This is a genomic window from Dyella lutea (assembly GCF_024158035.1).
GTDB lineage: Bacteria > Pseudomonadota > Gammaproteobacteria > Xanthomonadales > Rhodanobacteraceae > Dyella_A > Dyella_A lutea.
Map to the genome: position 1 here is coordinate 1,081,346 of NZ_JAMZEK010000001.1, position 115,343 is coordinate 1,196,688.

The 115,343-nt window shown below is 66.0% G+C and carries 96 protein-coding genes (2 of these 96 running past the window's edge); 55 read left to right on the forward strand and 41 right to left on the reverse strand.

Annotation, left to right across the window (positions count from 1 at the left end):
• From NC595_RS04795 to NC595_RS04825, 7 genes are all read left to right on the forward strand, one after another.
• On the forward strand, positions 1-176 hold the 3' portion of the coding sequence (locus tag NC595_RS04795) for a M48 metallopeptidase family protein (RefSeq protein ID WP_253565135.1). The gene continues 358 nt to the left of window position 1, outside the view; 176 of the gene's 534 nt are visible here — the last part of the coding sequence; the start codon falls outside the window, past its left edge; the stop codon is at positions 174-176.
• A gap of 2 nt (positions 177-178) precedes the next feature.
• On the forward strand, positions 179-817 hold the full coding sequence (locus NC595_RS04800) for a DUF6348 family protein (protein ID WP_253565137.1): 639 nt from the start codon (positions 179-181) through the stop codon (positions 815-817).
• A 125-nt stretch (positions 818-942) separates the two neighbouring features.
• Complete coding sequence (locus tag NC595_RS04805; RefSeq protein WP_253565138.1) at positions 943-1,944, forward strand: glycosyltransferase; 1,002 nt, start codon at positions 943-945, stop codon at positions 1,942-1,944.
• Between the two features lies 1 nt (position 1,945).
• Entirely contained in the window at positions 1,946-2,686 is a 741-nt protein-coding gene (locus NC595_RS04810) for a class I SAM-dependent methyltransferase (RefSeq protein ID WP_253565139.1), read from the forward strand.
• Positions 2,677-4,329 (forward strand): HAD-IA family hydrolase, encoded by a 1,653-nt coding sequence (locus NC595_RS04815; RefSeq protein ID WP_253565141.1) that lies wholly within the window; start codon positions 2,677-2,679, stop codon positions 4,327-4,329. The genes NC595_RS04810 and NC595_RS04815 overlap by 10 nt, the downstream gene beginning before the upstream one ends.
• Before the next feature lie 2 nt (positions 4,330-4,331).
• Entirely contained in the window at positions 4,332-5,033 is a 702-nt protein-coding gene (locus NC595_RS04820) for a WbqC family protein (RefSeq protein WP_253565143.1), read from the forward strand.
• Positions 5,030-5,392 (forward strand): DMT family transporter, encoded by a 363-nt coding sequence (locus tag NC595_RS04825; protein ID WP_253565144.1) that lies wholly within the window; start codon positions 5,030-5,032, stop codon positions 5,390-5,392. Before NC595_RS04820 ends, NC595_RS04825 begins: the two co-directional genes overlap by 4 nt.
• 52 nt (positions 5,393-5,444) lie before the next feature.
• Here the strand turns inward: NC595_RS04825 and NC595_RS04830 are convergent, their stop codons facing one another.
• The gene (locus tag NC595_RS04830; RefSeq protein WP_253565145.1) at positions 5,445-7,286 is read right to left on the reverse strand and encodes a hypothetical protein; all 1,842 of its coding nucleotides are present in this window, start codon (positions 7,284-7,286) and stop codon (positions 5,445-5,447) included.
• A gap of 539 nt (positions 7,287-7,825) precedes the next feature.
• On the opposite strand from NC595_RS04830, the gene NC595_RS04835 reads away from it, so the two are divergent.
• Both NC595_RS04835 and NC595_RS04840 read left to right on the forward strand, forming a co-directional pair.
• Positions 7,826-8,938, forward strand: a complete 1,113-nt coding sequence (locus NC595_RS04835; protein ID WP_256488977.1) for an FG-GAP repeat domain-containing protein — start codon at positions 7,826-7,828, stop codon at positions 8,936-8,938.
• Entirely contained in the window at positions 8,935-10,059 is a 1,125-nt protein-coding gene (locus NC595_RS04840) for an FG-GAP repeat domain-containing protein (RefSeq protein WP_253565148.1), read from the forward strand. The genes NC595_RS04835 and NC595_RS04840 overlap by 4 nt, the downstream gene beginning before the upstream one ends.
• Positions 10,060-10,140: 81 nt before the next feature.
• Here the strand turns inward: NC595_RS04840 and NC595_RS04845 are convergent, their stop codons facing one another.
• From NC595_RS04845 to pdhA, 3 genes are read right to left on the reverse strand one after another with little or no spacing between them, the layout of a single operon-like run.
• Entirely contained in the window at positions 10,141-11,493 is a 1,353-nt protein-coding gene (locus NC595_RS04845; protein ID WP_253565149.1) for a dihydrolipoamide acetyltransferase family protein, read from the reverse strand.
• Positions 11,494-11,514: 21 nt separating this feature from the next.
• Entirely contained in the window at positions 11,515-12,495 is a 981-nt protein-coding gene (locus NC595_RS04850; protein WP_063673985.1) for an alpha-ketoacid dehydrogenase subunit beta, read from the reverse strand.
• Between the two features lie 3 nt (positions 12,496-12,498).
• A complete protein-coding gene (gene pdhA, locus NC595_RS04855; RefSeq protein ID WP_253565151.1) occupies positions 12,499-13,584 on the reverse strand; it encodes a pyruvate dehydrogenase (acetyl-transferring) E1 component subunit alpha in 1,086 nt (361 codons plus the stop codon).
• A gap of 211 nt (positions 13,585-13,795) precedes the next feature.
• Between pdhA and NC595_RS04860 the strand changes: the two genes are divergently transcribed.
• From NC595_RS04860 to NC595_RS04870, 3 genes are all read left to right on the forward strand, one after another.
• Positions 13,796-14,653: a tryptophan 2,3-dioxygenase gene (locus NC595_RS04860; RefSeq protein WP_253565153.1), complete on the forward strand. Its 858-nt coding sequence runs from the start codon at positions 13,796-13,798 to the stop codon at positions 14,651-14,653.
• A 52-nt stretch (positions 14,654-14,705) separates the two neighbouring features.
• Complete coding sequence (locus NC595_RS04865) at positions 14,706-16,214, forward strand: peptide MFS transporter (protein WP_253565155.1); 1,509 nt, start codon at positions 14,706-14,708, stop codon at positions 16,212-16,214.
• Positions 16,215-16,492: 278 nt separating this feature from the next.
• Positions 16,493-17,998: a peptide MFS transporter gene (locus tag NC595_RS04870; RefSeq protein WP_253565157.1), complete on the forward strand. Its 1,506-nt coding sequence runs from the start codon at positions 16,493-16,495 to the stop codon at positions 17,996-17,998.
• Positions 17,999-18,193: 195 nt separating this feature from the next.
• Here the strand turns inward: NC595_RS04870 and NC595_RS04875 are convergent, their stop codons facing one another.
• Entirely contained in the window at positions 18,194-18,658 is a 465-nt protein-coding gene (locus NC595_RS04875) for a MarR family winged helix-turn-helix transcriptional regulator (protein ID WP_253565161.1), read from the reverse strand.
• A 130-nt stretch (positions 18,659-18,788) separates the two neighbouring features.
• Here NC595_RS04875 and hppD point away from each other — a divergent pair, with 130 nt between their 5' ends.
• The 7 genes from hppD (at position 18,789) to tpx (ending at position 26,178) form a co-directional block, all read left to right on the forward strand.
• Positions 18,789-19,901 (forward strand): 4-hydroxyphenylpyruvate dioxygenase, encoded by a 1,113-nt coding sequence (hppD, locus tag NC595_RS04880; protein WP_253565162.1) that lies wholly within the window; start codon positions 18,789-18,791, stop codon positions 19,899-19,901.
• A gap of 59 nt (positions 19,902-19,960) precedes the next feature.
• A complete protein-coding gene (locus NC595_RS04885; protein WP_253565163.1) occupies positions 19,961-20,374 on the forward strand; it encodes an endonuclease domain-containing protein in 414 nt (137 codons plus the stop codon).
• Entirely contained in the window at positions 20,371-21,678 is a 1,308-nt protein-coding gene (gene hmgA, locus NC595_RS04890) for a homogentisate 1,2-dioxygenase (protein ID WP_253565164.1), read from the forward strand. Before NC595_RS04885 ends, hmgA begins: the two co-directional genes overlap by 4 nt.
• A gap of 28 nt (positions 21,679-21,706) precedes the next feature.
• On the forward strand, positions 21,707-22,693 hold the full coding sequence (locus tag NC595_RS04895; RefSeq protein WP_253565165.1) for a fumarylacetoacetate hydrolase family protein: 987 nt from the start codon (positions 21,707-21,709) through the stop codon (positions 22,691-22,693).
• A gap of 94 nt (positions 22,694-22,787) precedes the next feature.
• On the forward strand, positions 22,788-23,726 hold the full coding sequence (cysD, locus tag NC595_RS04900) for a sulfate adenylyltransferase subunit CysD (protein WP_253565701.1): 939 nt from the start codon (positions 22,788-22,790) through the stop codon (positions 23,724-23,726).
• Entirely contained in the window at positions 23,726-25,609 is a 1,884-nt protein-coding gene (gene cysN, locus NC595_RS04905) for a sulfate adenylyltransferase subunit CysN (RefSeq protein ID WP_253565166.1), read from the forward strand. Before cysD ends, cysN begins: the two co-directional genes overlap by 1 nt.
• 65 nt (positions 25,610-25,674) lie before the next feature.
• Positions 25,675-26,178 carry a thiol peroxidase gene (tpx, locus tag NC595_RS04910; protein ID WP_253565167.1) on the forward strand — a complete coding sequence of 168 codons (504 nt, stop codon included), beginning with the start codon at positions 25,675-25,677 and terminating at the stop codon, positions 26,176-26,178.
• 244 nt (positions 26,179-26,422) lie between these two features.
• Here tpx and gap read toward each other — a convergent pair whose 3' ends face one another.
• Entirely contained in the window at positions 26,423-27,421 is a 999-nt protein-coding gene (gene gap / locus NC595_RS04915; RefSeq protein ID WP_253565168.1) for a type I glyceraldehyde-3-phosphate dehydrogenase, read from the reverse strand.
• A gap of 175 nt (positions 27,422-27,596) precedes the next feature.
• Here gap and NC595_RS04920 point away from each other — a divergent pair, with 175 nt between their 5' ends.
• The 5 genes from NC595_RS04920 to NC595_RS04940 all read left to right on the forward strand — a co-directional run bounded on the left by NC595_RS04920 (position 27,597) and on the right by NC595_RS04940 (position 32,512).
• Positions 27,597-28,472: a S1/P1 nuclease gene (locus tag NC595_RS04920; protein WP_253565169.1), complete on the forward strand. Its 876-nt coding sequence runs from the start codon at positions 27,597-27,599 to the stop codon at positions 28,470-28,472.
• 338 nt (positions 28,473-28,810) lie between these two features.
• Positions 28,811-30,292, forward strand: a complete 1,482-nt coding sequence (gene pyk / locus NC595_RS04925; RefSeq protein ID WP_253565170.1) for a pyruvate kinase — start codon at positions 28,811-28,813, stop codon at positions 30,290-30,292.
• Positions 30,293-30,329: 37 nt separating this feature from the next.
• Positions 30,330-30,884 (forward strand): hypothetical protein, encoded by a 555-nt coding sequence (locus tag NC595_RS04930; protein WP_253565171.1) that lies wholly within the window; start codon positions 30,330-30,332, stop codon positions 30,882-30,884.
• A 51-nt stretch (positions 30,885-30,935) separates the two neighbouring features.
• Positions 30,936-31,364 (forward strand): energy transducer TonB, encoded by a 429-nt coding sequence (locus NC595_RS04935; RefSeq protein ID WP_253565172.1) that lies wholly within the window; start codon positions 30,936-30,938, stop codon positions 31,362-31,364.
• A gap of 137 nt (positions 31,365-31,501) precedes the next feature.
• Positions 31,502-32,512 (forward strand): class I fructose-bisphosphate aldolase, encoded by a 1,011-nt coding sequence (locus tag NC595_RS04940; protein ID WP_063674002.1) that lies wholly within the window; start codon positions 31,502-31,504, stop codon positions 32,510-32,512.
• A 67-nt stretch (positions 32,513-32,579) separates the two neighbouring features.
• Here NC595_RS04940 and NC595_RS04945 read toward each other — a convergent pair whose 3' ends face one another.
• Both NC595_RS04945 and NC595_RS04950 read right to left on the reverse strand, forming a co-directional pair.
• Positions 32,580-33,173 carry an outer membrane protein gene (locus tag NC595_RS04945; RefSeq protein WP_253565173.1) on the reverse strand — a complete coding sequence of 198 codons (594 nt, stop codon included), beginning with the start codon at positions 33,171-33,173 and terminating at the stop codon, positions 32,580-32,582.
• A gap of 191 nt (positions 33,174-33,364) precedes the next feature.
• Complete coding sequence (locus tag NC595_RS04950) at positions 33,365-34,003, reverse strand: porin family protein (RefSeq protein WP_253565174.1); 639 nt, start codon at positions 34,001-34,003, stop codon at positions 33,365-33,367.
• A gap of 278 nt (positions 34,004-34,281) precedes the next feature.
• On the opposite strand from NC595_RS04950, the gene tkt reads away from it, so the two are divergent.
• On the forward strand, positions 34,282-36,291 hold the full coding sequence (gene tkt / locus NC595_RS04955; protein ID WP_253565175.1) for a transketolase: 2,010 nt from the start codon (positions 34,282-34,284) through the stop codon (positions 36,289-36,291).
• 68 nt (positions 36,292-36,359) lie between these two features.
• On the forward strand, positions 36,360-37,529 hold the full coding sequence (locus tag NC595_RS04960) for a DegT/DnrJ/EryC1/StrS family aminotransferase (protein ID WP_253565176.1): 1,170 nt from the start codon (positions 36,360-36,362) through the stop codon (positions 37,527-37,529).
• A 97-nt stretch (positions 37,530-37,626) separates the two neighbouring features.
• Here the strand turns inward: NC595_RS04960 and NC595_RS04965 are convergent, their stop codons facing one another.
• The gene (locus tag NC595_RS04965; RefSeq protein ID WP_253565177.1) at positions 37,627-38,805 is read right to left on the reverse strand and encodes a phosphoglycerate kinase; all 1,179 of its coding nucleotides are present in this window, start codon (positions 38,803-38,805) and stop codon (positions 37,627-37,629) included.
• 157 nt (positions 38,806-38,962) lie between these two features.
• Here NC595_RS04965 and maiA point away from each other — a divergent pair, with 157 nt between their 5' ends.
• A complete protein-coding gene (gene maiA / locus NC595_RS04970; RefSeq protein ID WP_253565178.1) occupies positions 38,963-39,631 on the forward strand; it encodes a maleylacetoacetate isomerase in 669 nt (222 codons plus the stop codon).
• 23 nt (positions 39,632-39,654) lie between these two features.
• Here the strand turns inward: maiA and NC595_RS04975 are convergent, their stop codons facing one another.
• On the reverse strand, positions 39,655-40,773 hold the full coding sequence (locus NC595_RS04975; protein WP_017463508.1) for a PilT/PilU family type 4a pilus ATPase: 1,119 nt from the start codon (positions 40,771-40,773) through the stop codon (positions 39,655-39,657).
• Positions 40,774-40,981: 208 nt separating this feature from the next.
• Here NC595_RS04975 and NC595_RS04980 point away from each other — a divergent pair, with 208 nt between their 5' ends.
• From NC595_RS04980 to NC595_RS05010, 7 genes are all read left to right on the forward strand, one after another.
• The gene (locus tag NC595_RS04980) at positions 40,982-41,440 is read left to right on the forward strand and encodes a DUF4398 domain-containing protein (protein ID WP_253565179.1); all 459 of its coding nucleotides are present in this window, start codon (positions 40,982-40,984) and stop codon (positions 41,438-41,440) included.
• Positions 41,437-42,075 carry a hypothetical protein gene (locus tag NC595_RS04985; RefSeq protein ID WP_253565180.1) on the forward strand — a complete coding sequence of 213 codons (639 nt, stop codon included), beginning with the start codon at positions 41,437-41,439 and terminating at the stop codon, positions 42,073-42,075. The genes NC595_RS04980 and NC595_RS04985 overlap by 4 nt, the downstream gene beginning before the upstream one ends.
• 312 nt (positions 42,076-42,387) lie before the next feature.
• Entirely contained in the window at positions 42,388-42,615 is a 228-nt protein-coding gene (locus NC595_RS04990) for an HP1242/YdcH family protein (protein WP_017463511.1), read from the forward strand.
• 147 nt (positions 42,616-42,762) lie between these two features.
• On the forward strand, positions 42,763-44,133 hold the full coding sequence (locus NC595_RS04995) for a pyridoxal-phosphate dependent enzyme (protein WP_253565181.1): 1,371 nt from the start codon (positions 42,763-42,765) through the stop codon (positions 44,131-44,133).
• 96 nt (positions 44,134-44,229) lie between these two features.
• A complete protein-coding gene (gene glmS, locus NC595_RS05000) occupies positions 44,230-46,059 on the forward strand; it encodes a glutamine--fructose-6-phosphate transaminase (isomerizing) (protein ID WP_253565182.1) in 1,830 nt (609 codons plus the stop codon).
• 6 nt (positions 46,060-46,065) lie between these two features.
• Positions 46,066-46,686, forward strand: coding sequence for a DedA family protein (locus tag NC595_RS05005; RefSeq protein WP_253565183.1), 621 nt, complete (start codon positions 46,066-46,068; stop codon positions 46,684-46,686).
• A gap of 27 nt (positions 46,687-46,713) precedes the next feature.
• Positions 46,714-48,072: a phosphohexomutase domain-containing protein gene (locus NC595_RS05010; protein ID WP_289623580.1), complete on the forward strand. Its 1,359-nt coding sequence runs from the start codon at positions 46,714-46,716 to the stop codon at positions 48,070-48,072.
• A gap of 593 nt (positions 48,073-48,665) precedes the next feature.
• Here NC595_RS05010 and NC595_RS05015 read toward each other — a convergent pair.
• From NC595_RS05015 to rfbB, 5 genes are all read right to left on the reverse strand, one after another.
• Positions 48,666-50,078, reverse strand: a complete 1,413-nt coding sequence (locus tag NC595_RS05015) for a mannose-1-phosphate guanylyltransferase/mannose-6-phosphate isomerase (RefSeq protein WP_253565185.1) — start codon at positions 50,076-50,078, stop codon at positions 48,666-48,668.
• A gap of 120 nt (positions 50,079-50,198) precedes the next feature.
• Positions 50,199-51,128 carry a dTDP-4-dehydrorhamnose reductase gene (rfbD, locus tag NC595_RS05020; protein ID WP_253565186.1) on the reverse strand — a complete coding sequence of 310 codons (930 nt, stop codon included), beginning with the start codon at positions 51,126-51,128 and terminating at the stop codon, positions 50,199-50,201.
• Positions 51,125-51,682 (reverse strand): dTDP-4-dehydrorhamnose 3,5-epimerase, encoded by a 558-nt coding sequence (rfbC, locus tag NC595_RS05025; protein WP_253565187.1) that lies wholly within the window; start codon positions 51,680-51,682, stop codon positions 51,125-51,127. Before rfbC ends, rfbD begins: the two co-directional genes overlap by 4 nt.
• Entirely contained in the window at positions 51,679-52,569 is an 891-nt protein-coding gene (gene rfbA, locus NC595_RS05030) for a glucose-1-phosphate thymidylyltransferase RfbA (protein ID WP_253565188.1), read from the reverse strand. Before rfbA ends, rfbC begins: the two co-directional genes overlap by 4 nt.
• Entirely contained in the window at positions 52,566-53,615 is a 1,050-nt protein-coding gene (rfbB, locus tag NC595_RS05035; protein ID WP_253565189.1) for a dTDP-glucose 4,6-dehydratase, read from the reverse strand. The genes rfbA and rfbB overlap by 4 nt, the downstream gene beginning before the upstream one ends.
• Positions 53,616-53,779: 164 nt before the next feature.
• On the opposite strand from rfbB, the gene NC595_RS05040 reads away from it, so the two are divergent.
• The 6 genes from NC595_RS05040 to NC595_RS05065 all read left to right on the forward strand — a co-directional run bounded on the left by NC595_RS05040 (position 53,780) and on the right by NC595_RS05065 (position 61,037).
• Positions 53,780-54,946 (forward strand): trans-sulfuration enzyme family protein, encoded by a 1,167-nt coding sequence (locus NC595_RS05040; RefSeq protein ID WP_253565190.1) that lies wholly within the window; start codon positions 53,780-53,782, stop codon positions 54,944-54,946.
• Positions 54,947-54,975: 29 nt separating this feature from the next.
• Entirely contained in the window at positions 54,976-55,806 is an 831-nt protein-coding gene (locus tag NC595_RS05045; protein ID WP_253565191.1) for an ABC transporter permease, read from the forward strand.
• Positions 55,796-57,178 (forward strand): ABC transporter ATP-binding protein, encoded by a 1,383-nt coding sequence (locus NC595_RS05050; protein ID WP_253565192.1) that lies wholly within the window; start codon positions 55,796-55,798, stop codon positions 57,176-57,178. Before NC595_RS05045 ends, NC595_RS05050 begins: the two co-directional genes overlap by 11 nt.
• Entirely contained in the window at positions 57,175-58,467 is a 1,293-nt protein-coding gene (locus NC595_RS05055) for a sulfotransferase family protein (RefSeq protein WP_253565193.1), read from the forward strand. The genes NC595_RS05050 and NC595_RS05055 overlap by 4 nt, the downstream gene beginning before the upstream one ends.
• A gap of 71 nt (positions 58,468-58,538) precedes the next feature.
• Complete coding sequence (locus tag NC595_RS05060) at positions 58,539-59,852, forward strand: rhamnosyltransferase WsaF family glycosyltransferase (RefSeq protein ID WP_253565194.1); 1,314 nt, start codon at positions 58,539-58,541, stop codon at positions 59,850-59,852.
• Between the two features lie 6 nt (positions 59,853-59,858).
• The gene (locus NC595_RS05065) at positions 59,859-61,037 is read left to right on the forward strand and encodes a glycosyltransferase (protein ID WP_253565195.1); all 1,179 of its coding nucleotides are present in this window, start codon (positions 59,859-59,861) and stop codon (positions 61,035-61,037) included.
• Positions 61,038-61,237: 200 nt separating this feature from the next.
• Here NC595_RS05065 and NC595_RS05070 read toward each other — a convergent pair whose 3' ends face one another.
• The 12 genes from NC595_RS05070 to NC595_RS05125 all read right to left on the reverse strand — a co-directional run bounded on the left by NC595_RS05070 (position 61,238) and on the right by NC595_RS05125 (position 76,395).
• Complete coding sequence (locus NC595_RS05070; protein WP_253565196.1) at positions 61,238-61,867, reverse strand: hypothetical protein; 630 nt, start codon at positions 61,865-61,867, stop codon at positions 61,238-61,240.
• A gap of 8 nt (positions 61,868-61,875) precedes the next feature.
• Complete coding sequence (locus NC595_RS05075) at positions 61,876-63,369, reverse strand: ArnT family glycosyltransferase (RefSeq protein ID WP_253565197.1); 1,494 nt, start codon at positions 63,367-63,369, stop codon at positions 61,876-61,878.
• Positions 63,370-63,417: 48 nt separating this feature from the next.
• Positions 63,418-64,377, reverse strand: coding sequence for a glycosyltransferase family 2 protein (locus tag NC595_RS05080; protein WP_253565198.1), 960 nt, complete (start codon positions 64,375-64,377; stop codon positions 63,418-63,420).
• Between the two features lie 162 nt (positions 64,378-64,539).
• Positions 64,540-65,535, reverse strand: coding sequence for a lysylphosphatidylglycerol synthase domain-containing protein (locus tag NC595_RS05085; RefSeq protein ID WP_253565199.1), 996 nt, complete (start codon positions 65,533-65,535; stop codon positions 64,540-64,542).
• A gap of 42 nt (positions 65,536-65,577) precedes the next feature.
• Positions 65,578-66,504, reverse strand: coding sequence for an NAD-dependent epimerase/dehydratase family protein (locus NC595_RS05090; RefSeq protein ID WP_253565200.1), 927 nt, complete (start codon positions 66,502-66,504; stop codon positions 65,578-65,580).
• On the reverse strand, positions 66,497-67,618 hold the full coding sequence (locus NC595_RS05095) for a glycosyltransferase (protein ID WP_253565201.1): 1,122 nt from the start codon (positions 67,616-67,618) through the stop codon (positions 66,497-66,499). Before NC595_RS05095 ends, NC595_RS05090 begins: the two co-directional genes overlap by 8 nt.
• Positions 67,615-68,352, reverse strand: coding sequence for a class I SAM-dependent methyltransferase (locus NC595_RS05100; RefSeq protein ID WP_253565202.1), 738 nt, complete (start codon positions 68,350-68,352; stop codon positions 67,615-67,617). Before NC595_RS05100 ends, NC595_RS05095 begins: the two co-directional genes overlap by 4 nt.
• A 252-nt stretch (positions 68,353-68,604) precedes the next feature.
• A complete protein-coding gene (locus NC595_RS05105) occupies positions 68,605-69,549 on the reverse strand; it encodes an electron transfer flavoprotein subunit alpha/FixB family protein (RefSeq protein ID WP_253565203.1) in 945 nt (314 codons plus the stop codon).
• A gap of 113 nt (positions 69,550-69,662) precedes the next feature.
• A complete protein-coding gene (locus NC595_RS05110) occupies positions 69,663-70,409 on the reverse strand; it encodes an electron transfer flavoprotein subunit beta/FixA family protein (RefSeq protein WP_253565204.1) in 747 nt (248 codons plus the stop codon).
• 178 nt (positions 70,410-70,587) lie between these two features.
• Positions 70,588-72,645 carry a glycoside hydrolase family 99-like domain-containing protein gene (locus NC595_RS05115; RefSeq protein ID WP_253565205.1) on the reverse strand — a complete coding sequence of 686 codons (2,058 nt, stop codon included), beginning with the start codon at positions 72,643-72,645 and terminating at the stop codon, positions 70,588-70,590.
• A gap of 48 nt (positions 72,646-72,693) precedes the next feature.
• Positions 72,694-74,775 (reverse strand): glycosyltransferase, encoded by a 2,082-nt coding sequence (locus tag NC595_RS05120; protein WP_253565206.1) that lies wholly within the window; start codon positions 74,773-74,775, stop codon positions 72,694-72,696.
• Between the two features lie 18 nt (positions 74,776-74,793).
• Positions 74,794-76,395, reverse strand: coding sequence for an electron transfer flavoprotein-ubiquinone oxidoreductase (locus NC595_RS05125; protein ID WP_253565207.1), 1,602 nt, complete (start codon positions 76,393-76,395; stop codon positions 74,794-74,796).
• Positions 76,396-76,568: 173 nt separating this feature from the next.
• Between NC595_RS05125 and NC595_RS05130 the strand changes: the two genes are divergently transcribed.
• From NC595_RS05130 to NC595_RS05155, 6 genes are all read left to right on the forward strand, one after another.
• On the forward strand, positions 76,569-77,966 hold the full coding sequence (locus tag NC595_RS05130) for an amidase (protein ID WP_253565208.1): 1,398 nt from the start codon (positions 76,569-76,571) through the stop codon (positions 77,964-77,966).
• 10 nt (positions 77,967-77,976) lie between these two features.
• Positions 77,977-78,579 carry an alpha-ketoglutarate-dependent dioxygenase AlkB family protein gene (locus NC595_RS05135; RefSeq protein WP_253565209.1) on the forward strand — a complete coding sequence of 201 codons (603 nt, stop codon included), beginning with the start codon at positions 77,977-77,979 and terminating at the stop codon, positions 78,577-78,579.
• A 214-nt stretch (positions 78,580-78,793) separates the two neighbouring features.
• Complete coding sequence (gene gcvT / locus NC595_RS05140; RefSeq protein ID WP_253565210.1) at positions 78,794-79,894, forward strand: glycine cleavage system aminomethyltransferase GcvT; 1,101 nt, start codon at positions 78,794-78,796, stop codon at positions 79,892-79,894.
• Positions 79,895-79,986: 92 nt separating this feature from the next.
• Entirely contained in the window at positions 79,987-80,382 is a 396-nt protein-coding gene (gene gcvH, locus NC595_RS05145; RefSeq protein WP_253565211.1) for a glycine cleavage system protein GcvH, read from the forward strand.
• Between the two features lie 454 nt (positions 80,383-80,836).
• The gene (gene metJ / locus NC595_RS20340) at positions 80,837-81,382 is read left to right on the forward strand and encodes a met regulon transcriptional regulator MetJ (protein WP_256488888.1); all 546 of its coding nucleotides are present in this window, start codon (positions 80,837-80,839) and stop codon (positions 81,380-81,382) included.
• A 290-nt stretch (positions 81,383-81,672) separates the two neighbouring features.
• Entirely contained in the window at positions 81,673-82,680 is a 1,008-nt protein-coding gene (locus tag NC595_RS05155) for an energy transducer TonB (protein WP_253565212.1), read from the forward strand.
• Positions 82,681-82,783: 103 nt separating this feature from the next.
• Here the strand turns inward: NC595_RS05155 and NC595_RS05160 are convergent, their stop codons facing one another.
• Together NC595_RS05160 and NC595_RS05165 are read right to left on the reverse strand one after the other, a co-directional pair.
• Entirely contained in the window at positions 82,784-84,073 is a 1,290-nt protein-coding gene (locus NC595_RS05160; RefSeq protein ID WP_253565213.1) for a serine hydrolase domain-containing protein, read from the reverse strand.
• Positions 84,074-84,253: 180 nt separating this feature from the next.
• Positions 84,254-85,840, reverse strand: coding sequence for a GMC family oxidoreductase (locus NC595_RS05165; RefSeq protein WP_253565214.1), 1,587 nt, complete (start codon positions 85,838-85,840; stop codon positions 84,254-84,256).
• A 76-nt stretch (positions 85,841-85,916) separates the two neighbouring features.
• On the opposite strand from NC595_RS05165, the gene NC595_RS05170 reads away from it, so the two are divergent.
• A complete protein-coding gene (locus tag NC595_RS05170; protein ID WP_253565215.1) occupies positions 85,917-87,227 on the forward strand; it encodes an NTP/NDP exchange transporter in 1,311 nt (436 codons plus the stop codon).
• Between the two features lie 22 nt (positions 87,228-87,249).
• Here the strand turns inward: NC595_RS05170 and NC595_RS05175 are convergent, their stop codons facing one another.
• The 3 genes from NC595_RS05175 to mtgA form a co-directional block, all read right to left on the reverse strand.
• Positions 87,250-87,678: a CBS domain-containing protein gene (locus tag NC595_RS05175; protein ID WP_253565216.1), complete on the reverse strand. Its 429-nt coding sequence runs from the start codon at positions 87,676-87,678 to the stop codon at positions 87,250-87,252.
• 77 nt (positions 87,679-87,755) lie between these two features.
• Complete coding sequence (locus NC595_RS05180) at positions 87,756-88,685, reverse strand: glycosyltransferase family 2 protein (RefSeq protein WP_253565217.1); 930 nt, start codon at positions 88,683-88,685, stop codon at positions 87,756-87,758.
• A 65-nt stretch (positions 88,686-88,750) separates the two neighbouring features.
• A complete protein-coding gene (gene mtgA, locus NC595_RS05185) occupies positions 88,751-89,488 on the reverse strand; it encodes a monofunctional biosynthetic peptidoglycan transglycosylase (RefSeq protein WP_253565218.1) in 738 nt (245 codons plus the stop codon).
• A gap of 97 nt (positions 89,489-89,585) precedes the next feature.
• On the opposite strand from mtgA, the gene hslO reads away from it, so the two are divergent.
• The gene (gene hslO / locus NC595_RS05190) at positions 89,586-90,500 is read left to right on the forward strand and encodes an Hsp33 family molecular chaperone HslO (protein WP_256488889.1); all 915 of its coding nucleotides are present in this window, start codon (positions 89,586-89,588) and stop codon (positions 90,498-90,500) included.
• 18 nt (positions 90,501-90,518) lie between these two features.
• Here the strand turns inward: hslO and NC595_RS05195 are convergent, their stop codons facing one another.
• Complete coding sequence (locus NC595_RS05195; protein WP_253565220.1) at positions 90,519-93,446, reverse strand: bifunctional diguanylate cyclase/phosphodiesterase; 2,928 nt, start codon at positions 93,444-93,446, stop codon at positions 90,519-90,521.
• Between the two features lie 234 nt (positions 93,447-93,680).
• Here NC595_RS05195 and NC595_RS05200 point away from each other — a divergent pair, with 234 nt between their 5' ends.
• Positions 93,681-94,586, forward strand: a complete 906-nt coding sequence (locus tag NC595_RS05200) for a hypothetical protein (protein ID WP_253565702.1) — start codon at positions 93,681-93,683, stop codon at positions 94,584-94,586.
• 82 nt (positions 94,587-94,668) lie between these two features.
• Here the strand turns inward: NC595_RS05200 and NC595_RS05205 are convergent, their stop codons facing one another.
• From NC595_RS05205 to NC595_RS05225, 5 genes are all read right to left on the reverse strand, one after another.
• Positions 94,669-95,574, reverse strand: coding sequence for a DUF4097 family beta strand repeat-containing protein (locus NC595_RS05205; protein WP_253565221.1), 906 nt, complete (start codon positions 95,572-95,574; stop codon positions 94,669-94,671).
• A 17-nt stretch (positions 95,575-95,591) separates the two neighbouring features.
• Positions 95,592-96,017, reverse strand: coding sequence for a Niemann-Pick C type protein family (locus NC595_RS05210; protein WP_253565222.1), 426 nt, complete (start codon positions 96,015-96,017; stop codon positions 95,592-95,594).
• Positions 96,014-96,562 (reverse strand): RNA polymerase sigma factor, encoded by a 549-nt coding sequence (locus tag NC595_RS05215; RefSeq protein WP_253565703.1) that lies wholly within the window; start codon positions 96,560-96,562, stop codon positions 96,014-96,016. The genes NC595_RS05210 and NC595_RS05215 overlap by 4 nt, the downstream gene beginning before the upstream one ends.
• A 115-nt stretch (positions 96,563-96,677) precedes the next feature.
• Positions 96,678-98,462 carry a phosphoenolpyruvate carboxykinase (GTP) gene (locus NC595_RS05220; protein ID WP_253565223.1) on the reverse strand — a complete coding sequence of 595 codons (1,785 nt, stop codon included), beginning with the start codon at positions 98,460-98,462 and terminating at the stop codon, positions 96,678-96,680.
• A gap of 126 nt (positions 98,463-98,588) precedes the next feature.
• On the reverse strand, positions 98,589-99,167 hold the full coding sequence (locus tag NC595_RS05225) for a TetR/AcrR family transcriptional regulator (protein WP_063674064.1): 579 nt from the start codon (positions 99,165-99,167) through the stop codon (positions 98,589-98,591).
• Positions 99,168-99,294: 127 nt separating this feature from the next.
• Here NC595_RS05225 and NC595_RS05230 point away from each other — a divergent pair, with 127 nt between their 5' ends.
• The 5 genes from NC595_RS05230 (at position 99,295) to NC595_RS05250 (ending at position 108,903) form a co-directional block, all read left to right on the forward strand.
• Positions 99,295-100,185: an alpha/beta fold hydrolase gene (locus NC595_RS05230; protein WP_253565224.1), complete on the forward strand. Its 891-nt coding sequence runs from the start codon at positions 99,295-99,297 to the stop codon at positions 100,183-100,185.
• Between the two features lie 33 nt (positions 100,186-100,218).
• On the forward strand, positions 100,219-102,693 hold the full coding sequence (locus tag NC595_RS05235; protein WP_253565225.1) for an acyl-CoA dehydrogenase: 2,475 nt from the start codon (positions 100,219-100,221) through the stop codon (positions 102,691-102,693).
• A gap of 64 nt (positions 102,694-102,757) precedes the next feature.
• Positions 102,758-103,231, forward strand: coding sequence for a hotdog fold domain-containing protein (locus NC595_RS05240; RefSeq protein WP_253565226.1), 474 nt, complete (start codon positions 102,758-102,760; stop codon positions 103,229-103,231).
• A gap of 886 nt (positions 103,232-104,117) precedes the next feature.
• Positions 104,118-107,297: a TonB-dependent receptor gene (locus NC595_RS05245; protein ID WP_253565227.1), complete on the forward strand. Its 3,180-nt coding sequence runs from the start codon at positions 104,118-104,120 to the stop codon at positions 107,295-107,297.
• Between the two features lie 88 nt (positions 107,298-107,385).
• Positions 107,386-108,903, forward strand: a complete 1,518-nt coding sequence (locus NC595_RS05250) for a tryptophan halogenase family protein (RefSeq protein ID WP_253565228.1) — start codon at positions 107,386-107,388, stop codon at positions 108,901-108,903.
• A 25-nt stretch (positions 108,904-108,928) separates the two neighbouring features.
• Here NC595_RS05250 and NC595_RS05255 read toward each other — a convergent pair whose 3' ends face one another.
• Positions 108,929-110,530, reverse strand: a complete 1,602-nt coding sequence (locus tag NC595_RS05255) for a peptide chain release factor 3 (RefSeq protein WP_253565229.1) — start codon at positions 110,528-110,530, stop codon at positions 108,929-108,931.
• Between the two features lie 178 nt (positions 110,531-110,708).
• Between NC595_RS05255 and NC595_RS05260 the strand changes: the two genes are divergently transcribed.
• Complete coding sequence (locus tag NC595_RS05260; RefSeq protein WP_253565230.1) at positions 110,709-111,050, forward strand: hypothetical protein; 342 nt, start codon at positions 110,709-110,711, stop codon at positions 111,048-111,050.
• Positions 111,051-111,143: 93 nt separating this feature from the next.
• Here the strand turns inward: NC595_RS05260 and NC595_RS05265 are convergent, their stop codons facing one another.
• Both NC595_RS05265 and NC595_RS05270 read right to left on the reverse strand, forming a co-directional pair.
• Complete coding sequence (locus NC595_RS05265) at positions 111,144-112,553, reverse strand: M20/M25/M40 family metallo-hydrolase (RefSeq protein ID WP_253565231.1); 1,410 nt, start codon at positions 112,551-112,553, stop codon at positions 111,144-111,146.
• A gap of 114 nt (positions 112,554-112,667) precedes the next feature.
• Positions 112,668-115,343 carry the 3' portion of a TonB-dependent receptor gene (locus NC595_RS05270; protein WP_253565232.1) on the reverse strand. 216 nt of this gene lie beyond the right edge of the window, so the window shows 2,676 of its 2,892 coding nt (coding positions 217-2,892); the start codon falls outside the window, past its right edge; its stop codon occupies positions 112,668-112,670.

The window sequence follows — 115,343 nt, forward strand, 5'->3', positions numbered from 1 at the left end:
TGCACGAGCTGGCGCACTTGAAGGAAATCGAGCACAACAAGGCCTTCTACCAGCTGTGCGAGCACATGCAGCCGGACTACCACCAGCGCGAGTTCGACCTGCGCGTGTATCTGACCTGGCGCCAGCTGGCGCCCGACGCCGCCGTCACGGCGCGCACCGATTCCAACAAGGCATGACGATGGAAGACGCTGCACTGCAATCCGCCCTGCGGCGGCTGTTCGCACGACATGAGGTGGAGCTAGAGCCGGACGAGGACGGCTGGCTGCTCACCGACGGCGATTTTCCCGCGATCCGTGCCCACTGGCGTCCCGGCACGGGTGGTGAACCCGGACGGCTCGACGTCGACGTGGTGGTGGCGGAGGACCGCTGCCTCGAGGACAGCTTCGCCGGCGCCGATGCCCGCGAAGCGCTGGACGGCTTCGAGCAGTCGAGCTTCCACCTGCTGCTGGCCGCCTGCTGGTACGTCACCGACGACCGCCGCATGCGCATCGCCTCGTGGGACATCGGCCTGCGCACGTGGGACGTCTTCGTCGGCCCGCTGGTGCAGCGTCCGCGCGACGGGGAAGGGCAGCCGATGCCGGTCGAGGCCGCACTCGCCCTGCAGCAGGCGGTGGCGCAGCTGTCGCTGGCTCCGCAGCTGCACTGGATCCATCTGCTGCATCGCCGGGATGCCGAGCGCGAAGCCACCCACGAAGCCCTGCTCGACGGCGAACCCTGGGCCGCCGGCACCGCAATGCTTGCGGCCGGCACGTGGCCCGGGCTGTCGGCCGGCAGTTCGGCACGGCAGCTGGTGCTGCTGGACGTGCGCGATTACTGAGCACGCCGGCATCGCCCGATATCGCACGATAAGATGGGCCTGATCCCCGGACGGGGACGGAATCCTTCCATGCACCCGCTGCTTTCCGGAGCGGCGGGTGCATGCCACCGGCGGCGGACCCCATCGTGTCTCCAAGCAATTTGCAGGAACCCACGGCGACGGATGGTCGCACCCGGCCACCCCAGGTGCCGCTGAGCATCGTCACCTGCCTGTACCGCTCGCGGCCGTACCTGGACGAGTTCCTGCGCCAGTGCGACGAGGCGGCGGGCGCGCTGGGCATCACCGCAGTCGAATACGTCTTCGTCGACGACGGCTCGCCGGACGATTCGGCCGGCTGGGTACGGCAGAAGCGCCGCGAGCGCGCGGACATCCGGCTGGTCGAGCTCTCCCGCAACTTCGGCCACCACCAGGCAGCCGTGGCCGCGCTGGCCCATGCGCGAGGCGAGCGCGTCTTCCTGATCGACTGTGACCTGGAGGTCTCCCCGGGATTCCTCGTCGAGCTCTGGCGCAGGATGGGCGAGACGCAGGCGGATGTCGTCTACGGCTACCAGGAAGAGCGCAAGGGTGGTGTGCTGGAGCGCTGGGGCGGCCGGGTGTTCTGGTCCGCCTTCAATCGCCTGAGCGATACCGCGGTGCCCCCCAGCGTGGTTACCGAACGCTTGATGACCCGTCGCTACGTGCAGGCGCTGCTGAGCCTCGGCGACCGCAACATCTTCCTGGCCGGCATGATGTACTGGGCGGGTTTCAAGCAGCTGGGCGTGCCGGTGCGCAAGCTGCGTCGCTCGGGCGCATCGACCTATAATCTGGCGCGCCGGCTGGCGCTGCTGGGGCAGGCGGTCACCTCGTTCTCCGCCAAGCCGCTGTATGCCAGCTTGTGGGTTGGCGGCGTCGCACTGGTCTTCGCGATGGCCAATGCCGCCTACGTAGTGGTGCGCAAGCTGCTCCACCCGGAAGCCACGCTGCTGGGCTTTCCCACCATCGTGGCGCTGCTGACCGCCTTCTTCGGGGTGCTCATGATCGGGCTGGGCGTGATCGGCATCTATGTGGCGAGAATCTTCGTGCAGACCCAGCAGCGTCCTCTCTACATCGTCAAACACATCGAGCCATCCGACGTTGAACCCGAATGACATGCTGATCGAGCAGGACAGCGCCGCCTACGCACCCGCCTTCAGTTTCTACGACGACAACGTGCGACTGCTGCAGGCCGGACTGGAGCAGGTGCTGCGGCGCACCCGTCATCTGGAGCGGCTCTCCCTGCTGAGCCTCGGAGTGGGCCACCGGATCACCATACGGGGGCTTCTCGACGGGCTTGGCGACCGCCTTTCCGAGTACCTGATCGTGGAAGGCTCCGCCGACATCATCGAGATGTTCAATCGCGAGGTCGAGCCGCCGCCACACGTGCATGTCGAGCAGGCGTATTTCGAGGACTTCGACACCGATCGGCGCTTCGACGTCATCGAAATGGGCTTCGTGCTGGAGCATGTGCTGGACCCTGCCCTCGTGCTGCGGCGGTTCGCCGGATTCCTTGCACCCGAGGGGCGACTGATGGTCGCCGTGCCCAATGCCCACTCCCTGCATCGACTGATCGGGCACGAGGCAGGCCTGCTCGAGGATGTGCACAACCTCAGCGAGGCCGATCTCGCGCTGGGTCACCGGCGCTACTTCGACCCGCAGTCGCTCGAGGCACTTATGTCCGAGTGCGGGCTGGAAGTGGTCGGACGTGCGGGCCTCATGCTCAAGCCGTTCGCCACGGCCCAGCTCGCCACTCTGGGGCTCACGCCGGAGGTCGTCCGCGCGATGGACGAGGTCGGGTTCGGTCTTCCGGACGTCTGCAATGCGGTCTTCCTGGAGGCGCGGGCGTGCCTCTGACCGTTGCCGTCATAGCGGGGGGCGGCTTCCAGGGTCAGGGCATCATCGAGGCAATCCATGCACTGCCCGACGGGCGCGCGCTGGTGGTGGACAGTACGGCCGACGCCCCCGGCGAGCTGCTGGCAGACCGTTACGTGGTGGCGCCCCTGCTGGATGCGCCGGAGTTCCAGGACTTCCTGCTGGACCTGGTGCGGACCGAGCGCGTCTCGTTGATCCTGCCGGCGACGCAGCGCGAGCTCCGGTGCCTGGCGGACATGACCGCGCGATTGTCGGAGGCTGGAGCGCGCGTCGCTGCATGCCCGGGCGAACTGCTCGACATCCTGCTGGACAAGCAGGCGCTGTATCGGTCCCTGGACGCTGCGGGGCTGCCGGTGCAGGCCCTGGTCGAGCTGACTGCGTCGGCGGCGTTCCCCCTGTTCGGGCGGCCGCGCTCCGGTTGGGGTGGTCGGGACGTGCAGGTATTGCACTCACTTTCCGGGCTCCGCGCCGTCGATGTCGAGGCACTGGCCCGCTCGTATGCGTGGGTATCCTGGCTGCCGGCCTTCGAGGAGGTGTCGGCGGACTTCGCGATCGACTTCGAACGGCACGTATCGCCGTTGACCTTGCGCCGCCGGGTGCGCACCTCCGGCGGCTTCGCCGTCATCAGCGAGAGCGAGCAAGCGCCGCAGGTTGCCGTGCTCGTCGGGCGTCTCGCGGCATGGCTGGCGTCGCGCGGAGCCTGCGGGCTGTTCAACGTGCAGTTGCTCAGGACGTCAGACGGCGCGCTGCTTGTCTCGGATGTCAATCCGCGGCACGGCACATCCAGCGGCCATGCGCTCGGCGAGGGCAACAACCTTGTGGCCTTCCTGCTCGGGCGCGACGGCGGAGCTTCACGGCGACCGGTCCGGACGATCCGCACGCTGGAGCAGCACGCCTTGCCTCGGTTCGCCCCAGACGCCATCAAGGGCGTGGTCTTCGACCTGGACGACACCCTGCTCGACCACAAGCAATGGATCGTCGATCGCATGCGGCTGGCGGCAAGCCGATTGGGTGCCGGGGTCGACGCGCCTGGCCTGCTGGAGCAGACCTACCTCGCGCTGGAGGAGGGCGAGCACGCGCGGCTGATCGACGTCGTGACCACGCGGCTGGGCGTTCCGGCGCTCCGCGACGCGCTTCTTCAGGCGTACCGGGCGGCGGTGCCGCAGGCGGCGAGGATCTTTCCCGAGGTCGCGGACGTGCTGGCGGTCCTGCGGGCGCGCGGCCTGAAGCTGGCGATCCTGACCGACAATCCGCCGGCCTCGCAGCAGGCGAAGCTGGATGCGAGCGAAGGATTGGCACAGGCCTTCGATGCGGTTGTCTTCAGCCGGGAGCACGGCGCGGAGAAGCCGGCGATCGAACCGTTCCGCGCCGTTGCCGAGCGCCTGGAGCTGCCGCCGGAATCCCTGCTGATGGTTGGCGACAGCGTCGCACGCGATGCCTTCGGCGCAATCCGCGCGGGTTGGCTGGCCTGCGTGCTGGTGGACCGACCGGGCGGGCGTTACCGCGCCCATGCCGGGCTCATGGCCTCGCTGGCAGCAGACGTTGCAGCGCGGACCAGTATCCACCCTGATCTCCGCGTGCTCCCGCCGATGCTGCGCCCGGCCGAACAGAAGGGCCTGAGTTGACCATGCGTGTTGCCGTTATCCAGTCCAACTACATTCCGTGGAAGGGCTATTTCGACATCATCCACGATGTCGACACCTTCATCTTTCTGGATGATGTCCAGTTCACCGCGCAGGACTGGCGTTCACGGAATCGCATCAAGACCAAGGACGGGCTCAAGTGGCTCAGCGTGCCGGTCGGCACCGACAAGGTCAGGTTGATCCATGAAGTGCGCCTCGCCAGCTCGCTCTGGCAGACCAAGCACTGGCGGAGCATCTCCCAGAGTTATTCGCGCGCGCCGCATTTTCTGCGCTATCGGGAGATGCTGGAGGATTTCTATCTCGGGCGGTCCTGGGAAAGCCTGTCGGAAATGAACCAGCACCTGATCCAGCTCATTGCCAGGGAATGCCTGGGTATCACCACCCGCTTCCGCGACTCGAGGGAATTCGAGTTGCGCGGACGGAAGCTCGACCGGCTGCTGGACCTGATCGGTCAGAGCGGTGCCAGCCACTACCTGTCCGGTCCCACGGCCCGGGATTACATCGACGACCGTTGCTTCCAGCAGGCAGGCATCGAGCTGGAGTACAAGGACTATTCCGGTTACCCCGTCTACGATCAGCTCCATCCGCCGTTCGAGCATGCCGTCACCATCCTGGATCTGCTCTTCCATACGGGACCGGATGCACCTTACTACCTGTGGGGCTGGCGGAAGGAGGCAAATCGATGAGCTATCTGTTCGTGGCACTGACCATCGTCTTGACGGTATACGGCCAGTTGGTGCTCAAGTGGCAGGCCGGCCTCATCCCCCCCTCGCCGCAAGTGGGGCACGGCCTTCTGCTGTACGTCGTGCGGATGCTGCTCCGTCCTTGGGTTCTGAGCGGGCTGGCGGCGGCGTTCCTGGCTTCCGCGTGCTGGATCGCAGCGGTTTCTCGGTTTCCGCTCAGCAAGATCTACCCGTTCATGGCGCTCAACTTCGTCCTCGTCGGCCTGCTCGCGGTGCCGCTCTTCGGCGAGTCGTTGTCCCAGTCCAAGATTGTCGGGTTGCTGCTGGTGATCGCGGGTCTGATCGTGACCAGTCGCGCCTGACAATCCAAGGACCTGATTGTGCGGACGGTCCGGCAGCTAGGGCACAGAACGCTCACGGCTGCTGGCTCTGCGTCGGTACAGATCGAGAGCGTGCATAGACTATCCAGTGATCGACCGCGCCGTCAGGATGCAGATCCTGTTCCGTCAGCGCCGCTGTCATGGCCGTCGACAACGCCTGTCGCGCAACAATGACGGTCGATGGTCTCAATCGCTGCATGACATCAACCAAATCCTCCAAGCGCCCGCCAGTTCCCGCGATGAAGGCCGCGGCACTCATGCGTTGTGCGAAATCCCCTGGCTCAGCGAACAGCGCGTTTCTCAGAAAGTCCCCCCGGGTGACCACCTGGGGGTGCTCTGCGGACAGCACTACCATGTCCTGTGCCAGCGGCACCGGGGCCAGCATCACACCGGGGTTGGCGAGCCGCAGGCAGTTGCGCGCTTCATCTGCATAGGTGTCCAGCGGGTAGCCGGTGAGCGACACGGTGACGTGGTTGCCCGGGTGCATGACGGACCAGGGGGAGACCACGACCGCTGCGGCAAGGGCAGCGAACAGGACGAACGGTGCGAGGTGCCGGGAGGGCGCGTCCTTATCGGGCCGGTCGAACAGGGCGCCTGCCGCGGCTCCGACAAGCAGGGGGAGCGGGATCAGGAAAACCAGCCGCCAGTAGATATTTTCCGTGGTCAGGTAGCGCATGATCGCCGGCGCCACCCACGGGTTGAGATAGCACGCGACGGTCAGCACGGACCAGGCCAACAGGAACCGGTGGCGGGCTTCGCGCCAACGCCAGCCAAGGAAAAGGAGCGCCGCCAGTAGCATTACGATGCTCGCCGACAACGCCGTCCCGCCGGTAACGAGGTGGAACTGGCCACTGAAGGTGCGGGGGAACCCGGCGTTGATCTGCGAGCCGTAGGCAACTCGAGCGATCGCGTAGTGGCGGTAGTCCAGCGCGAAGGCGAGAGCAGGAGACAGTGTTGCGGCATAGGCTGCCCCGCGCGCTATTCCCTCGGCGAGGGGCCATTCCCGGCCAAATGCGAACCACCAGGCCAGGAACAAAGGCAGCGACAGCAGCGGCAGCATGACCAGGGCAGACGTCGTCATGCTGGACACCGCCACCACACCGGCCAGCAGAAGCAGCCATCGGCCGATGCCCGGCTTGCGCAGGAACAGCATCGACTGGGCGATGTACATGGGCAGGCCGAGGAAGATGAAGGCGCACTTCGACTGGAACAGCCGCAGCAGCGTGAAGTTCCCGAAGCTACGGTGGCTCTCGCCCAGCAGCAGGATCAGCGGGACCAGGATCAGTGCGGCGCATGCCGCCGCCCGCCGCGATAGCCCCAGGAGTCGAAGGTTCGCCGCCAGCAGCAGGATGCCGAATATCGCGGCCAGCGAGGGCGCCAGGCGGTAGTAGACCCACAACAGGTCCACTCCTGTCAGATGTGCGAATGCGGCCTGACAGAATTCGTAGGCGGTGGGGTAGTAGGCCGCCGCCGACTGCGGCAGGGCCAGCGCAGGGGTGTGCGCGATTTCGTGGATGACGCCATTCATCCGAACCTCCGGATGCGCCACCGCATAGACGATCTTCGGCAGGTAGATGACGTCGTCGGCGTCGGGGCGGTGCAGGAGTGCGACGACCAGCGCCGCCGACACGCAGGCGATCACCAGCGCGAGCACGACGTCCAGGTTCCAGTGGACAGGGCGGAAATCCGGTCCGCGGCGTGCGACCAGGAGCCCGGTCACGGAAAGCACCAGCGCTGCGATGACGGTAGCGGCCAGGGCCCAGGATGCGACGTGGAAGGAAAGCCCCAGCCGGAGCGCCATCCGCTGCACCAGTGCGCTCGACGCGAGCGGCAGCGAGAGGGCTGCCAGCATCACTATTAGGGGGAAGTCGTCCACCTGATCATGCCGGGAAGCACCGGCCGATGTGGCATTCCCTGTGGTTGGTCGAATACTCAATGCGCCGGCAACGGTGTTGAAGGACGGCCGATAATACAGCGGCGCGCGGCCATCCTTGAGGTGTCATGCCGCTTGGACGGACCGACGATCAGAAAGCCTCGCGCGCTCGCTACGTCACCGATGACGGGCTGCAGGGGCCTCGATCAACCGGACAAAACTCTCTGTGATCAGCTCGTTCCGGTCCAGCCCGATACCCTGCGGGACCGGAAGCCACGTCAGTCGGTGAGATGCTGCCAGGTGACCTGGCCGGGCCAAAGTGCGGGTACGCACAATCATATGGCGATCCATGCATCTGGGCCGGCGAGAGTTTTCGACTGCAGGCGTGGTTTGTCCATCTTCCATGGGAGCTTGTGTCAAGCTAACAAGGCGGGAGGGGGGGGGCAGTTATTGCCGGTCATGCGGAGTCGCAGTGCGGCTGCTCCGCGCCATGAGGACAGACAATGGGGCGACGACTTTGGTCTATGGCCATATTGGCCACAATGCTGGCGTTGAGCCAGGCGCCGGTCCGGGCACAGGACGTGGGGGTTGATACTCTCCAGGTACTGCAATCCACTACACCGATACCCGGTAGACAGGGCACTCCAGGGGATTTCAATGGGGACGGCGTTTCAGACCTGCTGTGGTACAACCCACTGACAAGCCAGATGGCTTATTGGCTGCTAGGCAATGGGGCGAATGGCGCCATAGTGCGTAGTGGGGCGCGGACCTTCAGCATAACGAAGGGCTACTACGTCGGTGCAGTTGGTGATTTCGACGGCAGCGGGTTGGCCGATGTCGTATTCACAAGTGCCAAGCGTGACCTCTACCTGTGGACGAACGACGGGCACGGAGGGTTCCGGTCGAGCTTCATCGGCACTTATCCAGATGGTTGGCAGCTGACTGGCGCCGGTGATGTCGATGGCGATGGCCATGACGATCTGCTCTGGTTCAACGCAGCTTCCTGTCAATTCGGCTACTGGCTGATGAGCGGTGGTGCACGTATTGGATCGAAGACTGCTTCTGCGCCATGTGGCTATTATCCGATTTCGATTGGCTACTACACCCCGGCCAATCGCATCTCGATCATTTGGACGAGTGCACATAACGACCTGACCGTCTGGGACAGTCTGCCGACCGGATTCGTCCCGTACACATTGGGAAGCTTTGCGAGCAGCTACCATGCTATCGCCATAGGTGGCGGTTTCGCCGGGCAGATGCTGACCGTGATCGCCGGTGCAGAAGATTCGCCAACTGCTGGAAATGGGACTGGTGGGGCACGACAACAGATGCTCAGTCGCACGTTTGACGCCAGTGGCATGCAGACTGGAATAGTCAATTCGGGTGGGTTCCTGGGAGGGTTCAATTTTCCATGGAGATCGGCAGGCTTCTTTATGGCGGCGCACGGAGCTACCCAAACTGGCGCGATCTACCAGTTTGGCAACGGGGCGCTGGATGCCTGCTCTGCTGAAGGGATGGCGGGTGTGAACTACGCGCCGGCGGACGATTCCCATGCTCTCGTTCAGCCTGACAATTGCACCCGGATCAGCTTCCCGCGGGGATGGTTCGTGGTTGGTGCTTTGGCCAATGGCGTCATTCCGAAGGTGGCGCCATGAGTCGCCCGGCAGGCTTTTTTGTCGCCAGCACCTTCGTTGTGTTCGGTTTACTGCTCCCGGGCAGTAATGCAAAGGCGCAGCAGGTCGTTGGGTTGAATACGCTTCAGGCATTGACGGTAACCACGCCGAAGCCTGGCAGCGATGCCGTGCCAGGCGATTTCAATGGTGATGGTCTGTCTGATCTGCTCTGGTTCAACGCAGATACCAGCCAGCTGGCGTACTGGATCATGGCGACTGATGCCAATGGCGAAGTGACACGCACGTCGTCGCGGACGATAGCGGTAACACCCGGCTACTTCATTGGTGCGACCGGTGATCTCAACGGGGATGGCCTGGCAGATATCGTGTTCACTGGCGCCAATCACGATCTTTACCTGTGGACCAATAGTGGCAAGGGCAGTTTCCATTCGACGTCGCTCGGTACCTATCCGGCGGGATGGCAACTGTTCGGTGCAGGTGATATCGATGGGGATGGACAGGACGACCTGCTCTGGTTGAATAGTGGAACTTGTCAGTTTGCCTACTGGCTGATGAAGAGCGGGAAGCGTGTTGGTTCCAGGACACTGCCTGTGACGTGTGGTTCCTATCCGCTGTCGATCGGCTATTACTCGCTTAGCAATCGATTGTCGATTGTCTGGACCAATGCGGCGCACGATCTTTTCGTCTGGGACGCAACGGCCGACGGTTTCAACAGCTATTCCTTCGACAACTACACGAACGGTGGAACCGATCCAACATTCCTGGCTTTCGGCGGCGGCTATGCCGGTGGCGACATGAGCTATGTCTTGAGTCCAAGTCCTGGCAGCGCATTTGGTCAGTCGTTGGAGCGGGCTTTCTTTATCGGCGGGGAGCAAGATACTTACGCGCGCACGACAGTTTGGACCGGGGGGGTGAATCCTGTTTCAGCGGGCGGCTTTCTCATTGAGGGGCGGCAGGTAAACAAGACCGGCAATATTTATCGGCTTGATGCCACCCATATCGGAGTTTGTCCGCCCGTTAGCCCGCGCTTCGGCTCCTACGAGAGTGGTCCAACTGCAGCTCCGGCGGATTGTGTGCCTTTTAGCTTTCCGTCAGGTTGGATTTTAATCGGCGCGGACAATGGTGTTGTGCCAACAACTTAGTGACGGTGGCGCGGCTCATGATCCAGAGATGAAAATAGGGTGCCCGTCCGGGCACCCTATTTTTCTTTCTCGTAATGGTGACTAGTTCGGCAGCGCCATGTCGTCCAGCAGCGCCTTGAGGAAGCGTGCCGCTTCGCCACCGGTGGCGGCGCGGTGGTCGAAGGTGAGGCTGATCGGCATGCGCTTGTGCACTTCGATGCCGCCGATCACCGCCACCACGTCGTGGCTGAGCTTGCCCGCGCCGATGATCGCCACGGTCGGCGGCACCACCACCGGGGTGGCGTAGCGGCCGGCGAACATGCCGAAGTTCGACAGGCTGATGGTGTAGCCGGACAGCTCGGTCGACGGGATCGAGCGGTCCTCTACCTGGGTGCGCAGGCGCTTGATCGCCGCGCGCACACCGTGGCCGTCGAGCATGTCGGCGTTGCGCAGGGCCGGCACGAACAGTCCGTCGTCGGTGTCCACGGCGATACCGATGTCCACGTGCGGGTGCAGGGTGCGGGTCAGGTTCTTGCCGTCGAACCAGGCGTTCAGCGCCGGCACCGCCTTGCAGGCGGCGACGATCGCGCGCACCAGGCGGGCGGTGATGTCCTGCTTTCCGATCCAGGCGTGCAGGTCGGCGTCGTCGACCAGGGTGGTCGGCACCACGTTGGCGTGGGCTTCGGCCATCACGCGCGCCATGTTCCGGCGTACGCCCTTGAGCTGCTCCGGCTGGCCGCTGGCGGTCTGCGAGGGCGGGGCGGTACGCACCGGCTTGCCGGCCAGCGAGACCGCGGTGCGCGAGGGTGCCGGGCCCGGCTCGGGCAGTTGCGGCGCCAGGTGGCGACCGGCCGACTCCGGTACGGCGCGCGCCGGGGCGGCACCGAGCGCGGCGCTGCCGTTGGCGGCGGCCTGCTTCACATCCTGCAGGGTGACCACGCCGCCGGCACCGCTGGGGCGCACGCGGGTCAGGTCGACCTTGAGCTTCTTCGCCAGCGCACGCACCGCGGGCACGGCCTTCACGCCGCCGACGTCGGCGGCCTGTTCCACATGCACGGTGTTGCCGCTGACCATGGCGCCGACCACGGTGCCTTCGTCCTCGCGGTCCGCACTGGCGGCGGCCGGGGCGGGCGCCAGCGCGGGAGCGGCCTTCTTCGGCGGTGCATGGTGGTGCCCGGTCGGCTCGGCCTCGGCGCGCTGCTTGGCGTTCGGGTCGGGCTCGAAGTCGGCCAGCGCGGCGCCGGTCTCGATGATGTCGCCGGCGGCGCCGTGCAGTTTGGTTACCTTGCCGGTGTACGGCGAGGGCACGTCGACCACCGCCTTGGCGGTCTCCATCGACACCAGCGGGGCGTCGAGCTTGACGGTGTCGCCTTCCTTCACGTGCCACTCGACGATGGTGGCGTCGGGCAGGCCTTCGCCGAGGTCGGGCAGGTGGAATGTCTTGATGTCAGCCATGGGGATTCGATCCGTTGAGGGTTAGCTGGCAGCCAGCGTGCGCAGGGCGGCGTCGACGATGCGCGCGGTGCTCGGCATCTGCTTCATTTCGAGGCGATAGAGCGGCGTGTGGATGTCGTAGCCGGTGACGCGCTCGACCGGGGCGAGCAGCTCGTACAGGCACTCCTCGGCCACGCGTGCGGCGATCTCGGCGCCGAAGCCGGCGGTCTTCGGGGCTTCGTGCACGATCACGCAGCGGCCGGTCTTGCTGACCGACTCGGCGATGGTGTCGAAGTCCAGCGGGGTCAGCGTGGCGACGTCGATCACCTCGGCGCTGATGCCCTGCTCGGCCAGCGCGTCGGCGGCTTCCAGGCACTCCTTAACCGGCGCGCCCCAGGTCACCAGGGTCACGTCGGTGCCGTCGCGCAGCACGAAGCACACGTCCAGCGGCAGCGCCTCGCCGTCGTCCGGCACCTCTTCCTTGTACTGGCGATAGATGCGCTTGGGCTCGAAGAACATCACCGGATCCGGATCGCGGATCGCCGCCAGCAGCAGGCCGTAGGCGCGCGCCGGCGAAGAGGGCATCACCACGCGCAGGCCGGGGATGTTGGTGAACAGGTGCTCGTTCGCTTCCGAGTGATGCTCGGGGGCATGGATGCCGCCGCCCCACGGGGCGCGGAACACGGCCGGCACGGTCAGGCGGCCGCGGGTGCGGTTGCGCATGCGTGCGGCGTGGCAGGCGATCTGCTCCATCATCGGGTAGATGAAGCCTTCGAACTGCGCCTCGGCGACCGGCTTCATGCCCTGCACGGCCATGCCGACGGTGACGCCGGCGATGGTGGTTTCGTCCAGTGGCGTGTCGAGCACGCGCAGTTCGCCGAACTTCTGCTGCAGGCCCTGGGTGGCGCGGAACACGCCGCCGTTGACGCCGACGTCCTCGCCCAGCACCACGACCGAGTCGTCGTGGGCCATCTCGTAGGCGAGCGCCTGCGTGACTGCTTCGATAAGGGTGATCTGTGCCATGACTTAGTGCGCCTTGTTTTCGAGCGAGAGCGCGAAGTCGCGCTGCTTTTCCAGGTCAGCCGGGATCTCGGCGTAGGTGTAGTCGAACATCGCCGTGATCGGCTGGGTCTTGGTCTCGAGATAGGCGTTGACCTCGTTGTCCATCCAGTCGTCGCACTCGGCCTTCCAGGCTTCTTCCTTGGCGTCGTCCCACACGCCCTTGGCCACCAGCCAGTTGCGCAAGCGCTTCATCGGCTCCTTCGCCCAGCCTTCCTTCACTTCTTCCTCGCCGCGGTAGCGACGGGCGTCGTCGGCGGTGGTGTGGTCGCCGAGGCGGTAGGTGACCGCTTCGATCACGCTGCCGCCCTGGCCGCTGCGGGCGCGCTCGAGCGCGTCTTCCATCGCCTTGCGCACCGCGATGATGTCGTTGCCGTCGACCTGGATGCAGTAAAGGCCGGCCGCGATGCCCTTCTGCGCCAGCGTGGGTGCGCCGGACTGGATCTTGCGCGGCACCGAGATCGCCCACTGGTTGTTGACGATCACCGCGACCATCGGCAGGTTCTGCGCGCCGGCGATGTTGATCGCGCCGTAGAAGTCGCCCTTGGACGAACCGCCGTCACCGATGGTGCACACCGCCACGCGCTTCTCGCCGCGGATCTTGAACGCCAGCGCGGAACCGGCCGCGTGCAGGCACTGCGTGGCGATCGGCACCGACCAGGCGAAGTCGTGGCGGGCCGGCTCGTTCTGGTAGTCGTTGCCGCGCTCGTCGCCGCCCCAGTACATGTAGACCTCGCGCGGCTGCACGCCGCGGTACAGCTGCGCGCCGTACTCGCGGTAGCTCGGTGCGTAGACGTCTTCCGGCTTCATCGCCGAACCGATGCCGACGTGGGCGGCCTCGTGGCCCAGGCAGCTGGCGTAGGTGCCGAGCTTGCCGGTGCGTTGCAGCGCGATCGACTTGGCATCGAACACGCGGGTGGACATCATCAGCTTGTACAGCTTGACCATGTACTCGAGGTCCTGCGTGAATGCAGGGAGGTCGTCACGCACCTGCTTGCCCTCGGCATCGAGGTACTGCAGGTATTCGATCTCAAACTTGGCGGCAATCGACACGAGTCGCTCCGAAGGTGGGAAAAGGGGAGGCGCACAGGCCGCTGGGGGTGCGCCGGGAGAGCTCCCGCTGGCGCACAAAACTCCCAGAAAATCCTGCAATTGATAGCAGGCCGGGCGGTTTTGCCGCAAGGCACAGCGCAGCATGCGGGGTAGTACGGGACGGTTGCCGGATGGCGCTACCATGCGGGTTTTGACGGGGAATGACGCCGACATGACGGACAACCGCCGCGACCTCGAAACAGGCATCGAAACCGACCTGGAAGGGAGGCTCACCTACGGCGGCTACCTGCGTCTGGACGTGCTTCTCTCGGCCCAGCAGCCGCGCAGCGAGCCGCCGCATCACGACGAAATGCTGTTCATCGTGCAGCATCAGGTCAGCGAGTTGTGGATGAAGCTGGTGATCCACGAGATGGCCGCGGCGATGGATTTCCTGCGCCGCGACCAGGTCTGGCAGGTGCGCAAGGTGCTGGCGCGCTGCAAGTCGGTGCTGCGCCAGCTGATCGAGCAGTGGGCAGTGCTGGAGACCATGACTCCGTCGGAATACCTGGAGTTCCGCGAGACGCTCGGGCCGTCGTCGGGCTTCCAGTCGCTGCAGTACCGCATCATGGAATTCCTGCTCGGCAACAAGAACGCCGACATGCTCAAGGTGTTCGACCACGACCCGGCCGGCCAGGCGCGGCTGCGCGCCGTGCTGGAGACGCCGAGCCTGTACGACGAGTTCCTGCGCTATCTGGCGCGCTTCGGCCACGCGGTGCCGGCGCGGCATCTCGACCGCGACTGGCGCGAGCCGCACGTGACGGATGCAGACCTGCTGCCGGTTTTCGAGCGCATCTACGGCGACACCGACCGCTACTGGCGCGAGTACGCGCTGTGCGAGGACCTGGTCGACCTGGAGACGCAGTTCCAGCTGTGGCGCTTCCGCCACATGCGCACGGTGCAGAGGATCATCGGCTTCCGTCGCGGCACCGGCGGCTCGTCCGGCGTGGCGTTCCTGAAGCGGGCGCTGGAGCTGGAGTTCTTCCCCGAGCTGTTCGAGGTGCGCACGACCTTGCGGGCGCGCCCCGGCTGACGCCGCGCTCCGCCTCTGGCACGATCCGGGGACTTTCCGGGGCGAGACCACCATGACCGACACGTCCACCGCCGCGCCGAACGCGGCGCCCGACTTCCCGCAGCTGCTCGGCCACCCGCGCCCGCTGTGGATGCTGTTCATGACCGAGTTCTGGGAGCGCTTTGCGTATTACAGCGTCAGCTGGGCGCTGGTGCTCTACATCGTCGCGCAGTTCTTCCACGGCGATCCGGCCGGGCAGGCCTGGGCGGCCGGCATCTATGGCGCCTACACCGCGCTGATCTACGCCGCGTCCATCTTCGGCGGCTTCCTGGCCGATCGGGTGATCGGCTACCAGCGCTCGATCCTGCTGGGCGCGGGAGTGATGGCCGCCGGACTGTTCACCCTGCTGGTACCGAGCAAGCCGCTGATGATGCTGGGACTGGCGCTGGTGATCGCGGGCGACGGCCTGTTCAAGCCGAACATCTCCACCATGGTGGGGCAGCTCTACGGGCGCGACGATCCACGGCGCGACCGCGGTTTCACCCTGTTCTACATGGGCATCAATGCCGGCGCCTTCGTGGCGCCACTCCTCACCGGCTGGATGGCCGGCCATTTCACCGACTCGCCGATGCAGCAGAACTACCGCGTGGTGTTCGGTGCGGCAGGCGTGGGCATGCTGCTGAGCATGCTTTGGTTCTGGTTCGGGCGGCGCAGCCTGAAGGGCGTGGGCCGGCCGCTGGCGGGCATGGAGGGGCGCGGCCGCGTGCTGTGGGTGCTGGTCGGTACGGTGCTGGCGGTGCCGCTGATCTACGCCATGCTCGCCTATGTCGGTGCCGACGGCCTGCAGTGGTTGCTCGGCCTGCTGTTCGTGGGTGTGGCGGCCGCGTTGATCGTCGAGGCGCTGCGGCACGATCGCGTGCAACTGCACCGGGTGATCGCAATGCTGATCGTGTTCGTCTTCAGCGTGCTGTTCTGGACCTTCTACTTCCAGTTCGGGACCTCGCTCAACTTCCTGGCCGAGAACTGGGTGGACCGGCAGATGTTCGGCGGCTGGACCTTCCCGGTCGGCTGGTTCCAGTCGGTCACGCCGCTGGCGATCCTGGTGTTCGCCCCGCTGGTGACGCTGGTGTGGAGCGCGCTAGGGCGCCGCAACGCGGAGCCGTCGATCCCGCGCAAGTTCGGCTTCGGCCTGATCTTCAACGGGCTGGGCTTCGTGGTGCTGGTGTATGCACTGAAGGATCTGCTCGGCCCGACCGGGCTGATCCCGTTCTGGCCGCTGGTGCTGTGCTACGTGATGCAGACGCTGGGCGAGCTGTGTCTGTCGCCGATCGGCCTGTCGATGGTGACCAAGCTGGCGCCGCCACGCTTGGTCGGCCTGGCGATGGGCGGCTGGTTCCTGTCGCTGGCGGCGGGCGGCGATTTCTCCGGGCTCGTGGCAGGCTCGATCAGCGGCGAGCACGGCATGACGGTGGCCTCGGCGCTGTCCGGTTTCAGCTTCTGCTTCTGGGCGCTGGTCGGCTCCGGCGTGCTGCTGCTGGCGATCTCACCGCTGATCAACCGGCTGATGCACGGGGTGAAATGAGTGGAGCTTGGGGTGAGTGAAGAGGAGTGAGAAGCGAGAGAAAGGCAGGCGCCGTGGCTTTGCTTCTCACCCCCTGGGCTTCACCGCTCTCCACTTGACTCTGCAGCCGCGCATGGCGGTCCGGGCGAGTGATGATGCCCGGGCGAGGTGGGACACCGACGCTGTTGCCCCTCTCTCAATCCTCACTTCTCTTCACTCGTTTCTCGCCCGTAATGCATTCCCGGCCCCAACCGGCTAGGGTTCGCAAAATATTGCGAATCCACCGAGGGGACGTCCGCATGACCGACACCGCCGAACCCGCGCCGAACGCGCCGGACTATCCACAGACCCTGGGTCACCCCCGCCCGCTGTGGATGCTGTTCATGACCGAGTTCTGGGAGCGCTTCGCCTTCTACGGCATGCGCTGGGCGCTGGCGCTGTACATCGTGGCGCAGTTCTTCGATGGCGATCCGTCCGGTCAGGCCTATGCCAGCCGCACCTACGGCGCCTACTTGGCGCTGGTTTATGCGGCGGCGGTGTTCGGCGGCTACGTGGCGGACAAGGTGATCGGTTACCAGCGCTCGATCCTGCTCGGCGCGGTGGTGATGGCCGGCGGCCTGTTCCTGATCATGTGGCCGGACCAGCGGGTGTTCCTGTTCGGTCTGGCCACGGTGATCGTCGGCAACGGCCTGTTCAAGCCGAACATCTCCTCGATGGTCGGTCAGCTCTACGGCCAGGGCGACCCGCGCCGCGATCGCGGCTTCACGCTGTTCTACATGGGCATCAACGGCGGCGCGCTGGTCGCGCCGCTGGTCACCGGCTGGCTGGCCGCCTATTTCAGCGACACGCCGATGCAGCAGAACTACAAGGCGGTGTTCCTCGCCGCGGGCCTGGGCATGCTGGTGAGCCTGGCATGGTTCGAATGGGGACGCGGCGAGCTCAAGGGCGTGGGCCAGCCGACGCCGGAGCAGGCCTCGCCGGTCCGCGTGGTCTGGGTGGCGGTCGGCTGCGTGCTGGCGATACCGCTGGTCTACCTGCTGATGGCCAAGGCCGGCGCCATCGCGCTGCAGTGGTTGCTCAGCGCGATGTTCCTGGCGCTGGCGGTGATGCTGTTCGTCGAGGGCCTGCGCGAAGGCGCGGTGCAGCGCGACCGGGTGATCGCGATGCTGATCATCTTCGCCTTCAACGTGTTGTTCTGGATGTTCTACGAACAGGCCGGCAGCTCGTTCAACTTCCTTGCGCAGAACCTGGTGGACCGGACGATGTTCGGCGGCTGGATGTTCCCGGTCGGCTGGTTCCAGTCGGTCGCGCCGCTGGCGATCGTGCTGCTGGCGCCGTTTGTGTCGCTGGCCTGGGGCTGGCTGGACCGGCGCAAGGCGGAGCCGTCGATCCCGCGCAAGTTCGGCCTCGGCCTGCTGTTCAACGCGCTGGCCTTCGTGGTGCTGATGTTCGCGCTGTCACGGCTGGTCGGCGGCAGCGGCCACATCCCGTTCTGGCCGCTGGTGCTGGTCTACGTGCTGCAGGTGGTCGGCGAGCTGTGCCTGTCGCCGATCGGGCTGTCGATGGTGACCAAGCTGGCGCCGGTGCGCATGGTCGGCTTCGCGATGGGCGGCTGGTTCCTCTCCACTGGCATCGGCAACAACCTGTCCGGAATCTTCGCCGGCCATGTCAGCGGCGAGAGCGGCATGACCGTGGCCTCGGCGCTGTCCGGCTTCACTTTCAGCTTCTGGCTGCTGGTAGTGCCGGGAGCCCTGCTGTTCCTCGCCGCGCCGTTGGTCGCGAGGTTGATGCATGGGGTGAAGTAGAGAAGTGAGAGACGAGGAGTGAGAAGTGAGAGAGGAGCCAGAGCGTCGGCCGCCGTCTACGCTCTGCCTATGTCGCTCACCGGCGCGTGTCGCACGAGTTCAGAACCGGGTGCGGAATCAGGAATGTGAGAGGAGTGGCCGGTTCCGGCGCCGGCTTTTCTCTCACTTCTCACTCCTCTCCACTCACTCCCCGCTCTAGCGCTCCTGCAGCCTGTCGAGGATGCGCATCAACCAGGTGCGCTCCTCGGCGTTGAGCTTGTCCAGCAGCGCCTGCTCGCGGGCGCGGGCCATCGGCGCGACCACGTCGTGGATCGCCCAGCCCTCTTCGGTGAGGTCGAGCACCGAGCGGCGCTTGTCGTTGTCCGCCATGTGCCGGCTGACCCGGCCGGCTTCCACCAGGCGCGCCAGCGCGCGGCTCACCGCCACCTTGTCCATCGCCGTGCGGTCGGCGACTTCACGCGCCGACAGTCCCTCGAACCGGGCCAGCACCGCCATCACGCGCCACTCGGTCATGCTGAGGTCGTAGCGCTGCTGGTAGTCGTCGGCGATGCCCTGGCTGACCGTGTTGGACAGGATCGACAGGCGATAGGGCAGGAAGTGCTCAAGCTCCAACGGGGCGTGCTTGATGCCGGGCGGGGTGGCTTTGCGAGGGGTGGACACTGCGGCGACGCTCCTTGCAGTTGGTTTCAAATGTAACTATAAAGAAGGGCTCATGCGGACTTTCGCACCGGCAGCGCATGCTGCAAAGCCGCATCCGTGACATTAGCGCAGCTGACGTAAGGAGAGCGCCATGAACGCCCAGCCCCAGACCGCCGCCCAGCCCAATCTCGGCATGCAGGTGACCACGTTCGAGAACCCGATGGGTATCGACGGCTTCGAGTTCGTCGAGTTCGCCGCGCCGGCCGACCAGGCCGCCGCGATGCACGACCTGTTCCGCCGCATGGGCTTCAGCGCCGTGCTGCGTCACAAGCGCCGCGCGATCACGGTGTACCGCCAGAACGGCGTGAACTTCCTGCTCAACGAGGAACCGGACTCGTTCGCCGCCGACTTTGCCGCCCAGCACGGTCCGAGCGCCTGCGGTTTCGCGATCCGTTTCAGGAAGTCGGCGGCGGACGTGCTCGACACCGTGCTCGGCAACGGCGGCGAGGCGGTGGGGCACAAGGCCGATACCCGCGCGGTCGATGCGCCGGTGGTCAAGGGCATCGGCGACTGCATGCTCTACCTGGTGGACCGCTACGGCGAGGCCGGCAGCATCTACGACGGCGACTACGAGCCAGTGCCCGGCGCCGAGCCGAACCTGAAGGGCTTCGGGCTCACCTTCATCGACCACCTCACCCACAACCTCTACTTCGGCAACATGCAGAAGTGGTCGGACTACTACGAGCGGCTGTTCAACTTCCGCGAGATCCGCTACTTCGACATCAAGGGCGCCAAGACCGGCCTGGTGTCCAAGGCGATGACCGCGCCGGACGGCATCGTGCGCATCCCGCTCAACGAGTCGAACGATCCGAAGAGCCAGATCAACGAGTACCTCGACGCCTATCACGGCGAGGGCATCCAGCACATCGCCTGCTTCACCGACGACATCTACGCCACGGTCGAGGCGATGCATGCGCAGGGGGTGGAGTTCCTCGATACGCCCGACACCTACTTCGACGTGATTGACATGCGTATCCCCAACCACGGCGAAGACGTGCCGCGCCTGCGCGCGAACAAGATCCTGATCGACGCCGACCCGGAGACCAAGCAGCGCAAGCTGCTGCAGATCTTCACCCAGAACTGCATCGGCCCGATCTTCTTCGAGATCATCCAGCGCAAGGGCAACGAAGGCTTCGGCGAAGGCAATTTCCAGGCGCTGTTCGAGTCGATCGAGCGCGACCAGATGAAGCGCGGCGTGCTCTGACGGGAGGTTGAGTTTTTCCCCTCTCCCGCCGGGAGAGGGGCAGGGGTGAGGGTACGCGGATGAGAAAGCGCACCAACCCGCCGCTACCTACTCGATCCCTCCAGCATGCCCGAGACTTGAGGCAAGTCTCGACGGATTTGGAAAGGAGGCTCTGGTTTCACCTGCGCGCCGGACGGCTGCGTGGCCTGAAGTTCCGCCGTCAGCACCCGGTGCCACCATACATTGTTGATTTCTGCTGCGTGGCGGCCAAGCTGGTGATCGAACTGGACGGCTCGCAACATGGACCGGAGGCTGATCGCATCCGGACCCGATTCCTTGAGCGCAGTGGCTACCGGGTGCTGCGCTTTTGGGACAATGAAGTGCTTAAGGATCTGGACGCGGTGCTTGAGGTGATCGGCGCCACCGCGAGCCAGCGAACCCTCACCCCAACCCCTCTCCCGGCGGGAGAGGGGCTTACGAGCGAAGAGCGATGAGCACGAGGCAATCGAGCCACTACCAATCCGGCTTCGGCAACGAGTTCGCCAGCGAGGCGCTGGCCGGCGTGCTGCCTATCGGGCAGAACTCGCCGCAGCGCGTGGCGCACGGTCTCTACGCCGAGCAGCTCTCCGGCACCGCATTCACCGCGCCGCGGCGCGAGAACCGGCGCAGCTGGTTGTACCGCATCCGCCCGGCGGCGATGCACAAGCCGTTCGCCCCGCTGGAGCACGCCAGCTTCCACAACCGCTTCGACGAGGCACCGGCGACGCCGAACCAGCTGCGCTGGGACCCGTGGCCGCTGCCGAGCGCGCCGACCGACTTCCTCGACGGGCTGGTCACCATCGCCGGCAACGGCGGTGCAGCCGAGCAGGGCGGCATCGGCGTACACGTCTACGCCGCCAACCGCTCGATGGAAGGGCGGTATTTCTACGACGCCGACGGCGAGCTGCTGATCGTGCCGCAGCTGGGCCGGCTGCGCCTGCTCACCGAGCTGGGCGTGCTCGACGTGGCGCCGCTGGAGATCGCAGTGATCCCTCGCGGCATCCGCTTCCGTGTCGAGCTGCTCGACGCCGAGGCGCGCGGCTACGTGGCCGAAAACTTCGGCGCGCTGCTGCGCCTGCCGGACCTGGGGCCGATCGGCGCCAACTCGATGGCGCTGCCGCGCGACTTCCTGGTGCCCCACGCGGCCTGGGAAGACGTCGAGGGCGATTTCAGGCTGGTCGCCAAGTTCCAGGGTGCGCTGTGGCAGGCCGACATCGGCCACTCGCCGCTGGACGTGGTCGCCTGGCACGGCAACTACGCGCCCTACAAGTACGACCTGACCCGCTTCAACACCGTCGGCTCGATCAGCGTCGACCATCCGGACCCGTCGATCTTCACCGTGCTGACCTCGCCCAGCGACACCCCCGGCACGGCCAACCTCGACTTCGTGATCTTCCCGCCGCGCTGGCTGGTGGCCGAACACACCTTCCGCCCGCCGTACTTCCACCGCAACGTGGCGAGCGAGTTCATGGGCCTGATCGAGGGTGCCTACGACGCCAAGGCTGGCGGCTTCGCCCCCGGTGGCATGAGCCTGCACAACTGCATGAGCGGCCACGGCCCCGACGCGGCCAGCTTCGAGAAGGCGACCGCCGCGGACCTGAGCCAGCCGGAGCACCTGACCGGTACCATGGCCTTCATGTTCGAGACGCGGAAGGTGTTCCGTCCCAGCGCGCAGGCGCTGTCCGCGCCGCAACTGCAGGACGACTACTACACGTGCTGGCAGGGCATCGCGAAGCACTTCGACCCGACGAAGCCCTGACCGCATCCGTTCCAGGAGTATTGATTCGATGAAGCTTGGCAGTCTCAAGGAAGGCGGCCGCGACGGCACGCTGATCGTCGTTAGCCGCGACCTGACCCACGCCGCCCGCGCCACCGGCATCGCGCCGACCCTGCAGGCCGCGCTGGACGACTGGCACAACGCCGCACCGCGCCTCAACGCGCTGTACGACGAGGTGAATGCCGGTACCGCCGAAGGCCGCTTCGCGCTGGACCTCAATGCGCTGGCCGCGCCGCTGCCGCGCGCGTACGAGTTCGTCGACGGCTCGGCGTACCTGCCGCACGTGGAGCGCGTGCGCAGGGCGCGCGGCGCCGAGGTGCCGGCCAGCTTCTACACCGATCCGCTGATGTACCAGGCGACCAGCGCCATGTTCCTGGGCCCGCGCGATCCGGTGGTAGTGCCCAGCGAGGACTACGGCATCGACCTGGAGGCCGAGGTGCTGGTGGTGACTGACGACGTGCCAATGGCGGTGACGCCGGAGCAGGCCGCGGAGCACATCCAGCTGGTCGGCCTGGTCAACGATGTCAGCCTGCGCGGCCTGATCCCGGCCGAACTGGCCAAGGGCTTCGGCTTCCTGCAGTCCAAGCCGCGCTCGGCGCTGTCGCCGGTGCTGGTGACGCCGGACGAGCTCGGCGACGCCTGGCAGGACAGCAAGCTGCATCTGCCCATGCGTACCTGGATCAACGGTCAGTGGTTCGGCGAGGCCGAGTGCGGGGTGGACATGCAGTTCAACTTCGCCCAGCTGGTGGCGCACGCGGCCAAGACCCGCCCGCTGACTGCCGGCACCCTGGTCGGTTCGGGCACCATTGCCAACCAGGACACGGCCAAGGGCGCTTCCTGCCTGGCCGAGCAGCGCACCGTGGAAACCCTGCGCGACGGCCAGCCGTCCACGCCGTTCCTGAAGTACGAAGACACCGTACGCATCGAGATCACCGATGCGGCCGGCCAGTCGATCTTCGGCGCCATCGAGCAGGTCATCGCGCCGCTCAAGCGCTGAAGTTCGCGCCGCGCTGCCCATGGGGCGGCGCGGTATATCCATAGGCGAAGTGGTTATCACCCGTACGGACGGCGCTGGCTAGAATGGTCGGATGATGACTGTTCTCCAGACCAATCCCGACGATGCGTTGGCTGCCCGCCAGTCGCACCTCAAGCGCCTCGAAGCCGAGAGCATCCACATCCTTCGCGAGGTGGCGGCCGAGTTCCGCCATCCGGTGATGCTGTATTCCATCGGCAAGGATTCCTCGGTGCTGCTGCATCTGCTGCAGAAGGCCTTTTATCCGGCGCCGCCGCCGATCCCGCTGCTGCACGTGGACACCACCTGGAAATTCCGCGAGATGATCGCCTTCCGCGATCGCCGCGCGGCCGAGGTGGGCGCGAAGCTGATCGTTCACATCAACCAGGAAGGCGTGCACCAGGGGGTCGGCCCGTTCACCCACGGCGCCACCGTGCACACCGACATCATGAAGACCCAGGCGCTGAAGCAGGCGCTGGACGCGCACGGCTTCGACGCGGCGATCGGCGGCGCCCGTCGCGACGAGGAGAAGTCGCGCGCCAAGGAGCGCGTGTTCTCGTTCCGCACCGCGCAGCATCGCTGGGATCCGAAGCGACAGCGGCCCGAGCTGTGGAACCTCTACAACGGCCGCATCGCCAAGGGCGAAAGCGTGCGCGTGTTCCCGCTGTCGAACTGGACCGAGCTGGATATCTGGCTCTACATCTACCGCGAGGCGATCGAGGTGCCGTCGCTGTACTTCGCCGCGCCGCGCCCGGTGGTCGAGCGCGACGGCATGCTGCTGATGGTCGATGACGAGCGCCTGCCGCTCAAACCCGGTGAACAGCCCGAAATGCGCAAGGTGCGTTTCCGCACGCTGGGCTGCTACCCGCTCACCGGCGCGATCGAATCGGAGGCCGACGACCTGCCCAAGGTGATCCAGGAGATGCTCATCGCACGCACCTCCGAGCGGCAGGGGCGGGCGATCGACCACGATCCGTCCGCTTCGATGGAAAAGAAGAAGCAGGAGGGCTACTTCTGATGGGCCGCGAACCGAACCTCTCGGTGGACGAGTACCTCGCCCGCCACGAATCGAAGGACCTGCTGCGCTTCATCACCTGCGGCAGCGTCGACGACGGCAAGAGCACCCTGCTCGGTCGCCTGCTGTACGACACTAAGCTGCTGTTCGATGACCAGCTCGCGGCACTGGAGGGCGACTCGCGGCGCCACGGCACGCAGAACGGCGAGCTGGATTTCGCGCTGCTGGTCGACGGCTTGTCGGCCGAGCGCGAGCAAGGCATCACCATCGACGTGGCGTACCGCTTCTTCACCACCGAGCGGCGCAAGTTCATCGTCGCCGACTGCCCGGGCCACGAGCAGTACACCCGCAACATGGCCACCGGTGCCAGCACGGCTGACCTTGCCGTGGTGCTGATCGACGCGCGCAAGGGCGTGCTCACGCAGACCCGCCGGCATACCTACATCGCCGCGCTGCTGGGCATCCGCCATGTGCTGCTGGCGGTGAACAAGATGGATCTGGTCGGCTACGACGAGGCGACCTTCCGCGCCATCGAAACCGAGTACGCGGCGCTCGCCGCGGGCATGGGCATTCCCCAGGTCAGTGCGATCCCGGTGTCGGCGCTGCGCGGCGAAAACATCAGCGCGCGCGCCACGGCGATGCCCTGGTTCGACGGTCCGAGCCTGCTCGAGCACCTGGAGACGGTGGTGATCCAGCCGCCGGCGCGGACGCTGGGCTTCCGCCTGCCGGTGCAGTGGGTATGCCGGCCGGACCAGAATTTCCGCGGCTACGCCGGGCCAGTGGTGGCCGGATCGATCGCCCCGGGTGATGAGGTCGTGGTGCTGCCTGGCGGCGCGCGCTCGCGCGTGGCGCGGATCGTCACCGCCGACGGCGATCGCACGCAGGCGGTGGTCGGCGACGCCGTCACGCTGACCCTGGAAGACGAGCGTGACATCAGTCGCGGCGACGTGATCGCCGCGGCGGGCGATCCGCCGCAGGTGGCCGACCAGTTCGCTGCCCACCTGCTGTGGATGGACGAGGCGGCGCTGCTGCCCGGACGCGGCTACTGGCTGAAGATCGGCACGCGCACGGTCGGTGCGCAGGTCACCGAGATCAAGCACAAGGTCGACGTGAACACCCAGGAAGAGCTGGCCGCCAAGCGGCTGGAGCTCAACGAGGTGGGTTACTGCAACCTGTCGCTTGACCAGCCGGTGGCGTTCGAGCCCTACGCGGCATGCCGCGAGCTGGGCGCCTTCATCCTGATCGACCGGCAGACCAACGCCACGGTCGGTGCCGGCACGCTGGACTTCGCCCTGCGCCGCGCCGACAACATCCACTGGCAGCACCTGGACATTGATCGCGCCGCCCGCGCGCGGCTGAAGGGCCAGTCGCCGGCCTGCCTGTGGTTCACCGGCTTGTCCGGCTCCGGCAAATCCACCGTGGCCAACCTGGTGGAGAAACGGCTGTTCGCGCTGGGCCGACACACCTACCTGCTCGACGGCGACAACGTGCGCCACGGGCTCAACCGCGACCTGGGCTTCACCGACGAGGATCGCGTGGAGAACATCCGCCGCGTGGCGGAGGTCGCCAAATTGATGGTCGATGCCGGGCTGATCGTGCTGGTCTCCTTCATCAGTCCGTTCCGCGAGGAGCGTCGGATGGCGCGCGAGCTGTTCGCGCCCGGCGAGTTCCACGAGGTGTTCGTCGACACGCCGCTGGCGGTGTGCGAGGCGCGCGACGTGAAGGGTCTGTACGCCAAGGCACGTGCCGGCGGCATCAGGAACTTCACCGGTATCGATTCTCCATACGAGGCACCCGAGGCGCCGGAAGTGCATCTGCATGGCGGTGACCAGGCTCCGGAACAGCTCGCCGAGCGGGTGATCCGGGAGCTGCTTGGCGAGCACTGAGTGCGCGACACGGGAGCGGTCAGCCTCTAGGATGGCGCTCCCGACTTATCCGCACGAGGCATCCCATGTCGCAGAACGTTACGCTCAAGGGCAATCCGGTCGAGGTCCAGGGCGACTTCCCCGCCGTGGGCGACAAGGCTCCCGGCTTCCGCCTGGTCGCCAAGGATCTGGCCGACGTCTCGCTGGCCGACTTCACCGGCAAGCGCAAGATCCTGAACATCTTCCCCAGCGTCGATACGCCGGTGTGCGCCGCGTCGGTGCGCCACTTCAACCAGGATGCCTCCGAACTCGCCAACACCGTGGTGCTGTGCATCTCGGCCGACCTGCCGTTCGCGCAGGCGCGCTTCTGCGGCGCCGAGGGCCTGGACAACGTGGTGACGCTGTCGACCCTGCGCGGCGCCGATTTCCTCAAGACCTACGGCGTGGCGCTGTCCAGCGGCCCGCTGGCCGGCCTGGCGGCGCGCGCGGTGGTGGTGCTGGATGAGCACGACCACGTGAAGCATGCCGAGCTGGTGCCGGAAATCACCCAGGAGCCGGACTACGACGCGGCGCTGGCCGCGCTGAAGTAAGGCGATCGACTCGATCAGGCCCCCGCGGTAGCTCGCTGCTCAGGGTCTGGTCCTTCCCTTGTCGTCATTCCAGCGAACGCTGGAATCCAGCGTCTGCCCGGGCATCGCGTGCCAGGGCACTGGATTTCGGCTTGCGCCCGAATGACGTGTCGTTGGAAGTTTCATGGTGAGGCGGCCGTCCCGCCCACCGAACCAAAAAGAAAGGCGCCCTGGGGCGCCTTTCTTCGTATCGCGGCGGCAGGTCTTACTTCGCCACCACGCGGGCCATTTCCAGGCACTTGTTGGAATAGCCCCACTCGTTGTCGTACCAGGACACGAGCTTGACGAAAGTGGAGTCCAGTGCGATGCCGGCCTCGGCGTCGAATACCGAGGTGCGGGTCTCGCCGCGGAAGTCGGTGGCGACCACCTTGTCCTCGGTGTAGCCCAGCACGCCCTTCAGCGCGCCCTCGGACTGTGCCTTCATCTCCGCGCAGATCTCGGCGTAGGTCGCCGGCTTTTCCAGCTCGCAGGTCAGGTCGACCACCGAGACGTCGGAGGTCGGCACGCGGAAGCTCATGCCGGTGAGCTTCTTGTTGAGCTCGGGGATCACCACGCCCACGGCCTTGGCCGCGCCGGTGGAGGACGGGATGATGTTCTCCAGGATGCCGCGGCCGCCGCGCCAGTCCTTGTTGGACGGGCCGTCGACGGTCTTCTGGGTGGCGGTGGCGGCGTGCACGGTGGTCATCAGGCCGCGCTTGATGCCCCACTTGTCGTTGATCACCTTGGCCAGCGGCGCCAGGCAGTTGGTGGTGCACGAGGCGTTGGAGATGATCGCCTCGCCCTTGTAGCTCTTGTCGTTCACGCCGTAGACGAACATCGGCGTGTCGTCCTTGGACGGGGCCGACAGGATCACCTTCTTCGCGCCGGCGTCGAGGTGCTTCTGCGCGCCTTCCTTGGTCAGGAAGATACCGGTGGACTCGATCACCACCTCGGCGCTGACCTCGTCCCACTTCAGCGCAGCCGGGTCGCGCTCGGCGGTGAGGCGGATTTTCCTGCCGTTGACGATGAGCGTGTTGCCCTCGACCGACACGGTGCCCTTGAAGCGGCCGTGCACGGAGTCGTACTGCAGCATGTAGGCGAGGTAGTCCGGCTCGAGCAGGTCGTTGATCGCAACGATCTCGATGTCGCTGAAGTTCTGCACGGCTGCACGCAGCACATTGCGTCCGATGCGGCCGAAGCCGTTGATACCCACCTTGATCGTCATTGCCGTTGACTCCTGCGTCTGGCCCATGCCTGTGGAAAGAGCCCTTTATTCTAGCAGGCCGTCGGGCCGCTTCGACGGCGGGGACAAGCGGCGCCGGGCCCCGCCTGGTGTCATCCGGCGGAGCACGGGGCTGTGGCAGACTCCCGGCCTTTCCCATCACGGCCCTGATGATCCGATGAAGCTGCGTCCTTCCCGCCTGAGCCTGCTGTCTCTTGCCCTCACCCTCGGGTTCGCCGCCCCGCACGCCATGGCCTGGGGCCCGGAAGGTCACGCGATCGTGGCGGACATCGCCCAATCGCACCTGGATCCTGCCGCCGCCGCGCAGGTGCAGGCGTTGCTCGGGTTGGAGGGCTACGACCGGCTCGACCAGATCGCCTCGTGGGCTGACCAGCACCGCAAGGAGATGCCCGGGACGGCGGGCTGGCACTACGTCGACATCCCGCTCCAGACACCGGATTACCAGGCAGCGCGCGACTGTCCCCGGGGCAACTGCATCGTGGCCCAGCTGGAGCATTTCACTCGCGTCCTTGCCAACCGCTCGGCCAACCCGCGGACACGGCTGGAGGCGTTGAAGTGGGTGGTCCACCTGGCCGGCGACATCCACCAGCCGATGCACGCGGTGGACGATGACGACAAGGGCGGCAACACCGTCCAGGCGCAGTTCTTCGGTATCGGCACCAACCTGCATTCGGTCTGGGACGGTCGCGTGATCGAGCACCAGCTCGACCTCAAGCTGGGTCCGAACTATTCGATCGACCGGACGGCGGTGGCCGCGCGCGCGAAGCAGCTGGAAGCGGGGATCACCCCGGCCGAGCTTGCGCAGTGGGCGCCTGCCGGGACGCTCGCCACGCTCGATACGCGTGTCGTGGACTGGGCCAACGAGTCGCACCACATCGCTCGGACCATCGCCTACACCGATCTGGCCAAGCCGTCCGGCGTGGCCTGGTCCGAGCGCTACCAGGCCAAAGCGTGGCCGGTGATACGCGAGCGGCTCGAGCAAGGCGGTGTGCGCCTCGCCGAGATATTGGACGAGGCGCTGGGCAGCCGCTGAGGCATCGCTGCTCGTGCCGTCGCGGCGACCGGTCGTGACGGTGCAGGCTCAGGGTTCGGGACGCCCGCCGGGCCTGGCTGTGCACCGATAAGCCGGCAGGGCGGTCAGCCGGGAAAATTTTTTTACCGGGGTTGCTGCGACGCAGCACATCGATGCCGCATCGCGGGGCGTTACGTGGTCTGCATCGTTGTAGACCGCAGATTGCTGGTCGACGCCGACTGGTATCTTCATGCCGCGTTTTCATGGCCGGCGACGCACGTCGCACAGCCGTCCAAACGGCTGAAAATTAGCGATTTGAATCGTGGCGATGCAGCTCGCGTTGTTGCTACGCTTCCAGGATGACTACCCAATCCCTGCAAGTCCGCCGTACCAAGATCGTCGCCACGCTCGGCCCCGCCACCGATGCGCCGGGGATGCTCGAGAAGATCATCGCCGAGGGCGTCAATGTCGCCCGCCTCAACCTGTCGCATGGCACGCCCGACGACCATCGCGCCCGCGCCGAGGCGGTGCGGGCCGCTGCCGCCAAGGTCGGCGTGGAGGTCGGCATTCTGGCCGACCTGCAGGGCCCGAAGATCCGCGTCGAGAAGTTTGCGGACGGTCCGGTGCAACTGGAAGTCGGTGACGCGTTCACGCTCGACTGTCGTGACGATGCGCCGGACGGCGATGCCACCCGCGTCGGCGTGAGTTACCTCGGCCTGCCGAAGGACGTGAGTCGCGGCGACATCCTGCTGTTCGACGACGGACTGGTCGCGATGCGGGTGGAGTCGATCGACGGCACCGAGATCCACTGCACGGTCACCGTCGGTGGCAAGCTGTCCAACCGCAAGGGCCTGAACCGGCAGGGCGGTGGACTCACCGTCGATGCGCTGTCGGACAAGGATCGCAACGACATCAAGCTGGCCGCCGAGCTCGGCGCCGATTTCCTGGCCGTGTCGTTCGTGCGCTCGGCCGAGGATATGCATACCGCGCGTCGCCTGATGCGCGAGGCCGGCGGCCACGCCGTGATGGTGGCCAAGATCGAGCGTGCCGACGCGATTCCGGTGCTGGGCGAGATCATCGACGCCACCGACGTGGTGATGGTGGCGCGCGGCGACCTGGGCGTGGAGATCGGCGACGCCGAGCTGCCGGGACTGCAGAAGAAGATCATCCGCGAAACGGTGCAGCGCAACCGCGCGGTGATCACCGCCACGCAGATGCTGCAGTCGATGGTGCGTTCGCCGATCCCGACCCGTGCCGAAGTGCTCGACGTGGCCAATGCGGTGATCGACGGCACCGATGCGGTAATGCTGTCGGAAGAATCCGCGGCCGGCGCGCATCCGGACAAGGCGGTGGCGGCGATGGTGCGCATCTGCCTGGGGGCCGAGCGCCAGTTCGAGCCGAAGGACGAGCGCATGCTCGATGCGGCGCTGCAGCTGGACCGGGCCGATCAGGCGATCGCCCTGGCCGCGATGGTGCTGGCCGGACACCTGGGCGTGCGCGCGATCGTTGCGTTGACCGAGTCCGGCGCCACCGCCCAGTGGCTGTCGCGCTACCGCAGTGCGGTGCCGATCTACGGCATGTCGCCGTTCGGCGAGGCGCGCCGCCGCATGCAGGTGCTGCGCGACGTGCATCCGGTGGAGTTCAGCCACGGCGAGCAGCAGAGCATGGCCGCGTCCACCCGCGCCGCCGTGCGCATGCTGTTCGAGCAGGGCAAGCTGGCCGAGGGCGACCGCGTGGTGATCACCTACGGCGACCGGGTCGGCCAGGCCGGTGGTACCAATACGCTGAAGCTGCTCTCGGTCGGCGCTGACGGCATCGTCGACAGCCTGCGCGAGCTCTGAGGTAGGCGGCCCGCATCGGGCGGCAGCGAGGGAACGCATGAAGACCAGTGTCTACACGGTGCTGTGCACCGCCATCCGGCTGGGTGCCGTGCTGTTGTCGGTGCATGCGCTGGAGGACGTGGCGGCGGTGGTTGCCGCCTCCGATGGCAACACGCATCGCCTGCTCGGTAGCCTGCTGTTCGCCGGCTTGTACCTCGTTGTCGGTGCCGTGCTCTGGCTATGGCCCGGCATGCTGGCCTGGTGGGCCAGCAGTCGCTCGAACGGGCAGGTGCTGGAGATGCCGATCGGCGCGGATGAGTTGCAGCGCGTGGCGCTCTCGGTGCTTGGTGTATGGCAGGTGGTGCAGGGGGTGTCCGGTTTGCTGAGCCATGGCGTCGTGATGGTCTTCCTGCATGACCGGATGACCGATTACTCCACCGGCCACCTGCCACCTGCCGAGTGGCGCTGGATGGTCTTCTACGTCCTGCAGGCGATGGCCGGCGCTGCGGTGGCCCTGGGGGCAGCCGGATTGGTGAATCTGTTCCACCGGCTGCGCCGGTTCCCCGAGGCGTCGCCGGCGGCAACGGAGATCGACGCCGATGCCGTGCGCTGACGCTAGACTGGGCTACCACCCCATCCCCGGAGGCGACCGATGAAGAAGAACATGCTTCGCTTGCAACTGCCGTTGTGCCTGCTGGCGCTGGCCGTTTCCTCCCCGCTGATGGCCCAGGCGCGACGTGTGTCGCCGGACAAGATCAACGGCTACTGGATCCTGCTCAATCGCAGCGTGGACGTGGACGTGCCGAACAGCGGCAAGAACATCTACAAGCCGGGCTGCGTGGCTGTCACCTTCACCATCGGCTCGGACGGCATCCCGCGCGACATCAAGGCGGTCAAGACCGTCCCGGCGAGTGATCTGACGCCGGTGGCGGTCAATGCGGTCAAGCACTTCACCTATGGCCCCTCGCTTACCAACCGGGCCGGCGAGCCGGTGGACACCTACTATGTGGTGCCCTTCAACGGGCCGTCCGACAAGGCCGGCCAGCAGGCCCTGATGGCTCCCTGCCAGCTGCCCGGCTACGACCAGAACTGAGCCGGTCTTCCGGTCGCCCCGGTGCTGTCGGGCGATCTGGCCTATAATCCGCCGCTTTCAGCCTTGCCGCTCCCGGTTTCGGGGGCGGCGTGTCCTTTGCGCGGCCTGGCGGCCGCTGTCGTTTCCACGGAGTCGTCATGAGCATCGAAGATCTGGAAAGCATCGCGCTGGCGATGGTCGCGCCCGGCAAGGGCATCATCGCCATCGATGAGTCGACCAAGACGATCGCCAAGCGGTTCGAATCGGTCGGCATCGAGAACACCGAAGAGAACCGCCGCGCCTACCGCGAGCTGCTGCTGACCGCGCCCGGGCTGAACGAGCACATCTCCGGCGCGATTCTTTACGACGAGACGATCCGCCAGTCGACCAGGGACGGTGTGCCGTTCACCCAGGTGATGAAGAAGCTCGGCATCATCCCTGGCATCAAGGTCGACAAGGGCCCGGTGCCGCTGGCCGGCTTCCCCGGCGATGTGGTCACCGAGGGCCTGGACGGCCTACGCGAGCGCCTGGCCGAGTACGCCAAGCTCGGCGCGCAGTTCGCCAAGTGGCGCGCAGTGATCAACATCTCCGAGGACAACCCCAGCTCCACCGCGATCGAGGCCAATTGCCACGCGCTGGCCCGCTACGCCGCGCTGTGCCAGGAAGCCGGCCTGGTGCCGATGGTCGAACCGGAAGTGATCATGGACGGCGACCACAGCATCGACGTCAGCTACGAAGTGCACGAGGCCGTGCTGCGCAGCCTGTTCAACGCGCTGTACGAGCAGAACGTGATGCTCGAGGGCGCGATCCTGAAGGTGTCGATGGTGATCCCTGGCAAGGACGCCGAGGAGCAGGCCGAGGTCGAGGAAGTTGCCGAGGCCACGGTGCGCGTGCTCAAGTCCACCGTGCCGGCCTCGCTGCCGGGCATTGTTTTCCTCTCCGGTGGCCAGACCGACGAGCAGTCCACCGCCCACCTCAATGCGATGAACCGCATCGGCCCGCATCCGTGGCCACTGTCGTTCTCCTACGGCCGCGCCATGCAGCAGGCTGCATTGAAGTTGTGGGCCAAGGACATGAAGGCGAACTACGCCGAGGCGCAGAAGACGGTCGCCGCGCGCGCGAAGGAAAACGGTCAGGCCGCGCTGGGTCGCTGGACCGGCGGCAAGTAAGCCGGGTTCCCGATCCACGAAAAAGGGCGCCCCGAGGGGCGCCCTTTTTTTTGCCTTGCAGCGTGGATCAGAAGCGGTATTCGGCGCTGACCGAGACCATGTCGGTGCTCAGGTCGACGTTGTGCTTCTTGGCGTCGAAGTAGTCGTAGTTCAGACCGACGCTGAGGTTGTTGCTGAAGTCGTAGCCGAAGCCGGCGCCGGCATACCAGCTGGTCTTGTCCAGGCTCTCGCGGATCGGGTTGGAGTCGTTGCTCAGGCCATGGCCCTTCCACGCGTACAGGCCGGTACGGGCGCTGATATACCAGTTCGGGTTGAGGTTGAAATGGCCATTCACGCCAGCGGTCCAGCCGTGCAGCTGGGAGCGGCCGCTGTCGACGACGTTGTTGCTGTTGAAGATGTTCTTGACGTGGATGTTGCCAAGGTCGTTGTAGCCGGCCTCGACACCCAGCGCCACATTCGGATTCACCGACCAGCGGTAGCCGCCGTTGAGGGCGTAGCCGGTGTCGTGACCGTCGTACGGGCCCTTGTTGATGGACGTGCGGCCCACGTTGCCGTTGATGAACCAGCCGCCGTTGTCGGAGGGGGCGCTCTGTGCGAACGCGGCAGGTGCGGCCACCAGGCCGGCGGACACCAGGGCAAGGGCAAGCAGAGTCTTCTTCATCGTGATGTTCCTCTTGTTGTTATCGCAGCCGGGCTGCTTGGGGGGATGCCCGGGCTGTCGTGGGGCGTGCCGGCCGTTCTGGCCGGCACAGGGGCTTAGATGGATGGGTGCCCCGAAAGATTCAATACTTATCAGTACAGTATTAATCTCGGGTTAAGCGTGTCCACTCGCGCATACCCGCTGGCGGGGGTTCAGAACCGGTATTCGGCGGTCAGCGAGGCCGCATCGGTGGTCAGCTTCACCCCGCTCTTGGCGGCGTGGTAGTAGTCGTAGGACAGGCCGAGGCCGAAATGGTTGTTGATGTCGTAGCCGATGCCGGCTCCGGCGTAGTAGTCGACCTTGCTCAGATCGCGGCGGTTGCCTGCATCCGGATCCTGCATGCCCGGCGCATGCCAGCCATACAGGCCGGTGCGCCCGCTCAGGTACAACCCGCGATAGATGTCGATACGACCGTTGACGCCCGCCGTCCAGCCGCGCAGGGCGTGACGCTGCGAGGTCAGGTTGACGTCGTTGCTGTTGAAGACGTTCTTGACCTTGAAATTGCCGAGATCGTTGTAGCCGGCCTCGAGGCCCAGTCCCATGTCCTGGCCGACCTTCCAGCGATAGCCGCCGTTGATGCCATAGGTCGTCGGGTGGTCGTCGTATGGGCCCTGGGAAACGTGCGCCTGGCCGACGCTGCCGCCAATGAACCAGTTGCCGGTGCCGACCGCCTGACCGGGCTGATAGTTGCCTGCCGTCTGCGGCGAGGCATTGCCTGCATCCTGGGACATGGCGGGGAGGGCGCAGGCACTGGCGGAAACGAAAGCAAGGGCGAGCAGTGACTTCTTCATCGGGACTTCTCCTTTTTTATGCTTTTCGCTGTACGGCCGGGGATGCCGTAATCAGGGCGCCTGGGGAAGGGCGCGGGGGCATTGAACGGCGGCGAGCCTGAAGCGGGCCGATATCCAGCCCCAAAAAGTTAAGCGGCAATTAATCGCCGTTGTCCTACGCGTGCGCGCCCGGCGCATCCGGTCGCCGCTGCGCCGGTCGGCGGGTCGCGGCGGTCGCGCGACTCGGGTCGCCGAATCGGCGACAATGGCGTCTTTTCATGCCCCTTCCGGAGACGCCGATGACCACCCGCCGCGAACTCGCCAATGCCGTGCGCGCCCTCGCCATGGACGCCGTGCAGGCGGCCAATTCCGGCCACCCGGGCATGCCGATGGGCATGGCCGATATCGCCGAAGTGCTGTGGAACGATTTCCTGCACTTCAACCCGGCCAATCCAAAATGGCCAAACCGCGACCGCTTCTTGCTCTCCAACGGCCACGGCTCGATGCTGCAGTACGCGCTGCTGCATCTGACCGGCTTCGACCTGCCGATGAGCGAGCTGAAGCGCTTCCGCCAACTGCACTCCAAGACCGCCGGCCACCCGGAAGCCAGCGAGACCCCCGGGGTGGAGACCACCACCGGCCCGCTCGGCCAGGGCTTGGCCAACGCGGTGGGCATGGCCCTGGCGGAGAAGGTGCTGGCGGCGCACTTCAACCGCCCCGGTCACGCCGTGGTCGACCACCACACCTACGTGTTCCTTGGCGATGGCTGCCTGATGGAAGGCATCTCGCATGAAGTGGCCTCGCTGGCCGGCACCTGGGGCCTGGGGAAGCTGGTCGCGGTCTACGACGACAACGGCATCTCCATCGACGGCGAGGTGCACGGCTGGTTCACCGACGACACGCCGGGCCGTTTCGAAGCCTATGGCTGGAACGTGATCCGGGGTGTGGACGGCCACGACGCCGAGGCGGTCAAGGCGGCGATCGCGCAGGCCACCGCGCAGTCCGCCAAGCCGACCCTGATCTGCTGCAAGACCATCATCGGCTTCGGCTCGCCGAACAAGCAGGGCAAGGAAGAGAGCCACGGCGCCGCGCTGGGCAAGGACGAGGTGGCCGCCGCGCGCGAGCAGCTCGGCTGGAAGTACCCGCCGTTCGAGATCCCGGCCGAGATCTACGCTGGCTGGGACCACAAGGCCAAGGGCGCTGCTGTCGAGCAGTCCTGGAAGGACGCCTTCGCCGCCTACGCCAAGGCGTACCCGGAACTGGCCGCCGAGTTCGAGCGCCGCCAGCGCGGCGAACTGCCGGCGGACTGGGCCGAGAAGTCGCAGGCCTACGTGGCCAAGCTGCAGCTCGAGGGGCCGGAAGTGGCTTCGCGCAAGGCCTCGCAGATGACGCTGGACGCATTCGGCCCGCTGCTGCCGGAACTGATCGGCGGTTCGGCTGACCTGGCCGGCTCCAACCTCACCAAGTGGAAGGGCAGCAAGGACGCCGGCAACGGCGACAGCGCCGGTGGCCAGGGCAACTACGTCTACTACGGCGTGCGCGAGTTCGGCATGAGCGCGATCGCCAACGGCCTGGCGCTGCACGGCGGCTTCATCCCGTACGACGCGACCTTCCTGGTGTTCTCCGACTACGCGCGCAACGCGGTGCGGATGAGCGCGCTGATCCCGGCGCAGGCGATCCACGTCTACACCCACGACTCGATCGGCCTGGGCGAGGACGGTCCGACCCACCAGCCGGTCGAGCACCTGGCCAGCCTGCGCTACATCCCGAACAACCACGTGTGGCGTCCCTGCGATGCGGTCGAGTCGGCGGCTTCGTGGAAGGCGGCGATCGAGCGCAAGGGCCTGCCCAGCTGCCTGGTGTTCTCGCGCCAGAACCTCAAGCACCAGCAGCGCACGACCGAGCAGGTCGCGGACATCGAGCGCGGGGGCTACGTGCTGTCCGATCCGGCCGACGCGCGCTTCCAGGCGATCCTGATCGCCACCGGCTCGGAAGTGGAACTGGCGATGGAGGCGATGCGTACCCTGGCCCAGCAGGGCATGGCGGTGCGCGTGGTCTCGATGCCGTGCACCGAGGTGTTCGATGCCCAGCCGCAGGCCTACCGCGAGGCGGTGCTGCCCGCCTGGTGCCGCGCCCGCGTGGCGGTAGAGGCGGCCACGGCCGACTTCTGGCGCAAGTACGTCGGACTGGATGGCGAGGTGGTCGGTATGCACTCGTTCGGTGCGTCGGCGCCGGCGCCCCAGCTGTTCGAGCACTTCGGCTTCACCGTCAGCCACGTGGTGGACGCAGTCAAACGCGTGGTCCATTGACCGCAAATGATGTTTTGATGACGGGCCGCGCAAGCGGCCCGGCGCTTCCTTCTTTAGGATTGTCGGGCATGGTCGATCAGGAACGTTTCATCGTCTTCGGTGCGCCGGGCATCGGCGAAGAAGAGATCGCCGAAGTCGTGGCCTGCATGCGCTCCGGCTGGCTGGGTACCGGACCGCGGGTCGCACGCTTCGAGCAGGCCTTCGCCGAGTACAGGCAGGCCGGCGCCGAGTGCGTCGCGGCGGTGAATTCCTGCACCGCGGCCCTGCACGTGAGCATGGTCGCGGCCGGCCTCGAGCCGGGAGCCGAAGTGATCACCACGCCGCTCACGTTCTGCGCGACCGTCAATGCGATCGAGCATGCCGGGTTGGTGCCGGTGCTGGCGGACGTCGATCCGGTCACCCAGAACATCGATCCGGATGCGATCGAGGCGGCGATCACCCCGCGCACCCGCGCGATCCTGCCGGTGCACTTCGCCGGTCGGCCCTGCGCGATGGACCGGATCATGGACATCGCCCAACGGCACGGCCTGGTGGTGATCGAGGACTGTGCCCATGCGATCGAAACCACCTTTCGCGGCCAGCCGGCCGGCACGTTCGGGGATTTCGGCTGCTTCAGCTTCTACGTGACCAAGAACGTGGTCACCGGCGAGGGCGGCATGATCCTCGGCCGCGACCGCGAACGCATTGCCCGTGCCCGCATGCTCGCCCTGCACGGCATGAGCAAGGATGCCTGGCATCGCTTCGGTGACAGCGGCTACAAGCACTATCAGGTGCTGGAGTGCGGCTTCAAATACAACATGATGGACCTGCAGGCGGCAATCGGGCTGCCGCAGCTGGCCAAGGTTGAAGCCCACTGGGCGCGTCGCCAGGCGATCTGGCGACGTTACGAGGCGGCCTTTGCCGACCTGCCGATCGGCCTGCCGGCGGCGCAGGAGGCGGATACCCGGCACGGTCTGCACCTGTACACCGTGATGATCGACGAGGCGCGATGCGGTATTTCGCGCGACGCCTTCCTCGACGCCATGAACGCAGCGCGGATTGGTACGGGCGTGCATTACCTGGCCGTTCCCGAACACCCCTACTACCAGCGGCGCTACGGCTGGTCGCCAGAGCGGTGGCCGAACGCAATGCGTCTGGGCCGGCAGACCGTCAGCCTGCCGCTCTCCCCCGCCTTGTCCGACGGTGACGTGGAGCGCGTGATCGCCGCCGTGCGGGGCATCCTGCGCGACAGAGGCTGAGCGTTGCAGGAGCCCGCTCGCGGGCGATGCTTCTGCTCCTGATTCACAGTGGGGTCGGAAGCATCGCCCGCGAGCGGGCTCCTACGAGAGGGGAGTCTCAGCCCTTGGCGCGGGCCTTGAGTGCCGCCACCGCCGGCAGTTCCTTGCCCTCGAGGAACTCGAGGAACGCGCCGCCGCCGGTGGAGATGTAGGACACGTCCTTCTCGATGCCGTACTTGTCCACGGCCGCCAGGGTGTCGCCGCCACCGGCGATCGAGAACGCCGGGGAGGCGGCGATCGCGCGGGCGAGGGTCTCGGTGCCCATGCCGAAGGCGTCGAACTCGAACACGCCGACCGGGCCGTTCCACACCACCGTGCCGGCCTTGGCGATCAGCGCGGCGTAGCGTTTGGCGGTCTCCGGGCCGATGTCCAGGATCATCTCGCCGTCCTTGACCTGGTCCACCGCCTTCACCGTCGGCGTCGCCTGCGCGGAGAACTCGGGGGCGACCACCACGTCGACCGGCAGCGGCACCTCGGCACCGCGCCGCTTGGCGTCGGCGATGACCCTCTTCGCCGCGTCGATCAGGTCGGGTTCGTACAGCGAGTTGCCGACGCCGTGGCCGGCGGCGGCGATGAAGGTATTGGCGATGCCTCCGCCCACGATCAGCTGGTCGACCTTGCCGATCAGGTTCTCCAGCAGGGTGAGCTTGGTCGAGACCTTGGAGCCGGCGACGATCGCCAACAGCGGCTTGGCCGGGTGCTCCAGCGCCTTGCCCAGCGCGTCGAGTTCGGCGGCCAGCAGCGGCCCGGCGGCAGCCACCTGGGCGAAGCGGATCACGCCGTGGGTGGAGGCCTGGGCGCGGTGTGCGGTGCCGAAGGCGTCCATCACGAACACGTCGCACAGTGCGGCGTACTTCTTCGACAGCGTCTCGTCGTCCTTGCCCTCGCCGACGTTCATGCGGCAGTTCTCCAGCACCACCACCTCGCCCTCGGCGACCTCCACGCCGTCGAGGTAGTCGCGCACCAGTCGCACCGGCTTGCCGAGCTTGTCGCCCAGCCAGGCGGCGACCGGAGCCAGCGAGGAGGCCTCGTCGAACTGGCCTTCCTTCGGCCGGCCCAGGTGCGACAGCACCATCACCCGGGCGCCGGCATCGCGCGCGGCCTTGATCGTGGGCAGCGAGGCGCCCAGGCGCTGGGTAGAGGTAATCCGGCCGTCCTCGATCGGCACGTTCAGGTCTTCGCGGATCAGCACACGCTTGCCGCGCAGATCGAGGTCGCTCATGCGGAGGAAGGACACGTCGGGACTCCTGGGTTGGGCTGCTGCATGGCGGGTCGGCCGGCGTGGCCGATCCCGGATAGGGATACCGTAGCCAGCTCATTTTCGTGCCGCCCCTCCGGCGATGCAAACGCGGCCGTATATGCTTGGCGCCCACCGGCCCGGCAGGAGACAGCCCATGCTTCAGGATCTCGCGCTTTACGGCTACTGGCGTTCGACCGCCGCCTACCGCGTGCGCATCGCGCTGGCGTTGAAGGGACTGGACTGGGAAAACCACCCGGTCCACCTGGTGCGCGACGGCGGCGAGCAGCACGGGGCCACCTACCGGGCGATCAACCCGCAGGAGCTGGTCCCCGCGCTGGTCGACGGCGAGCGGGTGTTCACCCAGTCGCTGGCGATCGTCGAATACCTCGACGAGATGGTGCCGGAGCCGCCGCTGCTGCCGGTGGACCCGCGCGGCCGGGCGCGGGTACGCGCGCTGGCGCAGACCATCGCTTGCGACATCCACCCGCTGGGCAACCTGCGGGTGCTGCAGGCGCTGGAGGCGCGCTTCGGTGCCACCGAGGCGCAGCGGGCCGACTGGAACCGTCACTGGATGGCCGTGGGCCTGGCTGCGTTCGAGGCGATGCTGGCCGACAACGTCGCCACCGGTACGTTCTGCCACGGCGACGAGCCGGGGCTGGCCGATATCTGCCTGATCCCGCAGCTCTACAATGCCGCGCGCTGGCAGCTGCCGCTGGATGCGTACCCCACGATCCACCGCATCCAGGCCGAGTGCATGGCCTTGCCGGCGTTTCAGGCAGCGGCGCCGGAGCGGCAGCCGGATGCACCGCCTGCCGGCGCCTGAGGCGCCGACGACGGGGCAGGGGTCTAGAAGCCCAGGCCGTAGGGATCGTTGCCGGCCAGTTCGGTGTCGGTGTTGGATCCACCGCCCTCGGCCAGGCGGATCTTCAGCGCCAGGCCATCGCGCGAGTCGGCCTTGGCCAGCGCCTCGTCCAGTTCGATCCGGCCGCTCTTGTAGAGCCGGTACAGCGACTGGTCGAAGGTCTGCATGCCTTCCTGCAGGCTGCGGTCCATCGCTTCCTTTACCTCGTGGATCTGGCCGCGGCGGATCATGTCGCGGATCAGCGGGGTGTTCAGCAGCACCTCGACCGCCGGCAGGCGGCGGCCGTCCTTGCCGATCACAAGGCGCTGGCTGATCACCGCGCGCAGGTTGAGCGACAGGTTCATCAGCACGTTCTTGTGCGCCGACTCGGGGAAGAAGTTGAGGATGCGTTCCAGCGTCTGGTCGGCGTTGTTGGAGTGCAGGGTGGCCAGGCACAGGTGACCGGTTTCGGAGAAGGCGATCGCCGCCTCCATCGTGTCGGTGTCGCGGATCTCGCCGATCATGATCACGTCCGGCGCCTCGCGCATCGCGTTCTTCAGCGCCTCGTGGTAGCTGTGCGTATCCAGGCCCACCTCGCGCTGGTTGATGATCGACTTCTTGTGCCGGTGCAGGTACTCGATCGGATCCTCGATGGTGAGGATGTGGCCGGGCGAGTTGGAGTTGCGGTGGTCGAGCATCGCCGCCAAGGTGGTCGACTTGCCCGAGCCGGTGGCGCCGACCACCAGGATCAGGCCGCGCTGCTCCATGATCAGCTCGCGGAAGATCGAGGGCAGCTGCAACTGCTCGACGTTGGGGATCTCGCTCTTGATCGCGCGGATCACCATGCCGACCTCGCCGCGCTGCTTGAACACGTTGATGCGGAAGCGGCCCGCTTCCTTCACCGCCAGCGCCATGTTCAGCTCGAGATCGCGCTCGAACTGGGGCACCTGGCCCTCGTCCATCAGCGAGTAGGCGATCTTCTTGACCATGCCGCCCGGCAGGCCGGTATTGCCCAACGGGTAGAGCTTGCCCTCGACCTTGATGTTCACCGGAGCGCCCGTGGTCAGGAACATGTCCGACGCGCCCTTGTCCACCATCAGCTTGAGGAAGTAACCGATATCCACCTGAAGTCCCCTGGATTCAACTACATTGCACCGGCGATTATGCCCACGGACAATACGACGCAACACTACGAGGTACTGAGTGATGGTGCACAGCTTTTCCCGGCCTGAGGCCGGTGCCCCCCGTTCTTGCGGGTGGACGCGCAGCCTGCCCCTGGTCGCCCTGATGATGCTGGGCGGCTGCGCAAGCGTACCGCCTCCGGATGCTGCGATGAGCGCTGCCCAGACGCAATTGCAGGCTGCCCGCGATGCCGATGCGGCCGATTACGCCCCGGTGGACCTGACTTTCGCCCAGAACAAGTTCCAGCAGGCCCAGGCGGCCATGACCTCCCGCAAGTACGCCGATGCCGCCGATCTGGCCACCGAGGCCCAGGCCGATGCCGAGCTGGCTACGGCCAAGGCGCGGCTGGGCGACGTCCGGGCCAGGATCCAGACCAAGACCGACGAAAACGCGCGGCTGCGCAAGGCCATGGAGCAGGCCCACCCCGAGCTCTCCAGTCGCTCGCAGATGCCGGCCACTCTTCCTGCCGCGGCGCCGACCGGAGACATGCCGGCCCCCTCCGCCTCGGTGCTGTCGGCGCCCATGCCAAGCGGTGATGGTGGCTTCCAGACCGTGCCCCAGCCAGCCACGTCGTCCTCGGCAGGCAATGCCCAGGAGGGTCAGCCATGAAGCGACTCACGACCGCCCTGTTCGCCCTGGGCCTGTTGCTTGGCAGCGGTGTCGCCAGCGCCGCCAAGGACGACATCGATCTCGCCCGGCTGACCACCAGCCTCGACCAGCTGGCCCATGACCCGGTGCTCGGACATTACGCCACGGCCGAGCAGGCGCGCGCCCGCGATGCCCTGGCACAGTTGGCCGACGCCCGCTCGAAGGAGCGCCCGCATGCCCTCTACCTGGCCGAGCGCCGGGTCGATCTGGCCCGGGCGGCCGCTCAGCTGCAGGACGCCCAGGCCCGGCTGTCCAAGCTCGACCGTGAGCACGACCAGATCATGCTGGAGTCGGCCCGGCGCGACGCCGAGGCGGCCCGGTTGGAGCTGGAGCGCCAGCGCCTGCAGTACCAGCTCGCCCAGGAAGAGGCCCAGCGCCTGCAACAGCAGGGCATGGAGGCCGCCCAGGCCGCCGAACAGGCCAAGGCCGAGGCCGAGCATGCCAAGAAGCTGGCAGCGGCGCAGAGCCGGGTCGCGAATGCCGCCCGTCGGGAGGCAGCCCTGGCGGCCCAGGCAGCTCGGGCCCTGCGCTCCCAGATGGAGGGCGATCAGGCACCGGCCAAAGCCAAGCCGGCGAGGAAGAAGGGCAAGCCCTGAGGGGCCGGGGCGACCCTTTCCGGAGGGTCGCCCCCGAGTGCAACAAGCTGTTTCGGCAGGTTTTTCGCCTGTCCTCTACTAAGCATCAGTCGTGCCACGGCACGATCTTGCACCCACCCCGGCGGCGGAGTAGCGTCGGTCATCCGCGGGGCACATGCGCCGCGCGGACAACCTGACCCGTCGCATGCGCCCACCGTATCCCCAGCCGTCCTTGTCACGCACCATTTCCCCGGTGCGGGCGGTTTGCGCATGCCTCACCACGCCGCGGGCGCACCGGTCACGCGCCCGCTTTCCCAGCGAGGAGGTCGACCCATGTTCGAAAACCAGTCGCGTGATGACGTCGAAGCATTGCTGAAGTCCAACAAGGAGTTCCGCGCGCTGTACCAGCGCCACCGGGAACTCGACAGCAAGGTGCACGATGCGGATATCGGCGTGCTCCCCATTCCCGAAACCAAGCTCGCGGTGATGAAGCGCGAGAAGCTCTACGCCAAGGACCGCCTGCAACGCATCTGGGATGCGCAAACGCAGCGACAGCACTGACGTCACGCCGGTTGGCAGCGGCAAGGGCCCGGTATCCGATGGATGCCGGGCTTTTTTCTTGCCCGGTGTCGGTCGGAGGGACTCGGTTATCATGGCGACCCGCGGGTCGGCCGGTTGCCTGGCCCGGTTCTTTGCCACGGAGCTTCCATGACGGTTCACGCCAGCGTTCTCGACCTGATCGGCCACACCCCCATGGTGCGCGCCAACCATCTGGAGACGGGGAGCTGCGAGCTGTTCCTGAAGCTCGAGAGCGCCAACCCGGGCGGCTCGATCAAGGATCGCATCGGCCTGTCCATGATCGAGGCGGCGGAAAAGGCCGGCAAGATCCGCCCCGGCGCCACCCTGGTCGAGGGTACGGCTGGCAACACCGGCATCGGCCTGGCGCTGGTCGCCCAGCAGAAGGGCTACAAGCTGATCCTGGTGGTCCCGGACAAGATGAGCCGGGAGAAGATCTTCAACCTCAAGGCGATGGGCGCCGAGGTGGTGCTGACCCGTTCGGACGTGGCCAAGGGGCATCCGGAGTACTACCAGGACATGGCCCAGCGGATCGCCCGCGAGACCCCGGGCGCCTATTTCATCAACCAGTTCGGCAACCCGGACAACCCCCGCGCGCACTACGAGACGACCGGTCCGGAGATCCTCGAGCAGATGGATGGCCGGGTCGATGCGATCGTGTTCGGCTGCGGTTCGTCGGGCACCATGACCGGCCTGTCGCGCTTTCTCGCCGAGCACTCGCCGCACACCGAGCTGGTGCTGGCCGACCCGGTCGGTTCGATCCTCGCCCAGTACATCAACGAGGGCACGCTGTCGGAGAAATCCGGCAGTTGGATGGTCGAGGGCATCGGCGAGGACTTCCTGCCCTCGATCAGCGATTTCTCTCGCGTGAAGAAGGCGTACGCGATCTCCGACCGCGAGAGCTTCCTTGCCGGCCGCGAGCTGCTGGCGAAAGAGGGCATCCTCGGCGGGTCGTCGTCCGGCACCCTGCTGGCGGCGGCGCTGAAGTATTGCCGCGAGCAGGCCACGCCCAAGCGCGTGGTGTCGCTGGTGTGCGACACCGGCAACAAGTACCTGTCGAAGATGTACAACGACTACTGGATGCTGGACAACGGCTTCCTCGAGCGCGAGCAGCACGGCGACCTGCGCGACCTGCTGCTGCGTCCCTTCGCCCAGCGCGACACGGTGGTGGTCGGACCCAACGAGCTGCTGATGACCGCCTACACGCGGATGAAGCTCTACGACGTCTCGCAGTTGCCGGTGATGGACGGAGATCAGCTGGTCGGCATCGTCGACGAATCGGATGTGCTGATGCACGTGCATGCCGACCAGTCGCGGTTCCGCGACCCGGTGTCCACCGCGATGATCACCACGTTGCAGAAGATCGACGTGCACTCGCCGATCGAGTCGCTGCTGCCGGTGTTCGAGCGCGGGCTGGTGGCGATCGTGATGGATGGCGAGCGCTTCCTGGGCCTGATCACGCGCATCGACCTGCTCAATTACCTGCGCCGGCGGGTGCCCTGACGGCAGCTGTCTCACGCGCGAAAGGATGTTGGAAACCATCGCCGCCACCATGCGGCCGTCGGGCTCCGGGCCCGACCCCAGCTAAGGAATGACGACATGTGTGGAATCGTTGCAGCCGCAGCCCAGCGCGACGTCGCGCCCCTGCTGATCGCGGGGCTCAAGGCGCTCGAGTATCGCGGTTACGACTCGGCCGGCCTGGCCGTGCTGGACGATGGCGAGATCCACCGCGTACGCGCCAAGGGCAAGGTGCGCGAGATGGAGGCGCTGTATCTGGCCGATCCGCTGCCGGGCGGCACCGGCATCGCGCATACCCGCTGGGCCACCCATGGCGTGCCGAACGAGGCCAACGCCCATCCGCACATGGCCGGTCGTGTCGCGCTGGTGCACAACGGCATCATCGAGAACTACGCGCCGCTGCGTGCGGAGCTGCAGGCGAAGGGACACGTGTTCACGTCCGAGACGGACACCGAGGTCATCGCCGCGCTCGTCGAGTCGCGCCTTAGCCAAGGCGGCAGCCTGCGCGAGGCGGTGCTGGCAGTCGCCCGTGAACTGGAAGGTGCCTATGCGATCGCGGTGATCAGCCGGGACGAGCCCGGTCACGTGGTCGGCGCGCGGCGCGGTGCGCCGTTGCTGGTCGGCGTGGGCATCGGCGAGCACTTCCTCGGCTCCGATGCCCAGGCGCTGATCCAGGTGACCAACCGCATGATCTACCTGGAAGAAGACGACGTGGTGGAGATCACCCGCGAGTCGGCCCAGGTGTTCACGCTCGACGGCCAGCCCGCCGAGCGCGCGGTGCACGAGAGCGAGCTGTCCACCGATGCGGTGGAACGTGGCGAATACCGCCATTACATGCAGAAGGAAATCTTCGAGCAGCCGCGCGCGGTGGCCGACACGCTGGAATCGCGCATCGGCCCGCACGGCGTGCTGCCGAACATCTTCGGCGTGGGCGGCGACGAATTGCTGGCGAAGGTGCAGGGCATCCACATCGTCGCCTGCGGCACCAGTTACCACGCCGGCATGGTGGCGCGTTACTGGATCGAGGAATTCGCCCGCCTGCCGGTCAGCGTCGAGGTGGCCAGCGAGTACCGCTACCGCGAGGTGGTGGTGTCGCCAGGCACCCTGTTCGTGGCCATCTCCCAGTCCGGCGAGACCGCCGACACGCTGGCAGCGATGCGCGAATCGCGTCGGCGCGGCTACCTCGGCACGCTGGCGATCTGCAACGTGCCGGAATCCTCGGTGGTGCGCGAGGCCGACCTCAAGCTGATGACCCGGGCCGGCCCGGAGATCGGCGTGGCCTCGACCAAGGCGTTCACCACCCAGCTCACCGCGCTGGCGCTGCTCACGCTGCAGCTGGCCCAGCAGCGCGGGCTGGATGCCACGCGTTACGCCGACCTCTGCCAGCAGCTGATCTCGTTGCCGCGAGCGATCGAGCGCGCGCTGGCGCTGGAGCCGCAGGTGGTGGAGCTGTCGGCACGCTTCATCCACCGCCAGCACGCGCTGTTCCTCGGTCGTGGCGCGCAGTACCCGGTGGCGCTGGAGGGCTCGCTCAAGCTCAAGGAAATCTCCTACATCCACGCCGAGGCCTACCCGGCCGGCGAGCTCAAGCATGGCCCGCTGGCCTTGGTCGACGAGGAGATGCCGGTGGTGGCGGTCGCCCCGAGCGGTCCGTTGCTGGACAAGCTCAAGTCCAACCTGCAGGAAGTGAAGGCCCGCGGTGGCGAGCTGATCGTGTTCGCCGCCGGCGACGCCGGCATGGATGCCGAAACCGGCAAGGGCGTGGCCCTGCGGCTCGACCCGGTGGGTGAGTTCATCGCCCCGGCCGTGTTCACCATCCCGCTGCAGTTGCTCGCCTACCACGTGGCGGTGCTGCGCGGCACCGACGTGGACCAGCCGCGCAACCTCGCCAAGTCGGTGACAGTGGAATAACGACCGATGATCGAAAAGCTGATCGCCGCGCTGGCCGGCTTCGTCATCGCGGTGATCTCGCGGTTCCAGTACGCCGGTATCGCGCTATTGATGGCGGTGGAGAGCGCCTGCGTGCCGCTGCCCTCGGAGATCATCATGCCGTTCTCCGGGTACCTGGTTTCCCGGGGCGAGCTCAAGCTGTGGCTTGTCTCGCTGGCCGGGGCCGTGGGTTGCGTGATCGGCTCCTGGCTGGCCTACGCGATCGGTGCCTGGGGTGGGCGCCCCCTGGTCGAGCGCTACGGCAGGTACCTGCTGGTCTCGCACCGCGACCTGGACCTGGCCGACCGCTGGTTCCAGCGACATGGCGACATCACGATCTTCATCGGCCGCCTATTGCCGGTGGTGCGCACCTTCATCGCGTTCCCTGCCGGCGTCGCGCGCATGCCACTGTGGCGATTCACCGCCTACACCTTTATCGGCTCGCTGATCTGGTGCTGGGGACTGGCGTGGATCGGCGTGAAACTGGGCGAGCACTGGGACACGCTGGGCGTGTACTTCCATCGCTTCGATGCCGTGATCGTGGCGCTGATCGCGCTGGGCGCCGGGCTCTATGTCTGGCGGCACGTTCGCCACGCGCGCCGGCCCTGATCGACGCCGGCAGCCCCCTGAATCGGAATGCCCATGAAGTGCTTCAAGGCCTATGACATCCGCGGGCGGATGCCGGACGAGCTCAATCCCGATATCGCCTACCGGATCGGGCGCGCTTATGCCGAAGTCGTCGGCGCCGGGGCGGTGATCGTCGGCTACGACGTGCGCCTGGACAGCCCGGCGCTGGCCGCGGCCGTCACCCGGGGACTCAACGAAGGCGGCTGCGACGTCATCGACATCGGCCTGTGCGGCACCGAAGAGGTCTATTTCCAGACCGCCCGCCGCGGCGTGGCGGGCGGCATCATGGTGACCGCCAGCCACAATCCGATCGACTACAACGGCATGAAGCTGGTGCGCGAGGGTGCGCGGCCGATCAGTGGCGATACGGGTTTGCGCGACATCGAGCGCGCGGTCGAGGCAAATGCCTTCGGGCCGGCGGCGGCCACCGTCGGAGCGGTGGTGCGCGACCACGACAAGTCGGCCTACATCGAACACCTGCTCGGCTACCTGGATCGCCCCGCGTTACGCCCGCTGAAGATCGTGGTCAATGCGGGCAATGGCGGGGCCGGCGCGATCATCGATCTGCTGGCACCGCATCTGCCGTTCGAGTTCGTGCGCATCCAGCACGCGCCGGATGGTCGATTCCCCAACGGCATTCCCAATCCGCTGCTGCCGGAGAACCGCGCGGCGACGGTGCAGGCGGTGATCGACTCGGGCGCGGACCTGGGCATTGCCTGGGACGGCGACTTCGACCGCTGCTTCCTGTTCGATGCGGCCGGGCGTTTCATCGAGGGCTACTACATCGTCGGCCTGCTTGCTGCGCAGATGCTCGAAAAGCATCCGGGAGCGAAGATCATCCACGACCCCCGGCTGACCTGGAACACGATCGACATGGTGCACGCGGCCGGCGGCGTGCCGGTGGAAAGCAAGACCGGTCATGCCTTCATCAAGGAGCGCATGCGCGCCGAGGATGCGGTGTACGGCGGCGAGATGAGTGCGCACCACTATTTCCGCGACTTCGCCTACTGCGACTCCGGCATGATCCCGTGGCTGCTGGTGGCCGAGTGGATGTGCCGCAGCGGACAACCGCTGGCCGCGATGCTGGACGAGCGCATGCGCGCGTTCCCGTGCAGTGGCGAGATCAATTTCCGCGTGGACGACGCGGCGGCGACGGTGGAGCGCGTGCTCGCTTTCTACGCCGACCAGCGCCCCGAACTGGATCGCGTCGACGGCATCAGCGCCTCGTTCGGCAGCTGGCGCTTCAATCTGCGTTCGTCCAACACCGAGCCGCTGCTGCGGTTGAACGTGGAAGCTCGTGGTGACGAAGCGCTGATGCGGGAAAAGACGGCCGAGCTGGAAGCGCTGATCAAGCAGGGAGCTCGATAGGCCCGGTCCGCCCGGAACGTCGGGGCTGAAGCCCCTCCCACATACAGCGGCGAAGCCTGCGGCTTATGGTGGGAGCGACTTCAGTCGCGACGTCGGGGCTGAAGCCCCTCCCACATACAGCGGCGAAGCCTGCGGCTTATGGTGGGAGCGACTTCAGTCGCGACGTCGGGGCTGAAAGCCCCTCCCACATACAGCGGCGAAGCCTGCGGCTTATGGTGGGAGCGACTTCAGTCGCGACGCCGGGGCTGAAAGCCCCCCACACATACAGCTGCGAAGCCTGCGGCTTATGGTGGTAGCGACTTCGGTCGCGACGTCGGGGCTGAAAGCCCCTCCCACATACAGCTGCGAAGCCTGCGGCTTGTGGTGGGAGCGACTTCAGTCGCGACGTCGGGGCTGAAAGCCCCTCCACATACAGCTGCGAAGCCTGTGGCTTGTGGTGGGAGCGACTTCAGTCGCGACGCCGGGGCTGAAAGCCCCTCCCACATGCAGCCACGAAGCCTGCGGCTTATGGTGGGAGCGACTTCAGTCGCGACGTCGGGGCGGAAGCCCCCCGCAAGCCTCTTCCGAAGCGCCGCGATAACGTCCGGCCAAGCTCAGGCGCGCCCGTAGACGTCGTCGAAGCGGACGATATCGTCCTCTCCCAGGTAGCTGCCCGACTGCACCTCGATCAATTCCAGCGGCACCTTGCCCGGGTTGCGCAGGCGGTGGACGCTGCCCAGCGGGATGTAGGTGCTCTGGTTCTCGCCGAGCAGGAACACCTTGTCGTCGCAGGTGACCTCGGCGGTGCCGGAGACCACGATCCAGTGCTCGGCCCGATGGTGGTGCTTCTGCAGACTCAGCGAAGCGCCCGGCTTCACCACGATGCGCTTGACCTGGAAACGCTCGCCGGCCTCCAGTGAGTCGTAGCTGCCCCAGGGGCGCCGTACCACCCGGTGGAACGAATGCTCGGTGCGGCCCGACGCCTTGAGCTGGTCCACCACCTTCTTCACGTCCTGCGCGGCATCGCGGTGGGCGACCAGCGTGGCATCCGGGGTGGACACGACGACCAGGTTGTCCACGCCGACAGCGGCGATCAGGTGGCGCTCGTGCGAGCGCAGCAGACAGCCGTGGGCGTTGACGGTGAGCGTGTCGCCTTCGCGCAGGTTGCCGTCGGCGTCGCGCTCGCCGGCCAGCCACAGCGCCGACCACGAACCGATGTCGCTCCAGCCGCAGCTCACCGGCAGCACGGCGGCGCGGCGGGTCTTTTCCATCACCGCGTAGTCGATCGAGTCGTCCGGACTGCGGGCGAACAGGTCGGCGTCGATGCGTACGAAGTCCAGGTCGGCCTTCGCGGCGGCGTGGGCGGCGCGCACCGCCGCGAGCATCTCCGGCGCATGCCCGGCCAGTTCCTCGAGATAGCGCGAGGCCTTGAACAGGAACATGCCGGAGTTCCAGTCGTAGCCACCGTCCTCGAGATATGCCTGGGCCGTGGGCAGATCGGGCTTCTCCACGAAGCGCTCCACCCGGAAGCCCCCTTCGGGAAGCTGTTCGCCGCGGCGGATGTAGCCGAAGCCCGTTTCCGGTCGATCCGGGCGGATGCCGAATGTGACCAGCCACCCGGCCGCGGCCGTCGGCAGGGCGCGCGTCACGGCATCCACGAAGTTCGCCGTATCGCCGATCAGGTGATCGGCGGGAAGCACCAGCAGGATGGCGTCGGGATCCTGCTCGACGGCGTGCAGGGCACCCAGCGCGATCGCCGGCGCGGTGTTGCGGGCCATGGGTTCGAGGATGATGGTGGCACCCTCGACGCCGGCCTCCATCAGTTGCTCCGCGGCGAGGAACCGGTGGTCCTCGCTGGCCACCACGATCGGCGCGGTCACGCCCGGCAGCTCGCGGGTGCGGCGGATGGTCTGCTCGAATAACGTGCCGCTACCGGCCAGCGAGAGGAACTGCTTGGGCAGGTTGCGTCGCGACACCGGCCACAGGCGGGTGCCGCTGCCGCCGCTGAGGATGAGGGGGGTCAGCATGGATTCCAGATCCTGGTCGGGACTCCCGGAGGCGTATCGCCATCGATTGCGCCCAGGGAATTCGGTCCCGGGATTCTCGCCTACTCGCCCCGTGGCTGCCAGCCAGTTGCCGGGAAGCGATCAGCGCGCGGCGAGCCGGTCCATCACGGTGGCGAGCGCATCCTGCCAGGCCGGCGGTCGGTAACCGAAGCGACGGGTCAGTTCGCTCGTGTCCAGCACCGACCAGGCGGGGCGCTTCGCGGGCGTCGGGAACTGCGTCGTATCGATGGCCCGCACTTCCGGCGTGCACATAAGCAGGCCGCGCTCCCTGGCGGCAGCGAAAATGGCCTCGGCGAAGCCGTGCCAGGTCGTAGTGCCGCCGGCGACCAGGTGGTGGATGCCACGCATCGAGCTGCGGCCGGCGTCGTCGGCGGCAAGCCAGGTTCCCAGCACGGCAAGCGTGCCCTCGACGATGACGTCGGTGCTGGTCGGGGCACCGTGCTGGTCCGACACCACGCTCAGCGTGTCGCGTTCGCTGCCGAGTCGGAGCATCGTCCTGAGAAAGTTGTGCCCATGCTCGGAATAGACCCAGGCGGTGCGGAGCACCAGGTGGTCGGCTTCGCTCGATGCCAGCGCTCGCTCGCCCGCCAACTTGCTGCGGCCGTAGGCCCCGAGCGGTCCGGTGGCATCGGTAGTCCGGTAAGGCACGCTGGATGAGCCGCCGAACACGTAGTCGGTGGAAAAGTGCACGATCAGGGCGCCGTGCCGTTTTGCCCACCGGCCGAGTACGCCCACGGCGTCGGCGTTGACGAGCGTGGCCAGCTCCTCCTCCTGCTCGGCCCGGTCCACCGCGGTGTAGGCGGCGGTATTGACGACAATGTCCGGCCTGATCCGGTCGAGCACGTCGACCAGGGTATCCGGTGCAGCCAGGTCGGCGGTCTCGACCGATGTGCCGTCGAAGCGCTGTCCGTCCCGGCAGGCGGTGACCAGGCTGCCCAACCGGGCCAGACGGCCGTCGCCGACGAAGCTGCGGCCGAGCTGGCCGTTGGCACCCAGCAGCAGGATCTTCATGCGACGAAAGCCGGCAGGCGCTCCGCAGCCACTTCGCGCAGCAGCGGCGCCCTGGTGTCCTTGTCGGAGAGCAGCGGGTCGGAGATCGGCCAGTCTATGCCGATCTCGGCGTCGTTCCAGCGGATGCCCGCATCCGCCTTGGCGTCATACAGGGCGGTGCACTGGTAGGCGAAGGTGGCGTAGTCGGAGAGCACGCAGAAGCCGTGCGCGAAACCCTCCGGTACCCAGAAATGCCGGTGGTTCTCCGCCGTGAGCATGACCCCGGCCCACTGCCCGAACGTGGGCGACCCGCGGCGGATGTCCACGGCCACGTCGAACACCTCGCCTTCCAGCACGCTGACCAGCTTGCCCTGCGGGTTCGGCCACTGGTAGTGCAGGCCACGCAGTACGCCCCTGGCGGAGCGCGACACGTTCGACTGCACGAATCGGCGGTCGATGCCGGCCTCGCGGTACTTGGCCTCGTTGTAGCTTTCGTAGAAAAAGCCCCGGGCGTCGCCGAACACCTGCGGTTCGATCACCACCCCACCCGGCAGGCGGGTTTCGATCACCTTCATCGGGCGTGGCCCTCGCTCACCAGCTTGCGCAGGTACTGGCCGTAGCCGGTCTTGGCCAGCGGCTCGGCCAGCTTCAGCAGTTGTTCGTCGTCGATCCAGCCACGGAAGTGCGCGATTTCCTCGGGGCAGCAGACCTTGAGTCCCTGTCGATTCTCGATGGTCTCGATGTAGTTGCCCGCCTCCATCAGCGACTCATGCGTGCCGGTATCGAGCCAGGCGAACCCGCGACCAAGCTGTTCCAGGTGCAGCGAGCCATCGTCGAGGTAGCAGCGGTTGAGATCGGTGATCTCCAGTTCGCCGCGGGGTGACGGCCTCAGTGCGGCGGCATAGTCGCAAACGCGGTTGTCGTAGAAGTACAGTCCGGTGACGGCGTAGTGCGATTTCGGCCTGGCGGGCTTTTCCTCCAGGCCGATCACGCGCCCTTCGGCGTCGAACTCGGCCACGCCGTAGCGCTCCGGATCCTTGACCCAGTATCCGAATACGGTAGCGCCCGCATCGCGCGCGCTGGCCCGGCGCAGACTGTCGGTCAGTCCATGCCCGTAGAAGATGTTGTCACCCAGTACCAGGCAGCTCGGGTCGTTGCCGACGAAGTCGCGGCCAATCAGGAACGCCTGCGCCAACCCGTCCGGCGAAGGTTGGACGGCATACTGGATGTCGATCCCCCACTGCGAGCCGTCTCCGAGCAGCCGCTGGAACAGCGCCTGCTCGTGCGGCGTGTTGATGATCAGGATGTCGCGGATACCGGCCAGCATCAGCGTGGCCAGCGGGTAATAGATCATCGGCTTGTCGTACACCGGCAGCAACTGCTTGCTGATCGCCTGGGTGATTGGATACAGCCGCGTTCCGGAGCCGCCGGCGAGGATGATGCCCTTGCGCTTCGTGCTCATGATCCCAGTCGCTCCATGCGGTAGCTGCCATCGAGTACGCGCTGCACCCACGGCTGGTTGGCGAGGTACCAGTCCACCGTCTGCGCGATGCCGCTCTCGAAGGTCTGGGACGGCTTCCAGCCCAGTTCGCTCTGCAGCTTGGTGGCGTCGATGGCGTAACGGCGGTCGTGGCCCGGGCGGTCCTTGACGTAGGTCATCAGCGATTCGCGCGCGCGACCGTCAGCGAGTAGCTGGCGCTGATCGAGCAGCGCGCAGATCGTCTTGACCACAGTGAGGTTGGTGCGCTCGGCATTGCCGCCGACGTTGTAGGTTTCACCGACGCGGCCACTCTCGAGCACGCGCCGGATCGCGCTGCAGTGGTCGCCAACAAACAGCCAGTCGCGGATATTCAGGCCGTCGCCGTAGATCGGCAGCGGCTCACCGGCAAGTGCCTTCTGGATCACCAGCGGGATCAGCTTCTCCGGGAACTGGTACGGACCATAGTTGTTCGAGCAGTTGGTGGTGAGTACCGGCAGCCCGTAGGTGTGGTGGAACGCGCGTACCAGATGGTCCGATGCCGCCTTGGAAGCGGAATACGGCGAATTGGGGGCATAGGCGGTCAGTTCGGTGAACTTGCCCTCGTCGCCCAGCGAGCCATAGACCTCGTCGGTCGACACATGCAGGAAGCGAAATGCGTCCCGTGCATCGCCTTCGAGGCTGCGCCAGTAGTCGCGGGAACACTCCAGCAGGCCCAGGGTGCCGACCACGTTGGTCTCGACGAACGCAGCCGGCCCGTCGATCGACCGGTCCACGTGGGACTCCGCAGCGAAATTCACCACCGCGTCGGGCTTGTGCTCGGCCAGCAGGCGCGCGACAAGGCTGCGGTCACCGATATCACCGTGCACGAAGATGTGACGGTCGTTGCCGGCAAGACTGGCGAGCGTGTCGGGGTTGCCCGCGTAGGTGAGCTTGTCCAGATTGATCACGCGCAGGCCATCGGCGATCGCCTGCAATACGAAGTTGGCACCAATGAAGCCGGCGCCGCCGGTGACAAGTAGAGTTTTCATGCGGTTCCTGCATTCTTTCTTGGGGCAAACGTCAGCCATTCTCGCATGCGCGGGGCAGGGATAACCCCGGTCCCGCGGATACGCCGAACCCGTATTCATGTAAGCCCCTTGCAGCCGGGTACTATATCGGGCTGACGTCACGCCCACCCACAAGGACACACTCCATGGCGACAAAGCCGAATTCGGGCGCTCTTGGGCTCGGTACCCGAGCTATCCATGCTGGACAATCCCCCGATCCGGCCACCGGGGCGATCATGACCCCGATCTATGCCACGTCGACTTACGTTCAGGACAGTCCAGGGCGGCATAAGGGGTACGAATATTCCCGGACGCAGAACCCCACCCGGATGGCGTACGAACGCTGCGTGGCGGATCTCGAGGGTGGTGTTGGTGGTTTCGCCTTCGCGTCAGGGCTTGCCGCGGCTGCGACGGTGCTCGACTTGCTCGATTCGGGCAGTCATGTCATCGCCATGGATGATCTTTACGGGGGTACGTATCGCCTGTTCGAACGTGTGCGCAGGCGCTCAGCCGGCTTGGACTTCAGCTTCGTCGATCTCAACGACCCGAAAACCCTGCGTGCAGCACTTCGGCCGAATACGCGAATGATCTGGGCGGAGACACCCACGAACCCTATGCTGAAGCTGGTGGATCTGGCGAAGATTGCAGCCTTCGCAAAAAAACACGATCTCCTGCTGGTGGTCGACAACACCTTTTGCTCTCCGATGATCCAGCGTCCGCTAGAACTCGGTGCGGACTTGGTACTGCACTCGGCGACCAAATATCTGAACGGGCATTCCGACATGGTTGGGGGTGTTGTTGTCGCGGGCGCAGCGGAACTTGCCGAGCGCATGGCTTTCCTTCAGAACTCGGTGGGCGCCGTGGCCGGTCCGTTCGATTCCTTCCTCGCCATGCGGGGGCTCAAGACCTTGCATCTGCGCATGAAGGCGCATTGCGCCAGCGCTTTGGAGCTGGCGGGCTGGTTGGAAAAGCATCCGGCGATCGAGCGCGTGATCTATCCGGGGTTGAAGAGCCATCCGCAGCACGCTTTGGCCAAACGGCAGATGGATGGCTTTGGCGGCATCATCAGCGTGGAAGTCAAGGGCGGGTTGCGTCGTGCGCGCCGTATGCTCGAGCGCTGCGAGCTTTTTGCACTAGCCGAGTCGCTCGGTGGCGTTGAGAGCCTAATCGAGCATCCGGCGATCATGACTCATGCGTCGGTACCCGCTGCCAATCGCAAGCGGCTGGGAATCAGCGATGGGCTGGTGCGGTTGTCGGTGGGTGTGGAAAATGTAGATGACCTGCAGCGAGAGTTGTCCCTCGCCCTGGGGTGAGTCTCTCCTTAGTCTGCTCAGGTATAAAGATGGAAAAGTTAATCCGCAACTCCTCGAGTTGGCCTCGGGGGATTTTCACTACGGCCTTCGCTCACCGATCCCTCGTCGCCGAGTTGACCAGGAGAGAGATTCAGGGCAAGTACCGTGGTGCCAACTTTGGCATGCTCTGGACGCTAATCAGTCCGTTCTTAATGCTTGCCGTTTATGCACTCGCTTTTGGAAATATCTTGCGAAGCCGATGGCCTCAGGCTGATTCCGGGGGGAACAGCTTTGCGTTGATTCTTTTTGTGGGGTTGATCATTCACGGATTTTTTGCCGAATGCATCAGTCGCGCGCCACTGCTCGTGGTTGGTAACCCAAACTACGTCAAGCGGGTTGTATTTCCGCTTGAGGTCCTTCCTTGGCCGATGGTTTTATCGGCCCTCTTTCATTTGTTCACGAGTCTGATCGCGTTTCTGGTTCTTCAGATCTTAGTTGACCATAGGTTTGCTTGGCAGGTTGTACTGTTTCCCGTGACCATCGCCCCGCTATTCGTTCTCGCCATGGGCGTGTCCTGGTGGCTAGCAGCCCTTGGGGTCTATTTCCGGGATATCGGGCAGGTCACAAGCGTAGTCGTGACTGCCTTGCTCTTCACCTCGACGGCGATCATGCCGCTGTCTGCGGTTGCACCGGGTATTCGCTGGCTGTTCGAGCTCAACCCATTGACCTTCATCATCGATCAATCTCGCGCGGTGGCGCTCTGGGGGCACTTTCCCGATTGGGTGGGGCTTGGTCTGTACGGCCTCGTCGCCTTGCTTTTTGCCTACCTGGGTTATGGCGTCTTTATGGTGACCAAGCGAGGGTTTGCTGATGTCATCTGAGATTTCCATCCGGGTCGACGATGTCAGCAAGAGCTTCCCGATCTATGCACAGCCGCACCATCGGCTGATGCAGATGTTCTCGGTGGGCGAAGCCAAGAATCGCTGGTTCAGCGAGTTTCATGCGCTCTCGAAGGTCTCTTTCGAGATCCGAAAGGGCGAGACCGTTGGCATCATGGGCCGAAATGGATCGGGTAAATCGACGCTCTTACAGATCATCTGCGGAACGTTGGCCCCTTCCGCGGGACAGGTTCAGGTCAGTGGCCGTGTCGCTGCGCTCCTGGAGCTGGGCGCCGGTTTCAATCCAGAGTTCACCGGGAGAGAGAACGTCTTTCTTAACGGGACACTTCTCGGCCTGACCCGCGAACAGATCGAGGCCAAGCTGGACGAGATTTTTGCCTTTGCGGATATCGGCCAATTCGTCGACCAACCGGTGAAAAGCTATTCCAGCGGCATGTATATCCGGCTGGCCTTCGCCGTCGCGATCAACGTGTCGCCGGACATCCTGATCGTGGACGAAGCACTCTCTGTTGGAGACGAGGCGTTCCAGAGGAAGTGCTTTGCCCGGATCGAGCGAATCCGGAACGAAGGGGCCACCATCCTGTTCGTTTCGCATTCGGCCGGTACCGTACTGGAGCTGTGTAACAGGGCGATCATGCTTGATGGTGGTGAGCTGTTGGCAATCGGCGCCCCGAAGGAGGTCGTATCCCGCTACCAGAAGCTTCTGTACGCGCCAGCAGACATGGTGAGCGGAATTCGCGAGCGCTATCGAAAAGAACTTCACGCAATCCCCGGTGGCAAGGTCGAGCCGGCCCAATCAATTGGGCGGAACGGAGCCGCTTCTTCCATTGCTGAGGCTGCCGAACTGGCAGACGCTTACTACGACCCGGGATTGCAGTCGCAAAGTCAGCTTCGTTTCGCATCCCAGGGGGCGACGATCGAGGCGCCGTGCCTGGAGACTCTGGCGGGTGAACGCGTAAACGTCGTCCGTTCTGGGGCGGAGTATGTCTTTTCCTACTGCGCGTCATTTGCCCAACTCGGTACCGGCGTGCGTTTCGGGATGCTGATCAAGTCCGTTTCCGGGCTGGAGCTCGGGGGGGCGGTAACTTCGGGTACCTTGGATGCCATCGACGTCGTCGAGCCGGGAACTTCGGTGCGAGTACGCTTCCGCTTCCGTTGCCTTCTCGCCCCAGGGACCTATTTCCTGAACGCAGGGATCCGTGGCCGGGTCGGAGAGGAAGAGACATTTCTCGACCGCGTGGTCGATGCGTTCACCTTTAGGGTGCTGCCGGATCCTGGGCGATTGGCGACCGGCTTCATCGATTTTCACGTGCAACCGCAGGTCGAATCGGTTCAGCCAGGGGACGGGGCATGAGCGAGAGCAGCACAGCCATCCTCGTGCTCGGTATGCATCGCAGCGGCACGTCTGCCTTGACTCGGGTGCTGAACCTTCTGGGAGCCCATGTCGGAGACGATCTGCTGGCTGCCAAGGCCGACAATGCACGAGGCTTCTGGGAGCACGCCGAGGCGGTTGCCATCCATGATCGGCTGCTTACTGCGCTCGGGATGAGTTGGCACGATCCCAGAGAGCTCCCGGCAGGATGGCTGGCTTCGTCCGCCGGGAGAACGGCTGCGGGAGAGGTCGCGCGGCTGATCGAGCGGGACATGAAGGGTAAAAGGCTTTGGGCGGTCAAGGACCCCCGCATGTGTCGGCTGGCCCCTTTGTGGATTGAGGCGTTGCGTAGTCTAGGAATTGGAGCCAAGGCGGTTCTGGCCGTCCGCGACCCCTACGAAGTGGCAAGCTCCCTGCATGTACGTGACGGGTGGAGCCACCAGCACACCTATCTGATGTGGGCAGAACACCTGCTCGAGGCACTGCGCGCGACGGCGGATATTCCCCGGGCTCTGGTTTCCTACGAGCAACTTTTGGGGAACTGGCGCATGCACATAGGCCGCTTGGCTGATCAGCTTGGAATAAGCTGGGACCCGGGCCCGGAACACGCTGGTCCTGCGATCGAAGCATTCCTTACGCCTGATGAGCGGCATCATGATGTGTCGCATTCGGGGCTGGATGTCCAGTTTGGATATGTGCCTCCGACCTTTCTGAAGCGCTTGCACGCGGCTTGCGTCGAAACCAGCCTGGACGCGAATTGGCGACGACTGGATGAGTTCGATCGGCAATTCAGCGCTGTGGCCGAGGTGTTCGCCGGTCCTATGGATGAAGTGACCACCAGCCGCGACAAGGCTGCTCAGGTCGGGCTTGAGCAAGGACATCTTGCTCAGGAGCGGCTGGAGCGTATCCACCAGTTGCAGGTCGAATTGGAGGAGGCTGTCCGCAATCAGGCCAACCTTCAAACTCTTGCTGTGGAGAGAATAGAACGCATCCACCAGTTGGATGCCGCATTGGCGACTGCCACAACTGAGCGGGGTGCCTTCGAGGCACTCTCTGCGGAGAGGATTGAACGAATTCACCAGCTGCAGGCCGATCTCGCTCGGCTACAGCATGTGGAGTTGGATCTGGCATCCCGCACCAGCGAGATGCACAGCGTCAGGGATCAGCTCAAGGACCTCTCGAATCTGGCCGGTAGCCGCTGGTGGGCTTTGAAGCGTGTCGTGCGACCGCTACGACCATCACAATCCCTAAGCGCACCAGTAAAAGGATGAGCGCAGGCGGTGTTTCGAGCCGGCCCTATTGTTGAGTCGCCGCAAGATGCCCTTTTGCAATGGAGTAGTGTGTGAATCTGTTTGAGAAAATCGCCTGGTATTACCGACACCGTGGCCTCGGGGCGCTAATCGCAAGGGTGATCAATGGCCGGCCGTTGACGGCAGATCAGATATTGGGCGGCGACGTTGGAGCGACTAACCAAGGCGGTGCTCCGGCAAAATCGGGGCAGGGCTTTGCCTCGGCTCACGCCGTTTTGTCCAGGCGTTTCCTCGCGATCCAGCCCATGCGCGTGTACAGCGTACCGGGTACTGAGGAGCGCCTTAACCTGGTCACCGACAGTATCAACATGGGTTCGCTGTTCGGCGGTGTTGGTACCGCGATCCTGCTGGCTGCCATGTTGGCAACCCGTCGCGGGGCGAAACTTCGTGTCGTCACGCGGACGGAAGCACCTGATGAGCGGGGTTTTGCCCAGGTCCTAGAGTGCAACGGCCTGATGGTGCCCGGGAACGTGGAGTTCGTGCATCTCAACGTGGCCGATAGCAAGGCGCAGCTGGACGTCTGCGATGGCGACAGGTTCCTCACCACGTCCTGGTGGACTACCGCCTCGGTGCTGGGCAGCGTGGCAGCCCGCAAGGTGGACTATCTGCTCCAGGAAGATGAGCGGATGTTCTATCCGTATGGCGATGACTGGATCCGTTGCAACGAGATCATGCTGCGAAGTGATATCCGCTTCGTGATCAATACCGAGTTGCTGTACCGCCACCTGCTTGAAACGGGTATGACGCATCTGCGGGATACGGCCGTATGGTTCGAACCGGCTTTTCCGGCGCCACCTGTCCGGCAACGCCAGGGTCGGCTGGATCAAGCCAAGCGCAAGCTGTTTTTCTATGCGCGCCCCAACAATGTCCGCAACCTCTTCTATCGCGGCCTGGAGGTCCTGGACAGGGCTGTATCGGAGGGCGTGCTCGCCCCTGAGCTATGGGAGGTGGTCTTGGTCGGTAAGGACGTACCCAAGGTGCGGCTGGGCGACTCGGTCGAGCCCACGGTGCTGCCCACCATGGGATGGCGCGAATACCGGGATTTCATTGCCGGAGTGGATGCCGGGTTCTGCCTGATGTCGACTCCGCACCCCAGTTACCCGCCGCTGGACCTGGCGTCCGCGGGCTCCTTCGTGCTCACCAACAAGTTCGGCATCAAGCAGGACCTGGGTAACTACTCGCCACGCATCGTGTGTGCGGATCTCAGTACGGCGGCGCTGCTGGACGGGTTGCGGACGGTTATTGCTATGGCGGAGGGTGCTGCAGTTGGGCCAGGCGATGACGACTGGAAGGGGGCGCGGTGCTGGAAGACCAGCTTGGGCGGCGTCATCGAGTTCCTGAGGTAGTCGCCGATGTTTATCGTTTCTGAGCAACCCCACGCCTACAAGGACCCGTGGGACATTCCGTTTTCCGAGCGGTTCAGGGCCCTTTGTGCGGGAAGTCGCCGGGTGGCGTATTTCTACGAGCGGCCCGATACCAGTACGTTCCGTTACCGTGTCTACAACATGATCCAGGTACTACGAAGCCTGGGCCAGGACATCGGTGCCGGGTTCTTCGGCAACGACGACAAGGACGACTTGACGCGGGTGGTGGATGCGGCCGACGTCATCGTGATCTGCCGGGCGCGCTACAACCAGCACATCAACCAGATGATCACCCGGGCCCGTGAGCAGGGTAAGCGGGTCGTCTTCGATGTGGACGACCTAGTCTTCAATACGGACTACGTGCACCTGATTCTGCGCACGCTGGACCAGGATATCGAAGTCCCTCAGGCCTGGGACACCTGGTTCGGTTTGATCGGCCGGATCGGCGCGACGCTGCGCATGTGTGACTCAGCCATCGCCACCAACGCCTACCTCGCCAACAAGATCAGCGAATATTCCGGCCTGCCTACGGAAGTGATCCCCAATTTTTTGAACCGGGAGCAACTGGCCATCTCCGACCGCATCTTCAAAGAGAAGGTGGACTCAGGGTTTCGGCGGACCGACGCGATCCACATCGGCTACTTCAGTGGTACGCCAACCCATAATCACGACTTTGCAGTTGCAGCCAAGGCGCTTGCCGCCGCGATGAAGGAAGACACAAGGCTCCGGCTGCTTGTTGTGGGCTTTCTGGAGCTGAAAGGGGGGCTTGAGGCGTATTCCGACCGCATCGAGTTCTATCCATTGCATGATTTTGTCAATCTGCAGCGGATCATGTCGTTGGTAGAGATAAACATCGTTCCGCTAGTCGATAACGGTTTCACCAACTGCAAGTCGGAGCTGAAATACTTCGAAGCCGCTGCGGTCGGAACGTTGACCGTTGCCACGCCCATCCACAGCTACGCAAGCGCCATAACGCCAGGGGAGAACGGCTATCTCGCCAGGAGTACGGATTGGGGTGACTGCATTGGCCGGCTGTCAGATGACTTCAGAGGTTATGCGGCGATGGCGGAAAGGGCGCATGCTCACACCATGGCAACGTATGGTTGGTTCAACCAACTGGAGCGTATCGAGCGGGTGCTGTTTGGTGGCAACAGCCGTCGACGGTAGCCTAAATGACGCAGGAGGCGGACACCGGACGGCCCAAGGCGATCAAGCCACGGCACTCGCCGGGGTAGGGTCCCGTTGCCGGCAGCTTGATACATCAAGCATCGCTACTTGGTGACAACGCGTAGTACACATGGACAGTGGTCGCAGTATGTGAGTTGGAAGTATGCGTTGAAGCCCGAGAATGAAAGGTCGGTTCATGCCTAGGACAGCGCGGGCGGTCTCATAGCGAGCAGCGCAGCGACGCTGATCAACACCGATACCAGCCAGCCAAAGAAATAAGCGCCCCCGTCTAGGGCCATGATGTGCTGGGGGGACACTTCGCGGATAGAAGCAAACCGCAGTGACAACGATCGCTTCTGGTCGGCTCCATTCATTGCTGCAACTCCTAACCTAGTGTCTGCCGTCAGCCAGGCGGTTGGGGCATGTCCGGATTTGATGCCGACGCCGGTAATGGCAATTTCGAATTTCTGCCCTGCGGCGATGCCTTTGCTCGGGCAAAAGTACTTGAACTCGTTGTCCTTGAGACGGACGGACCGGATGGCCCATTGGTCGAGGTCTTTCCCTTGTCGCCAAGTGATTTCTAGAGCGCCATGATTGGTCCGCGCATAAGTGGCAAACTGAATGCCGAAGCATAGGTGACGGCCCAACTCGGCAATGATGTTCGAAGCGGGGATATCTCCTTCTTGAAGTACCTTGGTTCCATCGACGAACTCCCCCGCAGGAACCGGATGCTGGGGCTCACTCCCAACGACTCGATCAGCGACATTAAACGGTGCCAACACAGTCAATGTGAGGATACAAAGTACGATTATGGCAGCAAATCGACGCATTTCAGGTCTCAAAGTTGACCATAAAACTTAAGCACGTGGTGGAGGTAGAAGTTGTCGACGACAAGCATCGCTCCGATTGATGCGTAAAGGGCAGCTCGCGAGAGATGGTGTCCTCGCATCGGGTAAGCCAGAACTACCGCAAGAAACGGTATGACTGGATAAAAATAGCGCCCTTGGGCAGCTCGGAGCTCCCCATAGTAGGCGGCCCATACTTGCTGATACAGGAGCAGGGCAAGGAACATCACACATAAACTTCCTGTGACCAGCAGCCATGCAGTACCCGTTGCGCTTGAAATTTCACGCACTCGGATAATCACCGTCGCTAGGAGCGCAAGCAAAATAGTGCCACAGTCGATGGCCGCGAACTGCGCATGCGTTTTGGTAAGTGCGATGACTGTGGTTGCTCCTACTGCGAGAACGATTGATGTCACCCATGCCCGCCGCGAAATACGACCCGCCAGAATGCGAAAGAGGACCAGCATCGCGCTCAGAAAGAAAGTGGCCTCAAAATAAACTAGGGCGAAACCGCTGACTTGCATGGCTGTTGGTAATGCATGGATCTTATATCCCCAGTCAACGAAAATGCCCACGTAGTTGATCAGGCATTGCTGCCAAAACGGCTGCACATGCATGTATTCAAAAAATCCGACTGCGACATGGGTGTGTTGTTGGGAGGGGTCGTCAAACGACGGAATAAGGTGATGCAGTAGAAGTATGTTTCTTATCATCCAGATGCATATGGGGAGAAACATGGTCAGCCAAAGTCCGCTGGCCTGCTTAATCACTTGAAGGACAGTGGTTGTCGTTGATTTGCGGTGCCAAAGCCGGTAGCTCATGGCGAAATAGAGTGGTATTGCCAAAGCCAGGACCGTGGCTTTCGTGATCAAGCCGAGCGCAATAAAAATGGCACACCAGATCGCGTGCCGGAAGTCATTTGTGGTCGACCAGCGAGCGCACCAGAATGTGGCCCATGCAGCCAAGCAAGCCACAAGCGTGTCGTGCGACACGCCGCTGGCCTGCTGGATGAACATCGGCGTGCAGCCGAAGAAGATGGCGCAGGCGAGTGCAAGTATTCCGTTGCCGGTCGCTTCGGTGATCAGGCAAATGAAACCAAAGATGGTCATTGCCCCGAACAGTGCGCTGACCAAGCGAACGCTGCGCACTTGAGACTCGAAGCTCAACCCCATGGCGCGGGCGGCGACCAATGACGGCGCTGCGAGCATATAGTAGAGAGGCGGGTGCTGTGCGATCCAGTTAAGGCCAGGTGTTTGATTCGGCCCGAATTGGGAGGCTGTTACATCTTCTCCCATCTGGGCCTGGCCCAGAACCGGTATATCTCCGTGGGAGATATCTTCCACATACGAATAATGGCCGGTTTCATCGGGAATTACCCACAAGGGAGTAATGAAAAATGCATAGGCCGCGTATTTCAGGAAAAAAGCGAGAACAATCACCCCGACGAGCGCGGGATGCAGAGCTTTGCGCTTTTGGCTTGATTCCATGACCTTGGGGCCGCCTTCTTTATGTTTATGCTGGATGACTGCCGGTTCTTATAAACCCTTTGCTTCTCGGTGCGGAATAAACTCCTGCTTTTGATGGACGCGAACTTGTTCCAGCAGCTTGCGGTTAGTGGTGATCAGGTCGGCAATGAATCCCATCATGTAAAAAAGCATCCCAAGAGTGATGCATAGAGATGCAAGGATGACCGACTGGATATGCCCCGCGCCGCCATCTACCGAATAGAAGTATAGGAAGCGTACGCCGCCGAGAAGACCTAGGCACATGAACATGGAACCCACCCAAAAAAACAAGGTGAGCGGGCGATAGATGACGAACACACGTAGTATGGTCAACAACGAGCGCCGCACGTAGCTGGAGATGCTCTTGACCAGCCGCGACGGGCGCAGATCACCATTGGTGCGGATAGGCACCGAGGCGATCCGCAGGTTGCTCTGCCCCGCCTGGATGATGGTTTCCAGCGTGTAGGTATAGGCGCTGAAGACATTCAGTCGCATGGCGGCCTCGCGGGACATGGCGCGAAAACCGCTTGGCGCATCCGCAACATCGGTGTTGCTGGCGACGCGCACGGCCCAGCTTCCCAGCCGCTGCAGCTTTTTCTTGATCCAGGAGAAATGCTCCGTGTCGTCAATCGGCCGTGCGCCAATCACGATATCGGCTTGTTGCGCGAGCACGGGCGCCGTGAGCTTGGGGATGTCAGCGCCGCAGTACTGGTTGTCAGCGTCCGTGTTCACAATGACGTCTGCACCGAGTTTGAGGCAGGCGTTCAATCCACTCATGAAGCCGACGGCCAGACCCCGGTTGACGGGATGGCGAACCACGTGATGAACCCCATTTTCTCTGGCCACTTCCGCGGTGTTGTCCGTAGAGCCGTCATCGATGATCAGCCACTCGACGGAGTCGAAGCCCTCGACCTCCCGGGGCAGGTCCGCCAGTGCGATCGCCAGTGTCTCGGCTTCGTTGAGGCAGGGGATCTGGATGATGAGTTTCATCGCTCTTCCTTGGTACTGGGAGACGCAGGGGCGTCGATCTGGCGTATGTGACGCCCTTCTCCGGTAAGGTGCCGTGGCCCACCATTCTGGCGGCCACCCGATTTTGGCTCAATGGCCGATGCGTCATTCAGGCAGGCCCGGGCGGGCCGGGGCCATGGCGCGTTATTCGTCAACTCTACCGGCAGGGCGTCGCAGAACAAATGCGCTGCCCCATGCAAAATTGAGCAGGTCGCCCAGCGTGGTTGCGATACGCAGCATGACCACGAGAAGAACCACGTCTGCCGGTGCGAGAACGCCGCTGAGCCAGGCGCTCAGCAGAGCCTCGCGAATGCCGAGGCCCGCGGGAGCCCCCGGTGCGATGAAGCCTAGTATCCAGCTGCTTGCGAAGGCCCCCACGAAGAACAGCACGCCCGGAATCGTGGCCGTTCCGGCGACTAGCGCATGGGCGACAAACCAGAGGCCGGTGCCGATCAACACGAAGCTGCTGCCGTAGAGCGCATAGCAGGCAATAACAGTGCCCGGGTCCAGGTGCAGGCGGGCCGGTGCCGCGTCGATGCCGGACGATGGTCCCGATCGCATCCGTCCAAGCCAGACCGCGAACCGAGGCGCCAGCCACAGGGCCGCCACCGCGAACAAGGTGACGGCGACGAGCAGTGGCAACCGATACTCGGTCATTCGCCATGTCAGTATCGCTGCCGGTGGCGACCACAGCAGAGTAAGCGCACCAATGTGCGCGCTGGCCACGAGGGCGAGCAGCAGCTCGTATGCAACCGAGAAGACGGCTGCCGACAATGTCACGCCAGCGCTGCGCGCAAGCGCGATTCTGCCGAGATGCTGGGCTACGTTGCCGGGAAGGTACTTGCCGAACTGCGTCGTTGCGACAATCGGCAGCAGGCGGCCCAGGCGGGCCGGCTGCCGCAGCGACCGGAGCAGGCGAGTCCAGGCCAGCGACGTCGTGAGAATGGACGCGGCATACAGCAGCGTCAGACATGCTCCTGCGAGCACGACCTTGCCGTCGAGCAGGGCGGAGAGGTCCTTGCCGGCAAGAGCACGGTGCGCATACAGGACGAAATAGGCGCCCGCGGCGAGCGCCAGCAAAATGCCGAAGGCCTTCAGAAGATGCTTCATCATGAAAAGTGCCGGGGCGAGTTCGGGCATGCGCAGCGACCGGGCGGCATCGGCTGGTCGCTGGTGCAAGGCTTATTTGGCGGCACGACGGAACTGCTCCCAGGTTTGTCGCAGGCCCGCTTCCAGTGATGTCCGGTGATGCCAGCCGAATACCTGTGCCGCCAGGCCGGGGTCCATGGCAATGCACGAGGCATCGACAGCGCGGCCCTGGTCATAGGTGCGCTGCAGCGTCTTGCCCGTGACAGATTCGATGGCGGAAAGGAGTTCGTTGAGGCTGATGCTGGTGCCGCTGCATGCATTGAACGTGCGTACGCCCGCTGTTGTCGGGCTGGTCAGCGCTAGGGCACACAGTTCGACCAGATCATCAATGTAGATGTAATCGCGCCGGGCGGACCCATCCCCCCAAATGTGCATCACATCGCCGCGCAGCAGAGTGCCGAACGCTGCAGGAATGACGCCGAACCCCTGGCGCTCGGGTTGGCCTGGGCCGTAGACGTTGGAGGGCCTGAGAATCGTCGCGCCGCCGCCGACCTGATGGCTCCAGGCGGAGATGAAAGTCTCGGCGGCGAGCTTGGCCGCGCCATGGTAAGAGCGCGGCTGAAGCCTCGCCGATTCACTTGAAGGTTCGGTAGTCGTGTCGGCGTACAGCGAGCCACCGGAGGACATGTACAGAAGACCGACCTGCGGATGTCGGTGCAGGGCCTGCAGCAAGGCGGCGGTGAAGTGAAGGTTTGTCTCGATTTCCTGGAGGGGCCGCGCGGCCGATGTTCCTGGGGTGGACGTCGTGGCCAGATGCACGACTGCCCGACTTCGCCGCAGCAGTGGTTCAAATTGCTCAGGTTCCCGAAAGTCCCCGGCGACCGTCTCGATCAGGGCGTGGGAGGTGTCACCACCGCTGTGGCTCACCGCAATCACGGGTACGCCCCGCTTCGCCAGCGTTTGCGTGAGACTCCGGCCGATAAAGCCACCCGCCCCGAGAATCAGGATCGCGTCAGGCACGTCCGCTGTCCCCGAGCAACTGCTCGTAGACCGTGACGTAGCGCCTGGCGCAGTCGTCCCACGTCCCCAGCTCGTCGCTGACATGCCGACGTGCGGCCAAGCCGAACTGGCGATTGGTCGAAGCTTCTTCCAGCGTCCGCAGTGCTTCGTCGTAGCTCTGCGGCGAATCGCATAGCAGCCCGGTTTCCCCGTCGATCACCACCGTGGCATGCGCCGGCATGCGTGACGCGACAATCGGCAGCCCCGCGGCCATCGCTTCAAGCATGACCTGGGGGCGTCCTTCGGCGTGACGACTCAGCGTAATCAATCCGCAAGCCTGCGGAAACCACTCGGCGGCGAGCTGTTCCGGTGCGGCCGGACCGTGGTAATGCACCCACGACGGCACGTCGATGGTCTGCTCCATCGGGCCGAACAGGTGCAGCTCGCGAGAGCCGCCTTCGAAGAGCGGGCGCGACCACTCGAAAAGCGGCCCCATCTTGTCTTCGGTCAACCGAGCGACAACGAGCCAGCGCGTGGGTGCTTCGGTGACAGCCTTGCGCTCAATCGCGTACCAGACCGGATCGATTCCGAACGAAATGGGGTGGATCGTGGCGATATCGCCAAATGCCTTCTGAAGTGGTTCCGCCATCCATTCGGCATTGGGGCAGATGGCCACCTTTCGCTTGCGCATCACGCGGCGCAGAAGCGGGCGCATCAGTGGCAGGCTGAGCAATTTCAGGTCATTGCCCAGCACCGTGATCAAGGCCGGCTTACCGTCATCTGGCAGGGGTAGGGCCGACTGCAGCCAGTTGATGTGATAGATGTCGACATCTCGCTGCCGGCGATACGCCGAAGCCAGCAGCTGCAGCAGTTTGATCGGTGAAAGCAGTGCGCGGATGCCGCCGCTACGCATCATGTGCGAAATGCCGCCCTTGTCGACGAGCTCGCCCAGCCATTTGCTGTCCGCGGGCGTGGTGGCCCTGACGACACCCTCGGGCAACTCGCCCGGCGGCGCCCATACATCAAGCGCGAGCCCCGGCGTGCGAGCCAGTCCGAACACCATGTTCCTGATGAATACGCCACGCCAACCGGCTGCATCGCGGGGATACATGGTGCTTGTCAGGAAAACCTTCATTTCGTGCTTCCATCACTCGCCGCGGGCTCTGCACGCTTGCGCAGTTCCAGATGGTGTCCGGTGGCGATATTTTTCCAGTCCGGCCAAACGATCGACATTAGCCAGGCCAATACATTGGTCGCGACGATCGCGAGTAGCGCAAAGGGCAGCAGGAGAGTCTTGGATACGCCTCTCCTCGCATCCACGCCGCCTGCAATCGCCAGGCACATCATCAGACCGGCCGCACGGATCGCATGCCCTGTCCGGTCGAGCGAAACCACCTCCAGCGAAGCGCGCGACACGTCCCGCCGCAAGCCGAACTCGGTGTACCGCTGGAAGTCGAAAGGCTCGTTGTGGAGTGGATACAGGAACGGCATCGACACCCACGCCCTGCCGCCGGGCTTGAGCACGCGTGCGATTTCAGTGATTGCCCGCGCCGGATCGGGTACATGCTCGATGACTTCCAGACACACCACGCCGTCCACGCATTGGTCGGCCAGGGGCAGGCTGCAGGCATCGGCGAAAATATCCGGACGCGCACCGTAAAACTCGTTGCCGGTGGCTGGATAGTCGAGCGCGACATAGCTTGTAGCCGGGGGCAGGTGGGCCGAGATCCAGCGGTCGGCGGCGCCGATGTCCATGATCACGCCGGTGGCCTGATCCAGTCCGCGGGGGGGCTTGCGTCGGCCCAGCAGCCATTGCGGATGAATCGGAGTGCGTCGGAGTAGCCGCGCCCATTCACGTACCAGGCTCATGTGTTGCACTCCGCCAGGCATTGCGATGTTGCATCCGTCCTGGCTTGCGATGCCGGACACTTGGAGTGGATGGACCCTCGCGACGCGAGACCGTGTTGATTCATCGACTGTTCCGACCCGGGGCGAAATGGGCGTTCATGCTAGACCAATCGCCAGGACTGTGGGCGCCACGCGGTGGCGCCGATCAGTGACCGGCATTAGGGCAAGCTGTTGTTCGGTCTCCAGCGGTGAGGGTGAGGCGCGCGACTCGACTCAGCTCAGCGCCTGCTCGAGTTCCGGGATGATCTTGAACAGGTCCCCGACGAGGCCGATGTCCGCTACCTCGAAGATCGGCGCCTCGCCATCCTTGTTGATCGCCACGATGGTGCCGGCGTCCTTGATGCCCGTGAGGTGCTGGATGGCGCCGGAGATGCCGATGGCCATGTACAGCTCGGGGGCGATGATCTTGCCGGTCTGGCCCACCTGCATTTCGTTCGGGCAGTAGCCGGCGTCGACAGCGGCGCGCGAGGCGCCCACGGCGGCGCCGATCCTGTCGGCGAATTTGTAGATGATGTCGAAATTCTCCTTCGAGCCGACGCCGCGGCCACCGGACACCACCTTGCTTGCGCTCTGCAGGTCGGGGCGGTCGCTCGAGCCCTGCTGCAGTTCCACGAAGCGGGTATGCGACGGCAGCGTCGTGTCCACGGTCAGCGTCTCGATCGGTGCGTTGTTCGCGCCGCTGGCGGCGGCGCCCCAGGATGCCGTACGGATGGTCGCGACCACGGTGTGCGAGGCATCGGCTTGGACAGTGACGATGGCGTTGCCGGCGTAGATCGGTCGGGTGAAGGTGTGTGCGCCTTCCACGGTCATCACGTCGCTGACCTGGGCCACGCCGAGCAGGGCGGCCACGCGGGGGGCGAGGTCCTTGCCGAAGGTCGTCGACGGCGCGAGGACGTGGCTGTAGCCGTTGGCCGCCTTGGCGATCTGTGGCGCCAGCACGGCCGCCAGCGGGTGCGCGTTCTCGGCCCGGGCGACGGTCAGCACTCGGCTGACACCTTCGATCTTTGCCGCTTCACCGGCGATGGCATCGACGCTGTCAGCCAGTACCAGCACGTCGATGGCTTCGGGCTTGATGGCGGCGGCGGCGCTCACGGCGCGCGCGGTAGCGGGGTTGAGCTTGCCGTGCAGGTGCTCGGCGATGACGAGGATCTTGCTCATGGATGTCTCCGGTTTTCCGAGTAGGAGCCCGCTTGCGGGCGATGCTGTTGATCTGATGCCGATTCAGAGCGAAGAGCATCGCCCGCGAGCGGGCTCCTACAGATGATGGGGGGTTACAGCAGGCCTTTCTGCTTGAGCGCCGCGACCAGCTCGGCCGCGTCCTTCACCATCACGCCCTTGCTGCGCTTGGCGGGCGCGGCGTAGCGGGTGGTGGTGAGGTGGTCGTGCGCTTCCACGCCCAGCGAGGCGAATTCGATCGTGTCGATCGGCTTGGACTTGGCCTTCATGATGTCCGGCAGCTTGATGAAGCGCGGCTCGTTGAGGCGCAGGTCGGTGGTCACCACGGCGGGCAGTTCGGCCTCGATCACTTCCAGGCCGGCATCCACTTCGCGCGTTACCGTGGCCTTGCCGTCGGCGATCTCCAGCTTGCTGGCGAAGGTGGCCTGCGGACGGTCCCACAGCGCAGCCAGCATCTGGCCGGTCTGGTTGGCGTCGTCGTCGATCGCCTGCTTGCCCATCAGCACCAGGCCCGGCTGTTCCTTCTCCACCAGCTTGAGGAAGGTGCGCGCGGCGGTGAGCGGCTGCACGGCCTCGCTGGTGACCACGTGGATGGCGCGGTTCGCGCCCATCGCCAGGCCGTTGCGCAGGTGTGCGGTGAGGTCGGCCGGGCCGATACCGACGACCACGACCTCGGTCGCGATGCCCTTTTCGCGCAGGCGCAGGGCTTCTTCCAGTGCGATGTCGTCGAAGGGATTGGCGGAGAGCTTGACGCCGTCGGTCACCACGCCGGTGCCGTCGGGCTTGACCTGGATGCGGACGTTGTAGTCCACGACGCGCTTGTAGCCGACCAGAATCTTCATTCGCGTTTCCTTGGGAGTTGCCGGCCGCAGGGGCCTGAAATCGAACGCCCATTGTAACCCGATAGCGCTTTCCGTGCGCCCGCGTATGGTTGCTCTGGACGAGCGCCCGGCAAGACTGTCTGTCCTGTCGCCCGGTAGCGACCGCGCAGCGGGGGCTTTCTATTGGCGACCGGCGCGCTCAGCTGCGCCGCGCGTAAGGGAAGGGACGATCATCCGGCGTCGACTCGCCGCAGACTCGTCCGGCCGTATCGGTCCGGTAGCCGGCGTGCCGCGCGGAGAGGAGGAATACACGCTCCACCGCGTGGGCCAGGGTGCCGTCCACCTGACCGGCCTCGGCCTCGAATTCGTCGATGCCAAGGTGTGCGTCGAACAGCGGCCGCAAGGCATCCAGCCGCAGCCAGAACATGCTTCCGGCGATGAAGTGCTCATTATCGAGGTCGAGGGGAGGCAGGCCGAGCCGGGCGACCAGGTATTCGCTGGCTTCGCGGTTCGCTCCCCAGTAATGGCCAAGACGTTGAATATGACCGTCCGCTGCAACCAACCCCAGCGAGGCATCGTCGCCGAAGGCTTGAAGCATCCTCTGTGCACGCTGTCGCTCCAGCAGGCCTTGGAGCAGCTCGTGTCGCCAGGTCTCGCCGTCCTGCCGGTGCAGCGAGCGCTTGGTGTGGAGCTTCAGCACGACCTGCACCCCTTCGTCGAGCAGACGGTCGGCGAGCCGGAGAAAAGGCAGGATGTCGCGGCCGCGGTTCTCCCCCGTCACGATCTCGCCGTCGGTGCCTGCGCGTGCCATGGCCAGGCGTACGGCATCCGACTTGTCCGGGGTCGTGGTCACGAACAGCCGCCAGTCCAGGCCCGAGGCTTTGAGGCGATCGAGGATCTCGCCCAGTACCTCCGGGTACCACGCGTGGATCACGGCGCAGGGGCGCGGGTCAGGTTCTACGGGGGGCTGCATCGCGGCGCGCGTGGCATGCAGCCACGCATGTCCGAGCCGCGCATCCGGTTCGAGCACGGCGCCCTCGGCCCACTCGTTCCACGCATTGATGAACACCAGCGGCGACCGATCAGGAGGCTGCGTGGCGGAGGCGTGCGCGATGCTTCGGCGCAGCCATTCACCGTACGAGCGAGGCGACGCGTGCATGAAAACGCGGCCCCGCCCGGAGCGACGCGGCTCGTTGTCCCAGCCCGGGTTGACCGCCGGATAAAGCGTATAAGACGGCTTCGGCAGCTCGGTGGCCGCGAGCTCGCGCCAGTCGTGGATATCGCCGCGGAAGTCGGGGTTGATCAGCCGGAAGCGGTCGGTGATCGGCCTGGGCGTGATGTTGTTCGGCGGGAAAGCCACGGCCGCGTCGAAGCCGATGTCCGCCGGATCCACGTTGTCGAAACTCCGCACGTAGGCGAGATGGATCTCGCCGATGCCGTGCTCGCGGCACCAACGGCGCCAGCGTTCGGCGGTCATCCGTGGCTCGGGCAGCAGCCCCGGGCGGTAGACCAGCAGCATGGGCTTGCCGCCTACGCGCAGGTAGCGCGGGTCGAGCAGGTATTCCGCCGCGTGCGCGATGAAGGCGAGGTCGTCCTCCGGACTGTGCCGCTGCGCGATCAGTACGTGATCGGTACGGCCATCCCATCGCCGCGACCAGTTCTCGTTCGCCCAGCACAGGCAGATCGGGAGGTCCAGCGTCGGATCGTCCAGCCATTGCCGCAACGGTTGCTCGAGCAGGGTCGTCCCTGCGAACCAGTAGAAGTAGCTGCAAAACGCGCCGATGCCGTACTCGCGCGCCAGGCGCATCTGCTGGCGCATGGCGTCGGGCAGTCGCAGGTCGTAGAAGCCCAGTGCACCGGGCAGCCGGGGCTGGATGTGGCCTTCGAACTGCGGCAGCGCGCGCGTCACGTTGCGCCATTCGGTGAAGCCTTCGCCCCACCACGCATCGTTCTCCGGGATCGGATGGAACTGCGGCAGGTAGAACGCCACCAGCGTGGCCGGGAGTGGCTCGGGCAGGGCGCCGGGAACGTGCTCCCGATAGCCGAGCGCACGACCGCCCGCATGGCGGAAAGGCCTCCGCGAGGTTGCATCCGCAGGTGCGTCCTGCCCGCGCGGTCCCTCCGGCACCAGCCCGGTGTACCGGTCAAGGAAGCGCTGACGCCAGCGGTCGCGCACGCCCGTTGGCAACGGAAGCAGGCGGAATGCCTGGCGCAGGGCCGAGAACAAGGGGCGGCGGAGGCGGTCGGGAAGCGGCATGGTCGTGGCGTGGGTGAGCCCGGATGGTTGCCGAGCGGGTGCGGTCGGTCAATCCAGCGCTTGCCGCAGCGCGGCGGCCGCCAGCTCCGGCGAGAAGTGGCGACGGATGTTGTCCATGCCGTGGCGAGACAGTGCGTCCCACAGTGCGGCATCGCCGTGCAGCCGGCGCACGGCGTCGGCGAACGCGGAGGCGTCGTCGGCCACCAGCACGTCATGGCCGTGCCGCAGCTGCATGCCCTCGACGGCCAGGGTGGTGGCGACGACCGGTACGCCGTGGCTCATTGCCATGTTGATCTTGCCTTTCACGCCCGCGCCGAAGCGCAGTGGCGCGATCGAAGCCAGGCAGTGATCCAGCCACGGGGCGAGGTCCGGTACGCGGCCGTGCAGCTCCAGCCCGGGCGTGGCCAGCTCGCGGCGCAGCGCCTCGGGCATGTCGCCCAAGGCATGCACGCACAGGTCCGGGATGACATTGCGCAGTCGCGGCAGGATCCCGGTGGCGATCCAGCGCAGCGCATCGACGTTCGGCGGGTGGCCGGCGCCGCCGATGAACACCAGGTCGCGGCGTTCCTCGTGACCGCGGCGGCCATCGTGTGCGCGGTGGATGTTGGACAGCAGCGACACTTTTGCCGAGGGGGCCAGCTGCGCCAGCAACTCCCTTTCGTAGGGACTGACGACGAAACTGGTGTCCGCCTGTTCAATCAGGGCGAGTTCGCTGCGGCGCGAGTGTCCCGCCTGCTGGGCCATGCCGTTATGGCCGGCCAGTGCGGCGGCGCGCTCTTCGCGCAGGAAATGCAGGTCCACCGTGTCGAACAGCAGCCGGGCCTGCGGCGCCAGCCGCCTCACCAGATCGGCATACTGTCCGGCGACCGTGTGCCGACAGAGCATGACGGCGTGCAGCTCACGGCCGTGCCGGCGCAGCCAGTCGGGCAGCCGGCCGATGTCGCGGTTGGCGAGTACCTCGCAACCGAGCGCGCCGAGGCGGTCGATACCGGCCTCGTCCGCCCGACCGTCATCGGGATGGAACGCGACGCTCCAGCCCAGCTCGTCGAGCATCCGCAGGATCTCGGACAGCCGCAGCGAGCCCGAGTCGCGCGTGGGGTCGGGCAGCGTGGCGTCCACCACCAGCACGCGGCCACGGCGATGCCAGCGCACGGCGCGATCCAGCGGTGTGCCGGGTGGCGGCAGCTCGGCGAGTTCGGCCTTCCACTTGTCGACGAACTTCGCCTGGTTCGGGCGCTGATGGCGCTTCATGCCGGCGTCCAGGTCGGTGCCGGCGCTGATGCCCTCGCAGTGCACGACCGTGCTGGCCGGCTCGTACCAGACATCGAGGCCGAGGCGGCGCACGGCGAAGGCGAGATCGGCGTCTTCGTAGTAGGCCGGTGCATAGCGTGTGTCGAAGCCACCGATGCGCTGGAACACCTCGCGCCGGATCATCAGCGAAGCACCGGAGACGTAGCTCGTGCGTCGCCGATAGCGAAAGGCCGTCGCATCGCGCGGTTCGAAGCGCCCGTAGTTCCAGGCGCTGCCATCGCTGAACATCAGCGCGCCAGCTTCCTGTAGTCGGCCATCCGGGTAGACCAGACGACTACCGGCGATGCCGCAGTCGGGGCGCTCGGCGAAGCAGCGCAGCAAGGCATCCATCCACCCGTCGGTGACCTGGGTGTCGTTGTTGAGGAACACCAGGTACTCGCCGCGCGCCAGGCCCGCACCAGCGTTGCAGCTGCCGATGAAGCCCAGGTTTTCGGTATTGCCATGCAGGTGCAGTCCGTGGACCGAGGCGAGAAGCGTGGCGGTGTTGTCTGGCGAGGCATCGTCGACCACGATCGTCTCGAACGGCACCGCGGCGCCATGCCGGGCCAGCGAGCGCAGGCAGGCCACGGTGTACTCGCACTTGCCATGCACCGGGATCACCACCGAAACCTTCGGTGTGTCCGGATCGGGCAGGGCAAACAGCGCGAAGGGTTCGTCCAGGGCGATCAGCGCGAGCGAATCATCCCGCGAGGCGACCGGCTGGAACTCCAGCCGTACGCGTGCCAGGGTACCGCGCCAACCGCGCAACGCCACGCTGCCGCGCAGGCGCTGCAGCAGGTAGGCGACGCGCTTGAGCCGCCAGGAGAGCTTGCCGGCCAACGGACGGGATGCCTGCGCTCAGAGGTTCTGGTAGTTGGGTCCCGACCCACCTTCCGGCGTGACCCAGTTGATGATCTGGTACGGGTCCTTGATGTCGCAGGTCTTGCAGTGCACGCAGTTGGCGGCATTGATCTGCAGGCGCTTGCCTGCCTCGTCGTCGACGATCTCGTAGACGTTGGCAGGACAGAAGCGGGTGCAGGGGTTGCCGTATTCCTCGGCGCACTTCGTGACGCAGACCGAGGTGTCGGCGATCTGCAGGTGCACCGGCTGGTCCTCGTCGTGCTCGGTCGCGGCGAAATAGACCGCGGCGAGGCGGTCGCGCGGCGGCAGCTCGCGCTGCACGTAGTCGCGCTTCGGCTCCTCCTGCTGGCCGAGCTTGTGCAGCATGGACCAGTCGGCCTTGTTCTTCAGGGTCCACGGCGAGGCGCCGCCGACGGCGGTCTCCCACGCGGCATTCACCATGCCGAACCACAGACCCTTCTTGAAGCCGGGCTTGATGTTGCGGACCTTCTTCAGCTCGGCCATCACCTCCGAGCCGCGCAGCTTCGCGTCGAAGCCGGCGGGCTTGAGATCGTGGGCCACGAGGTGTTCGGCGGCGAGCATGCCGCTCCTGATCGCCTGGTGGGTGCCCTTGATCTTCGGCACGTTGAGCAGGCCGGCGGTGTCGCCGATCAGCAGGGCGCCGGGCATCTCCACCTTCGGCAGCGACTGGTAGCCGCCGGTGACGATGGCGCGTGCGCCGCCCGAGAGGATGCTGCCGCCCTCGAGCAGCGGCTTGACCATCGGGTGGTTCTTCCACTGCTGGAAGGCTTCCCACGGCTGGTAGTTCGGGTCGGTGTAGTCCAGGCCGCTGACGTAGCCCAGCGCGATACGGTCACCGTCCAGGTGATAGAGGAAGCTGCCGCCGTAGGTGCGGCTGTCGGCCGGCCAGCCCACGCTGTGCACGATCTTGCCCGGCGTCACGCGACCGGCCGGCACCTGCCACAGCTCCTTGATGCCGATCGAGTAGCCCTGCGGGTCGCTGTCCGCATCGAGCCTGAAGCGCTTGATCAGCTGCTTGGTCAGGCTGCCGCGCGCGCCCTCGGCCAGCACGGTGACCTTGGCCCTGATGTCGATGCCCTGGGTGTAGCCGCTCTTGTGCGAACCGTCCTTCGCCACGCCCATGTCGCCGATGCGTACGCCGGCGACCGAACCGTCCTCGTTATAGATGGTGTCGGCGGCGGCGAAGCCGGGGAACACGTCCACGCCCAGCGCCTCGGCCTGCGGCGCCAGCCAGGCGCACATCGCGCCGAGCGAGACGATGAAGTTGCCGTGGTTGTTCATCCCCGGCGGCACTGGCAGCTTGCGTCCGCCGGTCTTGCTGAGCAGCCAGAACTCGTCGTCGGCGGCCGGCACGCAGATCGGCGGCGGATGGTCGCGCCAGCCCGGCAGCAGGGCGTCCAGCGGCTGCGGCTCGATCACCGCGCCGGAGAGGATCTGCGCGCCGATGGTCGAGGCCTTCTCGATCACGCATACAGATGTGTCCGGCTGCAGCTGCTTGAGCCGGATGGCGAAGGACAGGCCGGCGGGGCCTGCACCCACCACCACCACGTCGTATTCCATCGTCTCGCGTTCGCTCATGGCGGGCTCCATCGGGTCGGGCTGGGGCGCCGGATTGACCGTGCGCGCGGGTATCGAACAGGAGGCGCATTGTCCGGATTACCGCGCTGTCGGGCAAACGTGCTGCGGCAGGCCTTGCATTCACTTCACGTGGCGCGGGGATAATCCCGGCACGTCTTTTACAGGGAGCCCGCATGAATTCGTTGCCGCCGATCTCCGAACGGGACATGCGCCGGGCGACCCTTTGCCAATTGTTGCACTGGCTGGCGATCGACCGCGTGCAGCCGCAGGTGCTGGCCGACGCCTACCTGCAGGCGATCGAGCGCATCGATGCGCAGCTCAACTGTTACGTGGACGTGCGCGGCAGCCTGGTGCAGGAGCAGGCACGCACGGCCAGCAAGCGCCGGCGTGATGGCGTGATCGGGCGGCTCGACGGCATTCCAATCGCGATCAAGGACAACTTCGATGTGGCTGGCTGGCCGACCCGCGCCGGGCTGCCGGGGCGCCTGGTGCCGGCCGAGGACGACGCCCACATCGTCGCGCGCCTGCGTGCTTCCGGCTCCGTGCTGCTGGGCAAGACCAACATGGACGAGGGCGCACTGGGCGCCGTGACCGACAATCCGCATTTCGGCGCCACCCACAATCCGTGGAAGCACGGTTACAGCGCGGGTGGCTCGTCCGGTGGCGCAGCGGCGGCGGTGGCGGCTGGACTGGCGGTGGCGGCGGTCGGCTCGGACAGCCTCGGGTCGATCCGCATTCCGGCCAGCTACTGCGGCGTTTTCGCGCTCAAGCCCACCCACGGCGAGATCTCCGCCCGCGGCCTGGTGCCTGCCGCTCGGCGCCTCGATGCGGTGGGCCTGCTGGCGCGCGGCGTGGACGACCTCACGGTGCTGCTGCAGGTGCTCGCCGGCTACGACGCCGACGATGCCCGCTCGCGCCGCCGGCGCGTTGCCTTCGATCTGCCGGACTGGGAACCGGGACGGTTGCGCGCCGGCTTGCTGCCGGACCTGGCCGCGGTCGGCGTGGCACCGGAGGTGATCGACGTGTTCGACGCGGCGATGGCGAAGTTGCCGCGCGAGCTGGGCGAGCGCCGCTCCGTGGATTTCAGCGACTGGGATTTCGCCCGCACCCGCCGCGCCGGACTGCTGCTGATGGAAGCGGAGATGCTGGGCACCTTCGCTGCCGACCTGGTGAACACCGAGCGTCCGGTCTCGCCGCGCTTCCGCGAAATGCTCGACTACGCCGCACGCAAGTCCTCCGGCGACTATGCCAACGCCGACCGCGTGCTCGATGCAGCCACCCTGAAGATGCGCCGGCTGTTCTCGCAGGTGGATGTGCTGGTGCTGCCGACCACGCCGCAGGGGGCGTTTCCGCTCGATGGCCCGGTGCCGGATTCGATCGCCGACCTCACCAGCTTCGCCAGCCTGGCCGGCTGCCCGGCGGTGAGCATCCCGATGGGCACGTTGCCGGACGGCCTGCCGATCGGCCTGCAGCTGGTCGGTGCGCGCGGTTCGGACCTGCGCCTGCTGGAGCTGGCCAGCGTGGTCGCCGCCACGCTCGATGCCGAGCCGGTATACCCGGCGATCGCCTGAGTCGTTCAGGGTGGGCGAAGTCGTATGGCAGGTGCTGCCGCTGCCGGGCGCGGAGCTTGCGATCATCGAGGACTGGCTCGCGCCGACCGAGGCCGACAGGCTGCTCACCGACCTGCTGTCGTCGATTCCCTGGGAAATCCACCGCATCCGCATGTTCGGTCGCGAGGTCGCCTCACCGCGGCTGAGCTGCTGGATTGGCGACCCCGGTGCCAGCTACGTCTACTCGCGTACGCGCTTCGAGCCGCATCCTTGGCCGGGCGCCCTGGGCGCACTGCGCGCGCGGGTGGAGCAGGCCTGCGGTGTGCGTTTCAACAGCGTGCTGGCCAATCTCTACCGCGATGGCAGTGACGCGATGGGCTGGCACAGCGACGACGAGCCGGAGCTGGGTGCGCGTCCGGTGATCGCCTCGCTGAGCCTGGGGGCGGAGCGGCGGTTCGTGTTCCGTCCGCGGCGGCGCGATGAACCCGGCCGCCGCGCGTCGGAGCTGCGCCTGGCGCACGGCAGCCTGCTGCGCATGGCCGGCGATACCCAGCAGCTTTACCAGCACGCGCTGCCGCGCACGACGCGGGTGACGATGCCACGCATCAACCTGACCTTCCGGCACATTTCCTAGAGTCATCGCGCTGTTCGCTCAGCGAGCCGCATCGCTGGCAATGCGCGACCGGTGTGTCGGGGCTGAAGCCCCTCCCACAGTACCCCGGAGTTTTGCTGGCCCTGTGGGAGGGGCTTCAGCCCCGACTCGTGGGTCGGCATCGGAGGCCGGCAGCGCCGTTGCCCCGATCAAGGGCGGCCGGCGATAATCGACGCTTTCCCCAGGCGCGCTCCCCATGACTGCGAAGACCGTACTCAACGACACCCATCGCGCGCTTGGCGCCCGCATGGTCGATTTCGGCGGGTGGGACATGCCGATCAACTACGGCTCGCAGATCGAGGAGCATCACGCCGTGCGCGGCGACGCCGGCATGTTCGACGTGTCGCACATGACGGTGATCGACCTGCACGGCCCGCGCACGCGCGACTTCCTGCGCCACCTGCTGGCCAACAGCGTGGACAAGCTCAAGGTGAGCGGCAAGGCGCTGTATTCGTGCATGCTCAACGAGCGCGGCGGCGTGATCGATGACCTGATCGTCTACTTCTTCGACGACGCCCATTACCGCCTGGTGGTGAATGCCGCCACCCGCGCCAAGGATCTGGCCTGGATCGAGGCACAGGCGAAGGACTTCGACGTGGTGGTGAAGGAGCGCCCCGAGTTCGCGATGATCGCGGTGCAGGGACCGAACGCGCGCGGCAAGGTCATTGCGCTGCTGCACGAAGGCGATCGTCCGCGCATCGAGAAGCTGGGCAAGTTTGCCGCCGCGGCCGCGCAGGGTCCGCACGGCATGCCGCTGTTCGTCGCGCGTACCGGCTACACCGGCGAAGACGGCTTCGAAATCATCGTGCCGGAAGAGCATGCCGTGGCGTTGTGGCAGGCGCTGGTCGACGCAGGCGTGAAGCCCTGCGGCCTGGGCGCACGCGACACCCTGCGGCTGGAGGCGGGCATGAACCTGTACGGCCAGGACATGGACGAGGACGTCTCGCCGTGGGAGGCCAACCTCGGCTGGACCATCGCCTTCGACGAGGGTCGCGACTTCATCGGCCGCAGCGCGCTCGAGGCGCAGAAGGCCGAAGGCGTGAAGCGGGTGATGGTCGGACTGGTGCTGGACGACAAGGGCGTGTTGCGCCACGGCCAGAAGGTGCTCACCGCACAGGGCGAGGGTGAGATCCTCTCGGGCAGCTTCTCGCCGACGCTGGAAAAGGCGATCGCCTTTGCGCGCATCCCGGCCGGTGAGCCGGGCGACATCCGCGTGGACATCCGTGGTCGCGAGCTGCCGGTGCGTCTGGTGAGATATCCGTTCGTGCGCGACGGCAAGCCCTGCGAGGGCATCTGACTTCCTGCCGTCGGGGCGACTCGGCGGCACCGGACGCACGCGCTAGAATCGCCGCGTCCACCTTCCTCCCACTCCAACGACTGGACCCGATCATGAGCGAGATTCCCGGCGATCTGAAATTCCTCAAGTCCCACGAATGGGCCCGCGTCGAGGACGACGGCACCGTCCGCGTGGGTATCTCCGACCACGCCCAGGCGGCACTGGGCGACCTGGTGTACGTCGAGCTTCCCGAGGTCGGCGCCAGCGTGCAGGCCGGCAACGGTGTCGCGGTGGTCGAGTCGGTGAAGGCCGCTTCGGACATCTACGCGCCGGTGTCCGGCGAGATCGTGTCGGTGAACGAGGCGCTGACCGACAAGCCCGAGACGATCAACGAAGACGCGTTCGGCGACGGCTGGCTGTTCGTGATTCGCCCGAGCGATCGCGGCGAGCTGGACGAGCTGCTCGATGCCGATGCGTACGCCGAGCAGATCGAGAACGAAGACCACTGACGGAACCGCTTCGTCACCGTTCCCACGACGGCCGCGCGAGCGGCCGTCGTCGTGTCTGGAGGGTGTCGACGCGGGTGTCGGGAAAAAAAAATTAGCGGCCCGACGGGGTGCCGGTCGTCTTCCATTCATGCATTTCAGCAGGGCTCCGGATGCCGTTTCGTGCGGCGAACCTCCGTGCGTGCACGGCCGGTTCCATGCGGACATTTTTTTCTGGCTGTGGTCGCAAACCTTTATGCGGTGCGGCCTCCGAGGCATGCGGGTGAATTTTTAGTGTTTTTAAATAGACGTCTATACGTCCTTATGTTGATTACACTATCGCCTGCAATGCCTTGTGTGGCGGGACTTTTCGGCGGTCCGGGCGGGCGTCGGAGGGGTGTCTGCGGACGCGCAAAATCAATTGACAGTTGAAATCTTCGGGAATAGCTTTCGCACCAGATTCTGGGGAACAGGTGCTATGTCGGCAGTGAAGTACGTACAACCCTATGTCGAGCACGGCGAGAAAGCTGGCGCGGTACGCAAGATCACCGTCTCGATTCCACTTCACGTCCTGCGTCTTCTGTCCGATCTGCGCACCCACCGCCAGGTGAACAATCTTCGGCACGCCACCAACAGCGATTTGCTGGTCGAGGCGTTCCTTCACGCTTTTACTGGGCAACCACTGCCAACTGATGAGGAGCTGAGACGAACCATGGCCACTGCCAAGAAAACCGCTGCAAAGAAACCGGCCGCCAAGAAGGCCGCCAAGAAGACCACCGTGAAGAAAGTCGCCGCCAAGAAGCCGGTGGCGAAGAAGCCGGCCGCCAAGAAGGCTGCCGTGAAGAAGGTTGCCGCCAAGAAGGCTGCTCCGAAGAAGGCTGGTGCCAAGAAGCCGGCCGCCGCCAAGAAGACCGCCGCCAAGAAGACCGCGGTGAAGAAGGTCGCTGCCAAGAAGGCCGCGCCGAAGAAGGCCGCTCCGGCCAAGGTGGCCAAGGCCACCAAGACGGCCAAGGCCAAGAAGTAAGTCGCTACATAACTAGAAAGTTCGTTCGAATTTGTTTCCCCGCGGTGCCCAGCGCGGGGAAGCCCTTCGAAAGCGATTCGTCCCGGCCATGCGCCGGGATGCTTCGTTCTGGGGCCGGGAAAAGCCGTTCCGGGCCTTTTGCCGCGGCGGGCGCTGCGCCCGTTTGCCGTGACTCCGCAATGCGGTTACCTTTCGCTCATCCGCGCCGCGCCGCACCTGGGGGCAGGTCGTCGCTCCTGGATTTACGGGGGGAAAAAGCGCGGGTATCTGATGCCACTCAGCGAGAGATCATGGATACCCGAATCAAACTCGAGGCGCGTCGTCGTGCGCGCGGGGCCGTACGGCCCGTCACACTGGCCGCTCTGGCCATCATCGTCGTCCTGGCAGTCGCCTCCTGGTTCCTGGTGATCCAGCCGCATGAGGAGATGGTGCTGTCCGACGCAGGCGGCCATCCGTCCAGCCCGGTCACCACCAATACCGTGCAGGCGCCGCCGCCGGCCAACGTGGAGGCGATGGGCACCGACCAGCTGCTGGCCGAGGCGCGCAAGGCGATGAACGACCAGCGCTATCTGGCGCCGGCCGGCAACAACGCCTTCGAGTTCTACCTCAAGGCGCTGGAGCGCGAGCCGGGCAATCCGGTGGCGACCGACGCGTTGCGCGAGACTTTCCCGTTCGCGGCGAGCGCGGCCGAACAGCAGATCAATGCCGGCAACTTCAACGAGGCCCAGCGCGAGATCGACCTGCTCGCGAAGGCCGATCCGGCCAACTACACGCTGACGATCCTGCGTTCCAAGCTGGATGCCCAGCGCAAGGTGGCGGACAAGGCCCAGCAGGATGCTGCCGACCAGGCGCGCCAGCAGCAGCTCGCCGCGCAGAAGGCGGCCGAAGAAAAGGCGGCTGCGGACAAGGCGGCGCAGGAGCAGGCGACCCAGGTGGCTGCGACGACGACCAGGCCGGCTGGGCCGGCGACCACGCAGAAGCCTGCCAGCACGCCGAACCAGACCGCGCAGGTGGCACCGGTGCAGTCGAGCTCGACGCCGGCGGTGCTCATCCGCAGCGTGCAGCCGCGCTACCCGACCCAGGCGCAGCGCGCGCGGACCGAGGGCTTCGTGGTGCTGTCCTTTACGGTCAAGCCCGACGGGCATACCGCGGACATCAAGGTCGTCGAGGCGCAGCCGCGGCACGTCTTCGAGCGTGCAGCGATCGACGCGGTGGACCGCTGGGAGTTCAAGCCGGCGACCCGCAATGGCGAGCCGGTCGACAGCACGGTCACCAACCGCATCAACTTCAAGCTCTGACGCGTCACGAGGGTTGAACGGAAACGGCCAGCAGGCGACTGCTGGCCGTTTCTTCATCCGGGGGTGGGGACATCGACCTTCGTGGCCGACCCCGCGATCGCCATCAGCGACGGTGATGCCGTCGGGGGCCGTGTTTCCGTTGCGGCTTCTGCGGTGGCGGTGGACTTTCCAGTCCCGCCCAGTCCACGTGCGGCAGGCCGAGCAGGCGGTCGAACATCATCGGCATCAGACCGGATGGCGCTGCGCCAGCCGAGTTCCACATGGTCACGATGCCCACGTGGTACCTGGGGAAAAAGCCGATCATCGTGCGATAGCCCTGCACCGCTCCGGCGTGGAAGATCAGCGTCTCGCCGCCGTAGGTGAACACACGCCAGCCTAGTGCGTAATGGGCCTGGGTGATTCGCGCGCGGCGCCAGGGCGTGGAGTGCATCTCCACCGGTGTGGCCACGCCGGGGGCATGCAGTACCGCCAGCAGGTCGGCGGGCAGCACGTCGGGTCGGCCACCCATCTGGGCGATCAGCCATTTCTCCATGTCGCGCAGGCTGGCGTTTACACCGGCGGCGGGAGCAACGCGGTAATAGGCCTCCTTCGGCTCGAACGGGCGCCACTCGCCGTGGCCGACGGGTCGATGGGGCCGCGCCCAGCTCGGACTGGCCTCCAGCGCGGCGCGCCCGTAGCTCGCCGTCTTCATGCCGAGCGGGTAGAAGATCCGCTTGTCCACGAGGCGGTAGAAGAAGTCCCCTGTCTCGGTGTAGATCACATCGCCGATCAGGCTGAAGGCGACGTTCTGGTAGCCGTAGCACTGGCCCGGGCCGCAGGCCATGTCCACCTCGTCGAGCTTGCGCACCAGCTCCTCGTAGGGGACATCGTCCTCGAGCATGTTGTCGTAGGTGTTGCGCGGAAGGCCGACGCGCTGGCCGAGGATATCGCCTACCGTGACCTGCCCGGCCGCCTGCATGTCCTTGAGCTTGAAGAACGGCAGTACGTCGATCAGCCTGGTGTCCCAGCTCAGCTTGCCGTCGCGCACCAGCAGCGCGGTGAGCCCGGTGGCGAAAGCCTTGGACAGCGAGGCGAGACGGAACACCGTGTTCGGCTCCACCGGGGCCTTGGTGGAGGCATCGGCGTAACCCATGGTGTATTCGAAGGCCACCTTGTCGTTGACCACCACGGCGGTCGCCAGGCCCGCAACCGAATGGCGCCGGCTCAGTTCGTCCAGCCAGTGTCGGTAGTCGCCGAGGGCTGCCTTGACCCGGGCCGGTGGCACCTGGGCGGACGGCACGTTGCTGACCACCTGGGTGGCCGGATCCTGTCGAGGTGGGGCCGCGGCGGCGGACATGGTGACGGACAGGGCCAGCGCGCTGGCGAGGGCGAGGGTCAGGGGACGGAACGGCATGCGGCTCGAGGATGTGCCCGGCAGCGCTGCCGGAGGTGGGAAGAACGGGGGGACTTCCGGCAAGCGCCGGTCGTGCTTCTGATCGCCCGATTGTCGGCGAGTTCGCGCTCGCCCACAACGAAACCCTCAGCGCGCGAAAAGGTGGGAGTCAGCCACCTGGCAGAGCTGGCACCGCCAGCTTCAGCGCTCCATCCCGAGCAGCAGTGCGCTGGCTCGCTCGGCGATCATGATCGTCGGCGCGTTGGTGTTGCCCGACGGCACGCTGGGCATGACCGAGGCATCGACCACCCGCAGGCCGTCGATGCCGCGCAGGCGCAGTTCGCTGTCGACCACCGCCGCGTCGTCGCGGCCCATCCGGCAACTGCCGACCGGGTGGTAGACCGATTCGGCCTTGCGACGGATGAAGGCCTCGAACTCGGCATCGCTCGCCAGCGCCGTCTCCGGGAACACCGGTTCGCCCCGGTAGGGGTCGAAGGCGGGCTGGGCGAGGATGTCGCGCGACAGCTTCGCCGCCTCGATCATCCGGACGAGGTCATGGCCCTCGCCGTCGCCCAGGTAATTGGCGTGGATCGCCACCGGCCGGGTCGGGTCCGCCGAGCGCAGCCGCAGCCGTCCGCGGCTGCGCGGGTGCAGGTAGCAGGCATGCAGGGTGTAGCCGTCGCCGGGCAGACGGTGCCGGCCGTGGTCGTCGAGCAGGGCGGGCACGAAGTGGAACTGCAGGTCGCAGCGCTCGTCGGTGGCCAGCCGGCTGCGCAGGAAGCCGCCGGCCTCGGCGATGTTCGACGTACCCGGGCCCTGCCGCGCGATCAGGTAGCGCAGGCCGGCGGCCACTTCGTTCAGATGGTCGTAGGTGACCGGACGGGTGCTGCCGACCAGGGTGCAGATATCCAGATGGTCCTGCAGGTTGCCACCGACTTCCGGCCGGTCGAGCACGACGGGGATGCCGTGCTCGCGCAGGTGGTTGGCCGGGCCGATGCCCGACAGCATCAGCAGGTGCGGCGAATTGATCGCACCGGCCGCCAGCAGTACCTGGCCGGCGTCGATGCGCTGCAAACCGCTGCCGTTGCGCAGCTGCACCCCGACCGCGCGGCCGCGCTCGATGATTACGCGCTCGACCAGCGCACCCGTGCGTACCTCGAGGTTGGCGCGGTCGCGCACCGGCCGCAGGAAGCCGGTCGCGGTGGAGCAGCGCGCGCCGTTGCGCTGGGTAACCTGGTACAGGCCGAAGCCTTCCTGGCGCTCGCCGTTGAAGTCGTCGTTGCGCGCATGGCCGGCCTGGCTTGCGGCCTCGAGCAGGGCATCGGAGAGCATGTTGTGGTGGCGAAGGTCCGACACGCCCAGCGGCCCGCCGGTGCCGTGGCAGGCATCCGCACCGCGCGCATTGTCCTCGCTCAGCTTGAACCAGGGCAGCACCTGGTCCCAGCTCCAGCGCGGGTCGCCCGAGACCTCGGCCCAGCGGTCATAGTCGCCGGGCACACCGCGGATGTAGCACATCGCGTTGATCGAACTGGAGCCGCCCAGGGTCTTGCCGCGTGGCCACCACAGGCGTCGACCGAGCAAATGCGGCTCGGGCTCGGTGTGGTAGTCCCAGTTCACGCTGCGCACCTTGACCAGCCGCGCCAGGCCGGCGGGCATGTGGATCAGCGGATTCCAGTCGCGCGGCCCGGCCTCCAGCAGCAGTACCCGCGTGTTCGGATCCGCGCTCAGCCGGTGGGCCAGCACGCAGCCGGCCGAGCCGGCGCCGACGATGACGTAGTCGTAAGCCATTCCCGTCCCCCCGTGCCCCCGCGGGGGCCCTGATGACCCCATGCTAGTCTTTGCCGGACCCACGCTGGAACTCCCCTTGAGCGCATCCCCCCATCACGCTGCCAGGCTGGGCACCGCCTCGGCCCTGTCGGCACTGGCCTTCTTTTTCCTGATGACGTCGTACTACATCATCCGGCCGGTGATGAACCAGCTCGGCGGCGCCGTGGGTTCGCAGTCGTTGCCGCTTTTCTACGGGGCGGTGTTCGTGGTCATGCTGGCGCTGACGCCGGTATTCGGCCTTCTGGTGGCGCGCTTCCCGAGGCGCCCTTTGCTGTGCTGGAGCTACAGCTTCTTCATCCTGTGCCTGCTGGCCTTCGTGCCTGCGTTCCTGGCGCAGGATCGTCTCGGCGCGCGCAACCTGGGCGTGGTGTTTTTTGTGTGGGTCAGCGTGTTCAACCTCTTCGTGGTGTCGCTGTTCTGGAGCTTCATGGCCGACATCTTCTCCAGTGTCGAGGCGCGCAAGGCGTTTTCGCTGATCGCACTGGGCGGCATGGGCGGGGCCATCTTCGGCCCGCTGCTGACCAAGCTGCTGCTGCAGCTCATCGGTGTGCCGCCGCTGCTGCTGGTGTCGGCGCTGGCGTTGGGTGCGTCGCTCGGACTGCTTCTGCTGCTGTCGGCCAGGGACCGGAGGGAGCCGCAAAGTCGCGGTGACCAGGTGATCGGCGGCTCGCTGTGGGCCGGCCTGCGCGCAGTGTGGGCCCAGCCGTTCATGCGCTACATGGCGCTGTTGATGCTGTTCGGCGACGGCATCGGCACCCTGGCTTATGCACTGGTGGCCGATTACGCCAAGGCACATTTCGCCGGCGTGGTGGCGCGCACGGCGTTCTACAACAACCTGGACCTGGCCACCAACACGCTGGGGGCGGTGCTGCAACTGAGCGCCACGCGATGGCTGCTGATCCGCCTCGGTCCCGGCTGGGGGCTGGTGGTGCCATCGGTGGTGAACGTGCTGCTGCTGGTCGCTCTGGCGCTGGCCGGTTCCGATGGCAGCGTCGTCGTGTTCGGCTCAAGCGTGTCGCTGCTGGCCCTGACGATGGTGATCACGCGCGGTTTTGCCTACGGCATGACCAAACCGGCCACCGATGCGCTCTACACGCGGGTATCCCGCGAAAACCGCTACAAAGGCAAGAACTTCGTCGAGACCGCCGTCTGGCGATTCGGCGATGTGGTGGTCACCAGCGCGGTCAGTGGCCTGCGCTTGCTTGGTCTCGGCGTGGGTGGCCTGGCACTGCTCGGCGCGGGGGTGGCCTCGATGGCCACCTGGGTGGCCACCCGTGCCGGCTGGTCGGCCGATCTGGCGCCCGACGAGCCGGCCGGGCCGGGTACCGACGGGACCGCGGCAGGGTAGGCCGCACGCTGCTGCCGCAGGCTCACCCGGTGATGTAGCGCTGCAGTTGCTCGATCTGCTCGGCCTGCTCGTCGATCACCGCCTTGACCAGGTCGCCGATCGAGATCACGCCGGCCACGCGGCCGTCTTCGATCACCGGCAGGTGCCGGATCCGGCTGTGCGTGCACAGGCGCATGCATTCGAGCACCTCGGTCTCCGGGGTCACCGTGATCGGTTGTGCGCTCATGATCTCGGACACCGGGGTGGACGCCGAGGCACGCCCCTGCAAGATCACCTTGCGCGCGTAGTCGCGTTCGGAAACGATCCCTTCCAGCCGCTCGGCATGCATCACGAGCAGGGCGCCGACGCGGCGCTCGGCCATCATCCGGATCGCCTCCAGCACCGGTGTCTCCGGCGCCACGGCGTGCACCGCGTGCCCCTTGATCTCCAGCAGATGCTTGACCTGGTTCATGGCCGCCTCCCGGGCTTGGATCTGTGCCGAGTCTAGCGCCGCCGAAGCCCTGCGGTGTGGTGGCGCCGTGAATCGCCTCAACGGTCGCTGCCGACACGCTCCTGCACGAAGTACAGCGGGCGCTGCTTGGTCTCGGTGTAGTTGCGGCCCAGGTACTCGCCGATCACACCCAGTGCCAGCAACTGCACGCCGCCGAGGAACAGGATCACCACCATCAGGGTCGGGTAGCCGCGCACCGGGTCGCCCCAGATCAGCGCCTTGGTGAACACCCAAGTGCCGTAGATGAAAGAGACCGCCGCCGCGGCCACGCCGATCCAGGTGGCCAGGCGCAGCGGGGCGCTGGAGAATGAGGTGATGCCCTCGATCGCCAGCTGGGTCAGTCGCCAGTAGTTCCACTTGGTGTCGCCGGCGAAGCGCGGGTCGCGCTGGTAGCGGATGGCGGTCTGGCGGAAGCCGATCCAGGCGAACAGGCCCTTCATGAAGCGCTGGCGCTCGCGCAGCGTGCCCAGTGCGTCCAGCGAGCGGCGCGAGAGCAGGCGGAAGTCGCCAGTATCGCGTGGCAGCGGGGTATTGGAGAGACGTTCCATGGTCCGGTAGAAGGCCGCCGCGGTGAACCGCTTGAGCCGGCTTTCGCCGGCGCGGGCGCTGCGCGTGGCATAGACCACGTCGTAGCCGGCCCGCCATTGCTCGACCAGCGCGGGGATCAGTTCGGGTGGATCCTGCAGGTCGGCGTCGATGACCACGGCGGCGCCCTCGGTGACGGCGTCGAGGCCGGCGGTGAGTGCCGCCTCCTTGCCGAAGTTGCGCGACAGGCACAGTCCGGTTACGCGCGGGTCCGCACAGTAGCCGCGGATCAGTTCCCAGGTGTTGTCGCGGCTGCCGTCGTCGACGTAGAGCAGCCGCCCTTCCATGCCCAAGGTGTCGAGCACGGCCAGCGCGCGCGCGTGGAACGCATCGAGCACGCTCGATTCGTTGTAGGCGGGGACGACGATGGTCAGTTCGGTCATGGGGAAGGCGGCTTGGGTTGACACGGCATGCTATGCACTGACCGGCCGTTGGCCAATAGAGGAAGTCAGCGCCGGCCGGTATGGGCAGGCGGGCGTTCGCTGTCCAGATATCCTGGCCCACCCAGTCTTTCCATTTGCTTTTCGATCCAGTCCACCCGGCGCTGCACATAGGCACTCGGACGGTCGACGTGGAACCGTCGCGGGCTGGGCAGTACCGCGGCGAGCCGCGCGGCCTGTTCCGGACCGAGGCGCGCGGGCGGCACATGGAAGTAGGTGTCGCTGGCCGCCCCCACGCCGTAGATGCCGTCGCCCAGCTCGGCGATGTTCATGTACACCTCGAGGATGCGTCGCTTCGGCCAGGTGGCCTCCAGCAGCACCGTGAAGTAGGCCTCCAGCCCCTTGCGGATGAAGCTGCGTCCGTTCCACAGGAACAGGTTCTTGGCCGTCTGCTGGCTGATCGTGCTGGCGCCGCGCAGGCGCCGGCCATCGTCGGCGGCGTCGATCGCGTCCTGGATCTGGTCGAAATCGAAGCCGTGGTGGAACGGGAATTTCTGATCCTCGCCGGCGACCATCGCCAGCGGCACCCAGGGCGAAACCTCCCGCCACGGCACCCAGCGGTGGCGCAAGTGGAAATCCTTCTCGCCGTGCACCCAGGCGCTGAGCTGCCGTTCCATCATCACCGCCGAAGTCCACGGCGGAACGAAGCGCAGCACCAGCACGAACAGCCAGCTCACGGCCACCCAAGCCAGGGCGAGCAGGCCAAGCCAGCGCAGCAGGCGGCGTAGTGCGGTTCGTGGAGGCATGGACGGCGGCTTGGCGCGAAAGCGTCGAGTATAAGGGGCGCGTGTGGATCGACCGTTGAGGCGGCGCTGGCCAGCCCCATATAGCCGGGTTCAACGAATGACGAGGCTTCCCGTGGAAACGATTCTGGTCGAAGACGTGCTGCACCGCTTCCTGCTCGAGCGCGCCGGTGTGCGTGGCGTGCTCGTGCGGCTGGGGCCGGCCTGGCGCGAAGTCGCCGGACGGGCCGACTATCCGGCGTCCCTGCGGGCGCTGCTGGGCCAGTCGCTGGCGGCCAGCGCGTTGCTGACCGGCAATATCAAGCTCGACGGCGCGTTGTCGATCGAGCTCAAGAGCACCGGTGCCCTGCGCCTGCTGTTCACCGAGTGCACCGATCGGGGGCGCCTGCGCGGCCTGGCGCGGTGGAGCGATCCGTTGCCGGAGCCGCTGGCGCTGGCAGACCTGCCCGGCGCGGTAATGGCGATCACCATCGGCTCGGCCGAGCGTGGCCAACGCTACCAGGGCTTGGTGGACCTGCATCAGCCCGATCTGGCCCGCTCGCTGGAAGCCTATTTCGTGCAGTCCGAGCAGTTGCCGGCGCGCATCGTGCTGGCCGCCGATGGCGAGCATGCGGTCGGCCTGATGCTGCAGCGCCTGCCGGGCGAGGGTGGGCACGACGCGGTGCAGGACGAGGACGCGTGGTCGCGCATCGAGCACCTCACCGCCACTCTGGGCGCGGACGAAATGCTGGCCACCGCGCCCGAACAATTGCTGTACCGGCTCTACCACGAGGAGAACGTGCGCCTGTTCGAGCCGCGTCCGCTGGCCTTCGGCTGCAGCTGCACCCGCGAGCGGGTGTCGGCCATGCTGCGTGCGCTGGGGCGCGAGGAGGTGGAGGCGGCACTCGCCGCGCGCGACGGCGAGATCGAAGTGGTCTGCGAGTTCTGCGCCCAGCGCTACACCTTCGATCGCATCGACGCCGAACACCTGCTGAGCAGCCCGGGTGGCAGCCAGCCGTCGACCACGGCGCAGTAAGGCGGCGAAGGCGGGCGCTCAGTCCGCCGGCGGCAGGAGCCTGGCCGGCGCGTCGGGCCCCAGCCAGTGCGAGGCGGGCTGCGCGCGTGCAAACAGGAAACCCTGCGCGTAGCGGGTGCCGATACGGAGCAGTGCTTCGCGCTGGTGTTCTTCCTCGATACCCTCGGCGATCACTTCCATCTTCAACGAGTCGGCCAGCACCTGGATGCCGCGCACCACGGCCAGTCCCTGGTTTTCCTCCAGTTCGGCCAGATCGCGGGGCAGCTCGGTGATGAAGGAGCGATCGATCTTCAGGGTCTGGATCGGATACTGGTGCAGGTAGCTCAGCGACGAATAGCCGGTGCCGAAGTCATCCAGGGAGATCCGCACGCCCTGTTGGCGCAGACTTTCCAGGATGCGTTTGACCTGCGGCGGGTTCTCCAGCAGCGCGCGTTCGGTGACCTCGATGCGGATGCAGTGGGTCGGCACGCCGTGACGTTCCATCGCCGCCAGCAGTCGTTCGTCCAGATCGGCCAGCCGGAAGTGCCGGCCGGACACGTTGATGCTGATGAAACCCTCGCCACGGGTCAGCACGAGCGTCTGAGCGAACACCTGCTCGAAGATCTGCCAGTCGATGTTTTCGGCGCAGCCGCTCTCCTCGGCGACGATCAGGAAGTCGCCGGGTGACAGTAGGCCGCGTTCCGGGTGGTTCCAGCGCAGCAGCGCCTCGAAGCCCACGATGCTGCCATCGGCGATCGCCACCACCGGCTGGTAGTAGGGCTCGAACTCGTTGCGCGCGAGGCCGCGGCGCAGGTCACCCTCCATCTCGAGCAGGGACAGCGCTTCGTAACGCAGGCGGTCGTCGAACAGCGCGGCGCGGTGGCGGCCGTCGTCCTTGGCGCTGTACATCGCTGCATCGGCGTCGCGCAGGAGCTCTTCGGGCTGCTGGTAATGAGGCGCGGGCAGGGAGATGCCGATCGAGGCCGAAGTGAAGATCTCCTTGATACCCAGCCGGAATGGGGCCTGGAGCTGGGTGATGATGCGCTCGGCGATCTGCTGCGCCATGGCCGGTTCGGTAATGCCGTCGAGCAGCACCGCGAACTCGTCGCCGCCGAGGCGGGCCACCAGGTCGCGCGTCTTCAGGCAGCCGCGGATGCGGCCGCCCACCTGGAACAGCAGGTCGTCGCCGACCAGATGGCCGACCGAGTCGTTGATGACCTTGAAGCGGTCCAGGTCGATGAACAGCACCGCGAACAGCCGCTGCGGATCGGCCTTGTACTGGTTCAGTGCGTGGTCGAGCCGTTGCAGCAGCAGGGTGCGGTTGGGCAGGCCGGTCAGCGAGTCGTGCAGCGTCTCGTACTTGAGTCGGCGCTCGACCCGCTCGCGTTCGGCGATCTGCTCGCGCAGATCCCGGTTGGCCAGCGCCAGCGCGCGTGTGCGCTCATCGACGCGACGCTCCAGGCTCGCATAGGCCTGCTTCAACGATTCGTTGGTGTGCTTGCGCTGCAGCGCATTGGCGATGTGGTAGCTGACGAAGGTGAGCAGTTCCTGGTCGCGCGCCGTGTAGGTGTGCTCCGGGGTATAGCTCTGCACCGCCAGCACACCCATGACACGGTCGTTCCAGACCAGCGGCACGCCCAGCCAGCATACCGAGCGGGCGCCGAACTGGCTGATTTCGCCGATCGACACCAACCGGTCGATCTCCGCCGGATCGGCCAGCAGCGGTTTGCCATGCCGGAGCACGTACTCGGTGGCGCCCCGGCCGTGGGTGCGGGGTGGGCGCACCGCATCGACCTCGTCCACGGAATAGGGGAAGTTGATCTGCTTGCCGTCCTCGTCCAGCAGCGCGATGTAGAAATTCCGGGCGTAGATCAGGCCGCTGATGATCCGATGCACCGCGGCGTAGAAGCCCTCCAGGCTCTCCGGTGCGCTGGCCATTTCGGCGATGCGGAACAGTGCGGCCTGCAGTCGCTCCCCGCGCTGGCGCTGCAGCACCTGCTGGCGCAGCACCCGGTTGGCCTCCCGCAGCGCCGCTGTGCGGTCGGCCACGCGACGCTCCAGCTCGGCGTGGGCCGCCCGGCGCTCCAGCGCTGTCTGCACGTGCTGGGCGACATAGCTGAGCAGCTCACGGTCATTCTGGGTATATCGCGTGTCGCTGCGATAGCTCTGCATTACGATACCGCCCACGACCCGCCCTTCGCGCAGCAGCGGGACGCCGAGCCAGTGCTCGCAATTCGGGCCGATCGGTATCAGCCGGCCGGGCAACTGTTGCGACACCTCCTCGATCGATCCCATGATCGGCTGCCCGCCCTTGAGCAGGTTCCAGGTGAGGCTGTACTCCATCTCCCTGAGCGGAACACTCTCGCCGGGCGAGGGCGGGTCTTTGTCCATCGTGTCCACGTAGTACGGGAAGCGCACGCTTCCCGAAGCTTCGTCGTACAACACGATGTAGAAATTCTCCGCGTACATCAGGCTGCCAACGATGCCGTGCAGGGCGCGCATCATGTCCGGCATCGCATGGTCGGAGCCGGCCTGCTCGGCGATCGCGTAGAGCGCGCGCTGCAGGCGCTCGGCCATGGCCAGGCGGGAGATGGCCTCGTAGAGCCTGGCGGTTTCGGCCAGTTGCCGCAGCCGCGAAGCCACCACCCGGCCCAGCCAGGCCAGTTCGGCCTCCAGGGTCACCGGCAGTGGTGCGGCAGGACACTCGAGAATCAGTGTGCGCAGGCCCTGCGGATCGTCGGCCAGGTCGATCTGCCGCACCCCGGGGTCCGGCGTCCAACTGTCGCCATGGAGTCGCCAGCGCAGGCGCCCGGCGAATCCGAGAGTAGCGAGCAGGCGCTCGCAGACATCGACGACGCCGGCCGCGTCGGTCACGCTGAACAGCCGTTCGACCGCTCCATGCAGCGCAAGCTGCCCGGAACTGGTCCGGCCAGATCCGCTCGCGCTCTGGGTGGGCACGAAGCTCATCAGGGAGGGTGAACTCGACGTGAAAAATTACAGGCAGCCTTTATAGCTCGGCAGCCTTGCTTTGTCGCCGGGCCTGGCGCGTTTTGGCGCCGGAAACCATTCGCTCGGACGGGGGTCCGACGTTGGCGTCAGCCCTGCCGTTCTGTGCACCACAGCGGCTTTTCGGTGCTGTTAGCAAAACGTAAAAAGGGATATACTGACCGTCATTCTCGACTTGGTGTGCTTTTTGCCGTTATGCGCCGCCCGCTTGTCCTCGCCGTGCTTCTGCTGCTGCCGCTCTCGGCGGCCGCCCAGGCGTTGCCCGGGAATGACCAGTTTGCCGGTCAGTTGCTGTCCGGGCAGGCGGACCAGGTGGCCGAGGTGTCTCCCGGGGTAGCGGTCCCGCTGTGGCGGGGCGCTGACGGTCGGGTACTCATGCTGGGGGCCGGTCGACAGCCGGCCGGCGTCTCCGCGGCGGATGCCCCGCTGGCTTTCAGCGTGGTGGATGCCGGCGCGGTCGCTACCAACGGGGTGCTTTACCGGCTCAGTCCGTCCCTGCAGGCCCACGCCGGGGTCACCGAGCATTCCTGGGCCAATGCCCCCTATCGGGTGCTTGGCAGCGAAGTCGGTGCAACCTACAGTGCCGGCCGTTACAGCCTCGGTCTGAGCATGGGCGCCGACGCCGTGAACAGTGCCGCGCGCCTTCCGCGGGTGCTGCCGGGCGCGCTTCCCGGCGTGAACGGGTTGTCCTCGTTCGGCAGCAGTACCCAACTCAATGCCCGTGGCCGTGTGGCGCTCGATGCCAGCAGTGGCATCGACCTTGGTGCCAGCGTGGGGCGCATCCATCTGCTCCCGGGCAACCTGATGGGCATCGATACGCTCGACCAGAAGGCGCTGAGCTTCGGCATCGACCGTGGTCCGCTCAGTGGCAGTCTGGTGGGGCGGGTGATGCAGCCTTCGGCTGGCATCCCCGGTGCCTATAGCCCGGATCGCCGTTGGAGCAGCATCGACTTCGGCGTGACCTGGAAGCTTCCCTGGCAGGGGCAATTGAGCGTCGGTGCGCAGAATCTCTGGTCCTCCGGCTCTTCGACCAGCACCCCGGCCGGCCCCGAGCCTGACCAGTCCAGGACGCCATACGTGCAGTATCACCAGGATCTCTGAGTTCCGCCTTCCGGCACCACGATCCCAATGAAAAATGCCGTCGCGATGCGACGGCATTTTTTTGCGCCCGATTCCGTCGGACTCAGTGATCGTCGGCGCGGATCCGCACGTCACCGCTGAAGCTCTCGATCACGATGCGGGCACTGCCACTGCCGGCCGTGGCGTCGAGTTCGCTGCCTGGCCCGTGTTCGTTGCGCTGCGCCGTGCCGAAGGCGCTGCGAAGGTTGCCACTGAAGCTGCTGGCGTGGATCGAGGTGGATACGCCGGTCGGCAACGACACCTGGACGTCGCCGCTCATGCTGTCGATGTCCATCTTGCCGTCTGCGGCCATGTCGCCGGCCACGTCCACGTCGCCCGATACGGTGCTGAGCGTGACTTTTTTCCACGGGCCGCCGTGCGCCTGTACCTTGCCGGATACCGTTTCAAGCCGGGCCTCGGCGCCCAGTACCGGAGCGAGGATGTCGCCGCTGACGGTCTGCAGATCGGCGGTCGCCGCATGGCCGGCCTGCTCGATGCTGCCGCTGACGCTGTCCACGCTGAGCTTCGGGGTTCGCGCATTGATGCGGACGCGACCGCTCACCGAGTTCACTTCGACCGTGCCGCCGTCGATCCCGTCGATGCTCAGGGGGGCGCTCACCACGCTTACGTCGAGCGATGCACCGCGTGGAACCTGCACATCAAGCGTGCTTGCCCCCATGGCGTTGTCGCTGCCCCAGTTGAGCAGCCCGGAGTGCCCCTGCGCGCGCACCTTGATCTCGAGATCGTCGTCTGACCCGGTGATCTCCAGCGGCCGGGCACCGTCGCCCAGCGTGCCGCCGACGTGGACGGTGTCGCGGTCCCACGCGGTAACGTTGACCTCGCCCTTGATATTGCTGATCGCTACGCGGACCTTTGGTGTGGCAGCGTGGGTGAGATCCAGCGGTGTGTCGGCCCATGCAGCTCCGGCATGGAGCGCGGCGAGCAGGGTCAGATAGCGGAATGTCTTCATGGCGATGCTCCGGGGCTTCAGCCCGCGTCGTGGCCCAGCTGGCGCAGGCGTGACTGTTGCTGTTCGGTACGTTCGAGCAGGCGCTGCAGCGCCGATGAATCGGGTGCCTGCGCGATGGCCTGGCGTAGTTCGATCTGGGCGGCGCCCAACTCGATCGCGGCGCCGGCCAGGCGCGGATCCTCGGGCTTCCAGCGACTGCTTGCGGCGATATCCGGTGTCGTCGGGGTCGGCGCCGGCTGCAGCCTTGCCAGGCCGATCGCGAGCACGGTCACGGCGGCCAGCCCGGCTGCGAAGAACCATGTTGCCCGCGCAGGCGTCCGTCCTCCCGGTGCGGCCGGACGGTCGACGCCGATCGCCTGCTCGATGCCGGCCCAGAGGTCGCGGCCCGGAGCATGCGGCTGGCCCAGATCGCGCAATCGCCGGCGCCATTCGAAATCGTTCATGCGGGTTCTCCCAGTAGCTTGCGCAGCAGGGCGCGGGCGCGGTGCAATTGCGCCTTGGAGGTTCCGACGGCCATGTCCAGGTCCCGGCTGATGTCCTCGTGTTTCCAGCCTTCGATGTCATGCAATACCAGCACCGCCCGTGCACGCGGCGGCAACTTGCCGATCGCGCGCTCAAGTTCGTCCCGCTCGGCGGCACAGAACGGCGTGTCGCCCTGTTCCGGGAGGGCGTCCTCGTCGACGAAACCCACCGGGTTGGCCCCGCGCGCGCGGATGTCCATCAGCGCCACGTTGACCGCCAGCCGATACAGCCAGGTGCCGAAGGCGCTCTCATGGCGGAACTCGGCGAGCTTCTGCCAGGCCCGGACGAAGGCGTCCTGCGTAAGGTCTTCGGCGCGGGCGTGGTCGTAGCCGGCCAGCCGAAGCACCGCTCCGTACACACGATCGACGTGGCGGCGATAAAGGCGCTGGAAGGCCACGCGATCACCGCTGGCGGCGGCGCGCACATCCTCCGTGTCGGGGGCCGGTGCGGTCATCGCGGGCGTCATCGGGTATCCGGTGGCGAGGCAGGCGGTGCTCATCTTGCCAGCTTCGATGCACCACCCTCGCAAAGGGTTTGAATCACCCGTCCGGTCGCCGTGGCGACCGGACGGGTGGAGAGGCTCACGCCGAGGCGACGCTGCGCCGGGGTGCTTCCGGGGCTTGCGCCAGGGCTGCGGCGATCCGGGCCTGCTCGCGCATGAGCGCCTCGGGCAACCGGGGAGCGAATTCCCGCAGGTAACCGCCGATCGCTTCCATCTCCTGTCGCCAGCCATCCTCGTCGATCGCCAGCAATGCCTCCAGGCTCTGTCGTGACAGGTCGAGCCCCTCCGATCGCAATTCGCCAGTCGAGGGCACCACGCCGACCGGAGTCTCCCGTCCTTCTGCCCGTCCCGCGACCCGCTCGATCATCCACTCGAGCACGCGCAGGTTGTCGCCGAACCCCGGCCAGAGGAAGCGACCATCTTCGCCCTTGCGGAACCAGTTGACGTGGAAGATGGCCGGCAGTTTCGCACCGGGGCGGTCGAGCGACAGCCAGTGCGCGAAGTAGTCGCCGTAGTGGTAGCCACAGAACGGCTTCATCGCCATCGGGTCGCGACGCAGCACGCCGACCGCTCCGGTGGCCGCGGCGGTGGTTTCCGAGCCCATCGCCGCGCCCATCAGTACGCCGTGGGTCCAGTCGCGCGCCTGCATCACGAGGGGCAGTAGCGACGGACGGCGGCCGCCGAAAACGATGGCACTGATCGGCACGCCCTGGGCATCTTCGGCCTTTTCCGACCAGGTCGGGCATTGCTTCGCGCTGACCGTGAAGCGCGCATTCGGATGGGCCGCCGGGCCGTTGGCCGGGTCGTAGGGACGGCCTTGCCAGTCGGTCGCGGGCCGACCTGGCAGGCCTTCCCACCACGGCTGGTTGTCGGCGGTCACCGCCACGTTGGTGAAGATGGTGTCGCGCGCAATGCTGGCCAGCGCGTTGGGGTTGCTGTTCGCGCTGGTGCCGGGAGCCACGCCGAAGAAGCCCGCCTCGGGGTTGATCGCGTACAGGCGGCCGTCCTCGCCCGGGCGCATCCAGCAGATGTCGTCGCCCACCGTCCAGACCTTCCAGCCCTCCCGGCGGTAACCCTCTGGCGGAATCAGCATGGCCAGGTTGGTCTTGCCGCAGGCCGACGGGAAGGCCGCGGCGATGTAGTGGGTTTCGCCGGCCGGGTTCTCGATACCGACGATCAGCATGTGCTCGGCGAGCCAGCCCTCGCGGCGGGCCTGGTGGCTGGCGATGCGCAGCGCATGGCATTTCTTGCCCAGCAGGGCATTGCCGCCGTAGCCGGAGCCGTAGGACTGGATCGAGAGCTCTTCCGGGAAATGCATGATGAAGCGGCGATCCGGATCCAGCTCGCCGGTGGAGTGCAGGCCCTTCACGAAGCTCGCTTCCCGCTCGATGCGGGACAGTGCGGCAGCACCCATGCGGGTCATCGTACGCATGTTGGCGACCACATAGGGGCTGTCGGTGATTTCCACGCCGCAACGCGACAGCGGCGAGTCGATCGGGCCCATGCAGTAGGGCACCACGTACATCGTGCGGCCCTCCATGCAGCCGTCGAACAGCGCATCCATCTTCGCGTGCGCCTCGGCCGGGTCCATCCAGTGGTTGTTCGGGCCGGCATCCTCGCGCTGCGGCGGGCAGACGAAGGTCAGGTGCTCCACCCGGGCCACGTCGGAGGTGTTCGACCGGTGCAGGTAGCAGCCGGGATGGGTTTCCTGGTTCAGCTCGATCAGGTCGCCGCTGGCCAGCATCTGCTGCACCAGGGCGGCGTACTCGGCATCGGAACCGTCGCACCAGTGGATCCGCGCCGGGCGCGTGCGCGCAGCCGTCTCGTTGACCCAGCTTTCCAATGCCTGCAGCGTGCTTGCCATGTGCTCCTCACCGTGGTCTTGCCAGAAAAAGAAGCGCGCACGCTAGTTTACGTGCACTGGCATTGCAAGGAAGGGTGCAGCAAAAACGGCGCCCGTGGGCGCCGTCTTGCGGGATCGGAGCGGGCCTCAGGCCGGGATCAGGGTCGCGATCATGTGCTCGACGTAGGCGTCGAACTCCTCATGGGTAATGCGTGGCAGGCCCAGGGTGAAATTGAGCTGGAGGAAACCGACGTAGGCGGCGTAGGTCAGGCGAGCCCGGTTGAGCGCCTCGACCGGAGGCATGCCGGCCTCGCGGTAGGCGGTGTTGAGGAACTCCATGCGCCGCTGCGACACGCGGGCCATCACCGGGATCACCTGCGGATGATCGAGCGCCTTGAGCAGCGCGGCATACACGCGGTGCGGCTGCAGCTCATGGGCGACCCGGCGGAACAGCTCGGGCAGTCGCACGCGAGGGTCGGGAATGGCCTCGATCTGGCTGATGATCTCGCGTTCGCCATAGAGCTCCCAGCGCTCGAGCGAGGCCTGCACGAGTGCCTCGCGGGTGCGGAAGTGCCAGTAGAAGCTGCCCTTGGTCACCCCCAGCTGCCGGGCGAGGGCCTCGACAGCCACCGCGTTGACGCCCTGTTCGGCGATCAGCTTGAGCGCGGCTTCTTCCCAGTCCTCGGCGCTGAGGCGGGTCCGTTCAGGTTTGGCGTTCGCATTCATCGGCGTATGGTAGCCCGCGTCCCCCTCTTTGCAATGTGCGACGCGCCACGCCAGTCCGGGACCGGAAGGGGCGTCCGGTCAATGCTGCATCGCGGGTTGACGGCGGCCGCGGGCAAAATCCATACTCATGCGTATGTTCGAAGTCGCCCCCCGTACCTCTCGCCTCAAGACTCCCGACGGCCTACAGCTGGCGGTGGAGACTCGCGGTGCTGCCGGCGGCCCGGTGCTGCTGTTCGCTCATGGTTTCGGCCAGACGCGCGGTGCGTGGTCGGGTAGCGCCACGGCGCTGGCGGCGGACGGCTGCCAATGCGTGAGTTTCGACAGCCGCGGTCATGGTGAGAGCGACCGTGTGCCCGGTGGCAGCTACCACATCGAGCAGTTCGCGGCCGACCTGGCGATCGTGGCAGCCGCCCAGCCGGAAGCCCCGATCCTGGTGGGTGCCTCGATGGGTGGCCTGCTCGGGCTGGTGGTCGCCGGCGAGCAACGCCCCGCGCCGTTCCGCGCGATGGTGCTGGTGGATATCACGCCGCGCTGGGAGACCGCGGGTGTGGAGCGCATCCTTGCTTTCATGCAGGCGCATCCGGACGGCTTCTCCGACTACACACACGCGGCCGAGGCGATCGCCGAGTACCTGCCGCAGCGGCGCGAACGCAAGACCGAAGACCAGCTCCGGCCGCTGTTGCGCGCAGGCGGCGACGGCCGGCTGCGCTGGCACTGGGACCCGGCCCTGCTGGCCGGCGTGGTCAGCGACAGCGAACGCTACCAGCCCCGTTTGATGGCCGCCGCGGCGAAAGTGGACGTGCCGGTGCTGCTGCTCTCCGGTGGTCGCAGCGACGTGGTGTCGCGCGCCACCGTGGAGGAATTCCTGCAACTGGTGCCGCATGCCCGCCACGTCGAACTGCCGGCGGCTACGCACATGCTGGCGGGCGATGCGAACGACGCATTCACGCGCGAGATCGCAACGTTCGTCCGCGACCTGGATCGCCAAGATGCCCGTGCGGGCATTGCGGCTGGTTGAACCGCAACACCAACCTGCAACGAGGGTGTCGAGATGTCCGTGTTACTGACCCTGCTGGCCGCGCTGATCGCCACCGGCGCCTGTGCCTATCACCGCACCAGCCTGCGCACGTGGGCGATCGCCACCGCCCTCGCGACTGTGGTGGTCGGCGTGCTTGCCGGCGCACCGGTGACCACGGTGATCCTGCTGATCATCGTGGCGGTAATCGCCGTACCGTTGCTGATGCCGGCGTTCCGCCGCCGCCAGATCAGCGCGCCGCTGCTGAAGATCTTCGCCAAGGTCACGCCCAAGCTGTCCGACACCGAGCAGACCGCGCTGGAGGCCGGCACCGTCGGTTTCGAGGGCGAGCTGTTTTCCGGCAAGCCGGACTGGCACGAACTGCTGAAGCAGCCCAAGCCGGAGCTCAGCGTGGAGGAGCAGGCCTTCCTCGATGGCCCGGTCGAGCAGTTGTGCTCGATGATCGATGATTGGCAGATCACCCATGAACTGGGCGACCTGCCCCCGGAGGTCTGGGAGTTCATCAAGAAGAACAAGTTCTTCGGCATGATCATCCCGAAGCAGTACGGCGGCCTGCAGTTCTCCGCGCTGGCCCATTCGGCGGTGCTGCAGAAGCTGGCCACGATGTCTGCCACGGTCGCCTCGACGGTCGCCGTGCCGAACTCGCTGGGCCCGGCCGAGCTGTTGCTGCATTACGGCAGCGACGAGCAGAAGAACTTCTACCTGCCGCGTCTGGCGGTGGGCGAGGAGATCCCGTGCTTCGCGCTGACCGGGCCGTACGCCGGCTCCGACGCGACCTCGCTGACCGACTACGGCGTGGTCTGCAAGCAGATGGTCGATGGTGTCGAGACGCTGGGCATCCGCCTCACCTTCGACAAGCGCTACATCACGCTGGCGCCGGTCGCCACCGTGGTCGGTCTCGCCTTCCGCATGTACGACCCGGACCACCTGCTAGGCGACAAGGAAGACCTGGGCATCACCCTGGCCCTGTTGCCGCGCTCGACGCCGGGGCTGGAGATCGGGCGCCGCCATTACCCGCTGAACATCCCGTTCCAGAACGGCCCGGTGCACGGCAAGGACGTGTTCGCGCCGCTGACCACGCTGATCGGCGGTCCGCACATGGCCGGCCACGGCTGGCGCATGCTGGTCGAGTGCCTGTCCGTCGGTCGCGCGATCTCGCTGCCGTCCAACGCCACCGGTGGCGTGCGCATGGCGGTGGCTGCCACCGGAGCCTACGCGCGCATGCGCAAGCAGTTCGGCCTGGCCGTCGCCCGCTTCGAGGGTGTCGAGGAGGCGCTGGCGCGCATCGGCGGCCTGACCTACGCCACGGCCGCGCTGTCGCGTGCCACCGCGGCGGCGGTCGACCGTGGCGAGAAGCCGGCGGTGCCGTCGGCGATCGCCAAGTACCATGCCACCGAGTGGGGCCGCGTGGTGGCCGGCGATTCGATGGACGTGCACGGCGGCAAGGGCGTGCAGCTCGGTCCGAAGAACTACGCCGGTCGCGCCTGGCAGGGCGTGCCGATCGCGATCACGGTAGAGGGCGCGAACATCATGACGCGCAGCCTGATGATCTTCGGCCAGGGCGCGATCCGCTGCCATCCATACGTGCTGAAGGAGATGCAGTCGCTGTCGATCGCTGACTATGGCGACCGCCTGAAGGCGTTCGACCGAGCGTTGTTCGGCCACATCGGTTTCGGCATCTCCAACGCGGTGCGCGCCTTCACGCTCGGCATCACCGGTTCGGCGATCGGTGACGCCGCAGGCGATGCCTACACCCGCCGTTACTACCGCAAGCTCAACCGCTACTCCGCCGCGCTGGCGTTGTGTGCCGACGTGTTCATGGGCGTGCTGGGCGGCAAGCTGAAGTTCAAGGAGAAGCTGTCCGCCCGCCTCGGCGACGTGCTCAGCTACCTCTACATCGCCAGTGCGATGCTCAAGCGCTACGAGGACACCGGCCGTCCCGAGGCCGACCGCCCGCTGCTGGCCTGGGCGTTCCACGAGTGCGTGTGGCGCATGCAGATGGCGCTGGATGGCGCGATCCGCAACTTCCCGGTGAAGCCGGTGGGCTGGTTGCTGCGCGTGCTGGTGTTCCCGTTCGGGCGTCGTGAGGTGCCGCCGTCGGATCGCCTCGGCCGTCGCGTCGCGGCGATCATCACCGCGCCGGGCGAGGCCCGCGATCGACTCACCGAATGGGCCTACCTCACTCCGAGCGCGAACAACACGGTGGGTCGCATGAATGCATTGCTGCCCGATGTGATCGCCGCCGAACCGGTGGAGCGCAAGTTCCTCAAGGCGCAGAAGACCGGCCAGTTCACCTCGCACGAGTACAACGACCAGTTGCTGGAAGCGGTAAAGGCGGGAGTCATTGCCGATGGCGAAGCGGCCCTGCTCAAGCGAGTGCGCGAGGGTACCTTCGAGTTCATCTCGGTGGACGACTTCGATCCGAAGGAGCTGCGTGCCGCCGTGGTGCGCAGCGAATCGGCTCCGAAAGGGCTTGCCGACGCGGCGTAAGCCCGGTCCGGAAAGAACGCACGGACAGCGGCCATCCGGCCGCTGTCCTTTTATGGGGGGACTCATGTCATCCAGCGTGCTTGCGCTGTACCGCCGTATCACCCGCTGGCCGCTCGGCCACTGGCTGTTCTCGCGAGCGGTGTGCCTGAAGGCGCCGTATTTCGCGACCATTGCGCCCCGCTTCGTGGAACTGGCTCCCGGTCGTTGCGTGGTGCGTATCCGTGACCGTCGCCGCGTGCACAATCATATCGGCACCGTGCATGCAATCGCCCTGTGCAACATGGCCGAACTCAGTGCCGGGGTGATGACCGACGCCACCATCCCGGAGGACATGCGCTGGATCCCCAAGGGCATGGAAGTGCGTTATCTGAAGAAGGCCGTGGGCACGCTGCACGCGACCGCGACAACCACGGTCCCGGCAACCTCGGTCGCGACTGGCTACGAGTGGCCTGTCGCGGTAAGAGTGACCGATGGCGCCGGCGAGGCAGTGTTCGAAGCCGAGGTACGGATGTGGGTTTCGCCCCGATCCCGCGGCTAGTGGAACAGTCGGCGTAGTCGCCTGGCGCGCTCCGCCCCCGCTGGGGCTTCGCCTCCTGGAGCGCGCAGTCGGCCTTCTGGTGCGGCAGCTGCTCGTCCCACGGTCCGTCGTGCCACGGCGTGATGCCCCGGCTGGCGCTGGCGTTTGCCATGAGATGTCCATCGCGGCGAGCAAGTGGGACTGGATGGGCAGCCGGCGCTCGGTATCGGCCGTCCAGTCGGTCAGGATGATCAGCGTGCTGACGCGCGTCCCGTGTTGTGCCAGCTCATCATCCCGGGCTTCAGCCCGCTCCCATGCCCGGCTTGCCATGGCGCACCCGCGACCAACGCAGCACTCGGGTGTGCCTCCCGGATCGGCGACGGTCCAGCTGGTCGGCCGCGGCGGATCGTTGGCGACAAGCCGGCGCAGTGGGGTTCATGCTTGCGTCACGGCCGGCGTACACGTGCTCCTGCGATGCTCCTGCCGCGCCGTTGAGCAGATGTCGCTCGCGCAAGCCCTGTCCGGTCTGGTCGAGCGGGATCGGTACTGCGTGGGTGCGTGGCGAGCCATCGCGCGCGGAGTTGTACGCATCGGCCCATGCGCGGAGCCGGTGTCGCCCCAAGCCAGGCAAGGCGGGTGCAATCCGGTGGGTGCATTCCGGCACGAGGGACCTCGTCGTCACCCATATCCATCCGAGGCTTGGCGCGGCATTCGTCCGGAATGGCTTGCCCCGTTGCAGTGCGCCGCAGCATTACACCCGAAGAAATTTCGGATAGGGTTCGTGCACGTGGAATTTAGATCGATCTAAATTCCACGTCTCAAATCAGGGGCTGTGAATGCTTCGGAGGGGCGAGCCAAGGGGCGGCTGCTCTGGAGTCGTGCTGATCCAGATCCAAGGGGTATAGATATGAAACGTCAATCCGTGCCGGCCAGGATGCTGACCGTGGCCGTGCTGTCGGCGTTGTACTGCGTGGGGGCCCAGGCGCAGGCCGATGCCGGGGACAAGGCCCAGCAGAGCCAGGCGCAACAGGGCAAGGCAACGCAAAAGAAGGCGAAGCAGGACAAGGTGGTCTCGCTGGACAAGATCACGGTCTCCGGCTACCGCTACTCGATCGAGAAGAGCCTGGACCAGAAGCGCGAAGCCAATGCCGTCGTCGAGGTCATCACCGCCGAGGACATCGGCAAGTTCCCCGACAAGAACGTGGCTGATGCGTTGCAGCGCGTGCCCGGCGTGATCATCAGCCGCGACGGCGGCGAGGGCAAGAACGTCAGCGTCCGCGGTCTGTCCTCGGAGCTGACGTTGACCGAATTGAACGGCAACTACATCGCCACGGCCGAATCCAACGGCGACCCGACGCGCTCGTTCAACTACACGCTGCTGCCGTCGAACATGCTCTCTAGTGCCGAGCTGTTCAAGACGCCGGAAGCGCGCATCGACGAGGGCGGAATCGGCGGCACGGTGATCCTGCACACCCGCCGTCCGCTGGACATGAAGGCGAACTCCGGCTTCGTTTCTGCCGAGGGCACCTGGGCCGACACGACCAAGAAGACCGACGGACAGTTCTCCGGCTTGTATTCCTGGCACGACAAGGACGACCGCCTCGGTATCCTCGTCGGCTACACCACCCAGCGACGCACGACGCGCACGATGGGCGCCAGCACCGAGAACTGGCAGTGGTACGGCGACGACTACAACGGGCATCCGGCCACCGACGTCAACGGCAGGCCGTCGGGCATGACCGGCTACTGGTGGGGGCAGTCGGGGTTCAACGACCAGAACCACCCGTACACCGGCCCCTTCGTCAATGGTTCGCCCACCGGCTGCGGCTATTACTGCAATTTCGCGATGCCGACCTCGGTCAACCTCAACATCAAGGACGAGCAGCGCGAGCGCAAGGGCGGGCAGTTGACCGTGCAGTTCCGGCCGGTGGACCAGCTCACCCTGACCGCCAACTACTTCCGCTTCGACCTGTCGCAGGACTCGCAGACCAATACGCTGAAGATCCCGGAATGGAACCTGGCCCGATACAACGGTGACGGCAACTGGCCCGGTGGCCGCATGCTCGACGGGCTGACTTTTGATCCCAGCGGCACCATCGTCACCGGCGCCAACTATTCGGTGCATCCGGGCAAGACCTACTACTGCAGCAGTGCCGAGGCGGCTGCGGGCGGACTGACCAATACCGGCGGCTTTGGTCCGGACGACTGCACCATCCCCACGCCGCAGATCACCGGCAGCTACAACCGCGAGCATGCGTTGTCGCAGACCATTGACCTCGGCGGCGAGTGGGAGGGCGAGTCGTTCAACGCCAGCTTCAAGGCCGGCCGCACCTGGGCCCAGGGCGGTCCGCAACTGCAGCTCTCGGTACCGATCAAGCCGCGCCGCCAGAATGCGACGGGCGACTACGACCTCGGCAACTATATGAGCGCCTGGAGCCTGGTCGGCACGCCGACGATGACGTTCTCGCCGGAATTGCTGCAGAACCTCAAGAATGGCATCGGCGAGATCGACCTCGGTTCGACCGGTTCTTCCTGGACACGCAACGCGACCCGGCAGAAGTATGCCCAGGCCGATTTCACCTGGCTCGCCTACGGCAACTGGCTGGACTCGCTGCAGTTCGGCGTGAAGTACCGAGACGGCGGCACCCATCGCAGCACCGGCAACAACTACTGGGTCTGCCAGGGTACCGATCCCTCCAACTACGACAACCGCTTCCAGAACGGCTGCGACCCGAATGCCTCGGTGTTCCAGCCGCAGTTCCTGTACGGGCAGTCGCTGGGCGACATCGCAGGCGGCATCCGCGCCAGTGCCTTCCCGGCGATCAACTACCCGGCCTACATCGCCTATCTGAACCAGACCTACGGCGGCATGCAGACCCGCAACGAGAACAACTTCGTCTACAACGTCGACGAGAAGATCTACTCGGGTTACCTGCAGGCGAACTTCAAGACCGAGCGCCTTCGCGGCAACTTCGGCGTGCATATCGCGCGTACCCGGCAGCACGCCGACTCGACGGACCAGGTCGACTACTACAACGACTACTTCTTCAACGGACCCAACGGCAGCCCGGCACCCTGCCAGACCGGCGGCCTGCCGGCGGTGGGTGCACCCGCCGGGTCCGGCTGCGTCAGCGGCTTCACGACGCTGCCGGACAGCCAGACCAACCCGGCCACCGGGCACATTTCCTCGTTCGTGGTCAGTTCGCTCGATCGTACCTACACCGACGTCCTGCCGAGCTTCAACATCGCCTACGACCTGACCGACAGCCTGCTGCTGCGCGGCGCCGCGTCCAAGGTGATTTCGCGTCCGAGCTACAACGACATCGCCGCCCCCGGCGGCCTGCAGTACTACAGCCAGGAATACGTCAACGACCGTCGCCTGATCGGTGGCGGCGACGAGGTGGGCTGGTACGGCGCAGGCAGCAACAAGAACCTGCAGCCGTACAAGGCCACCCAGTACGACCTGGCACTGGAGTGGTATTTCCATCCGGGCTCCGTGCTCGGCGCCGACCTGTTCCGCAAGAACGTCAGCAACTTCTCGGTGCCGGTGGTGCAGAACGTCTCGATGGACGTCGGTGGCCAGAAGGTGACCGTGCAAAACTACTCGACCACCGCCGGCGGCCGCAATGGCGTGTCCGAAGGCGTCGAGCTGTACGCCCAGCACACGCTCGATTTCGGTCTGGGCTTCCAGGTCAACTACACCTACAACAAGACCAACGAGGCGGCCATCACCCTCGGCGACGGCACCGCGATCGGCAAGTCGCCGCTGGTCGGCAGTGCCAAGAACCAGGCCAACTTCACCGTGTTCTACGAAACCGCCCGGTTCCTGGCGCGGGCCTCGTACAACCGGCGCGGCCAGGTGGTCGACGGGCTCGACAACGGCCTGAACGTCTACGAGGAGCCATATCAGCAGATCGACCTCAATGCGGCGTACAACATCACCAAGGCGCTCAGCGCGTCTGCTTCGGTGCTCAACCTGACCAAGGAGGAGTCGCGTTCGCACCTGGGCAACGACACCAAGGCCCGCTTCTACTCCAACGGTTACGCCGGTCGCATCGTCTACATGGGCCTGACGTACAAGTTCTGAGGCAACGGATCCTCCCGCGACGGCAGGGCCTGTACTTTTGCAGGTCCTGCCGTTTTCATTCACGGATCTCATCCCGGGCGCAGGGGCAATGAACGACCACCGGATCAGGAACATCGTCGTCGTGGGCGGCGGCAGCGCCGGCTGGATGGCGGCGGCGACCTTGGCTACCTACGTCGGCGAGGGCGCCACGATCCGCCTGGTCGAGTCCGAGGAGATCGGTATCGTCGGCGTGGGCGAGGCCAGCGTGCCGCACATGCAGACGTTCAACCGTTCGGTTCTGGGCATCGACGAGTGCGAGTTCGTGGTCCGCACCCAGGCCACCTTCAAACTGGGTATCCAGTTCAATGACTGGGGCCGCATCGGCGAGAGCTATATCCACGGTTTCGGCAAGATCGGCCGCGGCCTGGGGCCGCTGCCGTTCCACCAGTTCTGGCTGAAGCTGTTCCTCGGCGGACGCGCGGAGCCGATCGGCGCCTATTCGCTGCAGACCGTGGCAGCACCGATGGGGCGTTTCATGGCGAGCGCCGGCGACGCGCCACCCGGCTCGCCGCTGAGCGACATTGCCTACGCCTACCACTTCGACGCGGCCGCGTACGCCGGCTACCTGCGCGGCCTGGCCGAAAGGCGCGGTGTGCAACGGGTGGAAGGCAAGATCGTTTCGGTGAGCCGGCGCGCGGGCGACGGATTCGTCGATGCGGTGGTGATGGAGGGCGGCGAGCGCATCGAGGGTGAGTTGTTCATCGACTGCTCGGGCTTCCGCGGCCTGCTGATCGAGCAGGCACTGCAGACCGGCTATGAGGACTGGACGCACTGGCTTCCCTGCGACCGCGCGATGGCGGTGGCGTGCGAGATCACCGGGCCGCCGTTGCCCTACACGCGCGCCACGGCAAGGCCGGCCGGATGGCAGTGGCGCATTCCGTTGCAGCACCGAGTGGGCAATGGCTACGTGTACGCCAGCGGGCAGATCAGCGACGACGAGGCGGCCGCGACCCTGCTGGCGAACCTGGACGGCCCGGCGTTGGGCGATCCGCGCCCGCTGCGCTTCACCACCGGCCGGCGCAAGCGGTTCTGGGACCGGAACGTGGTGGCGCTGGGGCTCGCCGCCGGCTTCATGGAGCCGCTGGAGTCGACCAGCATCTACCTGATCCAGTCGGGTCTGCAGCGGTTGCTGGGCTTGTTCCCCGATCGCGATTTCGACCCGATGCTGGTCGAGCGCTACAACCGCGAAACGATCTTCGAGTACGAAAAGACCCGCGACTTCCTGATCCTGCACTACAAGGCGACGGAGCGTGACGACACGCCGTTCTGGGATACGTGCCGCACCATGGAGGTGCCTGCTTCGCTGCAGGAGAACATCGACCTGTTCCGCGCCAGCGGCCGCTTCTTCCGCGATGCGGAGGAATTCTTCGCGCTGCCGAGCTGGATCCAGGTGATGCTGGGGCAGGGCATCGTGCCGCGCAGCTACCACCCGGTGGTGGACCGCATGCCCGAGGCCGAGCTGGTGCAGTTCGTCGAGCGCGTGCGCCAGTCGATGGCCGAGGCAGCGGCGGCGATGCCGATGCACCAGGTGTTCATCGACCGCTACTGCAAGGCGCCGGCCCCTTGAGCCCCGCACGCCTTGCTGCGGAAGGTCAGACCTCGACCGAGGCCGCGTGCTCGCGTGTGGCAGAGAAGCGGACCTTCGGCCAGCGCTCCTGCGCCAGCTGGAGGTTGACCCGGGTCGGCGCGATGTAGACCAGCTCGCCGGCCGCATCCAGTGCCAGGTTCATGGCGTTCTTCTCGCGGAACTCGGCCAGCATCTTCTCGTCGTCGCAGTGCACCCAGCGGGCGGTGGACACGCTGACCGGCTCGAAGCTGGCGTCGACGTTGTATTCGTCCTTCAGCCGGTAGGCCACCACGTCGAACTGCAGCACGCCGACCGCGCCCAGGATCAGGTCGTTCGACATCAGCGGACGGAAGAACTGCGTGGCGCCTTCCTCCGACAGCTGGGCCAGGCCCTTCTGCAGGGCCTTGGCCTTGAGCGGATCGCGCAGGCGGGCGCGGCGGAACAGCTCCGGCGCGAAGTTGGGGATGCCGGTGAAGCTCAGCAGCTCGCCCTCGGTGAAGGTGTCGCCGATGGTGATGGTGCCGTGGTTGTGCAGGCCGATCACGTCGCCGGGGTAGGCCGTCTCGACGATCTCGCGGTCGCTGGCCATGAAGGTGAGCGCATTGGCGATGCGCACGTCCTTGCCGGTGCGCGGCTGGATCATTTTCATGCCGGCGGTGTAGGTGCCCGAGCAGACGCGCATGAAGGCGACGCGGTCGCGGTGCGCCGGGTCCATGTTCGCCTGGATCTTGAACACGAAGCCGGTGAGCTTCTCCTCCTCCGGCGACACCTCGCGGGTGAGCGTGCCGCGCGGACGCGGCGAGGGCGCGTGCTCGACGAAGAAGTCCAGCAGCAGCTGCACGCCGAAGTTGTTCACCGCCGAGCCGAAGAACACCGGGGTCAGCTTGCCGGCGAGGTACTCGTCCAGGTTGAATGCCGGCGCGGCCCCCTGCACCAGTTCCAGTTCCTCGCGCAGCTCGGCCATCGCCTCGGCGCCGATGGCTTCTTCCAGGCCGGGGGCGTCCAGGCCCTTGAAGATGGTCGAGTCCTGGCGGGTGAAGTTCTTGCCGGGCTCGAACAGGTGCACCTCGTCGAGCACCAGGTGGTACACGCCCTTCAGGCGCTTGCCCATGCCGATCGGCCAGGTCACCGGGGCGCAGGCGATGCCCAGCACCGACTCCACCTCGTCCATCAGCTCGATCGGCGAGCGGCCCTCGCGGTCGAGCTTGTTGATGAAGGTCATGATCGGCGTGTCGCGCAGGCGGCATACCTCCATCAGCTTGATCGTGCGCTCCTCCACGCCCTTCGCGCAGTCGATCACCATCAGCGCCGAGTCCACCGCGGTGAGCACGCGGTAGGTGTCCTCGGAGAAGTCCGCGTGGCCGGGGGTGTCGAGCAGGTTGACGATCTTGCCCTCGTACGGGAACTGCATCACCGACGAGGTCACCGAGATGCCGCGCTCCTTCTCCAGCGCCATCCAGTCGGAGGTGGCGTGGCGGGCCGCCTTGCGGCCCTTCACCGAGCCGGCCATCTGGATCGCGCCGCCGAACAGCAGCAGCTTTTCGGTCAGCGTGGTCTTGCCCGCGTCAGGGTGGCTGACGATGGCGAAGGTGCGGCGGCGGCGGGTTTCGGTCAGGTGGGGGGACATGGGGCAAGAGTCATGCTGGCCAACTGGTCATTGTAGCGTGGCCGGACTGCCATCGGCGGCCGATTCCCGCCCAGGCCCGCACCCCCCACTCACCGCCATTTCACACTCCGGCAGCCCGGGATCGGGGATGATGTAGATGCCGCCAACGGCAAGACGAATCGATTCAGGAGGAATTGATATGCGCATCGTGAGCTTTCCCGCCATGGCCATGGCATCCCTGTTGACCCTGAGCGGAGCCTGCGGGGCACAGGAAGTCCACCAGAACGTGATACCCACCGCCGTGCCGATCACCCCCAGGGCCACCCAACTCAAGCGCTGCGAGAACTTCGGCAATCTGGTCCGGATGGCGGCCGATGCCCGCGATCGGCAGATACCGCAGAGCCGCTTCACCTCACGCTTCGGGCCCCGCAAGCTGAGTCAGGGCATGCTGGGCGTGATACACGACGTATACGCAAGCAAGCAGAGTCCCGCGGCCCTGCAGGAACAGATGCAGAAGCAGTGCGAGGCCCGCATTTCCTGATGCCTTCACCTGCCGCGTGTATCGCGGTCTGTCCTGACAAAAGGCCCGGCAATTGCCGGGCCTTTCGCTTCCCCTGGGCAGGCCCCGGCTGGGTCACTTGGCCAGCTTCATCAGCACCTGGTGCCAGAACTGCAGGCCAGCGCCCACCTCGGACGCCGGCAGCTTTTCGTTGAGGCCGTGGGCGAAGGTGTCGTCGGGTTTGGTGAAGGCGGCATCGACGCCGTAGCTGGGCACGCCGGCGTTGCGGAAGTACATGCTGTCGGAGGCGCCGGCGGACATGCCCGGTACGATCTCGACGCCGGGGAAGCGTGCGTGCACCGCCTCGGTCACCGCGGCGATCACGTCCGGGCGCAGCGGGGAGGCGGGGCTCTCCACGGGCTTCGGATCGAGCACGGTGATGGTTGCCGTCGGGTCGTCGATCACCTTGGTCAGCGTCTCGCGCACGCTGGCCACCGGGGTGCCCGGGAAGATCCGGCAGTTCACGTTGACGCTGGCGCTCTGCGGGAGCGCGTTCAACGCGTGGCCGCCCTGCAGCATGGTGGCCACGCACGTGGTGCGGATCTGGCCGACATAGGCCGGGTCGGCCGAAATGGTGGCCGCGGCTTTCGCGTCGTCAGGGTGGTCCGCGAACTGCAGCATCGCCGCCCCCAGTGGCCCCGGCGTGTGTGCCCCGGTGGCGCGCAGCGAGGCGCGGGTGATGTCGTTGATCATCGGTGGAAACGCGTAGGCCGCCACCTTGTCGATCGCGTGTGACAGGCGGTAGATCGCGTTGTCGGGCGAGGGCTCGCTGGAGTGGCCGCCGGGCGAGGTGAAGGTGATTCGGAAGTCCGCGTAGGTCTTTTCCGCCGCCTGGATTTCGTAGACCGAGGGCTTGCCCGTGGTTGGGTCGATGGTGCCGCCGCCGGCGTCGGCGTTGAGCAGGAATTCGGCGTCGTGGTAGCGCCTGGCCAGCTCGCGGGTGGTCGCCATATCGGTTTCTTCGTCGCCGGACAGCAGCAGCACGATGTCGCGGCTGGGCTTGAAGCCCTCGCGCTTGAGTCGGATCAGCGTCTCCACCAGCACTACCACGGCGGTCTTCATGTCGGCGGTGCCGCGGCCGTAGAGGTAGCCGTTTTCCTGAAGCAGGGTGAACGGGTCGCGGGTCCAGTCCGCACGCTTGGCTGCCACCACGTCCATGTGGCCGGACAGGTAGATCGGCTTGCCGTGGCCGGTGCCGCGGTAGCGGGCGACCAGGGCGGCGGTTTCGCCGACCGGGATGATCTGGACGTCGTCTGCGGCGAAGCCGCCTTCCTTGAGCTTGCCGGCCAGATAGGTCGCCAGTGCCGGTACCTGGTGGTTGCCCTTGACCGTGGGCACGCTGATCGCATGGCGCAGCATGGCCATCGCCTCGCCCAGCTCGCGGGTCTGCATCGGCGGCCCGGGCGGTCCGGCGACGGCAGTGGTGGCGGTCAGGCCCAAGGCGATCAGGGCGGCCAGGGGCCGCAGGGTGCGTGCTGCTCTCATTTCGATGGTTCTCCCCAGGGTGCGTCGAGTGACGTTCGCCCGAGTATGCGTGGCGCCGCGTGCGCTGCCTATGGGGTCCCGGCCCGCGCTGGCGCGCGGGCCGGGTGGGCGGCCTCAGAGCTTGTAGTTCAGCCCGAACATGACCGTACGCCCCCAGGTGTCGTACTCCAGCGGGCGGGCGACCTGCACGTTGTTGGGCAGGCCGGCGATCTGCTGCCTGGTATCCGCCGAGTTGGTCAGGTTGTTGACCTGCAGCAGCAGGGACAGGCCCTTCATGCGGCCCTCGTCGAAGGCGTAGCCGAGCTGCAGGTCGGTCTGCCGGTTGGCCAGGATCGTGGTGTAGCCGAGTTGGTCGAACAGCGCGACCGCCTCCCCGGTGTAGGAGGAGCGGTAGCGCTCGGCTATGCGCGCGGAGAAGCCGTACTTTTCGTAGTAGATCGCGAGATTGGCTACCTTGCGCGACAGGCCGGGCAGGGTGTGCGGACCGCCGGGGATCGAGGATACCGAGCTCTTCGGGATGCTGCTGTTGGTCAGCGAGAAGTTCCCCTGCACACCGAAGCCGTCCAGTGCATCGGCGACCAGCCCGCCCTCCAGCGAACCGGACAGCTCCAGGCCTTCCATGCGTCCGCCGGTGCCGTTCTCCGGCCGGGTGAACGAACCGTAGTTGCTGGTCGGGGTGAGGGTGGGGTTGTCGTTGGTGTAGTTGGAGAAGTCGTAGTGCAGCGTGGTCTGGTTGTAGACGTAGTTCAGCAGGTTCTTGTTGAACACCGCGACCGCGACGTAGCTGGACTTGCCGAAGTAGTTCTCCCACGACAGGTCGGTGCCGACCGCGACGTACGGCTTGAGCTTCGGGTTGCCGCCGCTGCCCGACCACAGCACCTGGCCGGCGGCCGGACCGTTCTGCACCAGCGCCACGCCCGCCGAGGTGGCCACCTTTTCGTCGTCGATGCGGCCGCGGGCCATGGTCTTGGCCAGGCCGAAGCGCAGCACCTGGTGATCGGTGAGCTGGGCGAGAAGGTTCAGGCTGGGTAGCACGTTGGTGTAGGAGGCGCCGCCGGAGATGTGGCCGACCAGGGTGTCGCCGTTGGTCTGCAGCGCATCGGACGACTGGTTGGTATGCACCACCTGCACACCGACGTTGCCGCGCAGCGGGAGGTCGCCTAGGTGCGTGTCGATGTCGAACTTCACGTAGCCCAGCGGCACTTTCTCGCGCACCGTGTAGTTGCGGTTGTAGTCGGCCAGGCCGTTGCGGGCGGTCAGGTAGAACTGGTTGCCCAGGGCGCCGAGCACGTCGTAGTAGACGATGCCCGGGATGCCGCCGTAGGCCAGCGAGGTCGGCGAGCCGATCAGGTTGCCGTCGATCGGCGCCCCGAAGGTGTTGGCGTAGGTGCCGCTGGTCGAACCGTTGCCGTTGAGCCAGGCGAAATAGACGTCCGCCTGCTTGATCTTGGTGCGTTCCGAATAATCCGCGCCCAGGGTGAAGTCGGAGAAGATCCAGCCGGCCGGATGGGTGGCCTCCAGCCGGATCGCGCGGATCGTGTCGCGCTGGCGGTCGAACTCCTCGCGGCCGTTGTAGCCGTAGTTGTCCGGGTCGGTAAACACCACGTTGGCCGGATTGGACAGGTCCACACCGGTGCGGAATTCCGGGTAGCCATTGCCCACCGGGGTATTGAACTGCACGCTGGTGGTGCCGCCGTTGGGCAGGCCGGTGAACAGGTAGGCGTCGCGCAGCTTCCGCTTGGCGGTGGAATAGGACAGGTCGGCCATCGCCTGCCAGCCGTTGCCGAAGTCGTACTGGTTGTTCCAGCCGGCCGAGAACAGTTTGTCGTGCTCGCGGTTGAACTCGTTCTGCATGATCGGCTTGATGCCGTCGATGGTGCCCGAGGTCACCAGCGGGTAGGGCGAGTAGGGCGTCACCCCGACATTGCTGTAGGAGATGCCGTCCCAGGGACTGCTCGACCACTGCAGGCCGTTGGTGTATTGCCGCTGGTTGAAGGTCGAGTAGTACATGTCCAGGGTCGAGTGGTAGTGCTCGCCCGGCGCCCACTCGATCACCGCCATCAGGCCGTTGCGCTTCTGCCGCTCGGACTTGGCGCGCAACTGCATGCCCTCCTGCGAGATCACCCCGTCCGGCATCCCCGGCGTATGCGGCGCGCCCCAGTTCTGTTCGGCGCTGCCCGGGCCGTTGTCCATGCTCCACCACCAGGCCTGGTACTGCTTCTCCTGGATCGGCGAGTCGAGCTGGGCGAAGCCCACCGCCACGCCGAGCGTGTGGTCGAAGAACTGGTCGATGTAGGAGACGCTGGCGCGGTGGCCCATGTCGCCGACGCCAGCGCCTGGATTGAGGTCGCCGTTGGTGCTGTGCTCGCCGCGCAGGTTGAGCACGATCGCGCGATGGGGCAGATCGAGCGGGCGGATCGTGTGCAGGTCCACCGTGCCGGACAGGCCTTGGCCGATCACGCTGGCGTCCGGCGTCTTGTAGACCGTGACGCTGTTGATCAGCTCGGACGGGTACTGGTCGTATTCCACGCCGCGGTTCTCGCCGATGGTGGCCTGCTCGCGGCCGTTCAGCGTGGTGCCGGCGAAATCGGGCGACAGGCCGCGGATCGAGATCAGGTTGGCCCGGCCGTCCAGCCGCTGGGTGGCGAGGCCAGGCAGGCGCGCCAGGCTTTCGGCGATGCTGGCGTCCGGCAGCTTGCCGATATCCTCGGCCGAGATCGCCTCGATGATGTCGTTGGAGTTCTGCTTGGCCTTGATCGAGCTCTCGATGCTGCCGCGGATGCCGGTGAC

Excerpts from the sequence above, each read along its gene's own strand:
- NC595_RS04800 (WP_253565137.1), top strand. The coding sequence starts at position 179 with ATGGAAGACGCTGCACTGCAATCCGCCCTGCGGCGGCTGTTCGCACGA.
- NC595_RS04810 (WP_253565139.1), top strand. The coding sequence starts at position 1,946 with ATGCTGATCGAGCAGGACAGCGCCGCCTACGCACCCGCCTTCAGTTTC.
- NC595_RS04820 (WP_253565143.1), top strand. The coding sequence starts at position 4,332 with ATGCGTGTTGCCGTTATCCAGTCCAACTACATTCCGTGGAAGGGCTAT.
- NC595_RS04825 (WP_253565144.1), top strand. The coding sequence starts at position 5,030 with ATGAGCTATCTGTTCGTGGCACTGACCATCGTCTTGACGGTATACGGC.
- NC595_RS04835 (WP_256488977.1), top strand. The coding sequence starts at position 7,826 with ATGCTGGCGTTGAGCCAGGCGCCGGTCCGGGCACAGGACGTGGGGGTT.
- NC595_RS04840 (WP_253565148.1), top strand. The coding sequence starts at position 8,935 with ATGAGTCGCCCGGCAGGCTTTTTTGTCGCCAGCACCTTCGTTGTGTTC.
- NC595_RS04845 (WP_253565149.1), bottom strand. The coding sequence starts at position 11,493 with ATGGCTGACATCAAGACATTCCACCTGCCCGACCTCGGCGAAGGCCTG.
- NC595_RS04850 (WP_063673985.1), bottom strand. The coding sequence starts at position 12,495 with ATGGCACAGATCACCCTTATCGAAGCAGTCACGCAGGCGCTCGCCTAC.
- NC595_RS04860 (WP_253565153.1), top strand. The coding sequence starts at position 13,796 with ATGACGGACAACCGCCGCGACCTCGAAACAGGCATCGAAACCGACCTG.
- NC595_RS04865 (WP_253565155.1), top strand. The coding sequence starts at position 14,706 with ATGACCGACACGTCCACCGCCGCGCCGAACGCGGCGCCCGACTTCCCG.
- NC595_RS04870 (WP_253565157.1), top strand. The coding sequence starts at position 16,493 with ATGACCGACACCGCCGAACCCGCGCCGAACGCGCCGGACTATCCACAG.
- hppD (WP_253565162.1), top strand. The coding sequence starts at position 18,789 with ATGAACGCCCAGCCCCAGACCGCCGCCCAGCCCAATCTCGGCATGCAG.
- NC595_RS04885 (WP_253565163.1), top strand. The coding sequence starts at position 19,961 with ATGAGAAAGCGCACCAACCCGCCGCTACCTACTCGATCCCTCCAGCAT.
- hmgA (WP_253565164.1), top strand. The coding sequence starts at position 20,371 with ATGAGCACGAGGCAATCGAGCCACTACCAATCCGGCTTCGGCAACGAG.
- NC595_RS04895 (WP_253565165.1), top strand. The coding sequence starts at position 21,707 with ATGAAGCTTGGCAGTCTCAAGGAAGGCGGCCGCGACGGCACGCTGATC.
- cysD (WP_253565701.1), top strand. The coding sequence starts at position 22,788 with ATGACTGTTCTCCAGACCAATCCCGACGATGCGTTGGCTGCCCGCCAG.
- cysN (WP_253565166.1), top strand. The coding sequence starts at position 23,726 with ATGGGCCGCGAACCGAACCTCTCGGTGGACGAGTACCTCGCCCGCCAC.
- tpx (WP_253565167.1), top strand. The coding sequence starts at position 25,675 with ATGTCGCAGAACGTTACGCTCAAGGGCAATCCGGTCGAGGTCCAGGGC.
- gap (WP_253565168.1), bottom strand. The coding sequence starts at position 27,421 with ATGACGATCAAGGTGGGTATCAACGGCTTCGGCCGCATCGGACGCAAT.
- NC595_RS04920 (WP_253565169.1), top strand. The coding sequence starts at position 27,597 with ATGAAGCTGCGTCCTTCCCGCCTGAGCCTGCTGTCTCTTGCCCTCACC.
- pyk (WP_253565170.1), top strand. The coding sequence starts at position 28,811 with ATGACTACCCAATCCCTGCAAGTCCGCCGTACCAAGATCGTCGCCACG.
- NC595_RS04930 (WP_253565171.1), top strand. The coding sequence starts at position 30,330 with ATGAAGACCAGTGTCTACACGGTGCTGTGCACCGCCATCCGGCTGGGT.
- NC595_RS04935 (WP_253565172.1), top strand. The coding sequence starts at position 30,936 with ATGCTTCGCTTGCAACTGCCGTTGTGCCTGCTGGCGCTGGCCGTTTCC.
- NC595_RS04940 (WP_063674002.1), top strand. The coding sequence starts at position 31,502 with ATGAGCATCGAAGATCTGGAAAGCATCGCGCTGGCGATGGTCGCGCCC.
- NC595_RS04945 (WP_253565173.1), bottom strand. The coding sequence starts at position 33,173 with ATGAAGAAGACTCTGCTTGCCCTTGCCCTGGTGTCCGCCGGCCTGGTG.
- NC595_RS04950 (WP_253565174.1), bottom strand. The coding sequence starts at position 34,003 with ATGAAGAAGTCACTGCTCGCCCTTGCTTTCGTTTCCGCCAGTGCCTGC.
- tkt (WP_253565175.1), top strand. The coding sequence starts at position 34,282 with ATGACCACCCGCCGCGAACTCGCCAATGCCGTGCGCGCCCTCGCCATG.
- NC595_RS04960 (WP_253565176.1), top strand. The coding sequence starts at position 36,360 with ATGGTCGATCAGGAACGTTTCATCGTCTTCGGTGCGCCGGGCATCGGC.
- maiA (WP_253565178.1), top strand. The coding sequence starts at position 38,963 with ATGCTTCAGGATCTCGCGCTTTACGGCTACTGGCGTTCGACCGCCGCC.
- NC595_RS04980 (WP_253565179.1), top strand. The coding sequence starts at position 40,982 with ATGAGCGCTGCCCAGACGCAATTGCAGGCTGCCCGCGATGCCGATGCG.
- NC595_RS04985 (WP_253565180.1), top strand. The coding sequence starts at position 41,437 with ATGAAGCGACTCACGACCGCCCTGTTCGCCCTGGGCCTGTTGCTTGGC.
- NC595_RS04990 (WP_017463511.1), top strand. The coding sequence starts at position 42,388 with ATGTTCGAAAACCAGTCGCGTGATGACGTCGAAGCATTGCTGAAGTCC.
- NC595_RS04995 (WP_253565181.1), top strand. The coding sequence starts at position 42,763 with ATGACGGTTCACGCCAGCGTTCTCGACCTGATCGGCCACACCCCCATG.
- glmS (WP_253565182.1), top strand. The coding sequence starts at position 44,230 with ATGTGTGGAATCGTTGCAGCCGCAGCCCAGCGCGACGTCGCGCCCCTG.
- NC595_RS05005 (WP_253565183.1), top strand. The coding sequence starts at position 46,066 with ATGATCGAAAAGCTGATCGCCGCGCTGGCCGGCTTCGTCATCGCGGTG.
- NC595_RS05010 (WP_289623580.1), top strand. The coding sequence starts at position 46,714 with ATGCCCATGAAGTGCTTCAAGGCCTATGACATCCGCGGGCGGATGCCG.
- NC595_RS05015 (WP_253565185.1), bottom strand. The coding sequence starts at position 50,078 with ATGCTGACCCCCCTCATCCTCAGCGGCGGCAGCGGCACCCGCCTGTGG.
- rfbD (WP_253565186.1), bottom strand. The coding sequence starts at position 51,128 with ATGAAGATCCTGCTGCTGGGTGCCAACGGCCAGCTCGGCCGCAGCTTC.
- rfbC (WP_253565187.1), bottom strand. The coding sequence starts at position 51,682 with ATGAAGGTGATCGAAACCCGCCTGCCGGGTGGGGTGGTGATCGAACCG.
- rfbA (WP_253565188.1), bottom strand. The coding sequence starts at position 52,569 with ATGAGCACGAAGCGCAAGGGCATCATCCTCGCCGGCGGCTCCGGAACG.
- rfbB (WP_253565189.1), bottom strand. The coding sequence starts at position 53,615 with ATGAAAACTCTACTTGTCACCGGCGGCGCCGGCTTCATTGGTGCCAAC.
- NC595_RS05040 (WP_253565190.1), top strand. The coding sequence starts at position 53,780 with ATGGCGACAAAGCCGAATTCGGGCGCTCTTGGGCTCGGTACCCGAGCT.
- NC595_RS05045 (WP_253565191.1), top strand. The coding sequence starts at position 54,976 with ATGGAAAAGTTAATCCGCAACTCCTCGAGTTGGCCTCGGGGGATTTTC.
- NC595_RS05050 (WP_253565192.1), top strand. The coding sequence starts at position 55,796 with ATGTCATCTGAGATTTCCATCCGGGTCGACGATGTCAGCAAGAGCTTC.
- NC595_RS05055 (WP_253565193.1), top strand. The coding sequence starts at position 57,175 with ATGAGCGAGAGCAGCACAGCCATCCTCGTGCTCGGTATGCATCGCAGC.
- NC595_RS05065 (WP_253565195.1), top strand. The coding sequence starts at position 59,859 with ATGTTTATCGTTTCTGAGCAACCCCACGCCTACAAGGACCCGTGGGAC.
- NC595_RS05070 (WP_253565196.1), bottom strand. The coding sequence starts at position 61,867 with ATGCGTCGATTTGCTGCCATAATCGTACTTTGTATCCTCACATTGACT.
- NC595_RS05075 (WP_253565197.1), bottom strand. The coding sequence starts at position 63,369 with ATGGAATCAAGCCAAAAGCGCAAAGCTCTGCATCCCGCGCTCGTCGGG.
- NC595_RS05080 (WP_253565198.1), bottom strand. The coding sequence starts at position 64,377 with ATGAAACTCATCATCCAGATCCCCTGCCTCAACGAAGCCGAGACACTG.
- NC595_RS05085 (WP_253565199.1), bottom strand. The coding sequence starts at position 65,535 with ATGCCCGAACTCGCCCCGGCACTTTTCATGATGAAGCATCTTCTGAAG.
- NC595_RS05095 (WP_253565201.1), bottom strand. The coding sequence starts at position 67,618 with ATGAAGGTTTTCCTGACAAGCACCATGTATCCCCGCGATGCAGCCGGT.
- NC595_RS05100 (WP_253565202.1), bottom strand. The coding sequence starts at position 68,352 with ATGAGCCTGGTACGTGAATGGGCGCGGCTACTCCGACGCACTCCGATT.
- NC595_RS05105 (WP_253565203.1), bottom strand. The coding sequence starts at position 69,549 with ATGAGCAAGATCCTCGTCATCGCCGAGCACCTGCACGGCAAGCTCAAC.
- NC595_RS05110 (WP_253565204.1), bottom strand. The coding sequence starts at position 70,409 with ATGAAGATTCTGGTCGGCTACAAGCGCGTCGTGGACTACAACGTCCGC.
- NC595_RS05115 (WP_253565205.1), bottom strand. The coding sequence starts at position 72,645 with ATGCCGCTTCCCGACCGCCTCCGCCGCCCCTTGTTCTCGGCCCTGCGC.
- NC595_RS05125 (WP_253565207.1), bottom strand. The coding sequence starts at position 76,395 with ATGAGCGAACGCGAGACGATGGAATACGACGTGGTGGTGGTGGGTGCA.
- NC595_RS05130 (WP_253565208.1), top strand. The coding sequence starts at position 76,569 with ATGAATTCGTTGCCGCCGATCTCCGAACGGGACATGCGCCGGGCGACC.
- gcvT (WP_253565210.1), top strand. The coding sequence starts at position 78,794 with ATGACTGCGAAGACCGTACTCAACGACACCCATCGCGCGCTTGGCGCC.
- gcvH (WP_253565211.1), top strand. The coding sequence starts at position 79,987 with ATGAGCGAGATTCCCGGCGATCTGAAATTCCTCAAGTCCCACGAATGG.
- metJ (WP_256488888.1), top strand. The coding sequence starts at position 80,837 with ATGTCGGCAGTGAAGTACGTACAACCCTATGTCGAGCACGGCGAGAAA.
- NC595_RS05155 (WP_253565212.1), top strand. The coding sequence starts at position 81,673 with ATGGATACCCGAATCAAACTCGAGGCGCGTCGTCGTGCGCGCGGGGCC.
- NC595_RS05160 (WP_253565213.1), bottom strand. The coding sequence starts at position 84,073 with ATGCCGTTCCGTCCCCTGACCCTCGCCCTCGCCAGCGCGCTGGCCCTG.
- NC595_RS05165 (WP_253565214.1), bottom strand. The coding sequence starts at position 85,840 with ATGGCTTACGACTACGTCATCGTCGGCGCCGGCTCGGCCGGCTGCGTG.
- NC595_RS05175 (WP_253565216.1), bottom strand. The coding sequence starts at position 87,678 with ATGAACCAGGTCAAGCATCTGCTGGAGATCAAGGGGCACGCGGTGCAC.
- NC595_RS05180 (WP_253565217.1), bottom strand. The coding sequence starts at position 88,685 with ATGACCGAACTGACCATCGTCGTCCCCGCCTACAACGAATCGAGCGTG.
- mtgA (WP_253565218.1), bottom strand. The coding sequence starts at position 89,488 with ATGCCTCCACGAACCGCACTACGCCGCCTGCTGCGCTGGCTTGGCCTG.
- hslO (WP_256488889.1), top strand. The coding sequence starts at position 89,586 with ATGACGAGGCTTCCCGTGGAAACGATTCTGGTCGAAGACGTGCTGCAC.
- NC595_RS05195 (WP_253565220.1), bottom strand. The coding sequence starts at position 93,446 with ATGAGCTTCGTGCCCACCCAGAGCGCGAGCGGATCTGGCCGGACCAGT.
- NC595_RS05200 (WP_253565702.1), top strand. The coding sequence starts at position 93,681 with ATGCGCCGCCCGCTTGTCCTCGCCGTGCTTCTGCTGCTGCCGCTCTCG.
- NC595_RS05205 (WP_253565221.1), bottom strand. The coding sequence starts at position 95,574 with ATGAAGACATTCCGCTATCTGACCCTGCTCGCCGCGCTCCATGCCGGA.
- NC595_RS05210 (WP_253565222.1), bottom strand. The coding sequence starts at position 96,017 with ATGAACGATTTCGAATGGCGCCGGCGATTGCGCGATCTGGGCCAGCCG.
- NC595_RS05215 (WP_253565703.1), bottom strand. The coding sequence starts at position 96,562 with ATGACGCCCGCGATGACCGCACCGGCCCCCGACACGGAGGATGTGCGC.
- NC595_RS05220 (WP_253565223.1), bottom strand. The coding sequence starts at position 98,462 with ATGGCAAGCACGCTGCAGGCATTGGAAAGCTGGGTCAACGAGACGGCT.
- NC595_RS05225 (WP_063674064.1), bottom strand. The coding sequence starts at position 99,167 with ATGAATGCGAACGCCAAACCTGAACGGACCCGCCTCAGCGCCGAGGAC.
- NC595_RS05230 (WP_253565224.1), top strand. The coding sequence starts at position 99,295 with ATGCGTATGTTCGAAGTCGCCCCCCGTACCTCTCGCCTCAAGACTCCC.
- NC595_RS05235 (WP_253565225.1), top strand. The coding sequence starts at position 100,219 with ATGTCCGTGTTACTGACCCTGCTGGCCGCGCTGATCGCCACCGGCGCC.
- NC595_RS05240 (WP_253565226.1), top strand. The coding sequence starts at position 102,758 with ATGTCATCCAGCGTGCTTGCGCTGTACCGCCGTATCACCCGCTGGCCG.
- NC595_RS05245 (WP_253565227.1), top strand. The coding sequence starts at position 104,118 with ATGAAACGTCAATCCGTGCCGGCCAGGATGCTGACCGTGGCCGTGCTG.
- NC595_RS05250 (WP_253565228.1), top strand. The coding sequence starts at position 107,386 with ATGAACGACCACCGGATCAGGAACATCGTCGTCGTGGGCGGCGGCAGC.
- NC595_RS05255 (WP_253565229.1), bottom strand. The coding sequence starts at position 110,530 with ATGTCCCCCCACCTGACCGAAACCCGCCGCCGCCGCACCTTCGCCATC.
- NC595_RS05260 (WP_253565230.1), top strand. The coding sequence starts at position 110,709 with ATGCGCATCGTGAGCTTTCCCGCCATGGCCATGGCATCCCTGTTGACC.
- NC595_RS05265 (WP_253565231.1), bottom strand. The coding sequence starts at position 112,553 with ATGAGAGCAGCACGCACCCTGCGGCCCCTGGCCGCCCTGATCGCCTTG.